Source organism: Nonomuraea sp. NPDC050786 (assembly GCF_040654115.1).
In the GTDB taxonomy this organism is placed as follows: Bacteria; Actinomycetota; Actinomycetes; order Streptosporangiales; family Streptosporangiaceae; genus Nonomuraea.
In genome coordinates this window covers 167468-279573 of the sequence record NZ_JBFAHJ010000005.1, presented here as the reverse complement: position 1 = coordinate 279573, position 112106 = coordinate 167468, and the positions used below count along the sequence as shown (strand labels likewise).

Sequence of the window (112106 nt, the reverse complement as noted above, 5' to 3'; positions counted from 1 at the left end):
GCCTGCCCGTTGCCTGCGCGCCCGTGCGTCTATGCCGCGGGCCGATGAAGCCGTTCTTCGGCCGGAAAAGCAGAACGCTCCGGGGCTGTACGCACCGGAGCGAGTGGAGTAGACGTAGTCCCGACCGGATTCGAACCGGCGCTACCGCCTTGAGAGGGCGGCGTCCTGGGCCACTAGACGACGGGACCTTCGCGAGCTTGTGACAAGTGGTAGTCCCGACCGGATTCGAACCGGCGCTACCGCCTTGAGAGGGCGGCGTCCTGGGCCACTAGACGACGGGACCCTGTCCACAAGCTGCTGGTGCCGGGTCTCCCCGGCAACGCAGGTAACTCTACCGCACCCCGGAGACCACACCAAACCGCTTATGAGCCCATCAGATCGGCCCTGCGGCGGCGCTTCGGAGCTCGAAAGAGGCGGTCAGTGGGTCAGGAGGCCGCGGCGGTAGGCCTCGGCGACGGCGGAGGCGCGGTCGCGGACATCGAGCTTGGCGTAGATGTGCAGCAGGTGCGTCTTGACGCTGGCCTCGCTGATGAACAGGCCGGCCGCCGCCTCCTTGTTCGTCGCTCCCCCGGCCACGAGGCGGAGCACCTCCAGCTCGCGCTTGCTGAGCGTGCCTCTGGACGGCTTGCGGAGGTGGTCGGCGAGACGGCCGGCCGCGGCGGGAGCGAGGACGGTCTCGCCCCTGTGGGTGGCTCTGACGGCACGCACCAGCTCCTCCGCAGGGGCGTCCTTCAGCAGGTAGCCAGTGGCGCCCGCCTCGAGGGCGGGCAGGACGTCGGTGTCGAACGTGGTGAGCACCAGCACCCGCGGGCCCGTGCCGCGCAGGCGGCGGATGGCGGTGACGCCGTCCATGCCGGGCATGCGCAGGTCCATGAGGACGATGTCGGGCTGGAGCTCGGCGGCCAGGCGGACGGCCTCCGCGCCGTCGGCCGCCTCTCCGATGATCTCGAGGTCGGGCTCCGTGCCGAGTGCCGCGCGCAGGCCGTCGCGCACGATGGGGTGATCGTCCGCGATCAGCAACCTCACCGGCATACGTCCCACTCCCCCGGTTGATCGTCTCCGGTCAGCCTCTCATCCATCGCCCTCTCCGGAGGGCGATCGGCCGCCTCGGAGGTCCGGCGGCCCCACCTCGGACTCGACCGGACCTCGCCCGGCTCCTCCGCGGACACCGCCGGCCTCCTCGGGAGGATCCTCGGCCGGGATGGCGGGAATGGCGCCGGCCTCCTCGCGAGGGTCCTCGGCCGGGATGGCGGGGACAGCGCCGGCTGTCTCGGGAGGGTCCTCGGCAGGGATCGCGGGAATGGCGGCGGCCACGGCTGTGCCCTGGCCCGGTTCGGATTCGATGGCCAGGGTGCCGCCGACGCCGCGGACGCGCTGCCGCATCCCGTCGAGGCCGAAGCCGTCAGCGGCCTTCTGCGGGTCGAATCCGCGCCCGTCGTCGCGAATGTCGAGGAGGACCGTTTCGTCCGTGTACGACAGCGTGAGGCCCGTCCGGGTGGCCCTGGCGTGCTTGGCGACATTGGCCAGCGCCTCCTGGGCGACGCGGAACAGCGTGGCCTCCACGTCGGCGGCCAGCGCGACCGGGGTGCCGGTGATCTCGAGCACGAGGTCCACGCCGGCCGACCGTGACCACGACTCGGCCATGGTGCCGATCGCCTCGGGGAGTCCCGCGTCCTCCAGCGGCTCGGGACGCAGGGCGCGTACGGATCTGCGGGTCTCGGACAGGCTCCGGCGGGCCAGTTCGGCGGCCTGGTCGAGGTGGCGGCGGCGCGCGGTGGCCAGGGAGGCGCGGTCGGCGGCGTCGAGCTGGCCGATCAGGGCGACGAGGTCCTGCGCCACCGTGTCGTGGATCTCGCCCGCCACGCGGTGCCGCTCGTCGAGCACGCCCGCCTTCCTGGCCTGGTCGAGCAGCCTGGCGTTCAGGTCGGCGTTCTCTGCCATGGCGGCACGTAGCCGCTCGACCAGGCGGCGGCGCTTGTCGTGCTCGCCCGCGACGTACCAGCCGGCGATGACCAGTGGCAGCGCCACGCCCGCGATCACGGTGAGCAGAGTGTCTCCCGCGCCCGGCCCCGCCTGGGCGGTCACGTTGACGAGGGCGGTCAGCGTCACCCCCGCCATGACCAGCCGGGCCGGGAGCATGGCGATGGCCACCGGGTAGCCGATGGCGGAGAACAGGAGGAAAGCGGGGCTCGCGGCGGCCAGCGCGCCCGCGAGGGCGATCAGGACGAGATAGTGCACCGCGACCAGCACGCGGTGCCGGTCGCGGCGAGGGTGCAGCCACGCGATCGGCGCCACCCACACCGCCGCGACCGACGCCGGCACCGGCCATCCCGTCACGGAGCCCGCGGCCAGGGCGCCGGTGGCGGGGCCGGCCGGCGACGAGAGCCAGGTCAACAGCGGCCCCGCCGGCCAGCGAAGCTGCGGCCAGGACGCGGCGGCGGGTGCGAGGGCGGCCGCGGTCGCGGAGATCGCGAGCAGTGCGTACGCGAGCCCCAGGAACGCCCAGCGCTCACGGCCGTCGAGCCAGCTCATGACGTCAAGCCTGGCACGTCATCGACCGATCGGTGGATGTCGGGCATCCACCGACCGACGAGCCGGGCAGGCGATGTGCGGCCGGGCCGGCCAGGGCGAACATCAAGTCATGAGCTTTCCGACCCGTAGAGACATGTTCCAGTACGCCGCCGCCGCGGGGGCCGGCGCCGCGGGCGCCGCGGCGGCCCGACCTCGCAAGGACGTGACCACGTACGTCTTCGTGACCGGCGCGAACGGCGTGGCCGGCACCGACCCCGAGCTGACGCTGCGCGGCCACCGGACCGTGGGCGTGAACCTGCCCGGCCACGGCCCCGAGGAGCAGTTTCACCTCGCCTACCAGGCGCCGCAGGACCTGGAGCGGCTGGCCACACTGCCGTCGCCGATGGCCGGCGTCACGCTGGACGACTATGTGGAGGCCACGGTGGACACCGTGCGCCGGGCCTCCGCTCACGGCCCGGTGATCCTGGTGGGCGGCAGCCTGGGCGGCGTGACGATCACGAAGGCGGCCGACGCGGTGCCCCACCTGATCCACCTGCTCGTCTACGACACCGCGTTCTGCTGTACGAGGCTGCGCTCGCCGAACGACTATCTCGCGACGCCGGAGGGCAAGGAGAGCCTCATGGCGGGCGTCGCGGCGACCGGCGTCATCGCCGACCCGAGGGTGATCGGGGCGCTGCGGGTGAACTGGCGAACGAACGACAGGAAGTTTCTGGACGCGGTGAAGGCGGCGTACATGGCGGAGGCGAGTGAGGGCGAGCTGCTGGCCATGCTCAGCACGTTGCTGCCTGATGAGAGTCTCCAGGTGGGGACAGCCGACGCCAGGGGCCGCAAGGAGGCGTGGGGACGAGTGCCGCGCGTCTACATCAGGCACACGCGGGACAGAGCGATCCCGCTCGCGCTGCAGGACCGAATGATCAAGGAAGCGGACGCCGCTACACCGGACAACACGTTCAAGGTCTACTCAGTGGAGGCGTCACATGCGCCGACGGCAAGAACGTATCGGGAGATTACCGAAATCCTGCACAGACTGGCGAAATAAGAAGTGCTGGGGTACCAGGACTCGAACCTAGACTAACTGAACCAGAATCAGTCGTGCTGCCAATTACACCATACCCCACCGCTGGCGACCCCTTGCGAGGTGCGCTCTTGGCGACGTCCGAAAGAATAGCCCAGCTCTGGGGCTAAGACCAAAACGATTACCCGGCGGCTCACAGGAGGGGCCCGATCGTGCCAAGCTGAAGGGGACAAAACACCACGTGGAGGAGCCCCACCGTTGGCCGGTAACCCGTTCTTCGCCCCTAGTACCCTGCCGTACGAACTGCCGCCCTTCGCCGAGATCCGCGAGGAGCACTACCTGCCCGCGTTCGAGCGCGGCATGGCGGAGCAACTGGCGGAGGTCGACGCGATCGCAGGCAGCTCCGAGCCGCCGACTTTCGACAACACGATCGCCGCGCTCGAGCGGTCGGGACGGATCCTCGACCGCACGGCCACGGTCTTCTTCAGCGTCGCCGCCTCCAACACCACCGACGGCATCATGGAGATCGAGAAGGAGATCTCTCCGCAGCTGACCCGCCATATGGACGCCATCCGGCTCAACCGGGCGCTGTGGGCGCGGATCAAGCAGGTGTCATCGGAGGACCCCGAGGAGTCCTGGCTGCTGGAGAAGTACCGGGACGACTTCATCAGGGCCGGGGCCGACCTGTCCGAGCCGGAGCAGGACCGGCTGCGGGAGCTCAACGAGGAGCTGTCGAGGCTCTCGACGGAGTTCGCGCAGAGCCTGCTGAAGGCTTCGACCGAGTCGGCGCTGGTCGTGGCGGACCCCAAGGAGCTCGACGGCTTCGACCAGGCCAAGATCGAGTCGCTGCTCAAGGACGGCAAGTACGTCCTGCCGCTGCTCAACTTCACCGACCAGCCGGGCCTGGCCCAGCTCACCGACCGCGACGTGCGCCGCAGGCTGTACGAGCTGAGCGTGAACCGGGCGCCGGGCAACTTCGGCCTGGCGGCCAGGATGGCGGCGCTGCGGGCCGAGCGGGCGGCGCTGCTCGGGTTCCCCAACCACGCCGCCTACGTGGTGGCCGACCAGACGGCCAAGACCGTCGAGGCGGTCGAGGAGATGCTGGGCCAGCTCGTCGGCCCCGCCGTGCGCAACGCGCGGAAGGAGGCCGAGGAGCTGACCGCGCAGGCCGGGTTCGAGATCGAGCCGTGGGACTGGTCGTACTACTCCGAGAAGGTGCGTCAGGCCCGCTACGACTTCGACGCGGGCGCCATGCGGCCGTACTTCGAGCTCAACCGGGTCTACCGTGACGGCATCTTCTTCGCGGCCGAGAAGCTGTACGGCGTCACCTTCACCGAACGGCCCGACCTCGGCGGATACCACCCCGACGTGACGGTGTTCGAGGTGTTCAACGAGGACGGGAGCCGGCTGGGGCTGTTCGTGCTCGACCCGTACGCGAGGCCGACCAAGCGCGGCGGGGCGTGGATGAACAACCTGGTCGACCAGTCGTTCCTGTTCGGGCTGCGGCCCGTGGTGATCAACAACCTCAACGTCACCAAGCCGGCCTCCGGGCCGACGCTGCTGACGTACGACGAGGTGAACACCGCCTTCCACGAGTTCGGCCACGCGCTGCACGGGCTCTTCTCGCAGGTACGGTTCCCGCGCGTGTCGGGCACCAGCGTGCCCCGCGACTTCGTCGAGTACCCGTCACAGGTCAACGAGATGTGGGCGACCTGGCCCGAGGTGCTGGCCAACTACGCCAAGCACCACGAGACCGGCGAACCGATGCCGGCCGAGCTGGTGGAGAAGCTGACGGCGGCGGAGAAGTTCAACCAGGGCTTCAAGACCGTCGAATACCTGGCCGCCACGCTGCTCGACTGGGCCTGGCACAAGCTGGCGCCCGGCGAGACCGTGGACGACCCCGAGGCGTTCGAGGCGGCGGCCCTGGAAGCCGCCCAGATCGCCGTGGCGCAGGTCAGGCCGCGCTACCGGACCAACTACTTCGCGCACATCTTCTCCGGCGGCTACAGCGCCGGCTACTACTCCTACATCTGGAGCGAGGTGCTCGACGCGGAGAGCGTGGAGTGGTTCAAGGAGAACGGCGGGCTCACCAGGGCCAACGGCGACCACTTCCGCCGCGAGCTGCTCTCCCGGGGCGGCAGCCTCGACCCGCTGACCGCCTTCCGCAACTTCCGCGGGCGCGAGCCCAGCATCCAGCCGCTGCTCGCCCGCCGCGGCCTCGACTGAGCCCGCCCGACGGGCCTGCCGCGCGGCACCGCGCCCTACCCGCGCCCCTCCATCCACCGCACTTCGGTAGAGATCCTTCGGAAGAAGGACCGGGGGCGCGGGACATGCGCCCAAGCAGCCGTAAGAAGCACGCTCCAGGCGGCCCACCGCCGGGCCGCCTGGGGTCCCCGGCGGCCCACCGCCGGGCCGCTGAGGGTCAGCCCTGCAGAGGGGCCGGGGCGTCGCTGTCAGCGCTGCAGGGCGGGCCGGGGCGTCGCTGTCAGCCCTGCAGGCGGGCCAGGGCGGAGCGCAGCCGCTCCTCGGCCCGCTCCCGGCCGAGCACCTCGATCGACTCGAACAGCGGCAGGCCCACCGTCCGGCCGGTGATCGCCACGCGTACGGGGGCCTGGGCCTTGCCGAGCTTGAGCCCGTGGGCGGTGCCGACCTCCTCCAGCGCCTCCTTGAGCGACTCCGGGTCCCAGCTCACCGTCACCAGCCGGGCCAGGTAGTCGGTGATGATCTCCACCGGGGAGTTCTTCATCGCCTTGTCCCAGGACGCCTGGTCGAAGACCGGCTCCTCGAGGAAGAGGAAGTCGACGTTCTGCCGGATCTCCGAGAGCACGGAGATGCGGGTCTGGGCCAGCGAGGCGACCTTGCTGAACAGCTCGCGGTCCCAGGAGGGGTCGAGGTAGGGCGCGCAGCGCTCCTCGAACGTCTCCAGCGGCAGCGCCCTGATGTACTCGCCGTTGAACGCCCGCAGCTTCTTCTCGTCGAAGAACGCGTTGGACGGGTTGACGTTCTCCAGCCGGAACAGGGGCACCATCTCCGACCACGGCATGATCTCGCGGTCCTCGCCGGGCCCCCAGCCGAGCAGCATCAGGTAGTTGACCATGGCTTCGGGCAGGTAGCCCTCCGCGCGGTAGTCCTCGAGCGCCACCTTGTCGCGGCGCTTGGAGAGCTTCTTGCGCTGCTCGTTGACGATCACCGGCAGATGCGCCCAGACCGGCGGCTTGGCGCCCAGCGCGGGCCACAGCAGCTCCTGCCTGGCCGCGTTGGGCAGGTGCTCCTCGCCGCGGGCCACGTGCGTGATGCCCTGCGTGATGTCGTCGACGGCGTTGGCCAGCACGTAGAGGGGCGAGCCGTCGCTCCGCGCGATGACGAAGTCCTCCTGCGCGTTGTTGGGGAACTCCACCCGGCCCCGGACCAGGTCCTCCACCACCGTGACGCCCTCGTCCGGCGTGCGGAAGCGGACCGCGCCCGCGCTGAGGCCGCGCTCGCGGCAGTGGCCGTCGTAGCCCTTGTCCTGGGAGCCGGTGCGCTCCTGGACCTGCTCGCGGGTGCAGTCGCAGTAGTAGGCCTTGCCGTCGGCCAGCAGCTTGGCCACGGCCTCGCGGTGCTGCGGCTCGTAGGCCGACTGGAAGTAGGGGCCCTCGAACGCCGGGTTGCCGCCGTTGACGCCGATCCAGTCGAGGGCCGAGATGATGCCCTCGGTCCACTCGGGCCGGTTGCGCGTGGCATCGGTGTCTTCGATGCGGAGGATGAACCGCCCTCCGGACTGCAGGGCCACGGCCCAGTTGAACAGCGCCGCGCGGGCGCTGCCCACGTGGAACATGCCGGTAGGAGACGGGGCGAACCGCACCCGTACGTCAGTCACGGGAGACCACCTTGTTCGTGAGTGTGCCGATGCCTTCGATGCCGACGCTGACCTCGTCGCCGACCTGGAGGGGGCCGACGCCCGCCGGGGTGCCGGTCAGGATGACGTCGCCGGGGATCAGGGTCATGACCGCGCTGACGTAGGCCACCAGCGCGGGGATGTCGTTGATGAGCTGGCTCGTGCGCCCGCTCTGCCGGATCTCGCCGTTGACCGTGGTCGTCAGGGCCAGGTCGCTCGCGTCGAGGTCGGTCTGGATCCACGGACCGAGCGGGCAGAACGTGTCGAACCCCTTGGCCCGGGTGAACTGCACGTCCTTCTTCTGCAGGTCGCGCGCGGTGACGTCGTTGGCGCAGGTGTAGCCGAAGATGACGTCCTTGACCCGCTCGACCGGCACCTCGCGGCAGAGCCTGCCGATCACCACGGCCAGCTCGCCCTCGTAGTCGACGCGGTCGGACAGCGTCGTGGGGTACGCGATGTTCTCGCCGTGGCCGATCACCGACGTGGACGGCTTCATGAAGATGAGCGGCTCCTCGGGCACCTCGTTGCCCAGCTCGGCCGCGTGCTCGGCGTAGTTTCTGCCGATGGCGACCACCTTGCTCGGCAGCATCGGGGCCAGCAGCTTCACCTGGGACAGCGGGAACCGCTCGCCGGTGAACTGCACCTGGTTGAACGGGTGACCGGCGACCGTGGAGACGAACTCCTCGCCGGGGCCGCCCTCGACCACGCCGAACGACACGCCTTCGCCTGTGGAGAACCTCGCTATACGCACCCGACAAGGCTATCGCCGCAGCCGCGGGCTCCGCCCAACGCGCACCGCCTCGCGCCACGCCTAACTTCCCGCAAGTCAGGAAATGTCGATAAATGCCCCCAGAGTCCTTTTCGTTGGGCATCAGCCGCGTCCATGGCGGTTATCAGTCCTTACTAGGGAGGAAGGGGGGTGACGGTCGTGTCGGACACAATGTCTAACCGGTCCACGGAAGCCAGTCAGGCCGCGACCGTACCGAAGGCCAGGACGTACGAGGGCGGCCCGGCGAGTGCGCTGGTGACCGACAAGGGCACCACCACCATCGACGACGGTGTCGTGGCCAAGATCGCCGGACTCGCGGCTCGCGAGGTTTCCGGCGTGTACGCCATGGGCGGAGGCGCGGCACGCGCCCTGGGCAGCATGCGCGGCATGGTCGGCGTCGAGGAGAGCGTCTCGCAGGGCGTGTCGGTCGAGGTGGGCGAGCGGCAGGCCGCCATCGACCTCGACCTCGTGGCCGAGTACGGGACCGCGATCCCCGAGCTGTCGGGCGCGGTGCGGAAGAACGTCATCAACGCCGTCGAGCGGATGTGCGGACTCGAGGTGACCGAGGTCAACATCAGGATCGACGACGTCCATCTGCCCGAACAGGACCGCGAGCGGGAGAGCGGCATGACCCGCGAACGGGAGACGGGCATGGCCCGTGAGCGGGAGAGAGACATGACCCGCGGCGGGCAGCAGAGGACGGACACCGGGCAGGAGCCGCGGGTCCAATGAGAGCGACCGGCCCGGCCCCGGCGGCCGGCGTCAGGACGGGCGCCGGGACGGGTGCCGCGGGCGGCGGCCCGGACCGTGGCCCGGACCGTGGCGCCGACAGTGGCGCCGACGAGGTGCGGCTGATCGCCGAGCGGGCGCGCTCGTGTCAGGGCGTGGCCGCGCTGTCCGGCGGCCCGTTCGGGACGGTGGCCACGTACCTGCCGGGCAGGCGGCTCACGGGCGTCTCCGTGAACGACCGCGCGGTGGAGATCGCCATCGTCGCCACGATGGACCGCCCGTTCCCGGAGACCGCCGACGAAGTACGGCGGGCCGTGTCGGAGCCGGCCGGGGACCGCCGGGTGAACGTGCGCATCGACGACGTCGTGGAGGGATCATGAACAACCAGTGGATGCCGGTGATCGGCATGGCCGTCGGCATCGTTCTCGGGCTCGTCGCAGCGTTCGGTGGGCTCTTCGCGTTCCTGCTCGTGCTCGTGCTCGGCGCGGTCGGCTTCCTGGTCGGCCGGATCGCGGAGACGGGCCAGCTGACCCTGTCGTCCGAGAGGCGGAGATGACCCCTGTCACCGGCACCGGCACGGCCACCGGCGCCGGCACCGTGACCGTGCCCGCGCAGCGCCCGACACCCCAGCCGCCGCCGGAGCTGCGCGGGCGCACCCAGATCGCCGGCCGGGTGGTCTCCAAGATCGCGTGCTGCGCCGCCGCGGAGATTCCCGAGGTGCGTGAGGTGCATCTCGGAAACCTGCCGTGGGCGCGTTCGTCGAGCGCGGAGGTCCGTGGCGAGCAGGCCGCGGTCCGGCTGACCGTGAGCGTCGCCTACCCGTCGCCGCTGCGTGCCGTGGCGGCGCGGCTCAGGGAGCACGTGATCGGCCGCGTCGCCGCCCAGACCGGCCTGGACGTCACCCGCCTGGACGTGACCATGACCGACCTCGGTGGAGAACCGCCATGAACGAGCATCCCGAGCCCGAGGCTGGATCTAGCCAGGCGCCACCGCTGAGACGCGACAGGGCCGCCGACCGTGCGGCCATGCGGGCGTTCCGCCCGACCCGGAGGATTCCGGCCGTCGTCGTGGCCGTCCTGCTGACGCTCCTCGGCCTCCTCGTCGCCGCCGAGACCATCTCGGCGCTGGTGGGCCGCCCGCTGCGCTGGGCGCCTTACGACCGGATGCTCGGCTGGGCCGCCTCCACGCTCTGGTCGAACCCGCTGTTCCTGCTGGCCTCGGCGGTCGTGGCGCTGCTCGGGCTGGCGCTGCTGGTCACCGCCCTGGTCCCGGGGCGGCCGAGCATGGCGCCCGTACGCAGCGGAGACCCCGACGTGATCATCGGCCTGCGTCCCAAGAGCGTCGGCAGGGCCCTGGCGCACGCGGCCGAGGAGGTGCCGGGCGTGCACTCGGCCCGCGCCACGGTCCGCGGCCACACGGTCGCGGTCACGCCGGTCACGTCCGGGTGGGACAAGGAGAGGTTCGCTCAGGAGGTACGCGCCGCCGTGCTCAGCAGGCTGGCGGCGATGGACCTCGTGCAGCCGTACCGGGTGGCCGTGAACGTCAAGGAGCGCAAGTGAGCAGCAAGACCAGCCGGGGCAACCGGTGGGGACTGGCGCTGATCGGGCTGGCGCTGACCGTCCTGGGCGGGCTCGCGCTGGCTCGCGGGCTGGGCGCCTGGGGAGCCGCGCGGACAACGATCGTGGACGGCGGCGTACGGGGGTTCTTCACGCGGAACAGCCCCGGTATCTGGTGGCTCGTGGCGCTGGTGGCGATTGTGGTGGCGCTGCTGTCGCTGCGCTGGCTGCTCGTACAGGGGCGCAGGGAGATCACGCACGGCGCGATACGGCTGGAGAGGTCGCCCACCGGCATCACCGAGGTGTCGGCGCACGGGATGGCGCACGCGGTCGCCGCGGACGTCGAGTCGAGCCCGGTCGTGCTGAGCGCCCACGCGGACCTGGCGGGCTCGCCCGGCCGGCCTGAGGTGCGGCTACGCGTGGTCACCGACGAGTCCGCGCCCATCGGCGAGTTCGGCCGGCACCTGTCCACGGTGGCGCTGCCGCACATGCGCGACGCGCTGGACCGGGATCATGTGCCGGCGGTGGCCCGCGTTAGCCTGGAGCCCTCACCGGTCCGACACCGGGCGGTGCGCTGACGAGAGGGGTGTCCCGTTGTCCGTCGTGAAGATCAACGTGCTGAACGTGCCCGCCGACATGCGCGAGGAGCTCGAACGCCGCTTCTCCAACCGCGCGGGGATGGTGGAGTCGGCCGACGGGTTCGAGTGGTTCGAGCTGCTCCGGCCGGTGGAGGGCACGGAGCGGTACCTCGTCTACACGCGCTGGCGCAGCGAGGAGGACTTCCAGAAGTGGCAGCAGGGTGAGGCGTTCCAGCGCGGGCACGCCCAGGCGGCGCAGGCCGCGCAGGCGCAGGGCCACGGGCACGGTCACGGCCACGGGCAGGGGCCCGCGGCGACCGGCTCCGAACTGTGGACGTTCGAGGTCGCCGAGACCACCGGCCCCAAGCCCGCCGAAGGTTAGGCGTCCAGCGGGTTGCGCGCGATGCGGTCCACGATGCCGGCGCGTACGAACTGAGCGGCGAAGCTCGACGGCTTGCGCGCGCCCTGCTCGGAGATGCACGCGCTGAACTCCTTGGCGATCTCCAGCCGCGGGTGGCGCTCGAGGACCTCCCGCCGCACCTCCTCGGGGATCTCGTCCGTACGGCGGCCCGAGATGTCCATGCCGGTCGAGAGCTCCAGCAGGTGGCCCTCCGGATCCTCCTCCACCGGGACCTCGTCCCACATGTGCCGGATGATCACCTCGCGGGCGCGCAGCCTCCGCTCGGGCGACCAGCCGGCCCCGGCGCAGAACACCCAGGCGACCTCCCCGCCGGCCTCCTCATAGGGCAGGGTGTGGCTGTCGAACTCGGCGACCACCCCGATGTCGTGCAGCATGGCCGACACGTACAGCAGCTCGGCGTCGAACGCGATGGCGTGGCCGCGCGCGTACGCGGCCGCCCACAGGTAGGCGCGGATCGAGTGGTTGAGCAGCGAGGGCGTGTGGTAGCGGGTGGCCACTTCGAGCGCGCCGCGGCAGGCGGGCGTGTCCGGGATCACGAGGTCGTCGAATGTCACGGGACAAGCATGTCCTGACGGGTACGTCTCCGCCATCGGGGACGCGCCCGCATGTCGTCACCTCGCTCGGGCATCGAGCGTCTAACGAATCCGACACGCAACTTGACCGGTTGATCGCAATTCGGACAGCATGATCCGCCTTTACTTTTATGTCCCGGAAGGAACTGGCGTGCGCCGGCTCGCGATACCTCTTGCTCTCATGCTGGCACTCGGCGGCTCAGTCAGCCCCGCGCATGCCGACAAGGTGACCCGCACCACGGAGTGCCAGGGCGACTGGCTGCCCGGCACGCCGACGGCCGACGACGTCATGAAGGGCGAGATCTCGCTGGTCGGGCTGCCCCCGTACAAGCTGGGCAAGAAGATCAACTGGGGCGCGAGCCCGTACCGGAACCGTTCGTGGGAGTTCGTGTTCCAGTCGCTGCGCTGGATGGGCACACTGGTCGTCGCGTACGAGAACAGCGGTGAGCAGCGCTACCTGGATCGTGCCACCGAGATCGCCAAGGACTGGGTCGCGAACAACCGGCGCGGCGCACGCGGCACGAAGCCGTACGCGTGGAAGGACCACCCGGTCTCGCTGCGCACCCAGCCGCTGCTCTGCCTGAGCATGCATGTCAAGGAGAGCTGGCTCAAGGACAGCCTGACCGACCACGCCAAGCTCCTGTCGGACTCGAGGCTCTACAAGAAGGGCCACAACCACGGCATGGACCAGGACATCGCGCTCATGGGCATCGGCTGCCGCTACGGCCGCAAGGACTGGGCGAACCTGGCCTCCCGCCGCCTGACCGGCACGGTGAAGCTCGACGTCGACTCGCAGGGCGCGCTCATGGAGCAGGCGCCCCGCTACGCGGTGTACGTGTACGACCGGCTGCAGGTCGCGATGACCAACATGAAGGCGTGCGGCAGGAAGGTGCCCGGCGAGATCGCCAAGCGGGCCGAGGCGCTGAAGGACTTCGTCGCCCACGCGACCATGCCGAACGGCTACATGGCGCCCCTCGGCGACGGCACCGCCGAGACCGAGCCCAAGATGGACACGGGGACGCCGAAGCAGGAGGTCAAGGCGTACCGCGCCGGCTACGTCTTCGGCCGCACGGCCTGGGGCAAGCCCGAGTCGGCGTACTACTCGATCAGGTTCGGGCCGGGGCTGAAGTTCCACGGCCACGAGGACCACCTGGGCGTCACGTACTACGCGCAGGGCCGCAACATCCTGGTGGACGGCGGCTTCCACTCGTACGAGAAGAGCGCCTACCGCTACTGGACGCTCTCGCCCGAGGCGCACAACGTGCCGACGGTGGTCGGCGCCCGCTTCCGGCCGCGCACCTCCTCCAAGCTGGCCGGCACGAAGTACGGCAAGGACCGGCAGTCGTTCAAGCTGACGGACAAGGCGTACGGGGTGAGCCGCACCAGGTCGGTGCTGGTGAACCACGGCGAGGACCTGATGGCGGTGCGGGACACGGCGTCAGGCGGCAAGAAGATCCAGAACCTGTGGCGCTTCGACCAGTCGCTCAAGCTGATCTCCAACGGCGGGGGCAAGGTGGTGCTCGGGGACGGCAAGTTCAAGGTCACGCTGCTGCAGTTCGGGGCGTCGTGCGAGCGGGTCGGGGGGCAGAAGGTGGAGCGCGGCGGGAAGCTGGGCTGGGTCTCGCCGACGTACCTGTCGAAGAACCCGACCAATGTGGTGGTGTCGCCGGCGGCGAAGTCGCTGCTGACGGTGATCGTGCCGGGGACGGACTCGCCCAAGGTGTCATGCTCGGGCCGGAAGGTCACGGTGGAGGGCATCACCTTCCCCACCACCGCGTTCTAGAGTCCTTGGGGCTCCCGGCGCGTACAGCATGGTCCTCCGCCATGGGACGCGCTTCGCGCGCCGGGAGCTTCGGGCACTGACAGCACCTAAGGGCGCTGTGCGTCAGGCTCGCTGAAGAGGTCCTGGAGCGCCTGGGCGGTCACGGCGCGGCTGGTCCATTCTTCGAGTTGGGCGACATCGGCGCAGGCGGCGATCCGGGCGCGCATGTCGTCGGGGACATCGAAATCACGGGCGGCCAGCACCAGCAGGAGCATCTTGGCCGCCTCCTCCGCTTTCCCCTCCGCTTTCCCCTCCGCTTTCCCCTCTGCCTTGCCCCTGGTTTGGCCTTCCTCGAGGCCACGGCCGTAGTGTTCGCGGGCCCAAGGGGTGTAGACCGGCCAGTCGGTGGACGTCATGATCTCCTCCATGAGGGACGGCATGGCGCTCATTGTCACACAGCAATCACTTGGAGTAACGATTACCCCGGCGCAGCTGACTGCCGCCTCGCAAATCATGCTCATGGGGAGGAACGCTTGTGCGACCGGGGCTACGGGACAGCCGGCTGGGCGGGCGCCGACGGTCCCGGAAAGGTGCGGCGATACTCCATCGGGGTCACGCCGACCGACCTGATGAAGTGATGGCGCAGGTTGCCGGCCGTCCCCATGCCGCACAGCTGGCTGATCCGTTCGACCGACAGATCCGTCGACTCCAGCAGGTGCCGGGCCCGGGCCAGGCGCTGGGCGTGCAGCCAGCGCAGCGGGGTGGTGCCGGTCGCGTCGTGGAAGCGGCGAACGAGCGTGCGGGGGCTCAGTCCCGCGTGCTCGGCCATCTGCGCCACGGTGAGCCGCAGGGCCATGTTCTCGATCGCCCAGTGCAGGACGGGGGCCAGCCCGTCGTCGCCGGCGCGCGGAACCGGGGCCTCTACGTACTGCGCCTGCCCGCCGGGACGATGGGCCGGCACGACCAGGCACCGCGCGACCTGGTTGGCGACCTCGGCGCCGAAATCGGTCCTGACGAGGTGCACGCATAAGTCGATCCCGGCGCTCCGGCCCGCGCTGGTCAGCACGTCGCCCTCGTCCACGTACAGGACATCGGGATCGACCCGGACCCGGGGGTACCGCATGCTGAGGAGATCGGCGTACTTCCAGTGGGTGGTGGCCCGCCGTCCATCCAGCAGCCCGGACGCCGCCAGGACGAAGGCGCCGGTGCACAGCGAGACGATCCGTGCTCCGCGAGCGTGGGCCTCCTTCAGCGCCTCCGTCAGCCGCGGATCGACCGCGTCGCCCGACAGCACGCTGTCGGCGGGCAGCGCCGGAACTATCACGGTGCCCGCGGTGACGAGTGTGTCGAGGTCGTACGGGGCGTGCAGCACGAATCCGTTCTGAGCCTGGGTCGGCTCCGAGTCGACGGCACAGATCCGCAGCTCGTACCAGGGATTCGCGAACTCGTTGCAGTTGGTGCCGAAGATCTCGCAGGCGATGGAGAGCTCGAACAACGGCATACCGGCGGTGATGGCGAGCGCCACCACCCCCGTGGCGTTTCCCATGCCCTCACTGTAACGGCAGGATCTTGATGAAGGTTGGCAGCTTCGCACCTCGTCAACGCCCACGCACTTCAACACCCTGGTGCGCGTGAACAACGTAACCACTGCCGCTTCGCACGTGTGGCGGCGGTCGGGGCTCGCGTTCGCCCTGACCGCCGCCGTCATCGGGCTCTCCCTCGGCGCGTCGGCCCTGCCCTCTCCGCTGTACAAGCTCTACGCGACCACCTGGCACCTGCAGACGTCCACGGTGACGCTCATCTACGCCACGTACTGCTTCGGCGTGCTCGCCGCACTGCTGATCTTCGGCCGGGTCTCCGACTCCTGGGGGCGCCGGCCGGTCATTCTGCTCGGACTGTTCGGGCTGCTCGCCTCGATGGTGGTCTTCATGGTCGCCGATGGTGCGCCCTGGCTGTTCGCCGCCCGCGCCGTGCAAGGGCTGGCCACCGGCGTCGCGATCAGCGCCGCCGGCGCGGCCCTGCTCGAGCTGTATCAGGGCGGCAACCCCGCCAAGGCCAGCCTCTACAACGTCGTCTCCAGCGCCCTCGGCATAGGGATAGGCGGTCTGGCCGGCGCGGTGCTCGTCCAGTACGCGCCCGGTCCGTTGGTCACCCCGTTCATCCTGCTCGCCGCGCTGATCGTGCTCCTGCTCCTCGGCATGCTGGCAGTGCCGGAGACGGTGCCGGGCGACTCGCGCACCGGATTCAGGATCGCGGCGCCGGGCGTGCCGCGGCAGATCATCGCCCCGTTCACGCTCGCGGGCCTCGGGATCACCTACACCTGGTCGTTGACCGGCATCTACCTGGGACTCGTCGGAACCCTGGCCCCCGCGCTCCTGCACACCAGGAGCAATCTCGGGTCCGGGCTGGCCATCCTGGCCCTGGGCGGCACATCGGCGGTCCCGCCGCTGCTCAGCCAGAGAATGGCCCCCGCCATCCAGATCGTGTGGGGCTCGATCGCGCTCACCGGAGGCATCGCGCTGATGGCGTGGTCATTGGCCGCCGAGACCGCGGCCGGGTTCATCGCGGCCAGCCTGATCATCGGGGTGGGCGTCGGCTTCGGGATGTTCGGCGCGCTCCGCACCGTCGGCGCCGCCGCGCCACCCGACCGGAGAGCCCAGGTCATGGCCGCGCTCTACATCGTCGCCTACGCCGCCATCTCGCTGCCCGCCATCGCCGCCGGGTTCACCGTCCGCCTCCTGGGTGCCGCTCACACCTTCGAGGTGTTCGGCGCGGCCATCGCCGTCGTCTCGCTCTTCACGCTGGCGCTGGCCGTGGCGCGACAGCGGGCCGCGACCAGAGCCACCCCTACTCCCGCCGACGCCGCATAAGAGTGCAACGGGCGCGGGCTTCCGACCACGCCCCGAGTGGTCGTGGGTGGGGAGTGGACGATTGATGTCACGCATTGGCGGATGACCGGCCTTGTCGAGCAATCTTCGTCACTTATAGTGCTCGCTGTGTGACAATAAGCGCCATGCCGTCCCCCCGACATGATGCCCTCACCAAACTTTTCAAGGACCGTCCCGAGCTAGCGGTGGAGATCCTGCGGGACCTCTTGGACGTGGACCTGCCCGACACCTCGCTCATCCGGACAGAGGACAGTACGTTCAACACCCGGCCCTCCGACGACATCGAGGCCGACCTGGTTCTCGTCTTGGGACCACCGCAAGAGCCGGCGCACGCCATCATTGTGGAGATCCAGCAGGACAAGTCCAAGGCTCCCCGGCAGCTCGCCCGCTACGCCGCCGCGCTGTGGCTGCTGCTGGACTGCGGCGTCACGGTCCTGGTCGTCTCCCCGGACCGCGCCGTCGCGGCCTACTATGCGCAGCCGATCGAGTCCGGACTGGCCGGCTACCGCCTGCAGGCCCGCGTCCTGGGCCCGGACGGCATCCCGGTCATCACCGATCCTCAGCACGCCGCCGCCCGCCCAGCGCTCGCGGCCATGTCGGTCATGGCCCACGGCCGCAACCGCAAGGTGATCGAAGCATTCGCCACGGCGCTGTCCGACCCTCGCAATCGTCACGCTACGAAGTACACTGAATACGCCTACAGCATGGCCGCGCCCGACATCCGGCGCCTCATGGAGGAGATCATGACGTCCACCGACTGGCCGGTCTACACCCCTTGGGCCCGCGAACACTACGGCCGTGGCCTCGAGGAAGGCCAAACCAAGGGCAAGGCAGAGGGGAAAGCGGAGGAGGCGGCCAAGATGCTCCTGTTGGTGCTGGACGCCCGTGATTTCGATGTCCCCGACGACATGCGCGCCCGGATCGCCGCCTGCGCCGATGTCGCCCAACTCGAAGAATGGACCAGCCGCGCCGTAACCGCCCAGGCGCTCCAGGACCTCTTCAGCGAGCCTGACGCACAGCGCCCTTAGGTGCTGCCCGGTGGATCAGGTGCCGGTGTCCTGGAGCCGGCGGCTGTTTCGTCATCGACGTCCATGTTCCGGAGCTGCGGCGTCCTCCGCCCGGCCAGACCATCCACCCGTTCACCGTGGCCCCGGAGCATCTCGGTTTCGAGGAGTACGACGTGGCGTCGCAGATCGCCGTCTCCCACCACTACCGGGTAGTGGACGGCCGGCTTGAAACCCCCTCATCGCCGCGCCGCCATTTATGGCCGTCCGGACTCGACCTGATGGCACGGCTCGCCGGCATGACCTTGCTCGAGCGAGGACCGGTTGGCAGCGCGAGCCCTTCACCAGCACCTATCCAGACTGACGGCGCCCGACAAGGATGACGAGGAGCCCTACGACGCCGCTGTTCGGCGCCTCGGCCAGCCACACGCTCATGTTGGCCACGTTATGGCGAGGTCTGATCACAGCCCCTGCGGAAGAGCTCAACCCGTCAGCAGCGAAGGGCCCGCCGCGGGCCGCCGCAGATAATCGGCCGTCTCGGCGTCAGCAGGAAAGAGGGCCTCGACGGCGATCTCATCCAGCGTGATGTCGAACGCCGCGCCGAACGTCGTGATCGTACTGAAGAAGCGCAGTTCGACCCCGTCGTGCCGGAGCCGGATGGGCATGGCGATGTCGGTCGGCCCGGCGGCAGGCGGTTCATCCTCGGTGCCGTACGACCGCAGTTCCTCGTACAACTCGCTCAGTTCGGGGTCCCCCGTGCGGGCCGCCTGGCGGGCGAGGCGAGGCAGCAGGTACGCCCGGACCTGCCCCAGATTCGCCAGCCGGGGCGCGAAGCCGCGCGGGTCCAGGCCCAGCCGCATCATGTTGACCGGCGGCTCCAGCAACGCCGGATCGACACCGTCCAGGAAGATCTTCATGGCCGAGTTGGCGAGCAGCACGTTCCAGTGGCGGTCCACGGCGACCGCGGGGAACGGCTCGTGCCCGCGCAGCACCCCTTGCACGGCCTCGAACGCCTGGGCCAGGTCCGGATCCTCCAGCGGGCGCCGCTCATAGGCCGGGGCGTACCCGGCCGCGACGAGGAGCCGGTTGCGTTCCCGCAGCGGGATGTCCAGGTGCCGGGCCAGGCGCAGGAGCATGGCCCGGCTCGGCATTGTACGACCCGTCTCGACGAAGCTGATGTGCCGGCTGGAGACGTCCGCCTGGATGGCCAGGTCGAGCTGGCTCAGGCGGCGACGATGCCGCCACTCCCGCAGCAGCTCGCCGACCGTGCGATCCCGATGCATCCTCCAGTTGTATCCGCCCGCCGCATCGGCCTCATGGCGGCCTGTCCATCGCAGTCGATCTCGCGCCCCACGCTCCTCAGGGGCCACCGACTTGTCGTTGTTAATACCACCTGGGGGTATTGTTTCCCGCTGGGGCGGCTGACCGAGAACCGCATAAGGAGCAGCTGATGAAACCAGAGCACAGGCTCACTGAGCACCTCGTCCGCCGGCTCGGCGCATGGCCGCCCGATCGCGAGTTCGACATCGTCGGCGAGCCAGGACGGGCGCGGCCCGGATGGGACGGCAGGCTCCATCCCGTTCTCGGGGTCGCCACGCCCGAGCGCGGCGTCCTGTCCGTCCCACCGCAGCACGCCGATCCGATCATGCGGAGATACCTCGCCCTGGGGAACGTCGCGGCGCTACTGCCGCAGCTTCCCGATCTTGTCGGTCATCCGGAGCGGGGCTGGTTCACCGCCGTGTACCGGTGGACGGCGAACCCCGCGCCCCTTCCGGAGCCCGGGGTATGGGTCTCGGCTGCCGATCCGGAGGTGCCGGCGTGGCTGCGCGTGTTCGGCGGGGACGTGCTGGTCGCGCGAGATCCGGAGACAGGTGCCCACCTGGCGGGCGTGGGGGTCAAGCGCCACGACTCGTACGGGCACGAGTTGGCCGTCGTGACCGTCCCCGAGGCGCGGGGCCGGGGCTTGGCGCGCGGGCTCGTCGCACAGGCTGCCCGGCGAGTTCTCGACGAAGGGGCGATGCCCACGTACATGCATGCCTTCGGCAACCAGGCCTCGGCTGCGGTGGCCGCCGCGGCGGGCTTCCCCAGTCACGGATGGACCGCCTACGGCCTGACCGAGGAAGCGATGGCGGTCACCGATCGAGAACCCTTGGCGGCCGACCGGGACAGCGACGGCCGGCGGTGACCGGAGCATGATCCAGGTGAGCCGCGCCGGCGGAGCGTGTGGGAGAGTCTGCGGGCCGTCCGGAATGTCCCTGGCCTGGAGAGGGTTGAAGCACGTGTGAAAAAGATCGGGTTCCTCAGCTTCGGGCACTGGATGTCTTCGCCGTACTCGGAAGTGCGCACCGCCTCCGACAGCCTGCTGCAGGCGATCGAGTTGGCCGTGGCCGCCGAGGAACTCGGTGCCGACGGCGCCTACTTCCGGGTCCACCACTTCGCCCACCAGCTCGGGAGTCCGTTCCCGCTGCTGGCGGCCGTCGGCGCGAGAACGAGCCGGATCGAGATCGGCACAGGCGTCATCGACATGCGGTACGAGAACCCGCTCTACATGGCCGAGGACGCCGGCGCGGCAGACCTCATCGCGGGCGGACGGCTGCAGCTCGGCATCAGCCGCGGATCACCGGAGCAGGTGATCGACGGCTGGCGCTACTTCGGCTACGAGCCGGCCGAGGGCGAGACCGACGCCGACATGGCGCGCAAGCACGCGGAAGTCTTCCTCAAGGTGCTCGACGGTGAGGGGTTCGCCCAGCCCAACCCGCGGCCGATGTTCCCCAATCCGCCCGGGCTGCTGCGTGTCGAGCCGCATTCGGAAGGACTGCGGGAGCGGATCTGGTGGGGTTCCAGCTCGAACGCGACCGCGAAGTGGGCTGCCGGGCTGGGCATGCACCTGATGAGCTCCACCCTGAAGGACGACGAGAACGGCAAGCCGTTCCATGTGCAGCAGGCCGAGCAGATCGCGGCCTACCGGCAGGCCTGGAAAGAGGCCGGTCACGAGGGCGAGCCGCGGGTCTCGGTGAGCCGCTCGATCATGCCGATCGTCACCGACACGGACCGCGCGTACTTCGGTGGCGAAAGGGAGAGTTCTGACCAGATCGGCTTCATCGACGCCACCACCAGGGCCATCTTCGGGCGCACGTACGCCGCCGAGCCCGACGTGCTCGTCAAGGAACTGGCCGCCGACGAGGCGATCGCGGCGGCTGACACGCTGCTGCTGACGGTCCCCAGCCAGCTCGGCGTGGACTACAACGCCCACCTTCTCGCATCGGTGCTGAACCACGTCGCTCCCGGACTCGGCTGGCGTTGATCGGCGAGGTCCGCCGGCTGCGCCGGTGGACCGGCCGCAAGCAGGAGACGCCGGCCGGCACGCCGGTGGCGTTCAAGCCCGCCCTGGCCGGCTCACCGATCGGCTCTCCCGGGCGCCATATTGCGAGGCTTACCGGCGATTCGCCATTACATCCCATGTAATCGACAGGACGAGCGCGTTGCGGCGATGGTGCTCGCATGACGGAGAAGAGCGTCACCGAACGCAACAAGGAACTCGTCCTGCGCGGCTTCGCGGAGTTCGCGGCGGGCAACATCGAGGCACTGCGCACCTTGATCCGCGAGGACTTCATCGAGCACAGCCCGGGAAACCCCTCGGGGAGGGACGCGTTCATCGAGTTCGTCGCGAACTCCCCGGTCGCCAGGTCCCGCCTCGACCTCAAGCGGGTGATCGCCGAGGACGACCACGTGGTGCTGCACTATCTCATGATGCCGCCAGGGAGCGAGCGCGGGATCGCGGTGGTGGACGTGTGGCGGCTGGTGGACGGGCAGGTCGTGGAGCACTGGGATGTGGTGCAGCCGGTGCCCGAGCCAGGCGAGATACCGAACGGGATGTTCTGAGCGAGACCGGGGAGCGCGAGGGGCCGGCAGGCCCCTCGCCGGGGCGAAGGGGGCGCGGGTCCCCTGGGAGGCGCTGCCCGAAGGTCCCGTCGCGCGAAGCGCGTCCCGTTGCGGAGGACCATGCTGTTGCGCCCCGGAAAGCTTCAGGCGGTTTTGTGGCCGGCGCGTAGGAGGCCGTAGGTCACCGCTTGCTCGAGTGCCTGCCACGACGCCTCGATGATGTTCTCCGCCACCCCGACCGTGGCCCACTCGGCCGTGTCGTCGCTGGAGGTGATGAGGACCCGGGTGATGGCGCCCGTGCCGTGGGTGCCCTCCAGGATGCGGACCTTGTAGTCCACCAGTTCGAGCTTCGCCAGCTCGGGGTAGAGCTTCTCGAGCGCCAGGCGTACCGCCTTGTCGAGGGCGTTGACGGGGCCGTTGCCCTCGCCCGTCGCGACGATGCGCTCGCCCTTGGCGTGGAGCTTGACGGTGGCCTCGCTGACCAGCTCGCCGCCCTTCGTGCGCTCCACGATGACGCGCCACGACTCGACCTCGAAGTGGCGCCTGCGCTCCCCCTGTACGGTGTCGCGCAGCAGCAGCTCGAACGAGGCGTCCGCGGCCTCGAAGGTGAAGCCCCGCGACTCCAGGTCCTTGACCCGCGCCACCAGGCTCTTGGTGTTCTCCGGGGTCAGTTCGTAGCCGAGCTCGCGGCCCTTGAGCTCCACCGAGGCGCGGCCGGCCATGTCGGAGACGAGCATGCGCATGTCGTTGCCGACGGCGGCCGGGTCGATGTGCTGGTAGAGGTTAGGGTCGACCTTGATGGCGCTGGCGTGCAGGCCGGCCTTGTGGGCGAAGGCGGACGTGCCGACGTACGGGGCGTGGGAGTTGGGGGTGACGTTCGTCACCTCGGTGATCGCGTGGGCGACGCGGGTCATGTCGGCCAGGGCGGCCGGGGGCACGAGGTCGAAGCCGCGCTTGAGCTGGAGGTTGGCCACGACCGTGAAGAGGTTGGCGTTGCCTGAGCGCTCGCCGTAGCCGTTGGCGCAGCCCTGGACGTGCGTCGCGCCCGCCTTGACGGCGGCCAGGGTGTTGGCGACCGCGCAGCCGGTGTCGTCGTGGCAGTGGATGCCGACCCTGGCGCTGGTCTGTACGGCCTCGTGGACGATCTCGGCGAGCTCGTCGGGGAGCATGCCGCCGTTCGTGTCGCACAGGGCGATGACGTCGGCACCGGCCTCGGCGGCGGTCCTGATGACCTCGAGCGCGTACGCCGGGTTGGACCGGTAGCCGTCGAAGAAGTGCTCGGCGTCGAGGAAGACTCGCTGGCCCTCCGCGCGCAGGTGGGAGACCGTGTCGCGGATCATCGCGAGGTTCTCCTGGAGAGTCGTGCGCAGGGCCAGCTCCACGTGCCGGTCGTGGCTCTTGGCGACAAGAGTCACGACCGGCGCGCCGGATTCGCGCAACGCGGCCACCAAGGGGTCGTCGGCTGCCTTCATACCGGCCCGGCGGGTCGCGCCGAACGCGGCAAGTTGCGCGTGCTTCAGGTCGAGCTCTGTTCGAGCGCGCCTGAAGAACTCTGTGTCCTTGGGGTTGGCGCCCGGCCAGCCCCCTTCGATGAATCCGACGCCCAGACCGTCCAGCTGGCGCGCGACGGCAAGCTTGTCGGCGACGGTGAGGTTGAGCCCCTCCTGCTGGGCGCCGTCACGCAGCGTCGTGTCGTAGACGTGGAACCGGTCGTCGGCCATCAGTCTCTCTTCTCTCGAAAGTTCTCTGGGAAGGTCCCTGGAAAGGTCCTGGAAAACAAAAAGACCCCTCACGGACGTGAGAGGTCTGCGCGCTGGCGGTGTCCCTTTTCAGCCAGCGCGCCTGCCGATAATGAGCAGACCGTAGAACATGGTGCCACCCAGTCTGCCACATGAATTCACCATCTGGCACACCGATCTCACCTCATGGGACGGTCCGCTACACGGTGACGCCGTCGCCACCGGTGATGACGCGCTCCAGCGTCGCCGCGTCGAATGCCTCGTTGCCCAGCATCTGGCCGTTGAGGAGCACCGTCGGCGTGCCCTGCAGCCGTACCTTCGCGGTCTCCTCCAGATGGGCCTGCGCGTACGACTGCGACCTGACGCATTCGTCCACCGTGGCCCCCGCCTGCCTGGCCGCCTTGACCAGGTCCTCGACGGCGAACCCGGACGCCTCGCCGTGCGGCGCCGGCTGCATGGCGTACAGCTCGTCCCTGAAGGCGAGCCAGCTGTCCTCGGGGACGCAGCGGGCGGCAGCGGCGGCGCGGATGGAGTTCGAGCGCATGGGCTCGTCCTTGAAGATCGTCACAGGGTGGAAGACGACCTTGACCTTGCCCTCCATCGCGAGCTTCCTGATGGTCGCGTCTACTCGGGTGTGAAGTTCCTTGCAGATGGGACAGTCGAAGTCCTCGTACAGGTCGAGCACGGGAGCGTGGCTCGACCGGTCGGCCAGGACCATCGAGCCGTCCACCTGGCGGGCCAGCCGCACCTCTTGGGACGACTCGCCCGGCTCCGAGAACGCCAGCACCCCGAGTACCGCGATGGCCACGCACGCGAGCGCCACCGCCAGCAACCGCTTCATCATCTGCCCACTCTCACGTCATTGATCGCGCAGACACTACCTGAAACCGGAAGAATGGCCGCATGAAGGCATATCTCCTTGACGCCGCCGTCGCCCAGTACGTCTTCGCCCACTCCACCCCGCCGGACCCCCTGCTCGAGGAACTGGCCAAGGAGACGGCCGAGTCCACGGGGGACGCCGCCGGCATGCAGATCTCCCCCGATCAGGGCACCTTCCTGACCATGATTACCCAGCTCGTGGCGCCCCAGGTCGTCGTGGAGGTGGGTACGTTCACCGGTTACTCGTCCGTGTGCATCGCCAGGGGGCTGTCCGGCGGGCGGCTGCACTGCTTCGACGTGAGCGAGGAGTGGACGTCCGTCGCCCGCCGCTACTGGGAGCGGGCGGGGGTGGCCGACCGGGTGACGCTCACGCTCGGGCCCGCGCTGGAGACGCTCGCCGCCTTCGACCAGACCATCGACCTGGCCTTCATCGACGCCGACAAGGGCAACTACCCCGGCTACTACGAGCTGGTCATGGAGCGCCTGCGGCCCGGCGGGCTGATCCTGGCGGACAACACGCTGCGCCGGGGGCACGTGGCGGACCCGGCGCACGAGGAGGCGACGACCGTGGAGATCAGGCAGTTCAACGACCTGGTGATCGAGGACCCGCGGGTGACCGTGCTCATGCTGCCCGTCGCGGACGGCATGACGATGATCAGGAAGAACTAGCCGGGAACGTGCTGGCCGGGCCCCGCAGGGACCCGGCCACCTCACGCTAGGCGATCTTGTGGATCCAGTTGTGGGGGTCGGGGCGGGCGCCGTACTGGATGCCCACGAGGTCCTCACGCACGCGCATCGTCACGGGACCGGGCGTGCCGTCCCCGACCGTCCAGGAGCGGTCCGCGCCCCTCACCGAGCCCACCGGCGTCACCACGGCCGCCGTCCCGCACGCGAACACCTCGGTGAGCTCCCCGGACGCGCACCCGGCCTGCCACTCCTCGACCGAGATCAGGCGCTCCTCGGTCTCCAGGCCCAGGTCGCCGGCGAGCTCCAGGATCGAGTCCCTGGTGATGCCGGGCAGCAGGGTGCCGGTCAGCGCGGGGGTGACGAGCTTGTCGCCGAAGACGAAGAAGAGGTTCATCCCGCCCATCTCCTCGACGTACTTGTGCTCGTGGGCGTCCAGCCACACCACCTGGTCGCAGCCGTTCTCCACCGCCTGCCGCTGCGCCACGAACGCCGCCGCGTAGTTCCCGCCGCACTTGGCGAAGCCCGTGCCGCCGGGGGCGGCACGCGTGTACTCGGTGGACAGCCACACCGAGACGGGCTTGATGCCGCCCGTGAAGTACGAGGCCGCCGGGGAGGCGATCACCATGTACTTGTACATCTTCGACGGGTAGTTGACGCCCAGCCCCGCCTGGGTGGCGATCATGAAGGGGCGCAGGTAGAGGCTGTGACCCTCGGTCGTCGGCACCCACTCCTTGTCGGTCTCGACGAGGAGCTCGAGCGACTCGACGAACGTCTCCTCGGGCAGCTCCGGCATGGCCATCCGGAGGGCCGACTGGTTGAAGCGGGCGGCGTTGGCGTACGGGCGGAACGTCACGATCGAGCCGTTGGTCTGGCGATACGCCTTGAGCCCCTCGAACAGCTCCTGCGCGTAGTGGAAGACCGAGGTGGCCGGGTCGAGCGAGAGCGGGCCGTACGGCATGAGCCTGGCGTCGTGCCAGCCCTGCCCCTCGGTGTAGTCGATCGAGATCATGTGATCGGTGAAGATCTGCCCGAAACCGGGGTTCGCCAGTACCTGCTCTCGCTCGGCAGCGGTGCGAGCGTGGTCGGATAGCTGCACATCGAAGCTGAGCTTCTGAGCGATGGTCATGACGGAGGTCCTTCTCTCTGCGAAATCTGCCCAAACCTACAGGAAGCTGCGGATAGGCGACGGTGGTCGGCGCTGCCCGCGGGCAGCCCCGTACTTCTTATTGTCTCGCTATATGGGATGGCAAGCGGCCAATGGGGTGGTTAGGCCGTTTGGACGCCAAAAAGCGCCCGGCGGTCCTCTGCGGACCACCAGGCGCTCGTGGGGCTAGGCGGTCCTAGCCGGATACTCGCGCGGTGATGTCGTCACCGATCTCGTGCGTGGTGCGGCCGGCCCAGCCGGTCAGCCGCTCGAGGATGTCCTCGGCCACCGCCTGCTCGACCTTGGCCGCCTCGGCGTGCAGGCCGAGGTGGTCGAGGAGCATGGCGACGGACAGGATGGTCGCGGTCGGGTCGGCCTTGCCCTGGCCGGCGATGTCGGGCGCGCTGCCGTGCACCGGCTCGAACATGCTGGGCGCGGTCCGCTCGGGGTTGATGTTGCCGCTGGCGGCCAGGCCGATGCCGCCGGCGATGGCCGCGCCGAGGTCGGTGATGATGTCACCGAACAGGTTGTCGGTGACGATCACGTCGAACCGCTCGGGCTGGCTCACGAAGAACATCGAGGCCGCGTCGATGTGGCAGTAGTCGGTCGTGACCTCGGGGAACTCCTCCGCCACGCGGTTGACCGTGCGCTGCCACAGGTCGCCGGCGTAGGTGAGCACGTTGGTCTTGTGGACGAGCGTCAGCTTCTTGCGGGGGCGCGACTTGGCCTTCTCGAACGCATACCGCACGACGCGCTCGACGCCGTAGGCGGTGTTGAGCGACTCCTGCGTGGCGATCTCATGCGGCGTGCCGCGCCGCATGGCGCCGCCGGTGCCCGCGTAGAGGCCCTCGGTGCCCTCACGGACGACGATCATGTCGATGTCCTCGGCGGGCGTGTCGGCCAGCGGGGTCTCCACGCCGGGGAAGAGCTTGACCGGGCGCAGGTTGACGTAGTGGTCGAACGCGAAGCGCAGCTTGAGCAGCAGGTCGCGCTCGAGGATGCCCGGCGGGACGCTGGGGTCGCCCACGGCGCCGAGCAGGATCGCGTCGTAGCCGCGCAGCTCCTCCAGCACCGCGTCGGGCAGGGTCTCGCCGGTGCGGTGGTAGCGGGCTGCTCCGAGGTCGTAGTGCGTGGGCTCGATCTTCGTGCCCACGGCCTCCAGGACCTTGAGGCCCTCGGCCACGACCTCGGTGCCGATGCCGTCACCGGGGATGACTGCCAGACGGATGTTACGCGACTCCATGGGCCGTACCTTACCGCGTCGTCTCGACTGACGAACACTCCATCTCATTTCTCGGACGTCCGTTTTGTGCGTATTGCGGTTCTTTGACCGTTTCGTTAGAGTCCGTCGGGCCTAATCCACGCAGCGGTTGCGTGGAGCCGGGGACCCACCTCCCCCCTGGGGCGAATCGGCATGCACCGCCGTAGGGCTACTTCCAGGCCCGAGCCCGTCAGCTAACCCGGCCGGCCGCATGGAAGGACAGACCCCTGTCTCGCATTGCCATTGCCCTGGCGGTGGGCGCCGCCGGACTCCTCCTGGCCACCCCTGCCCAGGCTTCCCCCAAGGAAGACCCCACCACCCTGACCGACCCCACCACACTGACCGGTGCCGAGATCAAACGCATCCGGGAACAGCAGGCGCCGAAACCCGCCTGGAAGATCGCCCTCGACTTCGCCATGAGCAAGCGCGGCACACCGTACGTGTGGGGCGGCGCCAGCCCGAGAGGGTACGACTGCTCCGGGCTCATGCTCAGGGCGTACGAGCATGGGGGGATCGAGCTCCCCCGCACCGCCGCCGAACAGTACGGCGCGTTCTCCAAGAAGATCGCCTGGAAGGACCTCAAACCCGGCGACCTCGTCTTCTTCCACGGCCTCGGGCACGTCGGGATGATCTCCCGGCCCGGCTACATGGTCCACTCGCCGCACACGGGTGACGTGGTCAAGGAAGAGCGCCTGACCGACTGGCGCAGGGACTCCTTCGTGGGCGCCGTCCGCCCCGACCCCAAGGGCGTACGCCTCTGGGCCAGGCTCAAGGAGCAGCGCCGCGCACCGGCGCCCGCCACGTTCAAGGCGACCCTGTAGAAAACGCACGGCAAGGTCCGCCCGCCTTCCCCGAGCCGTGCTCAGGGAAGGCGAGCGTCGAAGATGAGGTCCCAGGCGCGGGTCCTGGCGTGGGCGACCGCCCCCAGCAGGACGCCGCTGTCGCCCAGCGTGCTGGCCACCACCATCGGCCGCAGCGGGCCCAGCTCGGCGATCCGGGCCTCGATGGCCGCGCCCAGCAGGTCGAGGTTGCGGCCCACGCCGCCGCTGAGCACGATCACCTCGGGGTCCAGCACCGCCGCGACCGCCACCAGCAGCCCCCCGATGCGGCGGCCCTCGGCCTCCACCACCGAGCGGGCCACGGCGTCGCCGGAGGCCGCCGCGGCGAAGACCTCCTTGGCCGTGTCCAGGGTCAGGCCGGCGGCGCGGGCCGCGCGGACGACGCCGGGGGCCGCGGTCACCGCCTCCGTGGCGCCGTGGGCCAGGGCGTCGTCGGGCGGAGGCGCGGGCTCCTCGGCGGCGGGCACGTAGGAGACCTCGCCGGCCGCCCCGCGGGCGCCGACGTACAGCTCGCCGTTGATCACGATGCCCATGCCGACGCCGGTCCCGATGGACACGAGCGCGAAGTTGCCCTTCCCGCGCCCCTCCCCGTGCACGTGCTCGCCGACGGCGGCCAGGTTGATGTCGTTCTCGATGACGAGGTCCACCTCCAGCGCGGCGCGCAGGCGTTCGGCCAGGTCGGGGCCGGGCAGGTTGGGGGCGAACTCCAGGCGGCCGAGAGCGGGGTCGTACACGCCGGGCGACCCGACGACGGCGCACGCGATGGACGGCCAGTCGAGCTCGGCCTCCCGAGCGGCGGCCCGGCACAGCTCCCCGACCAGGAGGGCCAGCTCGGCGGAGGTACGGGCGGTGTTGCGTCCGTCGGTCCGGCCGGCGAACGTGCCGCGAAGGTCGGCGACGGCGACCCTGATCCAGTCGCGGCCGATGTCGATGCCGGCGACGTGGGTGGCAGCGGCGTTCACGTCGTACAGGGACGTGACGGGCCCGGGACGGCCGGAGAGCTCCCCGACGAGATGGACGAGCCCGTCCTCCTCCAGCCCGGCCAGGGCCGCGGAGACCGTGGGCTTCGACAGGCCGGTGATCTTCGCGAGGTCGGTACGGGAGGCGGGGCCGTGCTCCTGGAGGTGGTCGAGCAGGCGGCGCTCGTTCAGCACCCGAAGCAGGCGCGGATTGCCCAGGTCACCCCGCATCGTCCAACCTCCTCGAAAGAAATCTAGCCAACGAGGCTGATAGTAAATTACCTTTCTTACCAAGCACAGGGGCGGCACATTCGGAAGGACGAAGTGCGATGCACCGAGCATGGCGATCAATCCCTGTCGCGGCGGTCTTACTGGCCGCCGCCTGCGGGAACACCACAGGCACCACGACCACGACCACGCAGAGCCAGGGCGGCAGGACGATCGCGCTGTTCCTGCCCGAGTCCAAGACCACCCGGTACGAGGCGTTCGACCGCCCCCTCTTCGAGGCGAAGGTCAAGTCGCTCTGCCCCGACTGCAAGATCCTCTACAGCAACGCCGAGCAGGACGCGCCCAAGCAGCAGCAGCAGGTCGAGGCCGCGCTCACCCAGCAGGCCGACGTGCTGGTCCTCGACGCCGTGGACGCCAACGCGGTGGCCCCGCTGGTGAACCAGGCCAAGCAGAAGAAGGTCCCGGTCATCGCCTACGACCGGCTCATCTCGGGCATCGACTACGCGTACTACGTCTCGTTCAACAACGTACGGGTCGGCGAGATGCAGGGCCAGGCGCTGCTCGACGCCATGAACGCCAGGGGGACGACGGCGAAGGGCGAGATCGTGATGATCCACGGCTCGCCGACCGACCCCAGCTCGGCCGATTACAAGAAGGGCGCCAAGAGCGTGCTGGACGGGAAGGTGAAGGTCGGCAGGGAGTTCGACACGCCGGACTGGAGCCCCGACAAGGCGCAGCAGCAGATGGAGCAGGCGATCACCGCGCTCGGCAAGGAGAACATCACGGGCGTGCTCTCCGCGAACGACGGCATGGCGGGCGGCGCGATCGCGGCCATGAAGCGCGCGGGCTACAAGCAGCTCCCGCCGATCACCGGCCAGGACGCCGAGCTGGCCGCCGTGCAGCGCATCCTCACAGGCGAGCAGTACATGACCATATATCTCGACATCAGGGCCGAGGCGGAGAAGTCCGCCGAGCTGGCCGTCGCCCTCGCCAAGGGCGAGCAGCCTCCCGCCCCCGCCAAGGTCAACAACGGCGCCGCCGACATCCCCGCCTTCCTCCTCGACCCCATCCCCATCACCGCCGACAAGATCAAGGACACGATCGTGAAGGACGGTTTCTACACCCCCGCCCAGATCTGCACGGCCGAGGTCAAGGCCGCCTGCGCGAAGCAGGGCATCCAGTAGATGCTCTCGGCGACAGGCATCTCCAAGAGGTACGGGGCGGTCCAGGCGCTCGACGGGGCCCGCCTGGACCTGAGCCCCGGCGAGGTCGTGGCCCTCATGGGCGACAACGGCGCCGGCAAGTCCACCCTGGTCAAGACCATCTCGGGGGTCGTGACCCCGGACGAGGGCACGATCACCGTGGACGGCTCGCCGGTCAGGATCGCCAACCCGCACGACGCGCAGGCACTCGGTGTCTCGACCGTCTACCAGGACCTCGCGCTCTGCGAGAACCTCGACGTGGTGGCCAACCTGTTCCTGGGCACCGAGCGCCGCCGCTGGTCGCTGCTGCGTCACCTCGCCATGGAACGCGCGACCCGCGAGCTCCTCGCCCAGCTCGACGTGCGCATCAGGGACATCAGGGTGCCGGTCGCGATGCTGTCAGGCGGTCAGCGCCAGTCGGTGGCCATCGCCAGGGCGCTGATCGGCGAGCCCCGGCTGGTCATACTCGACGAGCCCACGGCCGCGCTGGGCGTGGAGCAGACGGCGCAGGTGCTGGCGCTGATCGGGCGGCTGCGCGAGCGCGGGCTCGCGGTGCTGGTCATCTCGCACAACCTGGCCGACGTGCGCGCGGTGAGCGACCGCGTGGTGGTGCTGCGGCTCGGCCGCAACGCCGGTGAGTTCCGTACGGCCACCGCCTCCCAGGAGGAGATCGTGGCCGCGATCACGGGGGCGGGAGAATGACCGACACGCTGGTACGCAGGCCGTACACGCCGAAGGTCGCGGTCGAGCGGCTCCGCCAGGGGGACGTCGGCGCGTGGCCGGTGGTCGCCGGGCTGGTGGCGATCGCGATCGTGTTCAGCACGCTCAACGACCGCTTCCTCTCCCCCGAGAACCTCACCAACCTCGTCCTCCAGATGGCCGCCACCGGCACGATCGCGCTCGGCATCATCATGGTGCTGCTGCTCGGCGAGATCGACCTGTCGGCGGGCTCGGTCAGCGGCCTGTGCGCCACGATCATGACGATCGTCCACGTCAAGCAGGGCTGGAACCCGCTGCTCGCCATCGTGCTCGCACTCGCCGTCGGGGCGGCGATCGGGCTCCTGCACGGGGTGATGCTGACCAAGCTGCGCATGCCCTCGTTCGTGGTGACGCTGGCCGGGCTGATGGGCTGGCTCGGTCTCCTGCTCTACCTGCTGCGGCAGGGCGGGACGATCAACCTGCCGTTCACCGGCTTCATCTCCAAGCTGAGCGACACGTGGCTGCCCGGCTGGCCGGCGTGGGCGGTCGCGGCGGGACTGGTGGCCGTGTCGGCGGGCGCCTCGCTCGTCGCCAGGAGGCTGCGGCTGGCGGCAGGTCTGCCGGTAACGCCGCTGTGGTGGCTGCTCGCGAAGGCGGGCGGGCTGGCGGTGCTGCTCGCCGCGGCGGTGCTGGTCATGTCGGCGGACCGCGGCGTGCCGCTCCTGCTGATCATCTTCGGCACGCTGGTGGTGCTGCTGGATCTCATGCTCAGGCACACCGCGTTCGGACGGCACGTGTACGCGGTCGGCGGCAACGCCGAGGCCGCCAGGCGCGCCGGCATCAACGTCACGAGGATCAGGATCCTGGCCTTCATGCTGGCCTCGACGCTGGCGGCGGCCGGCGGCATCCTCGCCGCCAGCCGCCTGTCCGCTGTCAACCAGGGCTCGGGAGGCAGCGACATCCTCCTCATGGCGATCGCCACCGCGGTCATCGGCGGCACCTCACTGTTCGGCGGGCGCGGCCGGGCGTATGACGCGCTGCTCGGCGTCCTGGTCATCCAGGCCATCACCAACGGCATGTACCTGCTCAGCGTGGACTCCTCAGTGCGCTTCATGGTGACGGCCGGGGTGCTGGCGCTGGCCGTGGCGATCGACTCGCTCGCGCGCAGGGGCGTCGCCCGGTGAGCCGGGTCCTGGGCATCGACGTGGGCGGGACGAAGGTCGCCATCGGGGTGTCCGGCTCCGACGGCCCGGAGCTCTCGGCCCGCGTCCGCCTGGACACCGGGCCCGGCACGCTCGCGCGGGCGCTCGCGGCGGCCCGTGCCCTTGAGGATTCGCCGGCCGCGGTGGGCTTCTCGACGTGCGGGGTGATCCGCGATGGCGTCGTACGGCTCGCCCCGAACGTCCCCGGCTGGGAGGGACTCGAACTGCCGAGGCTGCTTAGGGAGGAGTACGGCGACATCCCGGTGGCCATCGACAACGACGTGAACGCGGCGGCCGCGGCCGAGCTGCGCTGGGGCGCCCTTCGCGGGGTCTCCACAGGCGTCTATGTGAACCTCGGCACCGGCCTGGCGGCGGCCCTGGTGGTGGACGGGCGGGTGGTGCCGGGCGCCCACGGCGCGGCAGGCGAGATCGGCTACCTGCAGGTCTCGCCCGGGGAGCCCGCCTTCGCCGACGGCCGGGCGCCCCTGGAGGAGCGCGTCTCCGGCGGCGCGCTGGCCGCCCGCGGCTCCGCCCTGCTGGGCCGCCCAACCACGGCGGCGGAGCTCCTGGCCGAGGCGGGCGCGCGGGAGCTGGTGGAGGAGGCGCTGCGGACCCTCGCCATGAGCGTGGCCAACCTGTGCGTGGTGCTCGACCCCGAGTGCCTGGTCGTGGGCGGCGGCATGATGGGCGCCGCGGACCTGATCATGCCGAGGCTGGCGGCCGAGCTCGCCCGTGCGGTGCCGTTCCCGCCGGAGCCGCGCCCGGCCAGGTTCGCGGGCGACGCCCCCTTGCTGGGCGCGCTTGCACTGGCCCGCGCGGCGTTAGCGTAGAGGTATGGCGCCGGAGAAGGTGCAGCTGAGCGAGGAGAAGGCCACCCTCCTCGCCACTCTGTACGGCCGGGCGCTCGACGCGAGATCCAGACGCCCGATACTCGGCGACGACCTGGCCGTCGAGGCGGTCAAGCAGATCGACTTCGATTTCCGCAGGACCGGCATGACCCGGGCCCTGGGCGCGGCCGTCGCGCTCAGGGCGCGCTTCATCGACCGGTGGGCCGCCGAGTACCTCGCCACCCACCCGGATGCCACCGTGCTCCACCTGGGCTGCGGCCTCGACACCCGCTTCCACCGGCTGGCGCCGCCGCCCACCGTCCGCTGGTACGACGTCGACTATCCCGACGTCATCGAGCTGCGCGGCCGGCTCTTCCCCGAGCGGCCGGGCCACCGCGTGATCGCCTCGTCGGTCACCGACCTGACGTGGCTGGAGCAGGTCCCGGACGACGTCCCCGCGCTGGTCGTCGCCGAGGGCCTGCTCTACTATCTCCTCCCGGACGACGGCCGGGCACTGCTGCGGGCGATCGTGGACCGCTTCCCCGGCGGGCAGTTCGTCTTCGACGCCGTGAACTGGCTCGGGGTCCGCCTGCAGAAGCTCAACAGGCCCGTGCGGAAGGCCGGGGCCACGCTCCGCTGGGGCATCGACGGCCCGCGCGAGCTGGTGGCGATCCATCCGAGGCTGCGCTGCGTCAGCGCGGTGAGCGCGTTCGACATGGGCGGGTTCGACCGCCTGTCGGCGCCGCATCGGATCTCGGCCTGGATCGCCGGGGCGCTGCCGGGGGTGAAGCGGTCGGCGATGTTCTACCGGCTCGAGTTCTGAGGCGCCCCGCCGTTGTCCCGGCGGTCCAGGGCGATCTGCACGGCCTCCGCGGCCTCGTCCTCATGCTCTTCCGAACGGTTCCAGGCATACATGTCGTACATGTGACTCATCTCATTTCGCGAGCGTTCCAGAGGGGGACGTCGAACCCCCGTCTCACGTACCGGACGGATGGGACTTACTGGCCGACACAACGCCACTCACCGCGGCGAGTCGTCGACCTGCCCTAACAGGCCCCGCCGCGGCAGGTAATAAGTACGAGCACCTGGCGCATTACCTGAAACAGTACCTCAGCAATCTCGTTGGATGTCCTAGTATCTCGCATGCTGAGACGCAAAGGGGGCCGCCCCCGGAACGATCCGGTGGCGGCCCCCAAGAGAGGAAGGCGCGGTCAGTCCTCCAGGTCCACCGAGCGGCCGCTGTCAGCGCCGATCTCGCTGACGATCTGGTCGATCACGTCGGCCGGGATCGCGGAGTCGACGGTCAGCGCGATGAGCGCCTTGCCGCCCTTGGTGGAGCGGGCCACCTGCATCGAGGCGATGTTGACGCCGTGCTCGCCGAGCAGGCGGCCGACCACGCCGACGATGCCGGGACGGTCGGTGTAGGTGAAGAACGCCAGGTGGGCCGTCGGCTCGATCTCCATCTCGTAGCCGTTGACCTCGACGATCTTCGTGATCTGGCGCGGGCCGGAGAGCGTGCCGGAGACCGAGACCTGACGGCCGTCGGCCAGCAGGCCGCGCACGGTGACCACGTTGCGCCAGTCGGGGCTCTCCGAGCTGGTCACCAGCTCCACGGTGAGGCCGCGGTCCTTGGCCAGCAGCGGCGCGTTGACGTACGTGACCTGCTCCTCGATCACGTCGGTGAACACGCCCTTGAGCGCGGCCAGCTCGATCACCCGCACGTCCTCGGAGGCGATCTCGCCGCGCACCTCGACGTCGAGCTTGGTGGCGACCTCGCCGGCCAGCGCGGTGAACACGCGGCCGAGCTTCTCGGCCAGCGGCAGGCCCGGCTTGACGTCCTCGGCCACCACGCCGCCCTGGACGTTGACCGCGTCCGGCACGAACTCGCCCGCGAGCGCCAGCTTCACGCTCCGCGCGACCTGGGTGCCGGCCTTCTCCTGGGCCTCGTGCGTGGAGGCGCCGAGGTGCGGCGTGACGACGACCTGGTCGAGCTCGAACAGCGGGCTGTCGGTGCACGGCTCCTTGGCGAACACGTCGAGACCGGCGCCGGCGACGCGGCCCTCCTTGATCGCGGAGTAGAGCGCGCTCTCGTCCACGATGCCGCCGCGGGCGACGTTGATGATGCGCACGGACGGCTTGACCTGGTGCAGCTCCCTGTCACCGATGAGACCGAGGGTCTCCTTGGACTTGGGGAGGTGGACGGTGATGAAGTCGGCCTGCTTGAGCACCTCTTCCAGGCTGAGGAGCTTGACGCCCATCTGCGCGGCGCGGGCGGGCGGCAGGTAGGGGTCGTAAGCGATCAGCTCGACGCCGAACGGCTGGAGCCGCTGCGCCACCAGCTGGCCGATCTTGCCCAGGCCCAGGATGCCGATGACCTTCTCGTCGAGCTCGACACCGGTGTACTTGGAGCGCTTCCACTCCCCGTTCTTCAGCGCGGCGTGGGCCTGGGCCGTGTTGCGCGCGCTGGCCAGGATGAGGGCCACGGTCTGCTCGGCGGCGCTGGTGATGTTGGAGGTCGGCGCGTTGACGACCATGACACCGGCCTTGGTGGCGGCTTCGACGTCGACGTTGTCGAGACCGACCCCGGCGCGGGCGACCACGCGCAGCTTGGGCGCGGCGGCGATGGCCTCGGCGTCGACCTGCGTGGCGGAGCGGACGATCAGGGCGTCCACGTCGGCGAGGGCGGGCAGCAGCTGGGAACGGTCGGCGCCGTCGGTGTGGCGGACCTCGAAATCAGCACCGAGTACGGCGAGGCCTGCCTCGGACAGCTCTTCTGCGACCAGAACGACGGGCTTGTTCACTGGTGTGGATCCTTAACGGCACGGCGGGCTTCGGGGGACGCGTCCACGGATCCCCCGGCGGTCCTACAGAGTGTATCCACCGCTTGTGAACGTGTTCACGAGGCACCCACGATGTGAGACGGGCCCCGCCTACCCGTAAGGCCACAAACTCATCCACTCCGCGTACATCTTTGTCTTGATCGGGAGATTTATTCGCCATTAGCCTGATAAGCCGTGGCCGAGTACCTAGGGTTCGTCTTATGAGCATCGGGAATCCTGCGCTTGCCGACGTGCTCGCCCAGCATGGCACCCCGCATCGCCTGCTGAGCGCTCTCGCCGACGGTGGAGTCCTGGTGGCAGTGCGACCAGATCGCTCAGTCGTCCTCGGGACGACGCAAGCCGGTGACCGGGTGCTGCTCGGTTACACCGGTGCTGCCACCTACGCCAGGCACCGCGGCAGCCATTCCCTATCGGCGTGCGACGCCGACACCATCCTGGACATCCAGCGCGTCACCGGCGTGCGGGAGATCGTCATCGACGCGGCCGGACCAGCCGCCGCGGCCGTGCCCATCGACGACCTCCAGCGCTTCCTCACCTCGACGCGTACCGGGCCGACGCCCGTCCTGTCAGGGGCGGCGCCGGCGGCGTACGCGACCGGGGCGATGGCGACCGTGTCACGCGGCGCCGCGCTGGCCCAGGTGGCGCCACCGACGCCGCAGGCGCCCACGCTGCCGTGGGTGCCCGCGCCCCGGCCGCACCTGTCGGGGCCCATGCAGCAGGTGGACCCCGGATACCGGCGGTGCACCCATCCGATCCTGCCCGCGCTGCGGCAGGCGATCGGACAGCTGCTCATGGACTTCCCGCTCGTGCACCATGTGTGGATCTCCGAGGCGCGTACGGCGTCCGGAGCTCCAGGCATCATGTTGCACGTGAAGGTGCACATGTCGGCGGCCGAGGACGTCGTACGCGACCTGCACCGCCTGGTCCGCGCCCGCCTGCCGCAGTTCGCGGCCTCCGGGGCGCCGATCCTCATGGCCCGGGTGGCGGACGCGCGCAGCGAGCGCCGGATGATCGAGATCGGCGCCCACGTGGTGTGCGCGAGCGTCACCGACTGACGCGGAGAATGGCGGAACGGGGCCCGGAAGTCCGGGCCCCGTTCGCCGTGCCGTGGGCTCAGACCACCCTGCGCGCGAGCGTCATCCGTGTCCGCGCGCACAACCCGGCCACGACCGCAGCCAGCAGAGGCAGCCCCACCACGACCGCGGCCAGGAAGAGCCAGGGGATGGCGATCACCTGGGGGCCTGCGTACACCTCCATGCTGGACCGGGTCAGCGGCCAGGTCAGCGCGATGCCACTGACAGTGCCCCCGACAAGCCCGACCAGGGCGCCGAGTCCGGAGATGTAGGCGGCTTGGGCCGCCACCACGAGCCTTCGGACCCGCGGCGGACCGCCGACGGCGGTCAGGGTGTCGAGGTCCTGGCGCATGTCGGCGGCGGCCAGCCCGGTGGCCGCGAACGTGCCGCCGAGCACAAGGACCAGCGCGGCTCCGAGCAGCACCAGGAGGACCATGAAGCGGTCCTCGCCATACCCCTTGTTCACGTCGGCGAAGGCGCCCTCGCCGACCAGGATCGTGATCTCGGTGTTCAGACCCAGGTCGTCGTCTGGGACGTAGGACGTGTAGAGGACCCGCTCCACCGCCTTGAACCCTGCCGCGGTCATCGCCGACGCCGGGATGATCACGCCGGTCTGGGAGGCGTCGGCCGCTTTCGACACCACGGCAGGCACCCGCAACGACTTGATCGGCTTGTTGTCTTCGGCAACCAACGGCCTCACCTCCAACTCGACGAAGCCGTCACGCACCAGGCGCGGGTCGAACGCCACGGCCTTGCCCGCCGCCAGCGCCGCGGCGGCCTGCGGATCCCGGCGTCCCTGGAGGAAGCCGAGCACCCGCTCGTCCCCCACAGGCATGCGGACGAAGTAGAGGTCGGGAGAGCGGCAATCATCCTTCGTGCAGTACTTCGTCCAGGCGACGTTCACGGCCAGGGGCTCGCCCCGCGCGTCCGTCACGGCCGGCCCGGTGACCAGGCTTCCCGCCGGCACCTTCCCCTTGACGAACGCCCGCAGTTTGGCCCAGGCCTGATCATCCAGGCCCATGCCTTCGAACGTCGTGGTGCCCATGGGGGTCACCGTGCCGTGATTCGCCTCCCGGTCGGCGTAGGAGCTGTCGGCGCCGATGCCGAGGGCGACCGCCCCCATGGTGGCCGCCATCACCGCCGCGGCGGCGGAGGCCGTACGGACCCGGTGGCGAGAGGCGTCACGCACGGACAGGCGCAACGGGAGCGGCAGCCGCCCCGCGAGCCGTCCCGTGACCTGGACCAGCCACGGCATCAGCGCGACGAAGCCGAGCACGACCGGTACCGAGGCCACCGCGACGGACAACAGCGTGCCCCTCACGGCCCACACGTTCGCCGCCACCCCCAGCGCCACCAGCGCGATCCCGAGGAGCGGCCGGCCCGCGCGGCCGTGCGTGTCCACCGCGGCGCGCCCCGCCAGCACCTGAACGGGACTCTGCCGGCTCGCCTGGATCGCGGGCACGATCGCCGCGGTCAGCCCACTGACCACGCCCAGCACGGCCACGCCGAGCACCTGGACCCACGGCACATCCGCGGGACCGTGCCACCAGTCCAGCGAGCGGGCCAGGTACGACTCCGCCACCAGCCCGGCGCCGATGCCGAGCGCGGCGCCGGCCAGGGCCGCGAGGCCGCCGAGCACCAGGCCGTCGGCCAGCACGATCGCCTTGAGCTGCCGCCCCGATCCGCCCTGTGCGGCGATCACGGCGAGCTCCCTGCGCCTGCGCCGCAGCCCGACCGCGAAGGCGGGCCCGGCGAGCAGGACGGTCTCCGTCACGATGAGCACGACGGCGACACCCAGCTCGACCAGCCCGTGCAGATCCCGTGGCCCGGAATCGTCGAAGTCGGAGCTCTCGATCACGGCGCGCGAGCTGACGGCCAGGCCCGCCTGGTTGAGCCGCCGCACGTCCGTCCACTGGACGGGGGCGGCGGTGTCGATCAGCCAGCCGCTGCTGTTGCCGTCGTTCTGGTGCTTGAGCAGCCCGTCCGGCAGTGCGAGCATCTCGAGAATGCCGGGCCGGTTCGGGTTCTCGGCGACGCCGACCACCCGCACAATGCGGTCCGGCCGCCACACCTTGACGGTGTCGCCGATCCGGATGCCTCTGTCGGCCATCTCGGGCGAGACCGCCACCTCGCCCGGCGCGGCGGCGAACCTGCCCTCGACCAGGCGGCGCATCCCGCTGGTCAGGGGGTCGCGCAGATCGGCCTCCACCACGTCCATCCGGTGGTAACCGCCCGGCAGACGGGCCTCCACCGTGCTCTGCTGCCAGCGGAGCAGGCGACCAGGGAGCAGCGTGCCGATCTCGGCGGGCGTCCACTGCCGCTCGGAGCGCTTCGCATCGGGCTGCGAGCCGGACTCGCCGGAGACCATCTGCCTGACGGGGGTGCGGAACGGGAAGGTCAGGATGCGGGCGTCGGCCGCGCCCAGCAGGGTGCCGAGCTTCTCCGGTGGGCTGACGCTCGTGGTGGCGGAGCTGGTGAGCACCGCCGTGATGACCAGGACGGGCAGCCCGATCATCACCATGATCAGCGCGGTGCGGCCCTTGAAACGCAGGGCGTCCCTGCGGGAGATGCGCAGCGCGGCGCCGAACGCGCTCATCTGGCGCTCTCCAGCCGCACGGCGTTCGACTCCGCGATCAGGCCGTCACGCAGGTAGACCACCCGGTCGGCCCACGCCGCGTAGCGCGGCTCGTGGGTGACGAGCAGCACCGCGGCGCCCTCGTCGCAGCGGGTGCGCAGTAACTGCAGGATCTCGTCGCCGGTGGCCGTGTCGAGCGCGCCGGTCGGCTCGTCGGCCAGCAGCAGTCGCCGCTCGCCCGCCAGTGCCCTGGCGATGGCCACGCGCTGGCGCTGCCCGCCGGACAGCTCCTCGGGGAACCTGCCGGCGACCTCGCCGGCCCCCACTTCGGCGAGTACGGCCAGCGCCTCCTCCCGTGCCCGCCCGGAGCGGACGCCGTCGAGCTCTCTGGGCAGCATCACGTTCTCGGCGGCGGTCAGGGACGGGATCAGGTTCAGGTCCTGGAAGACGTACCCGACGCTGCCGCGCCTGAGCTTGGCGAGGTCCTTCACCGTGGCGAGGTCCTGGCCCTCGATCGTCACACTGCCCGAGGTGGGCCGGTCGAGGCCGCCCGCCACGTTGAGCAGGGTCGACTTGCCCGAGCCGGACGGGCCCATGACCGCGACCAGCTCCCCAGCCGACACCTCCAGGCTCACCCCCTTCAGGGCGTGCACCTGGCCGTGCTCGCGGGTCACGTCCCGCAAACTCACCACCACAGTCATGACGTCTTCTTCTCCTTGGAAACGGCCTCGCAGTGGTCCAGCCAGCGCTGCTCCGCCTCGGCCTTGAAAATCAACGAATCGAGGACCAGCCGCTGCGCCGTACCGCCGGTCGCGGCCCGCTTGGCCCTCGTGAGCTCCTGCAGCGCGCGCATGGTGGCCGCGCGCTGGGTCTGGATGACCTCGGCGACGTCCACGTCACCGGCTACGGCCATCGCGATCTTGATGGCCAGTTCGTCCCGAGGCCGGTCGGTCTGGGCGACGGGGGTGCTGAACCATCGCTCCAACTCCTCCCGACCGGCCTCGGTGATCGTGTAGACCGCGCGGCCCTGCTCGTCGGCGCCCCCTGGCGCCACCAGGCCGTCACGCTCAAGGCGGGAGAGCGTCGTATAGACCTGGCCGATGTTCAGCGGCCAGGTCGCCCCTGTGGACGCCTCGAACTCCACCCGCAGCTGATAGCCGTAGCGCGGTCCGCTGCTCAGCAACGCGAGCAGTCCGTGTCTGATCGACATGAATACTGAGTATGCATACCGAGTATGCTCCCGGCAACTGATCTCGCATATTCTGGACAGCGAGCGGCATCCAGTCCGATACTCGCTACATGAGTTCCACGCATCCGCCCTTTCGCGCGTCCGACGGGGAACGCGACCGCGCGATCGAGGAGCTCAAGCACCGGGCCGTGGAGGGCCGGCTCTCGCATGACACGTTCGTGGGCCGGGTGGACCAGGCGCTGCGGGCACGCAGCCGGCACGAGCTCGACGAGCTGGTCGCGGACCTGCCGCAGCGGCCCTCATTCCGGCAGCGGCTGACCGACGCCGTCGCCTCGGTCTCCGAGTTCACCACCCGGCTGCAGTCGGCGTGGCGGCGTCCCCGGCTGCCCCGGCTGGCGCTGCCCGACGACGACCGGCTCCGTTACGTGGTGGGGCGGGGGTCGGCGTGCGACCTCGTGCTGGCGGATCTGACGGTGTCCCGGGTCCATGCCGAGCTGCGGCGCGAGGACGACGGCGGGTGGATGCTGGTGGACCTGGGCTCGCTCAACGGCACCCGGCTCAACGGGTGGCGCCTGGTGGGCCCCGCGCGGGTGCGGTCGGGTGACGAGATCTCGTTCGGCGACTGCGGGTTCCTGCTGACCTCGGGCCAGCCGTCCCTCTGACGTCGCGGCCTCTCGCAGGCCGGCCCCTCATAGACCGGCCAGCCGACAAATACGGATATTTGCGGATTACATGGGCGCTGGGGTGATTCATGCTCTCATGCGATCCTCCCAGTCACTTGGAGACCCCATGCGGCGCACCTCAGCCTCCCTCGTCGCGGGCGCGCTCGTCGCGACCCTCGCGTGGGCGTCCAGCCCCTCCTCCACCGCCGTCGCCCTGGACCCCTCCGCGGGCGTGGCCGACCTGACCCAGGACATCAACAAGATCCTCAGCGACTCCCGGCTCACGATCGCCAGGGCAGGCGTCGTCGTCAAGAGCGCCAGCACCGGCGAGGAGCTGTACGCCACGGACGCCGGCAAGCTCCTCACCCCCGCGTCCAACACCAAGCTCTTCACCTCCGCCGCGGCCGCGGAGACGCTCGGGCTCGACTACCGCTTCCCCACCACCGTGCTGAGCACCGGCCGCAAGGTCGGCTCGGCGCTCACCGGCGACCTGGTGCTGCGCGGCACCGGCGACCCGACCATGCTGGCCGAGGACTACGACGCGCTGGCCGCCAAGGTGGCCGCGGCGGGCATCAAGGTCGTCGCGGGCCGGCTCGTGGCGGACGACACCTGGTTCGACCCCCAGCGGCTCGGCAACGACTGGTCGTGGGACGACGAGACCGCCTACTACGCGGCGCCCATCTCCGCGCTGACCGCCTCGCCCGACAGGGATTACGACGCCGGCTCGGTGATCGTGTCCGTGGCGGCCGACGGCGACAAGGTCAAGGTGTCCACCACCCCGGAGACCGGCTACCTGAAGATCGTCAACCGGGCCACCGTGGGCTCGGAGACCGACGTGCTCATCGAGCGGCAGCACAACAGCCGTACCGTCGTGATCACCGGCACGGTGAAGGACCCGTACCAGGAGTGGGTCGCCGTGGACGACGCCACGGCGTACGTCTCGTCGCTCTTCCGCGACGCGCTGTCCAGGCACGGCGTCAAGGTGCTCGGGCCGACCGTCACGGGCGCGGCTCCCCAGGGGGCGGCGGAGCTGGCCGAGCACGAGTCGATGACGCTGGGCGAGCTGCTGGTGCCGTTCCTGAAGCTGAGCAACAACATCCACGCCGAGATCCTCACCAAGGCCATGGGACGCAAGGTCGCGGGCCAGGGCACGTGGTCGGCCGGCCTCAAGGTCAGCACCGACTTCGCCAAGGCCAACGGCGTACAGGTGATCAACATGCGGGACGGCTCCGGGCTGTCGCGCCGCGACGGCTTCTCGCCGGGCTCGATCGTGCAGCTGCTCACGGCCGTGCGGGGCAAGCCGTGGTTCAAGACCTGGTACGAGGCGCTGCCCATCGCGGGCAACGCCGAGCGCTTCGTCGGCGGCACGCTGCGCAGCCGGATGCGGAACACACCGGCCGCGAACAACGTCCACGCCAAGACGGGCTCGCTGACCGGGGTCACCTCGCTGTCCGGGTACGTGACCAGCGCCGAGGGCGAGCCGCTGATCTTCTCGATCATGCTCAACCAGTACCTGTCGTCCTCGCCGAAGGACATCGAGGACAAGATCGCCGTCAGGCTCGCCCAGTTCTCCCGCGCGAATCCGACCGCCGACGCCGTGCAGCTCCGCGCCACGGACCTGGGCGCGGCGGGCGACCTCGAGTGCTCCTGGCTGAAGCCCGCGCAGTGCTAGCGCTCCGCTGAGAACAGCGGCCCTCTGACGTTCAGGGGGCCGCTGTGGTTTACCGTGCGCCTCACTTGGAGCTCCAAGTTAGGTATGAAATTTCCGTACATAGCCGCCTCGGGAGCGCCAGAATTCGGATTCGACGCTGAGAGCCACGGGAGCGTCGGGCCTCCACCGGCCACACCCGAGCCGGTTTCCCACCGCACGCCCACGCGCTCCCTTCCGAGTGGGCCCGGCCGCGCCTCCCCCCGCACACAGGACCGCGGCCGGGCCCGCACTTCCTACGCCGCTGGGCTGAGGGCCGCACCCCCACGCCGACGCGCTGAGGCGGTGCGGCGCCGCGTCAGGGGTGATCGCGGGGGTCGGAGAAGCGGGCCAGGACGAGGGACTCGACCACGCCCACGACCGCGTACGCCAGGATGGACACGGCCGTGACCACCACGATGTCCGCCCACACCTCGTCATAACGGAAGCCGCCGATGGCCCGCAGGATCTCGGCGCCGATCCCCCGCCCGCTGGCCAGCCACTCGGCGATGAGCGCCCCGATGATGGAGGCGGGCACGGAGATCCGGGCCGAGGCGAAGACCGCGGGCATCGCCGTCGGCACGGCCACCTTGCGCAGCACCGTCATGCGGCTCCCGCCGTACGCCATGATCAGGTCGGTGGCCTGCGGCGAGGCGGAGCGCAGCCCGAAGGCGATGTTCACCAGCGCCGGGAAGAACACGACGATGCCGCCGATGACGGCCACGCCCAGCAGGTCGCGGCCGAAGATCAGCGTGATCAGCGGCGTCATCACCACGAGCGGCACGGACCGCAGCAGCATCGCGACCGGCATGAACGTCTGCTCGACGGTCCTGAACAGCACGAACGCGACCGCCACGGCCATGGCGGCGATCATCCCGCAGGCGAACCCGATGGCGGCGTCCTTGACCGTGATGCCCAGCGCGCCGAACACGGCCTCGCGGTGGGCGGCCGAGGAGGTCAGGTACTCCCAGACCTGCGGGGGCCGCTTGCCCACGAGCGGGCTGATCGCGAACGCCTCCAGGGCCAGCCACCACGCGGCCACGACGATGACCACGGAGGGCAGCAGCGGGCCGACGATCCTCAGCACGGTACGGCCGATCACTGCGACTCGCCTCTCGACCAGGGGGTGACCACGCGCGCGACGAGGGCGACGATCGCGTACCCGAGCCCGGCGACCAGCCCGGCCACGAGCGCGAGGCCCCACGTGCGCGGCACCTGGAACTGCTGCTGGGAGATCATCAGGGAGACGCCCAGCCCCGCGTCGTTGCTGCCCAGGTACTCGCCGATGATGGCGCCGAGCAGCGCGGAGGGGGCGGAGATCTTCAGCCCGGCGAACGTGCTCGGCAGGGCGGAGATGATCTGGACGTAGCGGAGCCTGGCCAGGCGGCCGCCGCCGTACACGGTGACGACGTCGAGGCTGGCCCGGTCGGCGGAGCGCAGTCCGAGCAGGGCGCCGATGAGCGTGGTGAAGAAGACGGAGATGGCGGCGAGGAAGACCACGGTGGCGTCGCCGCCGAAGACCACCAGCACGATGGGGCCGATGGCGAGCAGGGGGATGCAGTAGCTGATCACGGCGAGCTGCGTGGCGACCGCCTCCAGCCGCGGCACGAGCAGCACCAGCAGCGCCACGCCGATGGCCAGCCCGTTGCCCCACAGGAAGCCCTGGACCGCCGCGGTGAGGGTTGCGGAGATGTTCGGGCCGTAGAAGGCCCAGCCGTCGGCGCCCATGGCGGACAGCACCGCGCCGGGGGTCGGCACCGCGCCGCCGCCGGCGAACACGGTCACGGCGAGCAGCCACCAGAGCCCGATGAGCGCGATGACGCCGAGCAGCCCCTGGACGCGTCTCATGCGCCGTGCCCGAACAGCAGGTCGCTGAGGTGGTCGTGGAGGGCGTGGAACTCGGGCGTACGCATCATGTCGGGAGTGCGGGGGCGCGGCAGGTCGATCTGCACCATCTCGACGACCCGCCCGGGCCGGGGGCTCATGACGGCCACCACGTCCGACAGGAAGACGGCCTCGCCGATGCCGTGGGTGACCATGAGCGTCGTGGCCGGCTTCTCGGTCCAGATGCGCAGCAGCTCCAGGTTGAGCCGCTGCCTGGTCATGTCGTCCAGCGCGCCGAACGGCTCGTCGAGCAGCAGCACGCTGGGCTTGACCACCAGCGCGCGGGCGATGGACACGCGCTGGCGCATGCCGCCCGACAGCTCGGCGGGCCTGGCCTTCTCGAACCCCTCCAGGCCGACCAGCTTGATCAGCTCCTCGATCCGGCCCGGCTCCGGCTTGATCCCGGCGACCTCGAGCGGCAGCCGGATGTTGGCCGCCACGCTCCGCCAGGCCAGCAGCGCCGAGTCCTGGAAGGCGATGCCGAGGTGGTGGCTCCTGCGCAGCTCCTCCGGGGTCTCGCCGTTCACCCGGATCTCGCCGGACGTGGGCTCCTCCAGCCCGGCCAGGATGCGCAGCACCGTGGACTTGCCGCAGCCGGACGGGCCGAGCAGCGACAGGAACGAGCCCTTCGGCGTCTGGATGTCGACTCCCTGGAGCGCGGTCACTCCTTTGCCGAAGGTCTTGCTCAGCCCCGCGATGCCGATGCCCGTCATGACAGCTTCAGGCTCGGGTCGGCCTTGTAGACCTCGTCCAGGATCGTCAGATCGAAGAGCTGCTCGGCCTTGATGGCCAGGCCGGCCTTGGCCAGGGACGCGATGTTCTGCTCGATCAGCTCCGGCGTGATCGTGAACAGGCCGTTGGCCTTGACGTCAGGGGTGACCACGAGCTCGTTCTGCATCTTGGCCTCCTCGGTCTGCTCCTTGACGTCGAGGTTCTGGTCCTTGCCGTAGACGGTGGCGGCCAGCTCGGCGGACTTGGCCGGGTCGGCGACGGCGTCCTTCCAGCCCTTGATCTCGGCGGCCAGGAACGCCTTGAGCTTGTCGCGCTCCTTGTCGATGGTCTCCTGCGTGACCGTGAACGTCTCGGCGACCAGCGGCAGCCCGGCGTCGGCGAACAGCAGGTAGGCCGGGTCGTGGCCCTGCATCCGCAGCCGTACGGGGCCGCTGGTGACGAAGCCGACGTAGCCGTCGAGCTGCCCGGAGGTGAGCATCGACGGGTCCGACTGGAACGGCACCCTGGTCACGCTCGACGGGTCGAGGTCGTTGGCCTTGAGCAGCGCGTTCCACACCAGCTCGTTGGAGTCCTGGACGCCGATCTTCTTTCCGGCCAGGTCCTTGGCCGACTCGATCGGGCTCTTCTTGAGGGAGATGATCGCGAACGGGTTCTTCTGGAACGTCGCACCGACGATCTTCAGCGGGGCGCCCTGGAGGACGGCCGGCGCGGTGATCGTGGGCGCGGAGAGGCCCGCCCAGCAGCGGCCGGTGGCCAGGCCCGACTCGACCGAGGTGCCGGAGCCGCCCCCCGACAGCAGCTCGACCTGGGAGAACCCGGCGGCCTTGAAGTAGCCCTTGGTGTCGGCGAAGTACTCGCCGGCGAACTCGACGTTCTTCTTCCAGGAGAGCTGGAGTTTCACCGAGCCGAGCCCGCCGCCGCCGGAGGACGAGGAGCCGGCAGACGTGCCGCCGTCACCGCACGCGGCCAGACCGAACGCCAGCCCGGCCAGACCTGTTGTCCGCAGGAACGCGCGGCGGTCGAGGGAAATAGCCATAATTCTTCCTTGCAGCGGCGGGAACGTGCAGGTCAGGACGGTATCTATCGATTATTACCATCATGTGACGGTGGTTTTGGACAGCGCGGCCCGGTCGGGGGCGGCGGAGGGAGAACGCGGGAAAACCGCTGGCGACCCCTGTAGGTCCCTACGAGAGTGCCGCGCGAGGACCGTAGATCCCTCCAGCCGACCGGAGGCTCCGGTAGCGTCGAGCGTGAAATGAGACTCGACGGAATCCCTCTTTGGGACGGTACCGAATACCGGGGCCCGGTCGATCTGAGCTGGGAGCCCGACCGCATCATCAGCGTGCAGCCGGATGCCGAGCCCCGCCACGACGACCTGTGCGTGCTGCCCGGCCTGGTGGACACGCACGTCCACCTGGTGGGGTACGCGGGCCCTGGCGACCCGCCGGACTTCGCGACCTGGCCGCTGGTCACCACCCGGGACGAGCAGGTGCTGCACGGCGTCGCCCACGCCCAGCGGGCGATGCGGCACGGCGTGACGACGCTGCGCGACCTGGCGGGCGACGAGGCCCAGGTCGCGCTGCGCCGCGTGTTCGACGCCGGGGTGCTGCCGGGGCCGCGCGTCCAGGTGCACGGCGTGGTGGGGATGACGGCCGGGCACAACGACCTGTTCGTGCCGCCCGCGGTGCCCGCGAGGAAGCCCACGGCCGACGGCCCCGACGAGTGCCGCAAGCTCGTACGCACCTGGGCCCGCGCCGGCATGGACGGCATCAAGCTCACCACCAGCGGCGGCGTGCTGTCGATCGGCGACAGGAACGCCTGGCGCAACTACACCCGCGACGAGATCAGGGCGGTCGTGGACGAGGCGCACGCGCTCGGCATGCTGGTGGCCTCCCATGCCCACTCCGAGGACGGCATCCGGGTGGCCGTCGAGGAGGGCGTCGACTCGATCGAGCACGGCACGCTCATGAGCAAGGACCTGGCCGAGACGCTGGCCGCCCGGGGCACGCCCGTCGCGCCGACGCTGCTGATCAACGAGGCCATCGCGCAGGGCCGCGTCCCGGTCACACCGGAGGCCAGGGCCAAGGCCGCCGAGCTGGTCGCCACCCGGGACGTGCTGCTGGCCCAGGCCGCCGCGCTGGGCGTGCGGTTCGTCCTCGGCACCGACGCGAACGGCCACCACGTGCAGTTCGGCGACCAGTTCGCCGAGGTCGTCCACATGACCCGGATCCTCGGCATGGACGCGGGATCGGCGCTGCGCGCGGCCACCTCCGACGCGGCCGACTCGATCGGCATGCCGGTGGGCAGGATCGCTCAGGGGCTGGGCGCCGACCTCGTCGTGCTGCGCGGCCGCCCCTGGGAGCGCATCGAGGACCTGGCCGTCGAGAACATCGTGGCCGTGGTCTCCCGGGGCCACGTCGTCGCGGGCCGCCTGCCCTGACCTTCGCCTACTGCCCTGATCTCAAGGCCAGATAGAGATCGGTACGGTCGCGCATCGACGACATCCGCCGCCCGGTCAGCTCCTCGATCCGCTGCATGCGGTAGCGCAACGTGTTGACGTGCACGTACAGCTCGTCGGCGGTGCGCTGCCACGATCCGCACGTCTCCAGGAAGATGTCGAGCGTGCGCAGCAGCTCGGAGCCGTGCCGCGCGTCGTACTCCTCGACCGGCCCCAGCAGGTGGTCGCGGAAGGAGCGGCGCACGCTCGCGGGCAGCGCGGCCAGCAGCAGGTCGAAGCTGTCGATGTCGGCCACCGACATGATCGACACGGGCCCCGGCCCGCCCCGCGCGGACTCCATGCCCCGCCTGGCCGTCTCCAGCGCCTCGCCGAGCTGCGACACGCTGGCCGCCATCTCGCTGATCCCGGCCGCGATGCTCATCCCCGGCCGCTCGGCGGCCAGGCCGCGCAGCTCGTCCGCGAGGCTCTTGCGCGAGGCCCTGCCGTTGACCAGCACGATCGCCTCGCGTGGCGTGCCACCGACGATCAGGTGCCGCCCCTTCCTGACCAGCCCCTCGTGCAGCACCTCGGGCAGGTCGTAGTCGGCCTGCCCGGTGAGGGTGACCGCCATGGCGGCGGTCGGCAGGCCGGGGTCGGCGCCGAGCAGCCGAAGATGCGCGGAGACCTCCCCTGGCGGGATCTGGCCCAGCACGTCGAGCAGCGTCTGCGCCCTGACCCGCTCGGCCCTGCGCTGCTCGGCCGCGAAGCCGTCGACGGTCACGGCCTCGGTGATCGCCCCGAACGACTGGTCGGGAGCGGCCAGGAGCAGCGGTAGCCGGCGCCGTTCACACGCCTTGACCAGCTCCTCGGGCAGCTCGCCGAGCACGATCAGCCCCACGACCAGCCCGGCGGCGTCGCTGGCCCACAGCGCGTCGGCGAAGCGCTCGCAGTCGGACGGCGCGCCGTACCAGACGCCGCTGGTCAGCACGAGGTCTCCGGCCTCCAGGTAGCGCCGGGGGTCGGGCAGATCCGTGGGGTACGCGCGCCGGATCTCGCGCTCGAGCGCCTCGTGACCCGTCACCAGCGTCAGCCGCAGGTCTTCACGCGCGAGCAGGTCCGCCAGCCTCATGAAATCTGATGTTATGCCAGCTCAAAGGCCAACACTTCAGAGGTTCACACGATACTCCCACCATGCCGGGTCGGGTTTACTCGTTGTCATGCGTCCCAAAGCAGAGCTCCATCTGCACATCGAAGGCACCCTCGAGCCCGAGCTCGTCGTCGAGCTGGCCAGGCGTAACCGGATCGACCTGCCGACCTTCGACGTGGACGCCATCCGCGCCCGCTACTCCTTCACCGATCTGCAGTCGTTCCTGGACCTCTACTACGAGCACATGGCGGTCCTGCGCACCGAGGAGGACTTCTACGACCTCGCCGCCGCCTACCTGCGGCGGGCCGGCGAGCAGGGGGTGCGGCACGCGGAGATCTTCTTCGACCCGCAGGCCCACCTGAGCAGGGGCGTTCCACTGGAAGTGGTGTTCGGCGGGCTGTCGGCGGCACTCAAGGACAGTGACGTGTCGGCGGCCCTGATCCTGTGCTTCCTGCGCGACCGGGGCGCGGACGAGGCCGAGCAGGTGCTGCGGGCCGCCCTGCCGTACCGGGACTCGTTCATCGGGGTGGGGCTGGACTCGGCGGAGGTCGGCTATCCGCCGTCGCTGTTCAGGCGGGTGTTCGACATCGCGGCCGGCGAGGGGCTGCGCAAGGTGGCGCACGCGGGCGAGGAGGGCGGCCCCGACTACGTGTGGGAGGCGCTGGACGTGCTGCGCGTGGAGCGGGTGGACCACGGGATCAGGGCGATGGAGGATCCGCAGCTCGTGGCCAGGCTGCGGGAGGAGCGGATCCCGCTGACCGTGTGCCCGCTGTCGAACGTGCGCCTGCGCGCCGTGCCGTCCCTGCGCGACCACATCCTGCCCGCGATGCTGGACGAGGGCCTCATCGTGACGGTCAATTCGGATGATCCCGCCTACTTCGGCGGCTACGTGGAGGACAACTACGTGGCGCTCCAGCGGGAGCTGGGGATGACGGACGAGCAGCTCGACCGGATCGCCCGCAACTCCTTCGACGCTTCTTTCGCCTACGACGGCTGAACCTCGCCTACGACGGCTGGGCCCCGCCTGCGACGGCTCAACCCCGCCTGCGATGGCTGAACCTGATCCGCACCATGGCGCGGGCCCGTCCTGGGCCTCACACTGGTGCGTGTCAGGGAGGCCGATCATGACCGCACATACCGGGCCGTCGCAGCAGGCGGCCCCGGGAAACCACGCAGCACGCCGACCGGAGCTCGACGCCATGCGCGCGCTCGTGGTGGTCGGGCTGGTGTTCTTCCACGCGTCACTGGTGTTCGACTCGAGAGACGACTACTACGTCAAGAACGCCGAGACGACGCAGATCACGTTCTTCATCGCGGCACTCTGCGTGATCTGGGCCATGCCGCTGCTCTTCCTCATCGCCGGGCTGGGGTCGTGGCACTCGATGCGCCGCCGCGGCCCCGGCGGGTTCGCCGTGGAGCGATTACTGCGGCTGGGGGTGCCGCTGATCTTCGCCACGGCGACGATCATGCCGCTGCCCCAGTGGCTGCGGCTGCGGGCCGATCCCGCCTACCACGAGTCCTACCTGGCGTTCCTGCCGAAGTTCTACACCGTGCGGCTCGATCTGAGCGACTTCCCCTTCATCCTGCGCGGGCCGTACTTCGAGACCGGCCACCTGTGGTTCGTGGTGCTGCTGCTGACGTTCTCGCTGCTGCTCGCGGCGGTCGCGCGCTGGACGCCGCCCACCCTTGAGTGGCCCGCCGCGCTCTCGCGGCCGCGCGGTGGGCTGCTGGTGCTCGGGGTGCCGATCGCGCTGGTCTGCGCCTTCGTGGGGCTGGAGGAGTCGTTCAGCGGCTGGAGCCGGTGGGCGTTCCTCCTGTTCTTCCTGTACGGGTACTTCTTCGTGACCGATCCCCGATTCCGCGCGGCGATGCGGCGTGACTGGGTGCCCGCCGCGGTCGCGGGCGTCGCGCTGGTGGCGGTCGGGGTGCCCGGCTTCGTCATCGCGGGCGACGCGCCCGGCGCGGACGCGTTCACGGACATGACCCCGCTCGCGATCGGGGCCCGCGCCCTGTACGGCCTGGCCGGGTGGTGCTGGCTGGTCGCGATCCTCGGAGCCCTCGACCGGCCGCGCGCGCCCGCCACCGGCGCCGGGAAGCCGCCGCGCCGGCTGTACGCCTACCTGTCCTCCGCCGTGCTCCCCCTGTACGTGCTGCACCAGCCGATCGTCGTGGCGGTGGCCTACCTCGTGGTGGGGTGGAAGGCGCCGATCCTGGTCGAATACCTGGTCATCGTGGTGGTCTCGCTCGTGCTGACCGTGGGCGTCTACGACCTGCTGGTGCGGCGTACCAGGGTGACCAGGTTCCTGTTCGGGATGAGGGAGCGTCTCTGATCAGCTTTACGATCCTCTGTCAAGCGTAGTGGCTGGGATTGTTACCCATCTGGGTGGGGTGGCGTGGGCGTGGAGATGGAATCCTGCGCCCAGTGCCGCGCCGTGCGGCCGATCCCTGGTGGGTGTGCTGATCGCCTGTCCGTCCTGGTGCCGGTGGACTGCGCGGGGCAGCCGGTGCCGGTCCGTTGGTGCGGGTCCCTCCGGACGCTGGCCAGCAGGGCGGGTGGGCCATGCTGGGGAGGGTGCCCTGCGTCGCCTGGGCGCGGGGCGTGTGGTGCGGCGCCGGGTGGGGCCGGTCTTGGACCGATCTGCCCGGCGAGACTGTGTGGTGGGTGGGGTGATGACCGCTGTGGCTTCCAGCTTGTCCACCACTGTAGGGATGGCCATCTGGCCGCTCGCGCGGTCTGTCACGGTTTTGGCTTGGTGGGCGAGGCCGCGTGCGGCGATGCGGCGCCAGGCGCCCTGGTCGCGATCTCCTTGCCAGGCGCATTCGGGGTTGGGGCAGATGGCCCACTTCCAGCCCGCGATGGTCGGCTGGTCGGGGGCTTTGCGGTGTCGCAGCGGGGTGAGGCAGTGTGGGCAGTGCCGGGAGGTGTTGCGGGCGGGCACGGTCACGACGGCGATGCCGACCTCGGCGGCCGTATACCGTATGTGGTCGGCGATCCGGCCGCGCACCTGCTGCGAGAGGCGGGTGTTGAGAGTGCGGCCCATCCCTGTGGCTTCCAGCGAGCGCAGATCTTCCAGGTAGATAACGCTGGCCTGGGCGGCGATGGCCTGGTCGACGGCCCAGCGGGCGGCGGCCCAGGCCAGGGCATCGTTGAGATTGGACCGACGCTTGGACACGTGCCGGATCTCGCCACGCAGCACGGTGTGCTTGCCGATCAGCCCGTGCTCGGCGTTTGCGGCGATGAGTCGCTGGTAGTGGTCGGCCTTGGTGTGCAGGTGCTCGGACAGGCGGCGCAGTCGGTGCTGTTTGGCCAGGACCCCGGCGGCGCGGAACTGGGCACCCGAGCCCAACGCGCTGATCCGCCCGTCGGGGTGCAGCCGGGTCACGCCCGCACTGAGCAGTGTGTTCAGGCCCCAGTCAACGCCGAGCGCGACCGTGTGACCGGTATGGCTGGTCGTGGGAACGGCGTGGGAGTAGGCCATATCGGCCTGCACTCGGCCGCCCGCAAGGCGGAGGGTGGGCAGATGCAGGAACGCCGTAGCGGGGACCGTGGGCGGCAGGGTGATGGGGCAGGCTACCCACGTCCAGTGCGCGTACGAGCGCGGGTTGGGCCGGGTGGGCAGCCGCAGCCGCAGCACAGCCCGCCGTGGGTCACTCTGGCTGCGCTCGATGGTGGCCTGCTGGCGGTCGCAGGCGGGCAGCAGCAGCATCCGCGCTGCCCGGGGCGCGTCCTCCAGTTCGAACACATCGGCCGGAAGCTGGCCGTTGGCTCGTAGATAGGTGGCGATCTGCCGGGTGCGGGCCTTGATGACGCCAGAGGATAGGTGCCGACCGTCGGGGACTGCGGCGCGCACGGCATCCCATTCCTCAACTGTGCGCTTGAACGCATCGGCGGGCCAGGTGGCCAGCACACCAGCGGTCACCCCCGCCCGCCAGAACGCTCCGCGCAGCAGCCGCCCGGCCTGCTCCTGGGCCATCCGCACGATCCGGTCGTTGACCCTGATGCCTCGCGGCGCGCTGCTGGTCCAGCCCAGCCTGCGCAGCGCCATCCAGGCGTTCGACGGCAGCCGCCGCCCGCCCGCATCCACCCCACCCGCCAGCAATGCGACATCGGCGCTGTTCCAATGTTCATCCAGCAGCGCCGCCGTCATGCCGGACACCAACTCGGCACACCAGCCCACCCGCATTGCCAGCACACCTGGCGACACCAACTCGCCGGTCTTCTCTTCCACCCCGCCGCGCAACAAGACGCGAGCGCACGCCGTCCGGGCACTCTCGCCCGCGGCCAACGGAATCCTCCGCCTCACCGGCCGCCCCCGCCCTGACGACCCTGACCGCATCCCTTCAGGGCATGGTGCCGAGCCTCCGCCGCTCGCTGTGGCACCTCCGACTTTTCCCACGCCAAGCCCCAGGTGAACGCCATCCGCCCGGCCCAGAAAGGCGCTGGCGACATGCCAGACCGAACCCGATCGCGGACAAACCGGCGCCTCTCCACCACCCGCTCCCTCCTGACCTTCACAGTGAGTGACCGATAGATTACCATTCCATGGAGCGCCAGGTAGAACATATGAGCGATACGCCAACCCGGACTCCTGCAGGCCCTCCATAGCACAGCCGAAGGAACTCAGCCAGCACCCACTAACGATCACCAAGAGGCTCTAAGTGATTCAATGCGCCTACGGCAACGTCAGGATGACCGGGCCGTCGGCGGTGATCGCGACGGTGTGCTCGACGTGCACGCTCCTGCTGCCGTCGCCCGAGCACACCGACCAGCCGTCGTCGGCCATGTAGTAGTCGTCGCCGCCCCCGGCCATCAGGCTCGGCTCGATCGCGATCACCAGCCCCGGCCGCAGCCGCAGCCCGCGTCCGGCGGTGGCCTCGTTGGGCACGAACGGGGACTCGTGCATGGCCCGCCCGATGCCGTGGCCGCCGAAGTCGTTCTGCATGCCGTACCCCGCGCCGCGGCCGACCGTGGACATGGCGTGGCCGATGTCGCCCATCCGGCCGCCGGGCACGGCCGCCTGGATGCCCGCCGCCAGCGTCTCCTCCGCCACCCTGATCAGCTTGAGGTCCTCCTCGCGCGCGTGCCCGACGGCGAAACTGACCGTGCCGTCGGCATGCCAGCCGTCGACGATCGCGCCGCAGTCGACGCTGATCAGGTCGCCGTCGCGCAGCCGGTACGGGGTCGGCAGGCCGTGCAGCATGGTCCCGTTCACCGAGGTGCAGATCACCCCCGGGTACGGCATCGCACCGAACGACGGGTGGTACCCCAGGAACGACGCCTTCGCGCCGGCGTCCTCGATCACCGTCCTGGCCACCTCGTCGAGCTCCTTCAACGACACCCCGATCGCGGCCCGCTCCCGCACCGCGGCATGGATCCCGGCGACGACCCTGCCCGCCTCACGCATCGCGGCTATCTCACCGGCTGACTTCAGCTCGATCACAGCGCCTCCTCGGCTCGTTGGATCGATAACTATACCGGTATTATTATCGCGCTGTCGACGACGCCCCAGGTCAGTCGAGGCCCTTCCGGCCCGGGGTCCAGAAGGGCTTCGTACGCACGTCCCTGCGCTGCCAGCCGCGCTCGCGGACCAGGTGGGCGCGTACGGCCTGGATCGTGCGCGCCTCGCCGGCGAGGTAGGCGACGCCCGGCTCGTCCGGCAGGTCCAGGGCCCGCACCGCGTCCACCAGGACCTTGGAGCCGGCCGCGGAGGCGCCGTCCCGGCACACCCGCACCAGCTCCCTGGGCAGGTCGAGGTGGTCGTCCGGACCGTCGGCCTCCACCGCGCCCAACACCCGCGCACCGGCCGGCAGCGCCCGCAGCATCGCGCCGAACGCCACCGAGGCCGTCTCCTCGCCCGCGAACACGTGGTACGGCGCCTGCTCCTTGACCACGAAACCCCCGTCCGGCCTGGTGAAGGCGATCTCCATGCCGGGTCCGGCGTTCCTGATCCAGGAGGCGCCCGGCGAGTCGCCGCCGTGGTCGTACCCGATGAGGTCGATCGCCTCCCAGCTGGGGTCGTGCTGCCAGATCGAGTAGGTGCGCAGGACCCCGCCCAGCAGGCCGCCGCCGCCGTTCTGGTCGCCGATCAGGAGCCGTACGTGCTGGCCGGGGGTCCAGTCCAGCCCGGCGAGCGCCTCTCCCCCGATCCTGACCCGCCGCATGCGGGAGGTCACCTGCTCGGCATCGAGCACCTCCCCCGCGACGAACATCCGGTCGAGCAGCCTGCGGGCCACGGTCTGCCTCACCGCCCCTCCTGCCAGCGCTTCCTGGGGTCCAGCCGCTCGATCCTGCGCCGGGCATCGACGAAGATCTCCTGGATCTCCTCGACCACCCTGGGATCGCCGTGGGCGTGCGCGAGCGTCTTCACGGCGGCCTTGACCAGGCGCAGCGCCGGACCGATGATCTCGGCGGCCTCCGGCTCGCCGAACATCCCCCACTCGGCCCGGCCGGCCGCCCGGCTCCAGAGCCGCTCGACCTCCTCGGCCTGCGCTTCGGCCGCGCGCCTGCCCGCGTCGGTGACGTGGTAGACCTTGCGGCCGTCGTCGGGCTCGACGCGTACGAGACCCTCGTCCTCGAGCAGTTGCAGGGTGGGGTAGATGGAGCCGGCGCTCGGCTCGTAGGTGCCGTTGAAGCGGTCGGCGAGGCGGCTCATGACCTGGTAGCCGTGGCCGGGCTGCTCGGCGACGAGAGCGAGGACGGCCAGGCGGAGCTCGCCCGGCCCGAAGAAGCGCCCCGTCGGGCCCGGCCCGGGGGCGCGGCGCGCGTTCATCATGAGTCGGATGCTATATCGAACGATATAGCGTTGGGTATGTTTTCCGATGCTTTGCTCGGCGGGCTCACTCAGCCGGCGGCTTCGCCGCGGATTTCCGCCGCCCACCTGGGACGTGCTCGTCCTCGTAGACGGTCTGCGAGGGCTCGGTGCCGTGGACGATCCTGCAGAAGACGCACGGGGAGGCCATGGATCGTGATCCTCTCAGCCCGCCCTGCACGCTCTCCCCCGCTTGTTCAGCGATCGAGCCGCCGGTGGAGGAGCGCCTTTCCGTTGATGGCCTTGTCCGCCGACGGTCGGCCTCCTGCGCCGGAAAGCGCTAGACCTGGGCGATGATCGCGTAGCGTTCGTCGTCCACGGGGCCGCCCCACAGGTCGGCGTCGTCGCTGAGCGGCTCGACGCGCAGGCCGGCGACGAGCGGGCGCACGGCGGCGGCCAGGTCGTCGGCTCTGACGCCGCCGTGCCACGGCAGCGAACCGGCTCCCGGCACATAGGGCAGCCCCGCCTCGCCCCAGCGCCCTTCGACCAGCACCAGCCGGCCGCCGTCCGGACGCAGCCGGGAGACCCACTCGCCCAGCGCCGCCCGCGGGTCGGGCAGGGTCCACACCAGATGCCGGCAGAGCACCACGTCGAACCGTTCGTCACCGGTGGGCGGCGCGGCGGCGTCGCCGACCAGGAACCGGCCCTCGAGCCCGGCGGCCGACAGCTTGGCGCGGGCGTGGTCGATCATCTGCGGGGCGAGGTCCACGCCGGTCACCCGGTGTCCGGCCGCGGCCAGCAGCAGGGACAGCGAGCCGGTGCCGCAGCCGACGTCGAGAACGTCGGCCGGAGCGGGCGGCGCCCAGGCCCGCAGGCGGCGGTCCCACGCGGCGCGCGTGCGCTCGGCCCGCAGGCCGTGGTCCGGTTCTTCGTCGAACGTCGGCGCGGCGGCGTCCCAGTAGTCGGTGATCGCGGAGGTGAGCTGGGTCATGGCGCCGATCCTCCCAGCCGCCACCGACAATTCGGCTCCTGGTGTCCTTCATGAGAACGGGTGACCTGCCGCAGCCTGCCGGCCCGCCCGATCCCGAGCCGACGCCTGGTCGGAAGATGCCGCCAGCACCATGTCGGCGTGCTGGTGGGCCCACGCGCCGAGCGCGCGGATCGGGACGAGCAGGTCCTGGCCCGCCGCCGTCAGCTCGTACTCCACCCTGGGCGGGGCCTCGGCGTAGCAGTGTCGCCGGACCAGGCCCCAGTGCTCCATCCGGCGCAGCGTCTGCGTCAGCACCTTCTGGCTGACGCCGCCGATCTCCTGCCGCAGCGCCCCTGGCCGCATCGGGCCGTCCTTCAACGCGAACACCACCACGGGGAGCCAGGCGTGGGCGAACAGATCCACGGCCAGCCGGGCCGGGCAGTCGGCGATGAAGTCGCCGTACGGCTCAAAGAGGGCGTCGCGCTCCATGCCCGCCAGTCTTCCCCAGCCGATAGGCACCCGGAAGTGCCTATCGATCCGCCTACTGTGCTGCGCGGGAGCCTTCGGAAAGGGGAAAAGGTATGCGTATCGGCATACTCGGGGCCGGGCAGATGGCTGGGGTGCTGGGGGCGGGCTGGGCCAGAGCCGGACACGAGGTGATGATCGGCGCGCGGTCGCCCGAGAAGGCCGTCAAGCTGGCCGGGGACATCGGGGTACGGCACGGCGACCTGCGGGCGGCGGCGGCGCACGGCGAGGCGGTGCTGTTGGCTGTGCCCACGACCGCGATCGCCGAGGTGCTGGGGCAGGCCGGCGCGCTGGACGGCCGGGTGGTCCTCGACTGCACCAACGCGTTCGAGCCCGACACGTCCACCACCGCACCCGCCTCGTTCCTGCTGGCGGAGGACGCGGTGGCCGAACGGGTGGCCCGACTCGCCCCACAGGCTCGGGTGGTCAAGGCGTTCAACGTGTGCGCCGCCGAGGTGTGGGCCTCTCACCATGGACTCGGCGTCCCGCTCTGCGGCGACGACGCGGCCGCCCTGGACCTGGTCGCCGGGCTGGTCACCGATCTCGGGTTCGAGCCGGTACGCGCCGGCGGCCTGAACCGGGCGCGTTACCTGGAGGCCATGTCGGCGTTCGTGGTCGGGCTCTGGTTCGCGGGGTACGACCCCAGGGACATGCTGCCGGCGCTGGACAAGGCGTTCGCCCAGCCCGACTAGCGCTACCCGAGCGTCTGGTAGTGCTCGGCGATCTCGTCGCTGGTGGTCAGCCAGGCGTCGGGTTGTGCCGCGAGATAGGCCAGCGCCTGGTCCAGGTACTTGGCGCGGAACGCCTGGCCGATCACGAACGGGTGCAGGGCCAGCGCCATCACCCGGCCGCTGTCCCGGGAGTCGGCCCGCAGCTGCTCGTACTGGTCCTTGACGATCTGGATCGTCTTCGTGCCGATCGACGACGCGCCGCCCATCGAGTACGGCCTGATCTGGCCGGTCAACGGCGGCACCGCCCGGGTCCGTGCCTTCGTGGAGACGATCTGCGAGCTCGGGGCGTGCTGACCGCCTTCGCCGGCCGTTGCAGCGCGACCTCGCCAACAAGGGCCGGCACCCATGCACAGGCGGGGCAGGCGAGCGCCGGCTCGCCTGCCCCGCCGTCCGCACGTGCTAGGCCTTGAGCCAGCTCATCATCGGGCGCAGCTTCGCGCCCGTCTTCTCGATCGCGTCCTCGGAGAGCTCCTCGCGGTAGCGCTTGAACTCCTTCTGGCCGCTCTCGAACTCCTCGACGAGCTGCCGCGCGAAGGTGCCGTCCTGGACCTCGCCCAGGATGCGGCGCATCTCCTGCCGCGTCTCCTCGGTGATGACGCGCGGGCCGCGGGTGTAGCCGCCGTACTCCGCGGTGTCGGAGACCGACCAGTACATCTTCGAGATGCCGCCCTCGTACATCAGGTCGACGATCAGCTTCATCTCGTGCAGGCACTCGAAGTACGCGACCTCGGGCTGGTAGCCGGCCTCGATCAGCGTGTCGAAGCCCGCCTTGATGAGCTCGGAGACGCCGCCGCACAGCACGGCCTGCTCGCCGAACAGGTCCGTCTCCGTCTCCTCCTTGAAGGTCGTGCGGAGCGCCCCGGCGCGCGTGCCGCCGATGCCCTTCGCGTACGACAGCGCCAGGTCCAGCGCCTTGCCCGAGGCGTCCTTCTCGACGGCCACGAGAACGGGCACGCCGCGCCCGGCCTCGAACTGGCGGCGGACGAGGTGGCCCGGACCCTTGGGGGCGACCATGCAGACGTCCACACCCTCCGGGGCCTCGATGAGGCCGTAGCGGATGTTGAGGCCGTGCCCGAAGAAGAGCGCGTCGCCCTCGACCAGGTTGGGGGCGACGTGCTGGGTGTACAGGTCGCGCTGGATGTGGTCCGGCGCGAGGATCATGGTGAGGTTGGCCTCTTCGACGGCCTCCGCCGGGGTGACGACCCGCAGCCCGTCGTTCTCCGCCTTCTCGCGGCTCTTGGAGCCCTCCGGCAGACCGACGCGGACGTCCACGCCGGAGTCACGTAGGGAGAGCGCGTGGGCGTGGCCCTGGCTGCCGTACCCCAGCACGGCCACGTGGCGTCCCTGGATGATCGACAGGTCGGCCTGGTCGTCGTAGTAAATCTCGGTCACTTGCTCAAAACCTTTCAGGCGGTACGGTCCAGTGCCCTGAGGGACCGGTCGGTGATGGAACGGGCGCCGCGGCCGATGGCCACCATGCCCGACTGGACGAGTTCTTTGATCCCGAACGGCTCGAGGACCTTGACGAACGCCTCGAGCTTGTCGGGAGTGCCGGTGACCTCGATGGTCACGGCGTCGGCGGCCACGTCGACGCAGCGGGCGCGGAAGAGGTTGACGAGCTCCAGCACGTGTGAACGGTTGTCGGAGTCGGCCTTGACCTTGATCAGCATCAGCTCGCGCTGGACCGACTGCGAGGTGTCGAGCTCGACGATCTTCAGGACGTTCACCAGTTTGTTGAGCTGCTTGGTGACCTGCTCGAGCGGCAGCTCCTCGACGCTGACCACGATGGTCATGCGAGAGATGTCGTCGTGCTCGGTCGGCCCCACTGCCAGCGAGTCTATGTTGAAGCCTCGCCTGCTGAACAGCGCGGACACGCGCGCCAGCACGCCCGGCTTGTTCTCGACGAGCACCGACAGCGTGTGTCTACTCATCCTCGTTCTCCCACTTCGGCGCCATGTCCCGGGCGATCTTGATGTCGTCGTTGCTGGTGCCTGCCGCGACCATGGGCCAGACCATGGCGTCCTGGTGGACGACGAAGTCGACCACGACGGGCACGTCGTTGATCTCCATGGCCTTCTTGATCACGGCGTCCACGTCCTCGGGACGCTCGCACCGCAGGCCCACACAACCATAGGCCTCGGCCAGCTTGACGAAGTCCGGGATGCGGCGCGTCGTCTGCAGGTTGGTGTTGGAGTAACGCTGGTCGTAGAAGAGCGTCTGCCACTGGCGGACCATGCCGAGATTACCGTTGTTGATGACGGCGATCTTGACCGGCACCCCCTCGATGGCGCAGGTGGCCAGCTCCTGGTTGGTCATCTGGAAGCAGCCGTCACCGTCGATGGCCCACACCGTGGCGTCGGGGCGGCCCATCTTGGCGCCCATCGCGGCCGGGACGGCGAAGCCCATCGTGCCGAGGCCCCCGGAGTTGATGAACGTGCCGGGCTTCTCGTAGCCGATGAACTGCGAGGCCCACATCTGGTGCTGCCCGACCCCGGCCACGTAGTACGCGTCGGGCCCGGCGATGGCGCTCAGCCGCTCCATCACGTACTGCGGCGCCAGCGAGCCGTCCTCGAACGTCTCGTAGCCCAGCGGGTACGTCTTCTTGTAGCCGTTGAGGATCGTCCACCAGGCGCTGTAGTCGCCCTTCTGCCCCGACGCCTGGATGGCGGCGACGAGGTCGCCGATGACCTCCTTGCAGTCGCCCACGATCGGCACGTCGGCGTGGCGGTTCTTGGAGATCTCCGCCGGGTCGATGTCGGCGTGCACGACCTTGGCGCGCGGCGCGAACGACGACAGGTCGCCGGTCACGCGGTCGTCGAAGCGCACTCCCAGGCCGATGATCAGATCGGACTGCTGGAGCGCGGCCACGGCCGAGACGCTGCCGTGCATCCCCGGCATGCCCATGTGCTGCGGGTGGCTGTCGGGGAACGTGCCCCTGGCCATCAGGGTCGTGACGACCGGGATGTCGGTCAGCTCGGCCAGCTGGAGCAGCTCCGGCGACGCACCGGCCTTGTGGACGCCGCCGCCGACGTACAGGACCGGCCGCCTGGACTCGGCGATCAGCTTGGCGGCCTCGCGGATCTGCTTGGAGTGCGGCCTGGTGACCGGGCGGTAGCCCGGGAGCTGCATGGTCGGCGGCCAGCTGAAGGTGGTCTCGGACTGCAGCGCGTCCTTCGAGATGTCCACGAGCACCGGGCCGGGACGGCCGGTGGAGGCGATGTGGAAGGCCTCCATGATCGTACGGGCGATGTCCCCGGGGTCTGTGACCAGGAAGTTGTGCTTCGTGATCGGCATGGTGATGCCGGAGATGTCGGCTTCCTGGAACGCGTCCGTGCCGATGGCCGCGCTGGCCACCTGGCCGGTGATCGCCACGATCGGCACCGAGTCCATGTACGCGTCGGCGATCGGCGTCACCAGGTTCGTGGCGCCGGGGCCGCTGGTCGCCATGCACACCCCGACCTTGCCGGTGGCCTGCGCGTAGCCCTCGGCCGCGTGACCCGCACCCTGCTCGTGGCGTACGAGCACGTGCCGGACCTTGGTCGAGTCGTAGAGAGGATCGTAGGCCGGCAGAATGGCACCGCCCGGGATCCCGAACACTGTGTCGACTCCAACGTGCTCCAGCGCCCTGACCAGGGCCTGTGCACCTGTCATCCGTTCGGTCATCGGCTCGTTCCTTGCGTGGCTACTCGCTTAAGGACATAAAAAATGCCCCTGCCCACCGGGGGGTGGGCCTGGGGCGGCGCGCAGGTCGTCGTGCTTCGCTATCGGCCTGCGCGCCGGCGAAGTACTACGAGAATCTCACTGCGAAGCATGGCAAACACCATAGCCGCTCCGAACGCGTTGGTGCCAACTTCGTGGACACTTGTCTCAAACAGTGAGACTCGTACGCATCAGGGAGTCCACCCCTCGCGCCGCCATCGGCCGTGCCACCAGGAACCCCTGCCCCTTGGTGCACCCCATCCGCTTCAGCAGCTCGAGCTGCTCGGGACGTTCGATGCCCTCGGCCACCACGACCAGCCCGAGGTCGTGGCCGAGCCGGACGATCGTCCGGGTGAGCAGGGTCAGCGTGTCGTCCGTGCCGAGCCCCGACACGAACGACGGATCTATCTTGATCATGTCGACGGGGAGCTGCCGCAGGAAGGCCAGCGACGCGTAGCCCGTACCGAAGTCGTCGATGGCCAGCCGCACCCCGAGGGCGCGCAGCTCGGAGAGCCGCTTGATCGTCTCCTCGGCATCCTCGACCAGCATCTCCTCGATCACCTCGAGGGTGAGCGCGGAGGCGGGCAGCCCGCTCTCCGTCAGCGCCTCCTCGACCGTCTCCACGAAGCGGGGCGCGGTGATCTGGCGGGCGGACAGGTTGAGCGACAGCCCGATGTCCCAGGACGAGGCCCGCCAGGCGGCCACCTCGCGGCAGGCCTCGCGCAGGATCCACTCGCCCAGCGGCACGATCAGCCCGGTGTCCTCGGCCGGGCCGAGGAACTGCTCCGGCGGCACGAACACCGACCCGCGCCACCAGCGCACCAGCGCCTCGACCGCGGTGACCCGCGACGTGGCCAGGTCGACCACCGGCTGGTACTCGATCGCGAACTGCTGCTCGATCAGCGCCCGCTGCAGGTCGGCCGCCAGCTCCAGCCGGCGCACCACGTCGGCGTGCATCTGCGCGGCGAACACCTCGACCCGCCGCCCGCCCAGCTCCTTGGCGCGTGCCATGGCGACGTCCGCGTTGCGGATCAGGTCGCCGGCGGGCATGCCGTCCTCGGTGAAGGCCACGCCCACGCTGGCGGTCAGCGCAACGTCGCGGTCGGCGACGCGGAAGGGCTCCTGCGAGACCGCGCGTACGAGCCGCTCGGCCAGGTCAACCGCGATCTGCGCCTCGCCGCCCGTCTCCACGAGCACGGCGAACTCGTCGCCGCCCCAGCGGGCCAGCGTGTCGTCGCTGCGTACGGCGCCGCGCAGCCTGCGCGCCGCCTGGCCGAGGAGGTAGTCGCCGCTGGCGTGGCCCACCGAGTCGTTGACCGAGGTGAACCCGTCGAGATCAAGGAAGATCACCGCGACGTGCCCCGAGGCGCGCCCCGAGAGCACCTCGCGGGTGCGCTCCTCGAAGTAGGCGCGGTTGGGCAGCCCGGTCACGCCGTCATGGAAGGTCAGGTGGGCGACCTGGTTGCGCAGCGCCTCCTCGTCGCTGATGTCTCTGGTGGTCACCAGCATCAGGTCGTCGCCGCCGACGTGGCGGGTGGCGACGGACTCGGTGGGCCGCCAGGTGCCGTCGGCCGCGCGCACCCGGCAGGCGATCAGGCAGGCGCCCGGCGCGCTGTTGTCCTCGTCGAGGTGCATGGCGCGGAGCGCGACCTGGATGCCGGGGACGTCCTCCGGGTGGATGTAGTCGAAGATCGACCCGCCGACCACGTCGTCGGGGCGGTAGCCGTACGTGGCCTCGACCCCTGGGCCGATCTGGCGCACCACGCCCTCGTAGTCGCAGGTGAACACCACGTCGCCGGTGCTCTCGGCCAGGTCCCTGAGCTGCCGCTCGCCCAGCTTGACCCGGCCGCGCAGGCGCACGTTGGCCACCGAGACCACGAACAGGCGCACCAGCAGGAGCAGCACCACGGAGACCGCGACCACGACGACGCCGGTCACGGGCCGTTCGGGGCGCTCGCCGGCCAGGTGTGCCAGCCACGTGACGGCGGCCACGGCGACCAGCGCCAGCGGCACGAGCGCGACCACGTTGCCGACGGCGGACCTGTCCAGCTCGCGCGCGGGCGGCCCCCAGGGCACGGCGGCGAGCAGCAGGAACGCGACGGGCGCCAGCATGACGCTCCAGACCTGCGGGTTGCCTCCGTCGAGCCTGGCCACCGCCGCCGCCAGGCCCGCCACGGTCATGGTGGCGAGCACGCCGACGCCGGCCAGCGCCAGCAGCCAGGAGGAGGCCCGGCTGGTCAGCACCGACGGGATCACCGCGCACGTCACCAGCAGCGCGATCATCGGCGGCAGCATGACCAGCGTGAACGCCGCCGGATCGGCCGCGTCGTCGTAGACGTGGCGCAGTGCCACGACCCAGCCGATCAGGAAGATCGAGGCGGCGCACAGGTAGGAGTCGGTCACATGCCGTAAAACAATCCTGGCCGGGAACCTGCGGTCGGCGGCGATCAGCGCCCCGCCGGCCGTGACCACGGTGCCGAGCAGCACGAACAGGTCCGCGAAGCTGACCACGAAGCTCTCGGCGAACGGGCGCAGCGCCACCCCGGCGGCCCAGATGACGGCTCCGCCGCCCATCCAGCGCGCGCCGAGCGACATGGAGCGGTCCGCCGCCGACCTCACCGAGGCCAGCAGCAGGGAGCCGGCGGCGATCAGCGCGGCCAGCCCGCCGGCGACCGCGCCGGTGACCAAGGCCTGACCGCCTACGCCGAGCGCAGCGGCGAACGCCACCGCGCCTGCCGCCGCAGCGGCGGTAAGCGGCACCCGTGGATCACGCCAGCGGATCACAGTCGTTGCCCATCCCGTCTCGAACTCTGCACCGGTGACCGCCGAGGCCCGGCCGATCACTTCGCCAGTGTGTGCGGTCGTGGGTGCGCGGGTGGTGACAACGCCGATGTCGTCACCGATCTGATAACCACACAGACCAATTACCGCCAAGAGCTCCTTGACAGCGAGTCAGGAACTCCCTGCAAGTGCCACGGTACGCACCGAAGGTCACGGACCAGCCACGGTCCGGGATCCTCTCAGTACGCGTCCGTTATGACGTTGACCAGCGGCTCGCCTGCGAGGTGACGCAGGAGCTGGGCACGGATGAGCCGTAGCGTGCGCCGCCCCGACGCCGGAGTGCTGCCGGCGATGTGCGGGGTGATCAGTACGCCCGGAGCGCTCCAAAGGGGGTGGCCCTCCGGCAGCGGCTCGGGCGCGGTCACATCCAGCGCGGCGCGTAGCCTACCGGTTTTGAGCTCCGCGATCAGCGCGTCCGTGTCGACGATCCCGCCCCTGGCGGCGTTGACGAGCACGGCGCCGTCCTTCATCCGGGCCAGGAACGCCGCGTCGACCATGCCCGCGGTGTCGGCGGTGGCGGGCACGAGCAGCACCACGACGTCCGCCTCCGGCAGCAGCGCGGGCAGCTCCTCCATGGCGTGCACGCCCTCGCGGGCGCTTCTGGCCACGCGTACGACCTCCACCTCGAACCCCTCGAGCCGCCTCTCGAGCGCGGCGCCGATGGAGCCGTGGCCGACGATGAGCACGGTGGAGTCGGCCAGCACCCCGGTGTGGTGGTAGGTCCACTCGCCCCTGCGCTGCGCGTCCACGAACCCGGGGAACTCCCGCAGCACCGCGATCATCGCGCCGACCGCCCACTCGGCGGTGCCGGCGTCGTGCACGCCGCGCGCGTTGCACAGCACCACGCCCGCCGGCATGTGCGGCAGGTACGCCTCCACACCGGCGCTGACGGTCTGCACCAGCCGCAACGAGCTCATCCTCGCCAGCGTCCCTGGCACGTCGGGCACGGTGACGAGCGGCGGCACCCAGACCTCGACCTCCTCGATCCCTTCCGGCATCGGGGACGTTCCATCGTAAACAGCACATTCAACCCCAGGCAGGTCAGAAAGAACATCAGCCACAGAAGCGGACGGAACCCAGGTCTTCATGCCGAGAACCTTACGGCTCGCCGGGAAGTATGAACCACATGAGGAAGCTCTGGACGATCATGCTCATGGCCGTGCTGACAGCCTGTTCCAGCGGCCTGGCCAGTGACGGGGACGTGCCCCCCACCGCCTCGGGCGGCAGCGGGGAGCCGAAGGACGTGGTGACGGGGCTGGCCGTGCCGTGGGCGATCGCGTTCCTCCCCGGAGGGGACGCGCTGGTCACCGAGCGGGACTCGGCACGCCTGCTGCGGGTCCGCCCGGACGGGAAGGTGACGTCGCTGGGGAAGATCCCCGGCGTGCGCCCCGAGGGGGAGGGCGGGCTGATGGGGGTGGCCGTCAAGGGCGATCAGGTCTTCCTCTACTACAGCGCGGACCAGGACAACCGGATCGTGCGCTACCGGCTCTCGGGCGACCGCCTCAGCGATGAGCGGGTCCTGGTGCGCGGCATCCCGAGGGGCGGGATCCACAACGGCGGACGGCTGGCGTTCGGGCCCGACGGCTACCTGTACGCCTCCACCGGGGAGACGGGGAACGACCGGCTCGCCCAGCAGCGCGACTCGCTCGGAGGCAAGATCCTGCGCATGACCGCGGACGGCGCCCCGGCCCCCGGGAACCCGTTCGGCACGCTCGTCTACAGCTACGGGCACCGCAACGTCCAGGGGCTGGCCTGGGACCCGTCCGGTCGGCTGTACGCCACCGAGTTCGGCCAGAGCACCTACGACGAGGTCAACCTCATCAAGGCGGGCGGCAACTACGGGTGGCCGGAGGTCGAGGGGCAGGGCGACGATCCCCGCTTCGTCAACCCCATCGTCACGTGGTCCACCGGCGAGGCGTCCCCCTCGGGCATGGCGTACGCGAAGGGCTCGCTGTGGGTGGCGGCGCTGCGGGGCCAGCGCCTGTGGCAGGTGCCGCTGAAGCCGGACGGGTCGGCGGGCAGGCCCGTCGCCCACTTCACCGACCGCTACGGCCGCCTGCGCGCCGTCACGTCCGCCCCTGACGGCACGCTGTGGGTCGGGACCAGCAACAAGGACGGCCGCGGCTCCCCGCGCCCCGGCGACGACCGCATCCTGTCGATCACGCCCTCATGACCGGGCGCGCGTCCTCCCAAGGGATCAGTTGGTCGCCGTGCAGGTCGTCTGAGGCTGGGCACGGTACTTGGTGGTCACCTTCTTGTCCTTCTTGACCACCTTGCCGTCCTGGTGGAACACGCGCGTGACGTCGATCGTGAACCCCTGCTGCCCCGTGGTGGCCACGCAGCCGGGCTCCGAGCTGGTCTCGCTCCGGAACGGCACGAAGTCCCGCTTGTCGGACTCCACCGCCTCCACCTCGTCGTACCGCTTGGTGCTCCACAACGTGACCGTCACCGACGTCTCCGTGAAGGCCGTCTTGATCAGCACCCCGTACTCGGAGTCGTTGCGCCACTTCAGGTCCGTGTCCGGATACAGCAGCGTGACGTCCCGGCCGGCCGGGTAGCGGGACGAGAAGTAGTCCATCGGCTTGTGCTCGACGAGATCGAACCCGCCGAAGAACGCCGCGTTGTACATGGCCGTGGCGAACTGCGACACGCCGCCGCCCACGATGTTCACCATCCGGCCGCCGACGATCTGCCCCGCCTCGACGTACCCGTCCTCGACGGTGCGCTCCCCCACGGCCTCGTTGATCGAGAACGTCTCCCCCGGCTTGACGAGGCGCCCGTCGAGCTCCTGCGCCATCCGCTGGATGTTCTTCACCCGCGGCTGGCAGCAGTCGAACGTCGTGTTGAACGAGCCCACGACCTCCTTGATGCCGAGGCCGCGTACCTGGGAGGTCGTGACAGCGGGGGCGACGGCGCCCAGCCGGACGGCGACGGTACGGCTACCGCCCTGGTCGAACACCCGCTCGGCATCCCTGGCCAGCAGCTTGTCGTTGACGCCCCGGCCCGTGCGCGCGGGCACCAGCACCGGCTTGCCGTCGACGATCTGGTACGTGGCGTCGCGCGGCTGCTGGGCGGCGTCCACGAGGCTGCTCTCCACGGTGGCCAGCACCGCTTTGGCGTCGAACGAGGGCGCGAGCCCGCCGGAGCCGTCGGAGGCGTAGGTCAGGTTGGCGGCGATCATGACCGGGGAGATCTGCGCCTGCTTGCCGTCCAGGGTCAGCGTGAGGGGCGCGGAGACGGCCTGCTTCGCCTTGGCCAGGGCGGCCTCGACGGCCTGCGGAGTGGTGACGGGCTTGGCGGGGCGCAGCGTCAGCGCGACGTTGCCGCCCCCGCGCAGGAAGGCGTCACCGATCCTGCGTACGGCGTCCTCCCGGTCGAGCAGCACGCCGTCCTCAGGTTGGCGGGCCTTCGGCTGCAGCCCGGCGAAGAACACCCGGCCCTCGCGTGGCTTCTTGTCGACGCCCTCCGCCAGGCCCTCGACGGTCCTGGCGAGCTGGGAGGAGTCGAGGTTCACCTTCGGCTGGAGCTCGGTCCTGCCGGTCAGCCCCCGCCACACCTCCTGCGGGCTGGGGAAGCCGCTGGGCGCCTGCCCGATCGTGCTCACCACGTCGAGCTCGAGCCCGGCCTCGTCGGGCTGGATGGTCTCCTTCTTGCCGCCGATGTCGACCACGACCGGCTCGCTCAGCCTGGTGGCCAGCTGGGTGCGGAGCTTGTCGGCCGCCTGGGTGACGGTCAGCCCGCCGATGTCGACGCCCGCGACGTGGGTGCCGCGCAGCACGGAGCCCGACATGAGCACGGCGGGCACGACGTACGCCAGTCCCGCCAGGACCACGACGAACGCCAGCAGGCCCGGCAGCAGGCGGCGCTTCCTGGGCGGCTCGGGCTCGTACGCGGGCGGGCGCTCCGCGGGCCCGGCCGTGCCGAACACGGGGGAGGACGAGCCCGGCGGCTGCTTGTCGGTCATCGGCCAGGGCTGCGCCGGCGGCGCCACAGGGGGCAGCGTGCCGCCCGAGGGACCGCCCGGGGCGCTCGGGCCCTGCCCGGGGCCTGGGGCCGGCCGGGGCTCCTGTCTGTCCGGCGGGCCGAAGATGTCCCGGGAGACGCCCGGGGGAAGGCCTTCGATCCGCGGCTTCTTGGAGACACCCGACGTCGGTAACGGCACCGAGGCGAACGGGTCGGTCGGTGATTCGATCGGTCCGGCGTTACGCACGCCTCAATCTCCTCCCGGGTCCGCGGCCAAGTCTCAGGCAACAGTAAGGCACGAGGATCCGCATATGTCACGGGAAATGGCTACGGAAGTGTGTCAACCTAGCCACCGGTAGCGATGTTCCGGTCGGCCGGCCGTGCCGTACCGCGGCCGGAGCTCGGCCTGACCGGCCGCGCACAGATATTCGAGATAGCGGCGGACGCTCACCCGCGACAGGCCCGTGAGCTGGGCCGTCTCGGTCGCCGACAGGTCGCGGCCCGCTTCCCGCAGGGTATCGGCGACCAGCGCGCACGTAGCCGCGGACAACCCTTTCGGCATGGGTGCGGTGGTTTTGGGGCTGCCGAAGAGCCGGTCCACGTCGTCCTGGCGGGCCTCGGGCCCGATGGCGGTCAGGCGCCTGCGGGTGTCGGCGTACTGCTGGAGGCGCTCGGTCAGGGCGGCGGCGGTGAACGGCTTGATGAGGTAGTTGACGGCGCCACCGCGCATGGCCTCCCTGACGGTGGACACGTCGCGGGCGGCACTGATCATGAGGACGTCCACGTCGTGGAGCTGCTTGAGCACCTCCAGCCCCGACATGTCGGGCAGGTAGATGTCGAGCAGCACGAGATCGGGCCGCTGCTCGGCCACCGCGGCCAGCGCGTCGGCCCCGTTGTGCGCGACGGCGACGACCTGGAAGCCCGGCATGCGGGAGACGTATCCGCTGTGGATGCGGGCCACCATGAAGTCGTCGTCCACGACCAGCACCCGGATCATGACGGGGCCTTCGCCGGGAGCAGGGCGGTGAAGACCGCGCCGCCGGAGTTGCGTACGCGTACCCAGCCTCCCCTGCGCAGGCACGCCTGCCGGGTCAGCGCCAGCCCGAGCCCGCGCTGGCCCGCGCGGGCGGCCTTGGTGGTGAACCCCTCCCTGAACACCTCTTCCACCAGGTCGGGCGCGATGCCGGGCCCGGAGTCGCCCACCCGCACGCGCAGCCCGTCGGCGTCGGCCTGCACCGACACCTCGATCGTGCCCTCCGCGCCGTCGAGGGCGTCGATGGCGTTCGCGACCAGGTTGCCGACCACGAGGACCGCGTCCTGCGGGTCGCCCAGCGTGCCCTCGGGCACGCAGGAGTCGTCCGACAGCACGAGCCGGGCGCCGCGCTCGGCCGCCTCGGCGGACTTGGCCAGCAGCAGGGCGGCCAGGGTGGGCTCCTGGACGCGCTCGCGCAGGTCGGTGATGTACGTGCCGCGGGTGGTCCGGGTGATGAAGCCGATGGCCGCCTCGTGCTCGCCCAGCTCCAGCAGCCCGACGACGGTGTGCATGCGGTTGGCGAACTCGTGCGCCTGGGCCCGCAGCGCCTCCGTCGCGCTGCTGGTGTCGTGGAGCTCGCGGGCCAGGCGGGTCAGCTCGGTGCGGTCGCGCAAGGTGACCACCCAGCCGCGCTGCCGGCCGCGTACCCAGACCGGGGTGCGGTTGAGCACCAGCACGCGCTCGCCGTGCAGCACGACGCGGTCCTCGCCCGGGTCGGCGCCGCCGAGCACGTCGCGCATGCGCTCGGAGACGGGCATCTGGGTCAGGTCCTCGCCGACGTCGCCGAGCAGCTCGCGGGCGGCGTCGTTGACCAGCGTGACGCGCCCGTTGAGGTCGAGCGCGAGCACGCCCTCCTTGACGCCGTGCAGCACGCCCTCGCGCTGCTCCAGCAGTGCGGCGATCTCGCGCGGCTCCAGCCCGAACGTCTGCCTGCGCACCCGCGCGGTGATCACCGCGGCCAGCGTCACCCCGGCGAGCAGCACGGCCAGCGCCGTCCAGATGAGCGGCGGGAGGGCAGCGCCGAGCTGGCCGACGACCGTGGTCTCCAGCACGCCGACCGAGACGAGGCCGATCACGTCGCCGTATTCGTCGCGGATCGGAGCCTTGCCCCTGACCGTGGTGCCGATCGTGCCGGTCTCGGTGCCGACCCAGCTCCTGCCCGTCGTGAGGACGTTGGTGCCGTCGGTGGAGAGCTGTTTGCCGATCAGTGAGGCGTTGGGGTGCGCGTAGCGCTTCTGCTGGTCGTTGGCGATCACGACGTAGTCGGCGCCGGTCTCGTGCTGCACGCTCATGGCCAGCGGCTGCAGCACCGTCTCCGGGTTCCTGAGTCTGAACGCCTCCCGCACCGCGGGGAGCCCCGCCACGGACTGCGCGATGGCCAGCGCGCGCTGCTGGTGCAGCGAGTCGAGCTGGTCGCGCGTGTGCTCGGCCCACACTCCCGCCGTGCCCCCGACGGCGAGGATCACGATCACCATCTGGAGCACGAACAGCTGGGTCCCGAGGGAGGCGTCGCGTACCCGTCTCACCTTGCACATGGAAACAAACGCAGGTCACGGGCAGGTCGCGACCAATACGACCACTATGACGGCAAGCGTGCAAAGCCTCGACGCGAGCGGGCCAGGGCTTCACGATCCCAGTTTTACAACCGTGAAATCCCCCCCAGGAGTGATCATGCGCTTGCGCGTACTCGCCGCCTTCGCGGCACTCTCCCTCGCCGCGCTGACCGGCTGCGGCGCATCCGGCACCGGCGCCTCCGCCGGCGGCCCGCTGCGGATCATGGCTCCTGCCGCGCCCGGCGGCGGCTGGGACCAGACCTCCCGCATCGCGGAGCAGGCGATCAAGGCCGCCGACTCCAAGCGCAAGGTCGAGGTGTACAACGTGCCCGGCGCGGGCGGCACCATCGGCCTGGCGCAGCTCGCCGGCGAGAAGGGCAACGGCAACCTGCTGATGACCATGGGCCTGGTGATGGTGGGAGCCATCGAGCAGAACAAGTCCAAGGTCACGCTCTCCGAGACCACGCCCATCGCCAAGCTGACCGAGGAGTACGAGATCGTCGTGGTCCCGGCCGAGTCCCCGTACAAGACGCTGGCGGACCTGGTGGCGGCCTGGAAGGCCGACCCCAAGAAGGTGTCGATCTCGGGCGGCTCCGCGGGCGGCACCGACCACATCGTGGCCGGCCTGATGGCCAAGGCCGCGGGCGTGGACCCCAAGCAGGTCAACTACATCGCCCACTCGGGCGGCGGCGAGGCGCTCAACGAGCTGCTCGGCAACAAGGTCAGCGCGGGCATCTCGGGCGTGGGCGAGTTCGCCGAGCACGTCAAGTCCGGCAAGCTGCGCGCCCTCGGCGTGACCGCCGGCCAGCGGGTCTCCGGCCTGGACGCCCCCACGCTGAAGGAGGGCGGCCTGGACGTCGAGCTCTCCAACTGGCGCGGCTTCGTCGCCCCCGGCGGGCTCTCCGACGCCGACAAGAAGGCGCTGACCGACCTGGTCACCAAGATGCACGACTCGCAGCCCTGGAAGGACGCGGTGGCCAAGAACGGCTGGATCGACTCGTTCCAGACCGGTCAGCAGTTCGCCGACTTCCTGAACGCCGAGCAGACGCGGGTCAAGGGCATCATCGCCGAGATGGGGCTCGTCTCCTGATGGCGCGCTGGTGGCGGCCCGAGCTCGGGCTGGCGGTCGTGGTGCTGGCGCTGGGCGTGTTCGTCGTGATCGGCACGCTCGACGTCTCCGCGGCGGCCTCGCAGCTCGGCATCGGGCCGCGCTTCTTCCCCATGCTGGTCGGCGGCGCGATGGTCCTCATCGGCCTGTTCTACGTGGTGGACGTCGTCCGCGGCGGCCACGGCGATCCCGAGGAGAGCGAGGACGTGGACGTGGACGCGCCCGTGGACTGGCGGAGCGTCGGGCTGGTCAGCGGCATCTTCCTGGCGTTCGCGGCGCTCCTGAACGTGGTCGGCTGGATCATCGGCGCGAGCCTGCTCTTCTTCGGCCTGTCGCTGGCGCTGGGCGCCGAGCACAAGCTGCGGGCGGCCGTGGTCTCGGTGGTCATGGGGCTCGCCACGTACCTGCTGTTCGTCAAGGGCCTCGGCGTGTCGCTGCCGGGCGGGCCGCTGGCGGGGGTGATCTAGGTGGAGTCGCTGCAGCTCCTGCTCGACGGCTTCGGCGCCGCCCTCACCCCCGTCAACCTCGTGTACGCGCTCGTCGGCGTCACGCTCGGCACCCTGGTCGGCGTGCTGCCCGGCATCGGGCCCGCGATGACCGTGGCGCTGCTGCTGCCGATCACGTTCACGGTGCCGCCGGCCAGCGCGTTCATCATGTTCGCGGGCATCTACTACGGCGGCATGTACGGCGGTTCGACCACCTCCATCCTGCTCAACACGCCCGGCGAGTCCTCCTCGATGATCACGGCGCTGGAGGGCAACAAGATGGCCCGGCGCGGCCGGGCGGCGCAGGCGCTGGCCACGGCGGCCATCGGGTCGTTCGTGGCCGGCACGATCGCCACGGCGCTGCTGGTCGTGGCCGCGCCGGCGGTGGTGAGCTTCGCGATCTCGTTCGGCCCCGAGGACTACTTCGCGCTGGCGATCCTGGCCTTCACCGCCGTGTCGTCCGTGCTGTCCCGCTCGGTCGTGCGCGGCCTGGCCTCCCTGGGGCTCGGGCTGGTGATCGGGCTCGTCGGGATCGACCAGCAGACCGGGCAGGCCCGGCTCACGCTGGGCATCCCGCAGCTGCTGGACGGCATCGACGTGGTGATCGTCGCGGTCGGCCTCTTCGCGCTCGGCGAGGCCCTGTACGTGGCCTCGCGGCTGCGTCACGGGTCGCCCGAGGTCGTGCCGGTCGGCCGCGCCTGGATGGGCCGGTCCGACTGGCGGCGCTCGTGGCTGCCCTGGCTGCGCGGCACCGCGCTGGGCTTCCCGTTCGGCGCGCTGCCCGGGGGCGGGGCGGAGATCCCCACGTTCCTGTCGTACGCGGCCGAGCGGCGGCTGGCGCGCGGGGTCGCCAAGGAGGAGTTCGGCAAGGGGGCCATCGAGGGCGTGGCCGGGCCCGAGGCGGCCAACAACGCCTCGGCGGCGGGCACCCTCGTCCCGCTGCTCACGCTGGGGCTCCCCACGTCGGCGACGGCCGCGATCCTGCTGGCCGCCTTCCAGCAGTACGGGCTCCAGCCAGGCCCGCAGCTGTTCGACCACAACCCGGCGCTGGTGTGGGGCATGATCGCGTCGCTGTTCATCGGCAACGCGATGCTGCTGGTGCTGAACCTGCCCCTGGCGCCCCTGTGGGCCCGTGTCCTGCGCATCGAGCGTCCGTACCTGTACGCCGGGATCGTGCTCTTCGCCGCCCTCGGCGTCTACGCCCTGAACGGCACCGTGGTCGACCTCGTCGTGCTGTACATCCTGGGCCTCCTGGGCTACGCCATGCGCCGCTTCGGCCTTCCCGTGGCCCCGGCGGTGATCGGCATGATCCTGGGGCCGATGGCGGAGATCCAGCTCCGCCGGGCACTGGCCATCGGGGCGGGCGACGTGACGGTGCTGGTGAAGAGCCCCGTGGCCGTGGGGCTGCTGGTCCTGGCGCTCCTGGCCCTGCTCGCGCCGGTGTTCAGGAAGCTGTCGGCCCGCGGCCGCGCGACCGCGCCGGTCGAGTGAGCTCGGTCCGGCGCCGCGCGGTCACGCCGGTCGGGTGAGCGACGCTGGAGAGGGTTCCGCCGGCACGGCGGAACCGCTCTTCGCGGAGCGCGGGGCGATCGCCAGCCCGGCGAGCGCCATGACGAGCGTGGCGGCGAACACCGCCCAGTAGCCGGACCCGGCGGCCGCGAACAGCGCGCCGGTGACGGCCACCGCCACCACCGAGAACACCGACTCCCCCACCTGCAGCGCCGAGCTGTTCTTCCCCTGCTCGCCGGGGGCCGACAGCTCCAGCGTGAGGACCGACAGCGTCGGGTACACGAGCCCGATCCCGAACCCGGTGATGATCCACGCCGGGTACGCCACTGCCACCGGCACCGCGGTGAACGTCACCGCGCCCATGAGCAGGATGCCGAGCGCGATCGCGGCCGAGCCGAGCCGCAGGTTCGTCATCTGGCTGAAGGTCTCGCGCCCCTGCAGCCACGACGCGAACGACCAGGTCAGGGAGCCGCCCATGAGGGCGAACCCGGCGGTCAGGGCGGACAGGCCGCGCTCCTCGATGAGCATGAGCGGCACCATCACCTCGGCCGCGAAGAACGCCCCGGCGGCCAGGCCGCGCAGCCCCACCACGGCAGGCAACCCGCGAACGGCACGCAGCGTGCCGGCGGGCAGCAGCCTGGGCAGGGCCACGGCCAGCACGACCAGGCCCGCGATCAGGAGAGGCAGCCGCCCGTCGCTGCCGTACTGCATGAGCCCCGCCCCGACGGCGGTCACGGCCGCCCAGGCGATCTTGCCGGGCAGGCCGGGCACTGGCTCGGCCTGCCCGCCGCTCAGCGGCTGCCCGGCCAGCCCGCGCAGCAGCACCAGGCCGCCGGCCACGGTCAGGATCGGCACCATCAGGAACACCCAGCGCCAGCCGAGCGTGTCGGTGACCACGCCCACGATGGCCGGCCCCACCATCGAGGGCACCACCCACGCGGTCGCGAACAACGAAAAGATCTTGGGATGCAGGCTCTCGGGATAGACCCGGGCCACCACCACGTACATCGCCACACTGATCAGCGCGCCGCCGAACCCCTGCAGGAACCGTCCGGCGATCAGCACCTCCATGCTCGGCGCCAGCCCCGCCACCGTCAGCCCGCCGACGAACCCGGCGACGCCCGTCCACAGGGGCGCCAGCGGGCCGCGCACGTCGGCCCACCGGCCGCCGAGCACGGTCCCGACCACACTGGCGGCCATCGCGCCGCTGAACGCCAGCCCGTACAGCTCCAGCCCGCCGAGATCCTTCGCCACGACCGGCATGGCGATGGCGACCGCCATGTACTCGAAGGCCACAAGCGACACCAATGCCACCAGGCCCGCCGTCAACGCGCTCCTCGTCATGCGGCGAACCTACGGCCACCGGCCCCCGCCCACATCCAGCGGGGGTCGTACTTCGCCACCGGCAATTGGACCTAGGACCGCCACCGCCGGGGCCCGTCCGCCGCCTTCGAAGCGCGTCCGCCGCCTTCCGGGGGCTCATCCGCCGTCCGGCACAGCACGAAGGCCCCGCCACCCATGGCGGCGGGGCCTTCCTGCGACAGCGGCGACTACTCGGAGACGCCCAGCTTCTCCAGGATCAGCTGGCGGGCGCGGGCCGCGTCGGCCTTGCCCCTGCTCGCCTTCATGACGCCGCCGACCAGGGCGCCCGCCGCGGCGATCTTGCCGGACCTGACCTTCTCGGCCGCGTCGGCGTTGTCGGCCAGGACCTGGTCGATGATCGCCAGCAGCTCGCCCTCGTCGCTGACGATCTGCAGCCCGCGCTTCTCGACCACCTCGTCGGGGGTGCCCTCACCGGCCAGCACGCCTTCGAGCACCTCGCGCGCCAGCTTGTCGTTGAGCGCGCCCGAGGCCACCAGCTCGGTCACCCTGGCGATCTGGGCCGGGGTGATGGGCAGGTCGGCCAGCGGGGTGCCGGTCTCGTTGGCGCGCCTGGCCAGCTCGCCCATCCACCACTTGCGCGCGTCCGCCGGCGGGGCGCCCGCCGCGACCGTGGCCTCGACCAGCTCGATGGCGTCGGCGTTGTGCATGGCCTGCATGTCGAGGTCGGACAGGCCCCACTCGGCCTGCAGCCGCTTGCGCTTGACCGACGGCAGCTCGGGCAGCGCCGCCTTCAGCTCGGCCACCCAGGCGGGGTCGGGCTCGATCGGCACCAGGTCGGGCTCGGGGAAGTAGCGGTAGTCCTGCGCCTCCTCCTTGGACCGGCCGGACGTGGTGGTGCCGGTGTCCTCGTGGAAGTGCCGGGTCTCCTGGATGATCTTCCCGCCGTCGGCCAGGACGGCCGCCTGCCGCTCGATCTCGCTCCGCACGGCCCGCTCGACGCTGCGCAGCGAGTTGACGTTCTTGGTCTCCGTACGGGTGCCCCACTCGGACGAGCCGCGCGGCATGAGCGACACGTTGACGTCGCAGCGCAGCGAGCCCTCCTCCATGCGCACGTCGGAGACGCCGAGCGAGCGCATGATCTCGCGCAGCTCGGTGACGTACGCCTTGGCCACCTCGGGCGCGAGCCGGTCGGTGCCCGGGATGGGCTTGGTCACGATCTCGACCAGCGGGATGCCGGCGCGGTTGTAGTCGACGATCGAGTAGTCGGCCCCGTGGATGCGCCCGGTCGCGCCGCCCACGTGGGTGGACTTGCCGGTGTCCTCCTCCAGGTGGACCCGCTCGATGCCGATCCGCACGGTCTTGCCCTCGACCTCGACGTCGAGGTAGCCGTCGAAGCAGAGCGGCTCGTCGTACTGCGAGATCTGGTAGTTCTTCGGCATGTCCGGATAGAAGTAGTTCTTCCGGGCGAAGCGGCACCACTCGGCGATCGAGCAGTTCAGCGCCAGGCCGATGCGGATGGTGGACTCGATGGCCATGGCGTTGGCCACCGGCAGCGACCCGGGCAGCGCCAGGCAGGTCGGGCAGACCTGCGTGTTGGGCGGCGCGCCGAAGGCGGTCCTGCACCCGCAGAACATCTTCGACGCGGTGCCCAGCTCGACGTGCGTCTCCAGGCCGAGCACCGGCTCGAACCGGTCGAGCGCTTCGTCATAGACCATGGTCATAGCGACGGGGCCTCCTTCAGCAGCGGGCCGCCCCAGCGGCTCTCCAGGGCCTTCTCGACGGCGGCGCCGACGCGGTAGCAGCGGTCGTCGGCCAGGACCGGCGCCATGATCTGCAGGCCGACCGGCAGGTTGTCCTCGTCGGCCAGGCCGACCGGCACCGACATGGCCGCGTTGCCCGCCAGGTTGGACGGGATGGTGCACAGGTCGGCGAGGTACATCGCGATCGGGTCGTCGGTGCGCTCGCCGATCGAGAACGCCGTGGTCGGCGTGGTCGGCGACACGAGGACGTCCACCTGCTGGTAGGCGGCCTCGAACTCCCGGGAGATGACCGTGCGGACCTTCTGCGCCTGGCCGTAGTAGGCGTCGTAGTAGCCGCTCGACAGCGCGTACGTGCCGAGCATGATGCGCCGCTTGACCTCGGCACCCAACCCGGCGGCCCGGGTCAGCGCCATGACCTCCTCGGCGCTGCGGGTGCCGTCGTCGCCGACGCGCAGGCCGTAGCGCATGGCGTCGAAGCGCGCCAGGTTGGACGAGCACTCCGACGGCGCGATCAGGTAGTAGGCGGGCAGCGCGGTCGTGAACGACGGGCAGGAGACCTCGACGACCTTGGCCCCGAGCGACTCGAGGAGCTGGACGGCCTCGTGGTAGCGGGCCAGCACGCCGGCCTGGTAGCCCTCGCCGGCGAACTCCTTGACGACGCCGATCCGCATGCCGGCGATGTCGGCGTTCTTGGCGGCCTCGACCACGCTCGGCACGGGCGCGTCGACCGAGGTGGAGTCCATCGGGTCGTGCCCGGAGAACGCCTCGTGCAGCAGCGCCGCGTCGAGCACGTTACGCGCGAACGGACCCGGCGTGTCGAGCGAGCTGGCGAACGCGATGAGCCCGTAACGGGACGAGCCACCGTACGTCGGCTTCATGCCCACGATCCCGGTCACCGCGGCGGGCTGCCGGATCGAGCCGCCCGTGTCGGTGCCCGTGGACAGCGGCGCCTCGTACGCGGCCACGGCGGCGCTCGAGCCGCCCGACGAGCCGCCCGGCACCTTGGACAGGTCCCACGGGTTGCGGGTGACGTGGTAGGCGGAGTTTTCCGTGGAGGAGCCCATGGCGAACTCGTCCAGGTTGGTCTTGCCGAGGAAGACCAGCCCGGCCTCGCGCAGCCGCGCGGTGACGGTCGCGTCGTACGGCGGGCGCCACCCCTCGAGGATCTTGGACGCGGCCGTCGTGGGCATGTCGCGCGTGGCGAAGATGTCCTTGTGCGCGATCGGCACGCCGGCCAGCGGCCCGAGCTTCTCGCCCGCCCGCAGCCTGGCGTCGACGGCCCGCGCCTGCTCCAGCGTCGTCTCGCGATCGACGTGGAGGAACGCCTGGATCTTGGGCTCCACCTCGGCCATGCGGTCGAGGTGCGCCTCGGCCACCTCGACGGCCGACACCTCGCCACCGGCGATCATCGATCCCAGCTCGGCGGCGGTCTTACGGATCAGGCTCATGCCTCCTCCCCGAGGATGCGCGGCACCCGGAAGCGATCGTCCTCGACGGCGGGCGCGCCGGAGAGCGCCTGGTCGGGAGTCAGGGACTGTCGCACCTCGTCGGCACGGAAGACATTGGTCAGCGGAAGCGCGTGCGACGAAGGCGGCACATCCTCGGCGGCGACCTCGGCCACCTTCGCGACCGCCTCGATGATGGCATCGAGTTGGGTGGCGTAGTGGTCGAGCTCGTCGTCGGTGAGCGCCAGCCTGGACAACCGGGCCAGGTGTGCGACCTCGTCGCGGGTTATGGCGGACATGAGTCGGTTAACCCGTTTCGTGGATGGAGTCTTTGGACACTGCCATCCTAGGGGGCTTGACGTAGCGCGCCCGAACCATTAACCGCCCTGCAACGAACGATGCCCTTCGCCCATTCGTTGCCAGACCGGGGATTCCTTCGATGGACGGAGGCCGGCCGTGGAGCGGAACGGCTGCGGTGCGGGATGCCTGGTGGTGCTCATCGCGGTGACCATGCCGCTGATGCTCCTCGCCGGCGTGCTGCTGGCGGCCTACACCGTGTCCGCAGCGCGCCTGGAGTACCGCGCCGCACGCGAGGAGGGCACGCTGGGCGCCTTCACGGCGACGCGCCTGGACTGCTCCGGCCGCGGCCCCTGCCACTGGCAGGGCGTCTTCGAGTCCGTCGAGCGCACCCGGCAGGACGCGTGGATCTACGGATACACACCTGCCGAGCTGGCGGAGGGCGACCGCGTACCGGCCCTGGACGCGGGCCATGAGGTCAAGGTGTTCCGTCCGGGCCACTATGACTGGCCTGGGGTGCTGATGCTCGCCGGCCTCTCGCTCGCCGCCCTGCTCCTGCCCTTCCATCTGCTCCGGCGCACTCTGCGGAAGCGCGGGAAGCGCGTCAGGCCGAGCGGCTGACCTCGGGCCGGTAGCTGTACTCGATGCCGGGCCCCGCGCCCGCGTGCTCCCTGAGCCAGACCGTGGCGTCGGCGGCGGGCATGGGCCGGCCGAACAGCCACCCCTGCCCCATGTCGCACCCCATTTCCGCCAGCCTCATCGCCACCTCGTCCGACTCCACGCCCTCCGCGACCGAGCGCAGGCCGAGCGAGCGGACCAGGTCGACGATCGAGCGGACGATCCGGTCGTCGTCCTCGGACTCGGCGATCCGGCGTACGAACGAGGCGTCGATCTTGACCTCGGACACCGCCAGGCGCTGGAGCCTGATGAGCGAGGAGTAGCCGGTGCCGAAGTCATCGAGCGCGAGCGGCACGCCCAGCGTGGCCAGGGCCTTGATCGTCTCCTGGGTGTACGCCTGGTCGCCCGTCAGGATGCGCTCCGTCACCTCCAGCTGGATGGCCCCGGGCGGCAGCCCGTAGGTGGCCAGGCCCTCTTCCAACCGCTCCGGCAGGGCCGAGTCGAGCAGGTCGCGGGCCGAGATGTTGACGGAGATCGGCACCCGCATCCCCGTGTGCCACCAGCGGGCGCCCTGCTCGAGCGCCGCCTCGATGACATACGCCGTGAGCGGCCGCATCAGGTACGACTGCTCGGCCAGCGGGACGAACTCCGACGGCGGGATCGGCCCGTGCACCGGGTGGTGCCAGCGCAGCAGGGCCTCGACCCCCTGGACGGCGCCCGTCTCGAGGCTGACCTTGGGCTGGAAGTGCAGGCGGAGCTCGCGGCTGTCGATCGCGCGGCGCAGGTCGCCGAGCAGATTGAGGCGCTCCGGCGAGTTGCGGTCCTTGTCGGGCTGGTAGAGCTCGACGCCGCTGCGCCCCTCCTTCGCCAGGTACATGGCCACGTCGGCCCGCTGCAGGAGCAGCTCGAAATCGGGGGCGTGATCCGGATAGAGGGCGATCCCCACGGAGCCGTCCACGTCGAAGGTCATGCCCTCCAGCCGGACCGGCTCGGTCAGCGCCGCACGCAGCCGCGCCGCGACCTCCCTGGCCGCGTGGGCGTCCCTGATCGAGGGCAGCAGCACCGCGAACTCGTCGCCGCCCAGCCGCGCCACGACGTCGCCCGGCCGTACGGAATGGGTGAGCCGGTGCGCGACCATCTGCAGCAACCGGTCGCCCACCGGATGCCCCATCGTGTCGTTGACCTCCTTGAACCGGTCGAGATCGAGCAGGAACAGGCCGACCCGGTCCTCCTGCCTGGCCTCGGCCAGCGCCTCCTCCGTGCTGACGATGAGCATCTTGCGGTTGGGCAGGCCGGTCAGCTCGTCGTGCAGGGCCTGGTGGTCGCGGCGCATGGAGAGCGTGGCGGTGAAGTAGACGGCGGTGAGCGGGGCGACGAACAGGGGCACCAGTCCGGGCGAGTGCTCCATGACCACCACGACCAGGGGCGCCAGGCCGAGCAGCCCGGCGTACACGAGGGCCTGCGGGCCCACCGTGGCCTTGAGCACCCGCGCGATCGAACGCCGCTCGTGCAGCGCGACCGCGCCGCACACGAGGGTGGCCCTGGTGGCGAAGTACGCGACCCCGGCCAGCGCGATGGCCGGCAGGTCGCCGCCGCCCGGCACCCAGGGCAGGGCCGGGCTCGGCACGATGCCGAACAGCCCCAGCACCACGGCCGCCGCGGTGAGGGCGAGCGTCGATTGCGCGATGTTGAACATGACCCGATGCCACGACTTGCGCGTCACCACCCCGTTCATGGCGACGGCGACGGCCTGCATCAGCACCGCGACGGGCAGCCCGTAATGCAGCAGCACGGCGAAGGTGAACATCGTGGACGGGTACGTGCCGCCCACGGCGGTGGCCGAGGAGACCATCACGGGCCTCAGCTCGCCCAGGATCGTCAGCACCGACAGCATCCAGAACAGCGACGTGCGGGCAAGCCCCAGCAGCCCGGCTGCGTCCAGCCTGAGCGTGGCCACCACGAGCGCGGTGAAGCCGATCACGGTTATGCCCGCGAGGAACGCCCACAGCGGCGTGCCGACGCGTGGTCCGGTGTCGCGGGTGTCGGTTGGGCCAGTCATCGGTAACAGAACCCCCATTAGGTCACTATGGGAGGGTACGACCTTCACCCCACTTCGCGAAACCAAGCGCGTACGTTCCGTCACTTCTCCTTTCCGACATATACCCAAAAACCACCCTAAGTAGCAAGCCGTACACGCTGCTGGCATGGCGCGGCCCGTGCACCGCACCCCCGGCCGCACTTCGCCCCGGCGCCGCCACGCCGTCCGCTGTGCAAGGAATTCTCGGCCGCCGGCGCCGGCGGCCGAGGGTCAGGCCTCCGGGGTGATCGCGGCCGCGGCCGCCGCCTCCGGGCCGTCCTTCAGGAGGAGCTCGAACCCGGCCCCGTCCAGGATCGGCACCCCGAGGCTCACCGCCTTGTCGTACTTCGAGCCGGCGTTCTCCCCCGCCACCAGGAACGACGTCTTCTTGGACACCGATCCCGACACCTTCCCGCCCCGGCTGGTGAGCGCGTCGGAGGCCGAGTCGCGGGTGTAGCCCTCGAGCGTCCCCGTCACCACGAACGTCAGCCCCGCGAGGGTCTGCGGCCCCTTCTCCGGCGCGGGCTCGTCCTCCATCCGCACTCCGGCGGCCCGCCACCGTTCGATGATCTCGCGGTGCCAGTCGACCGAGAACCACTCCCGGACCGTGGCCGCGACCCGGGGCCCGATGCCCTCGACGGCGGCCAGCTCCTCCTCCGAGGCGTTCATGATGCGGTCGATCGAGCGCATCTCGTCTGCAAGCGCCCGCGCGGTGGGCGGGCCGATGTGGCGGATGGAGAGGGCGACCAGCAACTGCGCGAGCGGCACCTGCTTGGCCCGCTCGAGCTCCTCCATGAGCTGCAGAGCGTTCTGGCTGGGCTTGCCGTCGATGTTGGAGAAGAAGGTGACGACCTTCTCCGCCCCCGTCTTGGGGTCGATCTTGGGCAGGCCGGTGTCCTGGTCGCGCACCACCGACTTGATCGGCAGCAACTGCTCCAGCGTCAGGTCGAACAGGTCGGCCTCGGTGCGCACCACGGGCTCCTGGGGCGGCAGCGGCTGGGTGAGCGCGGTGGCCGCGACGTAGCCGAGCCCGTCGATGTCGAGCGCGCGCCGCCCGGCCGCGAAGAAGATGCGCTCGCGGATCTGGGCGGGACAGCCGCGCGCGTTGGGGCAGCGCAGGTCGGCGTCGCCCTCCTTCTCGTACGCCAGCAAGGTGCCGCACTCCGGGCAGTGGGTGGGCATGACGAACTCCCGCTCCGACCCGTCGCGCAGCGCCGTCACCGGCCCGACGATCTCGGGGATGACGTCGCCCGCTTTGCGCAGCACCACGGTGTCGCCGATGAGCACGCCCTTCTTGACGACGATGGCGGCGTTGTGGAGCGTGGCCCGCTCGACCGTCGAACCCGCCACCACCACGGGCTCCATCACCGCGTACGGCGTCACGCGCCCCGTGCGGCCGACGCCCACCTGGATGTCGAGCAGCTTGGTGTTGACCTCTTCGGGCGGGTACTTGTACGCGATCGCCCACCGCGGCGCCCGCGACGTGGAGCCCAGCTCCCGCTGCGTGCGGAAGTCGTCGACCTTCACCACCACGCCGTCGATCTCGTACGCGGGATCGTGCCGGTGCACCCGGTAGTGCTCGATGAAGTCGTTGATCCCGGTCAGCCCCGGCAGCACCTTGTAGAGGTCGCTGACCGGCAGCCCGAACTCCCGCAGCCGGTCGTAGACCTCGGACTGCGCCTTGGGCACGGGCGAGCCCTCCCAGATGCCGATGCCGTGCACCAGCATCCGCAGCGGGCGCTGGGCCGTGATGCGCGGGTCCTTCTGCCGCAGCGTGCCGGCCGCGGAGTTGCGCGGGTTGGCGAACGGCGGCTTGCCCTGCTCGACGAGCTGCTCGTTGAGCTTCTTGAAGTCCTCGACCGGGATGTAGACCTCGCCGCGCACCTCGACCAGGCTGGGGATGTCGTCACCCTTGAGCCGGTGCGGGACGCCCTTGATCGTGCGGACGTTGGCCGTCACGTCGTCGCCCGTGCGCCCGTCGCCACGGGTCGCGCCCCGCTCCAGCTTGCCGTCGCGGTAGACCAGCGCGATCGCCAGCCCGTCGATCTTCAGCTCGCAGAGGTAGGGCCCCGGGTCGCCCTCGGCCAGCCGCTCGGCCCGCTGCATCCAGGCGGCCATGTCGGCCTCGTTGAAGGCGTTGTCGAGGCTCTCCATCCGGTTGAGGTGCTGCACCTTGGCGAAATCGCCCGACACCGGCGCGCCCACCTTCTGGGTGGGCGAGTCGGGCGTCTGGAGCGTGGGATGCGCCTCCTCCAGCGCCAGCAGCTCCTTGAACCACGTGTCGAACTGGGCGTCGCTGACCGTGGGCTGGTCGAGCACGTAGTAGCGCCAGCGGGCGTCCTCGACCAGCTCGCTCAGCTCGGCATGCCGCTTGAGCGCGGCCACCGGCACTCCCGCCACCTCGGCGCCAGGCTCACTCACCGGGGTCTCCTCTCATCCGACGCCCCTGAGCAAACGCTACCGCCGGGCACCGACAAGCTCAGCCCCCCTGGGCCCAGACTCCTTCCCAGGTCGAGCACTTGCCGGTGGCCTTCGTGGACGTGCCACGGCACACCTTGCCCTCGATGGAGAGCATGTTGCCGGTCGGGAAGGAGAACGCCAGCGGCTTCGTTCCCGAGCAGTTGTGGTACGTCTTGTACCCCTTGCCGCCCTCCTCCTTGACCCACCGGAACGTCAGCCAGGAGCACCCCTTACGGCCCGGGAAGTCGTACAGCTTCCCGTTGACCACGAACCCCGGGCGGTCGTGCACCACCTTCCCCTTGGCCTTGCCCGCCCGGTCGGCGGAGTAGATGGACCCCCAGTTCCACACCTCCGGGTTCGCCAGGGCAGGCGACGCGGAAGCCATCAGTACGGCGGCGGCCGCCGCCACAGTGCGAAGAATCATGAATCGGACGATACTCAGCCGCCTTGCAGCCCACTTTCAGGATCGTCCTTGAGCACCTGGGCCGCCCTGCGACAGGCCGCCAGCGCCGCGCGGGCGTACCGTGGCGACGCACCGGCCAGCCCGCACGAGGGGGTCAGCACGACCTGCTCGGCCAGCCGATCGGCGGCGAACCCGAGCCGCCGCCACAGCTCCAGCGCCGGCTTGGCGACCACCCCGACGTCCGGCAGCCGGGTGTCCGTGCCGGGCACGACCCCCAGCAGGAACGTCAGGCCCGCCTCGACGCACTCCCCGAGGGCCTCCTCGTCCCTGCGCCGCAGCAGCGAGGCGTCCACCGAGACCCCGCGCACCCCGGCCCTGCGCAGCAGGTCGAAGGGGACGGCGGGCGCGCAGCAGTGCACGATCGGGCTGTCGAAGGAGCGCAGCGACTCCTCCACCCGCCACTCCTCGACGGCGGCGAGCCGCCCGAACCCCGACGCGGTCGGCACCGTCCCCGCCAGCACCCCCGGCAGCCCGGGCTCGTCGAGCTGCAGCACGATCTCCGTCACCCCGGGCAGCCGCCGCCGCACCTCGGCGCAGTGGTCGGCCACCCCCTGCGCCAGCGAGGCCGTCACATCGCGTACGGCCCCCGCGTCCGAGAGCACCTTGTCCCCGTGCTTCAGCTCGATCGAGGCGGCCAGCGTCCACGGCCCGCAGACCTGCAGCTTGAGCGGCCCCGCGTAGTCGTGCCCGACCTCCTCGAGCCCGTCGAGATCCCGCCGCAGATGATCGACGGCCCGCTGGTGATCGCGCCCCGGCCGGTCGGTCAGCCGCCACCCGGAGGGCTGCACCTCGACGGGGAGCTCGACGAGCATCCCGGCCGTCCTGCCGATCATGTCGGCGCCGACGCCCCTGGCCGGCAGCTCCGGCAGGTACGGCAGCCCCGGCACCTCGCCGAACACGACCCTCATCGCCTCGAGATGATCCTCGCCCGGATGCGACCCGACCCCGGTTGCTTCCCACGTAGACATGGGCACAAGCGTAGGCTCTGTCCAATGGAGCTGACGAAGTACGACCACGCCTGCGTACGCGTGGAGAAGAACGGCAAGGTCCTGGTCATCGACCCGGGGACGTTCACGAAGGATCCCGTGCTCGACGGCGCCGACGCCGTCCTGATCACCCACGAGCACTTCGACCACGTGGACGTCGACAAGCTGAAGGCGGCCTCGCCCGACCTGGAGATCTACACCTGTGAGGGCGTCGCCGCCGATCTGACGGACATCGCGGCGAAGGTCCAGGTGGTACGGCACGGCGACAGCTGGGAGGCGGCCGGTTTCCGCGTGCGGGCCTTCGGCGAGTGGCACGCCAAGAACCATCCCGACGTGCCCGTCGTCCAGAACATCGGCTTCCTCGTCGACGACGAGATCTTCTACCCGGGCGACGCGTTGACCGTCCCGGAGGCGGAGGTGCCGACCCTGCTGGTCCCGACCGGCGGGCCGTGGCTGAAGCTCGGGGACATGGTGACGTATCTCCGCACGGTCCGCCCCGCCAGGGCGTTCTCCACCCATGACGGCCTCTACAACGAGATCGGCCTCGGCCTGGTGGACAACTGGCTGGCAGGCGAGGCCGAAGAGCTGAAGGCCGACGTCCGCCGCCTGGCGGTCGGCGAGTCGGTGACGATCAGCTAGCGGAGACGATCGTGGCCGACCCGATCACCGTGTCGCCGGAGTAGAGCACCGCCGCCTGGCCCGCCGCCACCCCGGTGGCCGGGCGGTCGAGCTCGACGCGGAGGCCGCCATCGATCTCCTCGAAGCGGCACCCGTACACCTCTCCGTGGGCGCGCAGCTGCACGGTCAGGTCGTCGAACGTGGACGGGCCGTTCCAGACGGGGCTGCCGCACGTGATCGAGGTGACCTCGAGCGCGGCACGCGGGCCGACCGTGACCGTGTTGGAGACCGGCTCGATCGAGAGCACGTAGCGGGGCCTGCCGTCGGGCGCGGGGCGGTCGATGTGCAGGCCCTTGCGCTGCCCGATCGTGAAGCCGTGGGCGCCTTGGTGGCTGCCGACGACCTCGCCGCTCTGGTCGACGATGGGCCCCTCGGCCGAGCCCAGCCGCTTGGCCAGGAAGCCTCGGGTGTCGCCGTCGGCGATGAAGCAGATGTCGTGGCTGTCGGGCTTGTCGGCGACGGTCAGGCCGCGCCTGGCGGCCTCCTCGCGCACCTCGGCCTTGGTGGAGCCGCCCAGCGGGAAGATCGCGTGGCTGAGCTGCTCGCGGGTGAGCACGCCCAGCACGTACGACTGGTCCTTGCCCTGGTCGACGCTCCTGGACAGCACCCCGTCGACCAGCTTGGCGTGGTGGCCGGTGGCGACCGCGTCGAAGCCCAGGGCCAGCGCCCGGTCGAGCACCGCCGAGAACTTGATCTTCTCGTTGCACCGCAGGCACGGGTTGGGCGTGCGGCCCGCGGCGTATTCGGACACGAAGTCCTCGACGACGTCACGCTGGAAGCGCTCGGCCATGTCCCAGATGTAGAACGGGATGCCGATCACGTCGGCGGCGCGGCGCGCGTCGCGCGAATCCTCGATCGTGCAGCAGCCCCTCGCCCCCGTGCGATGGGATTGGGGGTTGGCCGACAGCGCAAGGTGGACACCAGTGACGTCGTGACCGGCCTCGGCGATCCGAGCGGCGGCCACGGCGGAGTCGACGCCGCCCGACATGGCGGCAAGCACACGCAGTCCCATGACCTTTCCAGCGTACTGTCCTGCCGGGGGTGCGCGACCATGGTCTGGATCTGCGAGGATTCAGCCCATGCGACTGTTCGGGCGCAAGGACGCGGACGAAGAAGAGGCCGGCGACGGGATCGCCGAGTTCTGGGCGTGGTGGGAGGAGGCCAGGCCGGGGCTCGACTCCCTGGTCGCGGAGGGCGCGGCCGAGGGGCTGGAGGAGCGGCTCGCCCCGGCGGTCGCCGCGATCCATCCGGGCCTGGTCTGGGAGATAGCCCCGGGCAAGGGGGCCGCGCACGCCCTGGTGGTCACCGCCGCGGGCGATCCCGAGCTGCGCTCGCTCGCGCACCGCTGGGCCAAGGCGGCGCCGCCGTCGGACCTGCTGTGGGAGTTCCATCCGTCGCGGCAGGCCAATCCGCAGGCGATGGAGCTGACCCTCGATGTGGGCGGCCACGAGTTCGCGCTCGACAAGGTGATGCTGGGCCTGCGGGTGCCGAGGGACCAGCCGCGCGTGGACGTGACCGCGTACCACCCGATCTTCGGCGAGCTCGACGAGGACACCAGGATGGAGGCCACGCTGCTGGCCCTCGACTGGCTGCTCGGCGAGGACGACGTGGCCAGGTGGGTCGGGGAGATCACGCCCGCCACATTCCAGCCGATCGACTCGGTGGCCGCCGCCCACCTGCCCGCCGTGGTCGCCGACCTGGCCTCGGGCTACACCGAGGAGGAGTGGGTGCTGCTGGAGGGGCAGACGGCGAGCGGCGCGCCGCTGGTCGCCACGGCCCGCCATCCGCTGCGGCCGGTGGACTATCCGCTGTTCGACCAGCACATCGCGATCACGCTGCCGTACGCGCACCGCGACGAGAACGGCCTGCCGGTCGGCGACTCGCTGGCGGCGCTGCGCGACTTCGAGGAGCGCCTGGCCGCGCGGCTGCTCAAGCTGCGTGACGACGCGGTGCTCGCGGCGCACATGAGCGCCGAGGGGCACCGGATCATCCACGTGTACGCCGACCCGACCGGCGATGCGGCGATCCACGCCAAGGAGCTGATCGTGAGCTGGGAGGAGGGCGAGCCCCGGGTGGACGTGGCCGCCGACCCCGCCTGGACCGCCGTGGTGGCCTTCCTCACCTGAGCCCTGAGCGCTCTTCGACTCAGCTGAGGCCGGCTCGCCTGGCGCGCTCGACGGCGGCGGGCAGCACCTCGATCAGGCGGTCGATGTCGTCGCGGGTCGAGGTGTGCCCCAGCGTGAACCTGAGCGAGCCCCGCGCCGCCGCCGCGTCTGCCCCCATGGCCAGCAGCACGTGGGAGGGCTGGGCCACGCCCGCCGAGCAGGCGGAGCCCGTCGAGCACTCCACGCCCTTGGCGTCGAGCAGCATGAGCAGCGCGTCTCCCTCGCACCCGGGGAAGGAGAAGTGGGCGTTGCCGGGCAGCCGGTCGTCCGGGTCGCCGTTGAGCACCACGTCGGGGACGGCCTCGCGGACCCGCTGGACGAGCTCGTCGCGCAGCGACGTCAGGCGGCGGCTCAGGGCCTCCTGCTCCTTGACGGCCGTGGTGACGGCGGCGGCCAGCCCGGCGATGGCGGGCGCGTCGAGCGTCCCCGAGCGCACGTCGCGTTCCTGACCCCCGCCGTGCTGGACGGAGACCGGCGTGAGCCCTCTGGCCAGCAGCAGCGCCCCGACCCCCATCGGGCCGCCGATCTTGTGCCCGGTCATCGTGAGCGCGTCGACCCCCGAGGCGGAGAACGACACAGGCAGCTGCCCCACCGCCTGGACCGCGTCGGTGTGGAACGGGATCCCGTGGTCGTGGGCGATCGCGGCCAGCACGCGAACGGGCTGCACCGTGCCGACCTCGTTGTTGGCCCACATGACGCTGACCAGGGCCACGCTGCCGGGATCGCGCTCGATGGCCTCGCGTAGACTGTCGGGCTGGACCCGGCCGTACGCGTCCACGTCGAGCAGCTCCACCTCCGCGCCCTGGCTGTCGGCCAGCCACCGGGCGGGGTCGAGCGCGGCGTGGTGCTCCACGGAGCTGATCAGGATGCGCCGCCGCGGACGGCGCGACCAGTAGAGGCCCTTGATCGCGAGGTTGTCGGCCTCGGTGCCGCCCGAGGTGAACACGACCTCGCTGGGGCGCGCGCCGAGCGCGTCGGCGATCGTCTCGCGTGACTCCTCGACCACTCTGCGCGTACGGCGGCCCGCGGCGTGCAGCGACGAGGCGTTGCCGACGCGTTGGAGCTGCTCCGTCATGGCCTCGATCGCCTCGGGCAGCATGGGCGTCGTCGCCGCATGATCAAGATAGGCCGACGGTCTGGTCACCCGATCAGCGTATCTCGTTTGCAACTGTACCGTCCGGACGGTACAGTAATGGGCATGCGAAGGGACGAGCTTTTGGACGCGGCGGAGGACCTCCTCTGCGACCAGGGCTCCGCCGCGCTCACCCTGGCCGCCGTGGCGGACCGGGCGGGCGTCAGCAAGGGCGGTCTCCTCTATCACTACGGCTCCAAAGAGGCCCTGATCAAGGGCATGGTGGAGCGCCTGATCGAGGACTTCGACCAGCTCATGGCCGCACAGCCCGGCGAGACCTACACCGAGCGCTACCTGGGCGCCACCCTGGCCGCCGTCCGCTCCGGGCGGCTGCGACGATGGGCCGTGGTCACCGGGGCCTCCGGCAACCTCTTCCTGCTGGCGCCGCTGCGTGACGCGATGGCCCGCTGGCATCGTGAGGGGCTGGCCGAGGAGCCGGATCCGCGGGCGTCGCAGATCGTACGGCTGGCGTGTGAGGGGCTCTGGGACGTGGCCAGCCACGACCCGGAGCTGAACACGGAGGACGACCTCCAGGCTCTCGAGGCCCGGCTGAGAACGCTGCTCAAACCCCCCTCCTGACCGGCCCGCCACCGGCCCCTGCGGCCGGCGGCCTCCCCACCGCTCCCGACCAGCCTGCCTGGGCCCGGAGCGCCCCCGACCGGCCTGGCCGGTCTGAAGCCCGGCCGGCCTGACCGGGCCCTGGGCCGCTCCCCGACCAGCCTGGCCGGCGGACCGCCCCCGGCTCTTGCCCCCTGATCCGACCCATCAGCCGTGCCGTGGCACGGCCGCGTCCAGCGCTTCCTCTCGGCTCCAGCCTCCCGCCCACGGGTTCTCTCCTGCCGTGAAGTAGGGCTCCTTCCGGAACGAGGCGGCGCGGCGGCCGGCGCGGTCAGGCGCCGGGGCTGACGTAATGCGAAATACCGCTAAAAATTGTGACTTTGTGTGAGGTGTAGTTATGTCCCCCGCCCTGAGGAGCGCTCGTTACGGGGCGATCCTGACCTTCGTGCTCGGCGGCCTGATGGTGGGCACCATGACGGTGCGCATCCCCGCGATGACCGACAAACTCCATCTTTCCGAGTCGACGGTCGGCACGATCCTGCTCGTCTGGGGCCTGGGCGCGCTGGTGACCATGCAGTCCATGCGGAAGGTGATGGCCCGCGCGGGCAGCAGGACCATGCTGCGGATCGGTGGGCCGCTCACCGCGCTGGGCCTCGTGGCCGTGGCGTTCGCGCCGAACCTCCCGCTGCTCCTGGCGGCCGTCGCGTTCTTCGGCATGGCGTTCGGCACCGTGGACGTGGCCATGAACGCTCAGGGCTCGACGGTCGAGCAGGCGTACGGGCGGCCGCTGATGAACGGCATGCACGCCGGCTGGTGCGTCGGCGCCATCTCGGCGGGCGCGCTGGGCAGCCTGGCGATCGCCGTGGGGCTGCCGTTCACCGCCAACGTGGCGCTGATCGGGCTGGTCTCGCTGCCCGTCATGGTCGTGCTCGGCCGTACGTACCTGCCCGAGCCCCCGGCGACCGGGACCGTGACGGCGGCCCGCCGTCGCATGCCGCCGATCGTCTACCTGCTCGGCGCGATCATGTTCTTCGCGTTCATGGTGGAGGGCACCGTCGCCGACTGGAACGGCCTCTACATGCGGAACGAGCTGGGCGCCCCCGAGGCGCTGGCGGCCCTCGGCTACCCCGTGTTCGAGGTGGGCATGCTGGTGGCCAGGCTCACCGGTGACCGGTTGCGGACGAGGTTCGGCGTCCGGGGCATGCTGACCGTTTCCGGGGTGGCGACGGCGGGGTTCTTCGCGGCGGTGCTGCTCGCGCCGGCGGCGTTGGTGGCGGTGTTCACGATGTTCTTCGTCGGGCTCGGCGTGGCGACGATCTCGCCGCTGACGCTCTCGCTGGCCGGGACCGCGACCGACACGCCGGGTCCGGCGATCGCCCAGGCGGGCGCCATGGGGTACGCCGGTCTGCTGCTCGGCCCCGTGGTGATCGGCTTCCTGTCGGACGCCACCTCGCTGCGTACCGCGCTCGGCATCGGGGTCGTCCTCGGCGCGTTGATCGCTTTCGCCTCCCGGCTTCTCCCGCGCAGGGAGGCCACCGCGTTCGTCCCGGCTCCGGCCGTCGAACCCGAGCCCGCGAAGCTCGCGGCCTGACATTTGTCACTGTTCAGCCTCGTACGTCCGGCACTGCCCCCAGTAGAGCGGTTGTGCGAGGCTGAGCGCATGTTCAAGCCCTATGTCACCGCGGCGACCTTCGCGATCACGGCGGTCCCCAGCCTCCTCCAGTTCGTGATCCCCGGCTTGGAGCCGGCCCTGATGCGGGATCCGGCCGCGATCCGCGGCGGCGAGTGGTGGCGGCTGGTGACGGCCCTGGTCGTGCAGGACGGCGGCCTCTGGGGAACCCTGTTCAACCTGGCGTCACTCGCCGTGCTCGGCTACTGCGCGGAGCGGTCGTTCGGTCCGGGGCGCTGGCTCGCCCTCTACGCGGCCGGCGCGCTGGCCGGGGAGGTCTCCGGATATCTCATGAACGACCCCGGCGCGGGAAACTCGATCGCCGTCTGCGGCCTGGCCGCCGGCCTCGCACTGGCCGCCACGGAGCGGCTGGACCGTTCGCTGGGCGCGTTCTACGCGGTCGTGCTGGCCGCCTCGCTCCTGTCCGGCCTGGGCACGTGGGGCGTCGTCGCCATGATCGCCCTGGCGGCGGCCGGCACCCAGCTCGTCGGCCGGCGCGAGCGCGTCCCGCTCTGGCTCTTCGTCGCCGTCCCCGTCGCCGCGGCCGCCGTCCTGGTCGCCCGGTTGGACCTCCACGGGTTCGCGCTGCTGGGCGGCATCGTCGTGGGGTGGGTCCTGCAAGGCACGTACTCTTCGACGTCCAGGCGTACGGAGCCGCTCGCCTGAAAGTTCTCCCGGCGTCCGGGTGGAACGGCGCCGCCACTCACAGAGACCCCCAAGCTCCTCCCCCTCAAGGACCCTGCCGGGGCCGGAGCCCGGCGAGCAGGGCGTCGAGGGCGAAGTCGAAGCGATCCCGGTGATCTTCAGGTGTCCCGAGCCCACCGGCCAGTGCCTGGGCCAGCACGGGGTGGCGTTCGGCGTCGAAGTCCGGGACGGGCTCCGGTTCGTCGTGGCCGGGAGTCCGTCCCGCTTCGGCCAGCACCTGGCCGATCACGAACGTCGCGACGGTCGTGATCACATGCAGCGCTTCCGAGGCGTCGAACCCCTCCTTGACGAGCGCCTGCGCGGCGCGTTCGAGGGTGTCCAGCCCGCCGGGAGTGCTGACGGGCCGGGTGGCGAGCAGCGGCAGCAGGGCGGGATGGGCGAGCAGGGCGGCGCGGAACGAACCGGCGAACCTGCGCGCCCACTCCCGCCACGGCCCCTCCGGCCGCACCTCCACGTCGGCCAGCGTCCGCTCGACGAGGCCGTCGAGGACGGCGTCCTTGTTCGGCACGTAGTAGTAGAGCGTCATCGCCTCGACGCCCAGCTCCCGGCCCAGTTTGCGCATGGAGAGCGCGGCCACTCCCTCCCTGTCCACCAGGTCGAGCGCGGCCTGAAGGACCTTCTCTCTTGACAGTCCCACTCGTTTCATACACCGTAAGATAATCGTCTTACGCCGTAAGAGAGGGGTTTCCGTGAAGACCGTGGTCCGCGACTTCATCACCGCCGTCAACGAGCGCCGCCTGCACGACCTGCCCATGCACGTGGCAGCCGACGTCATCGACCACAACAAGATCATCTTTGGCGAGCGCGACGAGCCCGGCGCCGCCTTCGAGGGCTTCCAGATGCAGCTGGACGCGTTCGAGCCGTTCCACCTGTCGGTCGAGGAGCTGCTCGAAGAGGGCGACCGGGTGGTGGCCCGCCTGATCGTCACCGGCGAGCACACCGGCTACCACCCGCGCATGCCGGAGCCGACCATGAAAGGCTTCACCATGGAGTCGATCTTCATCTTCACCATGGCGGACGGCAGGATCAGCGAGATCCGGGCCGTCAGCGACCGGCTGGGCATGTTCCTTCAGCTGGGCTGGGACTGGCCCGAGGCCGACTGAGGCGGTGCGTCACGCCAGGCTCCGGCGGCGGCCGCGTCCTTCACGAATAGGGCGAATTCGCGTGGCGGGCGGCCGAGCGCGCGCTGCACTCCGTCGGACAGGTGCTCGTCCATGCCACGCCGGATCGGGGTGATCGCGTCGGCATAGGCCACGGCATCGGTCTTCGGCCAGCCCTCGCCTTCCAGACGGGCGATGAACTCCTCGACGGTCAGCGGCACGTAGCGCACCGTGCGGCCGGTGGCCTCAGAGATCAACTCGACGGCCTCGGCGATGGTCAGTGCGCGGGGGCCGGACAGCTCGTACGTCTGCCCCTCATGCCCCTCCTCCGTCAGCGCCGCGACCGCCACCGCGGCGATGTCTTCTGCGTCGACGAAGCTCGCCGCACCGTCACCGGCCGGCAGGCGCACCTCGCCGGCGAGCACCGCGTCGCGGAAGAAGCCTTCGCTGAAATTCTGCGCGAACCAACCGGGCCGCAGAATCGTCCATGCCAGGCCGCAGGAGCGCACCGCGTCCTCGCCGTCGACATGGGTCCTGCCTGCCGCGCTGTCGTCACCCGCATAGCCGGGCACGTCCACTCCGCGCCCCGAAAGCAGCACGACGCGCTCGACGCCGAGGTCCCTGGCCTGCTGCACGAACGGCTGGCGACGGCCGCCAGCGCAAGTAGAGCCGCCAAGGTGGTCTCCAGCGACGGCACCCACATTCCCAAGCTGTGCTCGGCGGCCACCGAGCTACGGGATGGTCCGCCTGTGGACTGGCTACGGGTGTAGGTGTCGGCCCTCGCTCTGTCTACCAGACAACCGGATCTAAAAGACTCCGCTCAGCGAGCCACACTCCTTATGCCGGTCAATTGCGGAGCGACTCGGCGAAGCGGCTTTTAGGCGGGGATTGGGGGGCCGCGCCCCCCAATGTCACAGCCTGAGTTCTATGCGCGAAGCGCTGACCGCGAGGACCGTGCCTTGCCCCTGGAGGCCCCGCGCTTACTTGCGCTTGTTGACCTCTTCGGTGAGCTGCGGCACCACCTGGTTCAGGTCGCCCACCACGCCATAGTCGGCCAGCTCGAAGATCGGCGCCTCCGGGTCCTTGTTGATCGCCACGATCGTCTTGGCGGTCTGCATCCCGGCCCGGTGCTGGATGGCTCCCGAGATGCCGGCCGCGATGTACAGCTGCGGCGACACGGTCTTGCCCGTCTGGCCCACCTGGAACTGGTGCGGATACCACCCGGCGTCCGTGGCGGCGCGCGAGGCGCCGACGGCGGCGCCGAGCGAGTCGGCCAGCTGCTCGATGATCGAGAAGTTCTCGGCCGAGCCCACGCCACGGCCGCCGGAGACCACGATCGCGGCCTCCGTCAGCTCGGGGCGGGCGCCCTTCTCCTGCTTGACGCGCTCGACGATGCGGGCCGCCTTGGCGGCGTCGGACAGCGTGACCGACACCTCCTCCTCGGTCCCGGCCCCGGCCGAGGGCTCGGGGGCGGTCGAGTTGGGGCGCACGGCCACGATCGGCGTGCCCTTGCTCACCTTGGACTGCACGTTGATGCCGCCGCCGAAGATGGACTGGTCGGCCACGAAGCCCTCGCCCAGGCCCACGGCATCGGTGATGACCCCGGAGTCGGTCTTGATGGCCAGGCGACCGGCGATCTCCTTGCCCTCGGGCGTGGCGGCCACGAGCACGGCGGCCGGCGACTTGTCGGCCACGAGCTGGGCGAGCAGTTCGGCCTTGGGCGCGACCACGTACTCCACGATGTCGCTCGACGGAGCGACGTAGATCTTGTCAGCGCCGTACTCGGCCAGCCTGGCCTTGGCCTCCGGCGTGATGCCGGGGCCGGCCCAGACGGCGGCGGGGGTGCCGAGCGAGCGGGCCAGGGTCAGCAGCTCGAGCGTGACCTTCTTGACCTCGCCTTCGACCTGCTCGACGAGAACGAGAATCTCCGACATTTCAGTAACTCTCCCGCTCTCAGATGAACTTCTTGGACGCGAGGAATTCGGCGGCCTTCGCGCCACCGTCGCCCTCATCCTTGACGATCGTGCCGGCCGCACGCGGCGGGGCGGCGGCGAAGTCGACGACGGAGGACCAGGCGGCGCCCAGGCCCACCTGGTCGGCGTCGATGGACGCGTCGCCGATGGCCAGCGTCTCGACCGGCTTCTTCTTGGCCGCCATGATGCCCTTGAACGACGGGTAACGCGGCTCGTTGATCTTCTCGACCACGGAGACGACGGCCGGGAGCGTGGCCTCGACCTTGTCGAAGCCGTAGTCGGTGATGCGCTGGACGGTGATCGAGGTGCCGTCGACGTCGACCTTGTTGGCCAGCGTGAGCTGCGGCGTGCCGAGGCGCTCGGCCAGCATCGCGGCCAGCACGCCGGTGCGCGCGTCGGTGGACTCGGAGCCCAGGATGACCAGGTCGAACCCGATCTTCTTGAGCACCTGCGCCATCGCGTACGAGGTGGACAGCGCGTCGGAGCCGTGCAGCGCGTCATCGCTGAGGTGGACGGCCTTGTCGGCCCCCATGGCCAGCGCCTTGCGGATGGTCTCGGTGGCCTTGCCGGGACCCATGGTGAGCACGGTCACCTCACCCTCGTGGGCCTCCTTGAGCCGCAGCGCTTCCTCGACCGCGTACTCGTCAAGCTCGTTGACCACGCCGTCGGCGGCGTCTCGGTCGAGCGTCTTGTCATCGGACCGCAGCTTGCGCTCGGTCGCAGTGTCGGGGACCTGCTTCACGCAGACGACGATGTTCATGGCCGGCGGCCGACCTCCCGTGATCGCGTGCGCCACCGCCTCGCTGCGGTGGACGCCGAATGCAATGCTGTCCAGACTGCCAGGTGCCCGGCGGGCCCCCGACAGAGGGTGTGTTCAGTTTTCCGCGAGTCATGTTACCCATGAGTAGCTTAACCGCAAACCTACAGCTACCCACTATACAGAACTTTGTTCGGTCTAGGCGGAGAGCAGGAAGACGATCCCCACCACCAGCGCCGTGCCCGCGAACAGGGCCAGCGTGAACGTGCTGAACAGCGCGGCCAGCCCGAAACAGAGCCCCACGGCCCCCGCCACGCCCGCCAGGTCCACGATCATCCGGCTGCGCCGGTAGGGGCTGCGCGAGAACAGCGCCACCCCGGCATCGGTCACCGCGCCCAGCGCGTACGCCGCCAGCAGGAACAGCGCCACCTCGGGCAGCGGCTCGCGCGCGGCGGCGGCCAGCAGCGACACGAACAGTCCCGAGCCGATCAGCCAGCGCCTGCGTACCTTCTCCCGGTGCCTGGCCCGCGACTCCTCGACCGACCTGCGAGGCCGCTCCTTGCCCGCCCGCCACTCCCTGGTGGCCAGATGGTCGGCGGCACGCACCCGGGCATGCGTGACAGGGGCGGCACCGAGCCTGGCACAGAGCTGCGCGGCCGTCGGCCGCGCGGCCGGGTCGGCGGCCAGGCACTCGCGTAACAGCGACGCCAGCCACTCCGGAACATCCTCCAGGTCAGGCTGGTGATGCACCACCCGGTACGCGACCGCGGAGGCGGGCCCCTGCCCGTACGGCTGCCGCCCCGTCGCCGCGTAGGCCAGCGTCGCCCCGAAGGAGAACACGTCGGCCTCGGGCCCCGCGCTCTTGCCCTCCAGCACCTCAGGCGCCAGGTAGCCGGGCGTGCCCACCACCGCGCCCGAGGCCGTGACCGACAGCGAGTCGAACGCGCTGGCGATGCCGAAGTCGATGACGACGGGCTCGCCCTCCGCGATCATCACGTTGGCCGGTTTGAGATCGCGGTGCACCACCCCGGCCTCGTGCATGGCGAGCAGGGCGTCGGCCAGGCCGGCGGCGAGACCGCGCAGGTCCGCGACGGGCACGGGCACGGCGCTGAGCGGGCGGCCCTGCACGTAGCGGGTCACGAGGTACGGTCTGGTGCCCTCCAGCGAGGCGTCGAGCACCTCCGCCACGTGCCGCCCGCCGACCCTGCGCATGGTCTCCACCTCGCGTGCCAGCCGGGCCAGCGCCCCGCCGTCGGCGGCGACGTGGGGGTGGAGCACCTTGACCGCGACCGTACGGCCCTCGGGGTCGAGCGCGAGGTGCACCTCGCCGAACCCGCCCGCCCCGAGCCGGGAAAGGAGCTCGTATGGGCCGAGGCGCTCACTCATACCCTCATCTCTCCCCCCGAGAGCCCGTGGGGACACTCAGGACCAGGGAGTCAGGAACCCCAGCCCGAGGTCGCTGAGCAGGCTGTCGATCATCCCGGTGATCAGCCCGATGGTGCTCTGCTTGGCGTCGCTCGCCAGGTCGTTGATCACCGACTCCGGCGCCCGCCACGGGTACCACACCGCGTCCTGCCCCAGCGCGAACATCACCGCGAACAGCGCCGCCGTGCCCACCAGCACGACCGCGACCAGCGCGGCACCCGGGCTGCGCAGCACCCCGGTGAGCGTGCGGGTGACGGCCTTGCGCGGCGCGCCGCCGCCCGGCAGCACGAACAGGCCCGCCGCGAAGGCGCCCGCCGCGAACGAGGCCGCCTCGTTGACGCTCATCTTGCCCGCCCAGTAGAGCGCGCCCCAGACGCACATGCCGAACAGCAGCGACAGCGGCACGTGCACGGCCGTCACGAGCGCGGACTTCACCAGCGCCCACGGGGTGCCGACCACCGCCAGCAGCGGATCGGCCGAGCTGCTCCCGCGCATCTGGCGCCGCTTGACCAGGTCGCCGAAGAGGTATTCGCCCAGGCGCAGCACCAGGGCGAGCGCGACGGCGACCACGCCCACCATGACCGGCATCATGACGGTCAGCGCCACCAGCGTGACCAGCAGGAGCAGGCCGACGACCTGGCTGCCGAACAGGTACTTCTTCCGCTCGGCCGGCGGCTGGTACTGGGGCGGCGGAGTGTACGGGTCAGGCTTCGCCGACCCGTGCGGTGGTCCGCTGGAACGCGGCCCACCGTACGGCCGGGCCTGCGACGGCGCCGTGGGCTGCGGCGCCGGGTAGCCGGCGACCCGCTGGTCGGCGCGCGGCACCGGCGGCCTGGCCGCGACCGGCGCGGGCACGTAGGGCGGCGGCCGCTCCTCCCGGTACGGCCGCTCCTCCCGGTACGGCCGCTCCTCCCGGTACGGCCGCTCCTCCCGGTTGGGGGGCGGCCGCTCCTCCTTGTACGGGGCCGGCGCGGCCCTGCCGTACTCCACCGGCGGCAGCAGGTCGGAGAAGGTGTCCATGGTCCGCGTCCGGTCGGCCATGCGCTTGGTGCCCGTCGGCCCGGAGGCCCCGTCGAGGGGGGCCTCGTGGAACGTGGTCACCGAGGGATCGAGCGCCCTGGCCATCCGCAGCAGCTCCTGCGCGCTGGGCCGGCTCGCCGGGTCCACCTGGAGCGCCCTGCTCAGCCAGCCGCGCAGCCACGCGGGCGACTTGTCGAGCTGCGCCCGCCCTTCCATGATGTTGAAGCAGACCGCCTCGAACGTCCCCGTGCCGAACGGCGGCGCGCCCGTCGCGGCGAAGAACACCGTCGAGGCCAGCGCGTGCACGTCGGCCGCCTGGGTGATGTCGGAGTCACGGATGATCTCGGGCGCCAGATAGCCGGGCGTGCCCACGAACATGCCGGTCTGCGTCAGCCTGGTGGCGTTCACCAGGTGGGCGATGCCGAAGTCGATGACCAGCGGCTCGCCGTTGACCAGCATGACGTTGGACGGCTTGAAGTCGCGGTGGATCACGTCGGCGGCGTGGATGGCCACCAGCGCCTGGCAGAGCCCCTGAGCGAGCCTGATGAGCTCGCGCGCCTCCAGGGGACCCTCCGACAGGACGGTGTCCTCCAGCGTGCGCCCCGGCGCGAAGCGGGTCACGACGTACGGCTGGCCGCCCACGAGCTCGGCGTCGATGACCTCGGCGACGTGCGGGCTGCGCACCCGGCGCATGGTCTCGACCTCGCGGGTCAGCCGGTCGCGCGCCTTGAGGTCGGCGGCCACGTGCGGGTGGAGGACCTTGATGGCGACCTCGCGGCCCTCGCCGTCGAGACCGAGGTGGACGACCCCCATGCCACCTTCGCCGATCTTCCTGACCAGCCGGTACGGGCCGAGGCGCTCTGATGCCTGGGTGTTCATCGCCACCTTCCCCGTGTCATCCCCCCGAGTTCCCCCTCAGACCTTCCAGCTGCTTCACCAACGGTTTGACGTTCACCGGAGTCCATACGGCCCCCCTTGATGGCTCTTCCCCGAACGTGCCGACGGCGAGGACCAGCGAGAGCGCGGCACCCGCCGCGAGGACTCCTGCTGTCACCATCGCCGCTGTTCTCGAGGGTACGAGCGATGAGAGCGTCCTGCGCATCTGTTTGCCAGGACCCTCCACTCCCGGACCCGCGCACACGGTCCACAGCGCGACCGCGGCGCCCCAGGCCAGGGCATTGGACGGGTCCATTCTGGCCACCACGGTGAGCAGCAGGGTCACCGGCAGGCCGAGGATGAGCGCGTAGAGCACCAGCGCCAGCGTGATGCCCACCGACTTGGCCAGCGCCTGAGGGTGGGCGAACACCTTGATCACGTCGGCGGCCGCCGGCCCCGCGCCCCTGCGGGCGGCGAGCCGGGGCTGGGCCAGATCGGCCGCGCGCAGCACAATCGCGACCGGGATGGCGAGGACCGCGACGAGCACGGGCACGAAGACCGCGGCCACGATCATCAGGACGAGCAGCATCGCGCTCGCCACGCCGTACGACTTGGAACGCTGCACCCCGTTGCCCGGGTGGACCGCGGGGACGTACGGCTCGTGCTGCGGGTACTGCGGCGGGATGTACGGGGGCGGCTGGAGCGGGCTCGGCGAGGGCCTCAGCTCGGGGCCCTGGACGTTCGGGACCGGCCCGTTCGGCACCGGCGTGTGGATCCGGCCGTAGTCGGGCGACTCCGGACGCACCCGCCTGGTGGGCACGTCGCCCTCGCCGGGCGGGGCCGCGACGCCGTGGTTGTTGACCGGCTGCTGCCAGGGCGGGGCCATCCCGTTCTCGCGCTGGATCCGCCGCAGTTCCTCGGGCGTCACCCTGCGGGTCGGCCACGGGTCGGGCTGGTTGGGCAGCAGCGAGACGAACTCCTGCTCCTGCGACGCGGCCGGCCGCTCCTGCGCCTCCAGCAGGCTCTTCGGCGTCACCGGCGGCGTGGAGATGTCGTACGAGGGCTTCTCCTGCACCGGCGCGAGGTCGGGCACGACCTCCTTGGGGCGGGGGACGGTCAGGATGTCGTCGGGCGAGAACGCCTTCGGCTCGGGCCGGAGCCTGGCGATCTTCTCGGTCAGCTCGGCGGCGCTGGGGCGCTTGTTCGGATTGCGCTGGAACGCCGCCTTGAGCAGCGGCTGCAACGGCGCCGGGGCGGCGCTGATGTCGGCCTTGCCCGCGGTGATGTTGTAGAAGATCATCTCCAGCGTGCCCTTGCCGAAGGGCGGCGCGCCGGTGGCCGCGAAGAGCAGCGTGCCCGCCCACGCGTGGACGTCGACCTCGGGCCCCGCCTCCTGCCCCTCGATGATCTCGGGGGCGAGGTAACCGGGCGTGCCGATGAACATGCCGGTCTGCGTCAGCCGCGTCGCGTCCACCGCCTGGGCGATGCCGAAGTCGATCAGGACGGGCCGGCCGTCGAGGATCAGCACGTTCCCCGGCTTGAGGTCGCGGTGGATCACGCCCACCGAGTGCACGGCGGCCAGCGCGGACGCCACCCCGTGCGCGACCTTGATCAGCGCGGGCAGGTCGAGGGGCCCGTCGTCCTTGACGATCTCGTCGAGGGGACGGCCGGGGACGTAGCGGGTGACGATGTACGGGCGATGACCGGTGACGTCGGCGTCGAGCACCTCGGCGATGTATTCGCTGCGCACGCGCCGCATCGTCTCGACCTCGCGCGAAAGCCGCCGCCTGGCGACCTCGTCGCCGGCGACCTCTCCACGCAGGACCTTGACCGCCACCTGCCGCCCCTGGGGGTCGACAGCGAGGTGGACAACGCCCATCCCGCCTTCACCTAGCCGCCTGAGCAGCCGGTAAGGGCCTAGTCGGTCATCGTTCATGGCATGAAGCACCATACCGGCTTAATCCCCGCCCACGAGATGAACCATGAGGCCACATTCCCACTCGTACAACGTCCAGAAAGGCCCCATCGGTTTCCCATCCCACGGTCTCGAATCGGCTTCAGTTTGCTCTCAGCCGGCCAGCGGCAGCACCTCGGCGGTCTTCAGCCCGGCCAGCGCGGCGCCGGGGACGGCCAGCTTCGACCTGCGCAGGCCGCTCCCGATCACCACCCTCGGGTGCTCGGCGACATGCGTGTCGACGAGGATCGGCCAGTCGCCCGGCAGGCCGAGCGGGGTGATGCCGCCGTACTCCATCCCGGTCAGCTCGACCGCGTCGGCCATCGGCGCGAAGCTCGCCTTGCGGGCCTCGAGGTGCCTGCGCACCACGCCGTTGACGTCCACCCGCATCGTCGCGAGCACCATGCAGGCCGCGTATCGCGTCTCGCCGCCCCGCTTGGCGGCCACGACCACGCAGTTGGCCGACTCGTCGAGTGTCACGCCGTACCGCTCGCAGAACGCGGCCGTGTCGGCCAGCTCAGGGTCGATCTCGGCCACCTCGGCACCCCCTAGGTCCGCCACGGCCTGGGCCACCGGATCGGCCAGCAGGTCGGTCCGTTCGGTCGCGGGCACCCAGTGCAGCTCCATCTCCTGATCCCATCTCCACAGATCGCTTTCTCCCAGGACCCTAACCCGGGTCACGGGAGCAGCGTGCGGCGTCACGCGGACTGCAGCACTCGCTGGTGCAGCTGGGTGACGACGCCGCGGGCCGACTCCATGGCCCCCGCCTGCCAGGCGATCAGATGGGTGAGCCAGTCGCCCGCGAAGTAAACCCTTCCGGCGGGGCGTTGCAGAAAAGTGAAGGACGAATCAAAGTCCGGCCAGCGCACCCAGCCTCCCTCGATGTGCTGCTGGCGGTGCCAGGCGACGGAGACGCTCGCGAGGAGGTTCTGGCGGTATTTGTCGCCGTGGATCTTCTTGCCCTGGGTGAGCGCTCTGCGCCTTCTGTCCTCCGGGGTGAGGGCTCCGTACAGCTCGGCGTTCTGCTCGGTGTTGTAGTAGCCGACGAGGAGGCCGCGTTCGGAGTGGTAGCCGTAGGACGGGTACCAGATGTGGGTGATGTCCAGGTCGGTCTCGGTCACGCCGCCGTAGATGCGCTCCTCCAGCTCCCACCAGCGCCTGCCGTACTCCAGGCCGATCTTGCCGGCGGCCACCGGGATCGGGGTCCTGAGCGCGGTGGTGACCTGTGCGCCGAGGTTGTGCGGGATCTTGGCGAGGAGGTGGGGCGGGAGGGCGGCGATGCAGTAGTCGGCCTTGACGCTGCCGCCCTCATAGCGGACCTCCACGCCGTCCTGGAGATTGGTGATCTTGATGACCTTGGCGCCGGTCCTGATCCGGTCCCGGCCCACCGCCTCCGTCAGCCTGGTGACGATGGCGTCCATGCCGCCGACCGGCTGGAACATGGGGGTGGCCTGCTCGTAGCCGAAGTCGTTCGTGATGGCCCGGCCGGTGCCGGCCGCGAGGACCTGGTGGAGCGAGCCGGGGGCGGCCAGCGGGGCGCCAGCCTCTATTGCCGGAAATTTCGTGAAACCGCGTCGCGTGGAGCCTTCGTACTCGAGCTTGGGGCCCAGGTCGCCGAACCTTCTGAGAAACTCCAGCAGCCTTTCCCGGTCGTCCTTGGTGAGGACCTTGTCGAGCTTGCCGACATTTGTCGCTTTTGCCAGTAATTCTGCGATATAGCCGTACATATCGGCTCGGGCGGTTCGGGCCCGCATCGTCCGGCCGTTGGTGTGCACGTACGCGGCGGCGTTGTTGTTGACGAAGGTCTCGATGGGGATGCCCAGCTCGCGGCAGTAGTCCAGCGTCACCATCCAGGGGGCGATCCGGGCGGGGCCCGCGTTGAAGTAGACGCCCTCCCCGAACGTCACGTCCTGGGCGGGGCCGTCGATCTCGGCCAGCCGGTCGCCGCCGCGTAAGGTCAGGTTCCGCCCGCCCGCCCTCTCCCTGGCCTCGAGCAGCGTGCAGTCGTAGCCGGCCTTGCCCAGCTCGTACGCGGCCGTCAGCGCCGCCACCCCGGCCCCGAGGATCACGACCTTGGCCGCCCCTTTGCCGCGCAGGCGGAAATCGCCGGGTTGGGGGGCGACGAACTGCTTGTCCTGCTCGGACGGCGCCAGGCCGAGCGCGCCCATGGCGGCGTACATGGCTCCCGCGCCACCCACCGCCCCGATCCCGACGAGCAGTCCCCGCCGGGTCAGCGCCGCCCCTTCCACGTCAGCCGCTCCCTACCCGTAAGGGCCGCTGCCGCAGGCGACCTGGCCGCCGATGGTGGCGAAGATGCCGAACAGCGCCATGATCTGGGTGAAGTCGTCGGTCGTGAACTCCGTGTGCCGCGACCCCACCGTCTTCACGCCCGGGACGAGCGCCACGGCGGCGGCGATGGCGGTGGAGTTCCACTCCACCCCAAGCGTGTACGGCGCCGGCACCACGTACGGCGTGAAGTCGGTCAACCTGCCGAGCGCCCGCGCCGTGGCCTCACGGATCCTGGCCTGGGCGACGCTGGGCGGCAGCAACTCGGCCGAGAACTTGTCGATCCCCTTCTTGACCGCCACCGTCTCGACGTCGCCCAGCAGCTCGCGCGCCTCCTCGCCGACGGCCTGGTCCCCGGTCACCAGCACGACCGGCACCCCGTGGAACCCGGCGCACGCCGCGACGAGCCGCGTCTCGCCGCACAGGTCGCCGTTGAGGTAGACGTTCTGGATCTCCTTGCCCATCCAGGTGTGGTTCAGGACGCCGTCCGGGACGCCCGCGCGGGCGTGGTAGCCCACGAAGCACGCGGCCTGGAACGACCCGTCGAGCCCCTGAGCCATCCGCTGCGCCTTCCCCGGGCCGCGGATGAGGCTCGCCCGGGGGTCGAGCAGGTCGATCCTCAGGTTCTTCGTGGACCCGTGGGCATCGTTGACCAGCACACCGGCCGCCCCGGCGTCGAACGCCCCCTCGATGGCGGCGTTGGCGTCGGCGGTCATCAGCTCGCAGCCGCGCTCGTAACCGCGCTTGCCGGCGTGCATCTCCTCGGGGTCGGTCAACCCCGTCACGCCCTCCATGTCCACCGACAGATAAACCTTCACGCGTCCTTACTCCTCTTTCCGGGGCTGGGGATGGCTCAGCGGCCCCATGTCTCCACCTGGCGGACCTGGTCCCGCGTCATCAGCCCCACGTGCTCGTCCATGAACGCCGCCGCCTCCCCGCGCCACTGCGCGGGGATCTCCTCGAGTGCCCGTGGGTAGCAGCGGTCCAGCCAGCTCGTGGACTCCTCCGTGACGTCGAAGTAGTCGAGCGCCCCCGCGAAGAGCGTGTTCTCGATGCCGGGCACGCGCGCCAGCCCGTACTGGATCATCTCCATCCCCCCGTACGGCGGCTTCCTGAGCCACTTCCTGGCGACCGGGCGGTCGGCGGTGATGGGCGTGTCGAGCGGGCGGCGCTCGACGGCGGCCTGGATGAGCTCCTTGTAGAGGCACTTCCCGCAGGTACGGCAGGGGCCGTCGGCGCCGCGCAGGCACCAGCGCACGTAGTCCTTGAGGTCGGAGCCCAGGGCCAGGCGCATCGTGGTCGCCTCGCTCACCCCGCCGACGGGCAGCACGATGTGCACGCCCGCGGCGGCGAACAGCCTGCCCCACCTGCCGTGCGGCGACCACATGGGATTGTCGGGCGTGTAGCGCCACAGGTAGCGGCCGCCGCCGAGCCAGCGGGAGCCGAGCTCGTAGCCGAAGCCCAGGCCGCCGAGGTCCAGCTGATCGGCCAGCAGCAGCGCGCCCGCCGCGACCGCGTGGTGCTCGGGGTAGCCGGGGCGGGGTTCGGCCAGGGTGAACTCGAGATCGGAGGTGACCGTGCTCAGCTCGCGCCCCGTCTTCGCGGCGAGCTTGGCCAGGACGTCCGACCGGTAGTGGGACCAGCGGTTGGGGACGCGCGGATGGGGCACCCGCCGGAAATGGACGAAGGGCGCCTCGGGGTGGATCGTGGCCGCCGCCACGGAGTCCGCGCCGCCGCTGTACGAGATCGCCAGCCTGCCGCCGGCCTGCCGCGGCTCCGCCCCCACCGGGACCGCCTCGACGCCCCAGCCGGCGTGCAGCGCCTCGGCCACCCGGGCGGAGACGGCGCGGTCGAAGGAGATCCGCTTCCTGGTCCACGGCGCCACGACCGTCCAGGCGGCGACGGCGAAGAGGTCGGGGTGGGCGTCGTCGGGGACGCCGCCGACGGAGCAGGAGTTGGTGGCGAGCTTGACGGGATGCTCGTCCGAGGCCTTGCCCGTGATCTCGTCCTCCGCGTCGAGGCGGAAGGTGAGACCCGTGCCGGCCCAGGTCACGCGCACGGCTGCTCGCCGGATTTCTCAGCGGTACGGCCGGCGCGGAGGTCGTCGATGGCCTGCCAGACCAGGACCTCGTTCTGGAGGACGCCGTCCAGCGCCTTCGCCGTCTCCTGGGCGAGCCGGTGAGCGTCGTCGATCTTCGCCTTGTCGCTCTTGCCGATCAACGGCGGGCGGGCGTTCCTGAGGCGCTCGACCTCGCTCTGGAGCGTGGCCATCTCCCGCCGGAGCGTCTGGACCTCCCACAGCGCGTCCCTGATGTCCTGACGGTGATCGGAAATGGAGATGTAGCGTGAGTCGAACCACGTACGCACGGCCTTCCGGAGCCGCACGGGGACCAGGACGCGCATCATGAAACGTCACCATACTGGCAAACCCGCGCCCGAAAGGACGAGCTAACTGAATGGGTCGAATTCTCGCTAACGACCTGTGAATTTGGGCTTGGCCTTCTCCGCGAACGCCCGCATGCCGATCTTGGCGTCGTCCGTGGCGAAGAGGCCGGCGAACTGCAGGCGCTCGACCTCGAGACCGGTGTCGAGATCGACCTCCAGGCCCCGGTCGACGGCCTGCTTGGCGGCGCGGAGCGCGACCGTGGGGCCGCCGACGAACGTGGCGGCCCACTCCAGGGCGGCCGTGTAGACCTGCTCGTCGGGCACCACCCGGTCCACCAGGCCCATCGCGAGCGCCTCCGGGGCGGGCACGTGGCGGCCCGTGAAGATCAGGTCCTTGGCCCGCGCCGGGCCGATCAGGCGCGGCAGGCGCTGGGTCCCGCCGGCGCCGGGGATGATGCCGAGCAGGATCTCCGGCTGGCCCAGCTTGGCCGACTCCCCCGCGACCCGGAAGTCGGCGCAGAGGGCGAGCTCGCAACCGCCGCCCAGGGCGTATCCGGTGATGGCGGCGATGACCGGCTTGCCGATCTGGGCGACCGCCGTGAAACAGGCCTGGAGCGTGCGGGAGTGGGTGGCCATGTCGGCGTAGGACATGTCGGCCATCTCTTTGATGTCGGCGCCCGCGGCGAAGACCTTCTCCCCGCCGTACACGATGACCGCCTGCGCCTGCGGGTCGGCGTCCACCTCGCGGGCCGCCTCGGCGATCTCCCGCTGGACCTGGCTGTTGAGGGCGTTCATCTTCGGACGGTCAAGACGGATCGTGGCGATCTGGTCGGCCACCTCGACGCTCACAAACTCACCCATGGACCCGAACCTAACATCAGGCCCACGACGTCAGTGGGCGGCGGCCATCACCTCGTCCACCGACTTCTTGCTCCGCGACACCCGTACGAGCGCCGCCGACAGCCGCGCCAACTCGTCGTTCGAGTGGGCGAGCCGGGCCAGCGGCCGCTCCTGGCGCGGCAGCCCGAGCTTCTCCGCCCCCTCCAGCACCCGCTTGTCCAGGTGCGGCGCCACCTGGGGCCACACGGCCTGGACCTCGCGCAGGAAGATGTCGGCGCCCGTCGGGCCGATGCCGGGGAACTCCATCAGCAGCTCCGTGATCCTGCGGGCATCGCCGCCGGCCTCGTCGCGCAGGCGGCGCAGGTCGCCCTTCCAGCGCTCCAGGAGCAGCTCGGCGGCCTTGCCCAGCATGGTCGAGGTGCGCTCGTCGTAGCGGCGGTAGTGGCCGCGGCCCAGCGCGTCCACGCGCTGCTGCCAGCTCGCCTCCCGCATGGCCCTGGGGGTGCTGTACCCCGCCTTGAACAGCTCTTTGGCGGCCGCGACCGCGATCTCGGCCGAGATGCGGGCACTGAGCAGGACGGCCAGGACGAGCAGCTGGTACAGCGGCTTGGGCTGGTCGGCGAGCTTGATGCCGGCCTCTTTGGCGAACGTCCGGCCGTAGCGGTCGAGCAGGACGTCGAGGACGGCCTTGTCGGTCTTACCCATGCTTGCTCCGCTACCCGTGACCTGCGGTGACATGCCGGGTTTGGGACGAGGGTCGTGGGGGAGGCGAAGGGTTCGTCGATGGCGAAGGAGTTCGCTGTGCTGACATTGACCGAGAACGCCGTCGTGGCGATCCGTGATCTGATGGTCGGAGAGGACGTGCCCGCCGACGCGGGCCTGCGCATCTCCCCGAAGCCCGATGAGGCGGGGACGCTCGAGCTGTCTCTGGCGAGCACGCCGCACCAGGGCGACCAGGTGGTCGAGAAGGAGGACGTACGCGTCTTCGTCGCGGAGGACGTGGTGCAGATCCTCGACGACAAGTCGCTCGACGCTCAGCCGGGCGTGCCGGGGCAGCCCAACTTCCGCCTGAACAGGAGGTAGTCACCCCAGAGCCGGACTCGGTTCCGGGCGGGCGCACGTCGCCCGCCCGGCCTCCGGTCCTTCCGCAATGAGTTGCGCTCCCGAGGGCGATTCGTGTCACGATGACGAGGCGTCCGATTCAGGGAGTGCCCGATGTGCGACGATCCACTGCTTCCCGCACCTGTGGCCCGCGCGCTGGCCGAATACCGTGCGCTGCGTGACGCGCACGGCCCCTGCTGGGGCGAGCCGCCCATCACGTACGTCGTCCAGGCCTGGGCCACCGTCTTCCTCGACGGCCGCTACGACTACTGGAAGGCGGCGCTGCGGCAGCTCGGCGAGCGCCATCCTCCGGAGCAGGTCGAGCAGCACCTCGACGAGGTGGACGTGGAGCGGGCGGTGCGCGACGCGCTCGCGGGCGACGTGCTCGACAACCTGGCGGCGCTGCGCCTGACGCCCGAGGGGTTCGCGCTGGCCGCCGAGACGCGGGTGGTGCTGGACGACCGGCCCTTCCGTACGTCGCTGCTGCTGGACTCCAGCACGGACGAGCCCGTCACGGTGGTCGTGGACGGCACGCCGTACGAGGTGGCGCCCCATGGGGCCAGGGTGGTGGCGCTGGAGCGGGACGTCAGCGTCGGCGGTGAGCCTGTCGATCTGTCGCCGCTGCGCAGGCGGGCCGAGGCGGCCGCGATCAGGGTGCGGGCGGGGTTCCCGTGCCGGTGGAGCGTGACGGGCGCGAACGGGCAGGGCTGGTACCCGGACGGCGCGCCGCCCAAGGTGGACTCCCACCGCCGGCCGTACTTCCACGGCGACGACCTCGTGGTCGCGGTGCCCGCCGAGCCGATCACGGTGACGGTGGCCAGGGGCATGGAGTACACCACGTCCGAGCTGGTCGTCACGCCGGAGGCGGGCGCGGAGACGCTGGTGGAGCTGGCGCCCGAGCGGCTGTACGACGCCGCCGCCCGCGGCTGGTACGGCGGCGACATGCACGTGCACCTCAACTGGATGGGCGAGGAGCCCGCCGCGCCCGCGCTGGCCGCGGCGGCGCAGCACGGCGAGGACCTGCACGTGCTCAACCTGGTGGCGGGCAACGTCTCGAGCGAGCGCGTCTACGACGTCGAGGCGCTGGCGCACTGGGCGGGCGAGGACCTGCCGTGGTCCGACGACCGGCACGTGGCCAGGATGGGCGTGGAGTACCGCAACGACCTGATCGGGCACGTGACCGCGTTCGGGGTGCGGAGGCCGCCGCGGCGCTACCACACGGGCTTCGAGGGCACGATCGACTGGCCGCCCAACGCGGTGGCGCTGGAGGAGCTGCGGGCGCTCGGCGCGGTGACGGGGTACGGGCACCCGTTCCACACGGCGTTCACCGACGATGACCCGCCCGACGTGGTGCTCGAGAGCGGACGCTGCGCGGCCAGGGAGATCGTGGCCGACGCCGCGCTCGGCCTGATCGACACCCTCGACGTGCTCAACCACTCCTCGCTCGCCGGCACCGCCGGCGTCTACCGCCGCCTGATCGGCGCGGGCAACCGGCTCGCGGTCACCGCGGGCACCGACGCCGTGCTCTCCTTCTGCCGCCGCGGCACCGCCTCCAGCCCGCCGGGGTGGGCGCGGGTGTACGCGAACGTCGCGGGCCCGCTCACCGCCGAGTCCTACACCGAGGCGATCCTGCTCGGCCGCACCTTCGCCACCACCGGGCCGTGGCTGGAGCTCACCGTGAACGGCCACGGCCCAGGCGACACGCTGGAGCTGGCGCCGGGGCAGCGCGTGGAGATCGTGCTCTCCTCCGTCGGACCGGAGGTCGAGTCGCTGGAGATCCGCACCGCCGAGGGCGTGCTCGCGCAGGGCCCACCCGGACGGCTGGTCGCGACGACGACGGTGGACGAGCCGACGTACGTGGTCGCGGTGGCCTCGGGCGGCCCGCATCCACGTGCCACGCACGGGTCGGGCGCGTACGCGCACACCAGCCCGGTGTACGTGGACGTCGCGGGCGGCCACGTGGCCAGGGAGGCGGACGTGCGCTGGTGCCTGGCCTGGCTGGACCGGCTGGAGGTGCTGCTGCGGGAGCAAGGCACGTTCGCCGGCGCCGCACAGCTCGACGACCACCTGGACCTCTACGAGCGCGCCCGGGCCGTCTACCGCAAGCGGCTCCCCCAGGGCTCCGTCCTTTGATGCCCTCCCCGGCTACGCGCCGATGGTGTCGAGCTCCGCGACCGCGTCCGCGGGCAGGACGAGGCCGGCGGCCGCGACGTTCTCGCGCAGGTGGGCCACGGAGGAGGTCCCCGGGATGAGCACGATGGTGGCCGAGCGCCGCAGCAGCCAGGCCAGGGCGACCTGCTGCGGCGAGGCGCCCAGGCGGTCGGCCACGGCGGAGAGCGTCTCCGACTGGAGCGGGGTGAACCCGCCGAGCGGGAAGAACGGGGCGAAGGCGATGTTCTCGGCCGCGCACCGGTCGACGAGCGCGTCGTCCTCCCGGTTGGCCAGGTTGTAGAGGTTCTGCACGGTGACGACCGGGGCGATGGCCTGCGCCTCGGCGAGCTGGGCCGCCGAGGCGCCGCTGAGGCCGAGGTGGCGGATCAGGCCCTCCTTCCGCAGCTCGGCCAGGGTGCCGAACTGCTCCGCGATGGAGTCATCGGTGGTCCCCAGGTGGGAGCCCAGGCGCAGGTTCACGACGTCGAGGACGTCCGCGCCCAGGTGCTGGAGGTTCTCGCGTACCTGGGCCTTGAGGTCGTCGGGGGCCAGCGAGTGGATCCAGCTGCCGTCCGGCCCGCGGCGCGCGCCGACCTTGGTGACGATGTGCAGGCCCTCCGGGTACGGGTGCAGGGCCTCCCTGATGATCTCGTTGACCACGGTGGGCCCGTAGAAGTCGGCGGTGTCGATGTGGTTGACGCCCAGCTCGACGGCTTCGCGCAGCACGGCGACGGCCTGGTCGCGGTCCGCGGGCGGTCCGAAGACGCCGGGGCCGGCCAGTTGCATGGCGCCGTACCCCATGCGGTTGAGGGTGAGCCCTTCGGCGAGCGGGAGAGCCCCGCCGGGGACGTTGTTCGATGTCATGCGGACAGTGTCCGGCGTGCCGCCCCGGGGTGGCAGTACCCCGCTGTTCCTGGGGGTGTCAGGGCCAGTCACCTGCGGGAGGACGGCGGCTACCGTGGATGGGGTGAACGGCACGAACGCGCTCGGTGAGTTCCTGCGCGCCCGGCGGGAGCTGGTGCGGCCAGAGGACGTCGGGATCAGGGGCGTGGGCCTGCGGCGGGTGCCCGGCCTTCGCCGGGAGGAGGTCGCGACGCTCGCCGGCATCAGCTCGGACTACTACCTCCGCCTGGAGCAGGGCCGTGACCGCAACCCCTCGGTCCAGGTCCTCGAAGCCCTGGCCGCCGTACTGCGCCTGGACGCCGACGCGACCGCCCACATGATCGCGCTGGCGCGGGAGCGCTCCTCCCCGGCTCGGG

At 70.8% G+C, this 112106-nt stretch carries 105 protein-coding genes, 3 tRNA genes, 1 pseudogene and 1 riboswitch (1 of these 110 cut by a window edge); of the genes and pseudogenes, 43 read left to right on the top strand and 66 right to left on the bottom strand.

The features are described 5' to 3' along the window. Positions 1-115: 115 nt before the first annotated feature. From AB0H84_RS13345 to AB0H84_RS13330, 4 genes are all read right to left on the bottom strand, one after another. Positions 116-188, bottom strand: a tRNA-Glu gene (locus AB0H84_RS13345). A gap of 19 nt (positions 189-207) precedes the next feature. Further along, positions 208-283, bottom strand: a tRNA-Glu gene (locus tag AB0H84_RS13340). 134 nt (positions 284-417) lie between these two features. After that, complete coding sequence (locus tag AB0H84_RS13335; RefSeq protein WP_357602753.1) at positions 418-1032, bottom strand: response regulator transcription factor; 615 nt, start codon at positions 1030-1032, stop codon at positions 418-420. A 39-nt stretch (positions 1033-1071) separates the two neighbouring features. After that, complete coding sequence (locus AB0H84_RS13330) at positions 1072-2532, bottom strand: sensor histidine kinase (protein ID WP_357602749.1); 1461 nt, start codon at positions 2530-2532, stop codon at positions 1072-1074. A gap of 109 nt (positions 2533-2641) precedes the next feature. Here AB0H84_RS13330 and AB0H84_RS13325 point away from each other — a divergent pair, with 109 nt between their 5' ends. After that, positions 2642-3571 carry an alpha/beta fold hydrolase gene (locus AB0H84_RS13325; protein WP_357602746.1) on the top strand — a complete coding sequence of 310 codons (930 nt, stop codon included), beginning with the start codon at positions 2642-2644 and terminating at the stop codon, positions 3569-3571. Positions 3572-3577: 6 nt separating this feature from the next. Here the strand turns inward: AB0H84_RS13325 and AB0H84_RS13320 are convergent. After that, a tRNA-Gln gene (locus AB0H84_RS13320) sits at positions 3578-3649 on the bottom strand. A 156-nt stretch (positions 3650-3805) separates the two neighbouring features. On the opposite strand from AB0H84_RS13320, the gene AB0H84_RS13315 reads away from it, so the two are divergent. Beyond that, complete coding sequence (locus AB0H84_RS13315; RefSeq protein ID WP_357602743.1) at positions 3806-5773, top strand: M3 family metallopeptidase; 1968 nt, start codon at positions 3806-3808, stop codon at positions 5771-5773. Positions 5774-6032: 259 nt separating this feature from the next. Here AB0H84_RS13315 and gltX read toward each other — a convergent pair whose 3' ends face one another. Continuing rightward, a complete protein-coding gene (gene gltX / locus AB0H84_RS13310) occupies positions 6033-7406 on the bottom strand; it encodes a glutamate--tRNA ligase (protein ID WP_357602740.1) in 1374 nt (457 codons plus the stop codon). Then, positions 7399-8175 (bottom strand): fumarylacetoacetate hydrolase family protein, encoded by a 777-nt coding sequence (locus AB0H84_RS13305; RefSeq protein WP_357602738.1) that lies wholly within the window; start codon positions 8173-8175, stop codon positions 7399-7401. Before AB0H84_RS13305 ends, gltX begins: the two co-directional genes overlap by 8 nt. A 189-nt stretch (positions 8176-8364) precedes the next feature. Here AB0H84_RS13305 and AB0H84_RS13300 point away from each other — a divergent pair, with 189 nt between their 5' ends. From AB0H84_RS13300 to AB0H84_RS13270, 7 genes are read left to right on the top strand one after another with little or no spacing between them, the layout of a single operon-like run. After that, on the top strand, positions 8365-8925 hold the full coding sequence (locus AB0H84_RS13300) for an Asp23/Gls24 family envelope stress response protein (protein ID WP_357603047.1): 561 nt from the start codon (positions 8365-8367) through the stop codon (positions 8923-8925). Further along, a complete protein-coding gene (locus tag AB0H84_RS13295; RefSeq protein ID WP_357602735.1) occupies positions 8922-9302 on the top strand; it encodes a hypothetical protein in 381 nt (126 codons plus the stop codon). The genes AB0H84_RS13300 and AB0H84_RS13295 overlap by 4 nt, the downstream gene beginning before the upstream one ends. Beyond that, positions 9299-9478 carry a DUF2273 domain-containing protein gene (locus tag AB0H84_RS13290; RefSeq protein ID WP_357602734.1) on the top strand — a complete coding sequence of 60 codons (180 nt, stop codon included), beginning with the start codon at positions 9299-9301 and terminating at the stop codon, positions 9476-9478. Before AB0H84_RS13295 ends, AB0H84_RS13290 begins: the two co-directional genes overlap by 4 nt. After that, positions 9475-9870, top strand: coding sequence for an Asp23/Gls24 family envelope stress response protein (locus tag AB0H84_RS13285; protein WP_357602731.1), 396 nt, complete (start codon positions 9475-9477; stop codon positions 9868-9870). The genes AB0H84_RS13290 and AB0H84_RS13285 overlap by 4 nt, the downstream gene beginning before the upstream one ends. Continuing rightward, on the top strand, positions 9867-10481 hold the full coding sequence (locus tag AB0H84_RS13280; RefSeq protein ID WP_357602728.1) for a DUF6286 domain-containing protein: 615 nt from the start codon (positions 9867-9869) through the stop codon (positions 10479-10481). Before AB0H84_RS13285 ends, AB0H84_RS13280 begins: the two co-directional genes overlap by 4 nt. Further along, entirely contained in the window at positions 10478-11056 is a 579-nt protein-coding gene (locus AB0H84_RS13275) for an alkaline shock response membrane anchor protein AmaP (protein ID WP_357602725.1), read from the top strand. The genes AB0H84_RS13280 and AB0H84_RS13275 overlap by 4 nt, the downstream gene beginning before the upstream one ends. Positions 11057-11072: 16 nt before the next feature. Further along, positions 11073-11438 carry an antibiotic biosynthesis monooxygenase gene (locus AB0H84_RS13270; protein WP_357602722.1) on the top strand — a complete coding sequence of 122 codons (366 nt, stop codon included), beginning with the start codon at positions 11073-11075 and terminating at the stop codon, positions 11436-11438. On the opposite strand, the gene AB0H84_RS13265 is transcribed toward AB0H84_RS13270, so the two are convergent. Further along, positions 11435-12031 (bottom strand): HD domain-containing protein, encoded by a 597-nt coding sequence (locus AB0H84_RS13265; RefSeq protein ID WP_357602719.1) that lies wholly within the window; start codon positions 12029-12031, stop codon positions 11435-11437. The two genes, AB0H84_RS13270 and AB0H84_RS13265, sit on opposite strands and share 4 nt — an antisense overlap. Positions 12032-12200: 169 nt before the next feature. Between AB0H84_RS13265 and AB0H84_RS13260 the strand changes: the two genes are divergently transcribed. Further along, a complete protein-coding gene (locus tag AB0H84_RS13260) occupies positions 12201-13832 on the top strand; it encodes a heparinase II/III family protein (protein WP_357602716.1) in 1632 nt (543 codons plus the stop codon). A gap of 86 nt (positions 13833-13918) precedes the next feature. Here the strand turns inward: AB0H84_RS13260 and AB0H84_RS13255 are convergent, their stop codons facing one another. Both AB0H84_RS13255 and AB0H84_RS13250 read right to left on the bottom strand, forming a co-directional pair. After that, complete coding sequence (locus AB0H84_RS13255) at positions 13919-14227, bottom strand: hypothetical protein (protein WP_357602714.1); 309 nt, start codon at positions 14225-14227, stop codon at positions 13919-13921. 131 nt (positions 14228-14358) lie between these two features. After that, a complete protein-coding gene (locus tag AB0H84_RS13250) occupies positions 14359-15357 on the bottom strand; it encodes a helix-turn-helix domain-containing protein (RefSeq protein WP_357602711.1) in 999 nt (332 codons plus the stop codon). Between the two features lie 85 nt (positions 15358-15442). On the opposite strand from AB0H84_RS13250, the gene AB0H84_RS13245 reads away from it, so the two are divergent. Together AB0H84_RS13245 and AB0H84_RS13240 are read left to right on the top strand one after the other, a co-directional pair. After that, on the top strand, positions 15443-16681 hold the full coding sequence (locus tag AB0H84_RS13245) for an MFS transporter (protein ID WP_357602708.1): 1239 nt from the start codon (positions 15443-15445) through the stop codon (positions 16679-16681). A gap of 230 nt (positions 16682-16911) precedes the next feature. After that, a complete protein-coding gene (locus AB0H84_RS13240; RefSeq protein WP_357603044.1) occupies positions 16912-17727 on the top strand; it encodes a hypothetical protein in 816 nt (271 codons plus the stop codon). Between the two features lie 458 nt (positions 17728-18185). On the opposite strand, the gene AB0H84_RS13235 is transcribed toward AB0H84_RS13240, so the two are convergent. Next, positions 18186-18986, bottom strand: a complete 801-nt coding sequence (locus AB0H84_RS13235; RefSeq protein ID WP_357602705.1) for a helix-turn-helix transcriptional regulator — start codon at positions 18984-18986, stop codon at positions 18186-18188. A gap of 167 nt (positions 18987-19153) precedes the next feature. On the opposite strand from AB0H84_RS13235, the gene AB0H84_RS13230 reads away from it, so the two are divergent. From AB0H84_RS13230 to AB0H84_RS13220, 3 genes are all read left to right on the top strand, one after another. Further along, on the top strand, positions 19154-19888 hold the full coding sequence (locus AB0H84_RS13230) for a GNAT family N-acetyltransferase (RefSeq protein WP_357602702.1): 735 nt from the start codon (positions 19154-19156) through the stop codon (positions 19886-19888). A 96-nt stretch (positions 19889-19984) separates the two neighbouring features. Further along, on the top strand, positions 19985-21007 hold the full coding sequence (locus tag AB0H84_RS13225; protein WP_357602699.1) for an LLM class flavin-dependent oxidoreductase: 1023 nt from the start codon (positions 19985-19987) through the stop codon (positions 21005-21007). Positions 21008-21204: 197 nt separating this feature from the next. Further along, positions 21205-21585: a nuclear transport factor 2 family protein gene (locus tag AB0H84_RS13220; RefSeq protein ID WP_357602696.1), complete on the top strand. Its 381-nt coding sequence runs from the start codon at positions 21205-21207 to the stop codon at positions 21583-21585. Between the two features lie 143 nt (positions 21586-21728). Here AB0H84_RS13220 and cimA read toward each other — a convergent pair whose 3' ends face one another. Beyond that, complete coding sequence (gene cimA / locus AB0H84_RS13215; RefSeq protein WP_357602693.1) at positions 21729-23306, bottom strand: citramalate synthase; 1578 nt, start codon at positions 23304-23306, stop codon at positions 21729-21731. Positions 23307-23523: 217 nt separating this feature from the next. Continuing rightward, complete coding sequence (locus AB0H84_RS13210; protein WP_357602691.1) at positions 23524-24168, bottom strand: thioredoxin domain-containing protein; 645 nt, start codon at positions 24166-24168, stop codon at positions 23524-23526. 59 nt (positions 24169-24227) lie between these two features. On the opposite strand from AB0H84_RS13210, the gene AB0H84_RS13205 reads away from it, so the two are divergent. Further along, entirely contained in the window at positions 24228-24872 is a 645-nt protein-coding gene (locus AB0H84_RS13205) for an O-methyltransferase (RefSeq protein ID WP_357602688.1), read from the top strand. 46 nt (positions 24873-24918) lie between these two features. Here AB0H84_RS13205 and AB0H84_RS13200 read toward each other — a convergent pair whose 3' ends face one another. Both AB0H84_RS13200 and AB0H84_RS13195 read right to left on the bottom strand, forming a co-directional pair. Further along, positions 24919-26016, bottom strand: a complete 1098-nt coding sequence (locus AB0H84_RS13200; RefSeq protein WP_357602685.1) for a branched-chain amino acid aminotransferase — start codon at positions 26014-26016, stop codon at positions 24919-24921. Positions 26017-26230: 214 nt separating this feature from the next. Beyond that, on the bottom strand, positions 26231-27277 hold the full coding sequence (locus tag AB0H84_RS13195) for a 3-isopropylmalate dehydrogenase (protein ID WP_357602682.1): 1047 nt from the start codon (positions 27275-27277) through the stop codon (positions 26231-26233). A gap of 98 nt (positions 27278-27375) precedes the next feature. Beyond that, a riboswitch (cyclic di-AMP (ydaO/yuaA leader) is annotated at positions 27376-27519 on the top strand. A gap of 30 nt (positions 27520-27549) precedes the next feature. Here AB0H84_RS13195 and AB0H84_RS13190 point away from each other — a divergent pair. Continuing rightward, positions 27550-28116, top strand: coding sequence for a C40 family peptidase (locus AB0H84_RS13190; protein ID WP_357602679.1), 567 nt, complete (start codon positions 27550-27552; stop codon positions 28114-28116). A 41-nt stretch (positions 28117-28157) separates the two neighbouring features. Here the strand turns inward: AB0H84_RS13190 and AB0H84_RS13185 are convergent, their stop codons facing one another. Beyond that, positions 28158-29324, bottom strand: coding sequence for an ROK family transcriptional regulator (locus AB0H84_RS13185; RefSeq protein ID WP_357602676.1), 1167 nt, complete (start codon positions 29322-29324; stop codon positions 28158-28160). A gap of 98 nt (positions 29325-29422) precedes the next feature. On the opposite strand from AB0H84_RS13185, the gene AB0H84_RS13180 reads away from it, so the two are divergent. From AB0H84_RS13180 to AB0H84_RS13160, 5 genes are read left to right on the top strand one after another with little or no spacing between them, the layout of a single operon-like run. Beyond that, complete coding sequence (locus AB0H84_RS13180; protein ID WP_357602673.1) at positions 29423-30505, top strand: sugar ABC transporter substrate-binding protein; 1083 nt, start codon at positions 29423-29425, stop codon at positions 30503-30505. Beyond that, entirely contained in the window at positions 30506-31225 is a 720-nt protein-coding gene (locus tag AB0H84_RS13175) for an ATP-binding cassette domain-containing protein (RefSeq protein WP_357602670.1), read from the top strand. Then, entirely contained in the window at positions 31222-32406 is a 1185-nt protein-coding gene (locus tag AB0H84_RS13170; RefSeq protein WP_357602666.1) for a sugar ABC transporter permease, read from the top strand. The genes AB0H84_RS13175 and AB0H84_RS13170 overlap by 4 nt, the downstream gene beginning before the upstream one ends. Further along, the gene (locus tag AB0H84_RS13165) at positions 32403-33254 is read left to right on the top strand and encodes an ROK family protein (protein WP_357602663.1); all 852 of its coding nucleotides are present in this window, start codon (positions 32403-32405) and stop codon (positions 33252-33254) included. The genes AB0H84_RS13170 and AB0H84_RS13165 overlap by 4 nt, the downstream gene beginning before the upstream one ends. A 4-nt stretch (positions 33255-33258) precedes the next feature. Further along, positions 33259-34074, top strand: coding sequence for a class I SAM-dependent methyltransferase (locus AB0H84_RS13160; RefSeq protein WP_357602660.1), 816 nt, complete (start codon positions 33259-33261; stop codon positions 34072-34074). A 388-nt stretch (positions 34075-34462) separates the two neighbouring features. Here the strand turns inward: AB0H84_RS13160 and serA are convergent, their stop codons facing one another. Further along, positions 34463-36052 (bottom strand): phosphoglycerate dehydrogenase, encoded by a 1590-nt coding sequence (serA, locus tag AB0H84_RS13155; protein WP_357602657.1) that lies wholly within the window; start codon positions 36050-36052, stop codon positions 34463-34465. Between the two features lie 239 nt (positions 36053-36291). Between serA and AB0H84_RS13150 the strand changes: the two genes are divergently transcribed. After that, positions 36292-37146, top strand: coding sequence for a hypothetical protein (locus tag AB0H84_RS13150; RefSeq protein WP_357602654.1), 855 nt, complete (start codon positions 36292-36294; stop codon positions 37144-37146). 58 nt (positions 37147-37204) lie between these two features. Here AB0H84_RS13150 and AB0H84_RS13145 read toward each other — a convergent pair whose 3' ends face one another. From AB0H84_RS13145 to AB0H84_RS13135, 3 genes are read right to left on the bottom strand one after another with little or no spacing between them, the layout of a single operon-like run. Continuing rightward, positions 37205-39760, bottom strand: coding sequence for an FtsX-like permease family protein (locus AB0H84_RS13145; RefSeq protein WP_357602651.1), 2556 nt, complete (start codon positions 39758-39760; stop codon positions 37205-37207). Continuing rightward, the gene (locus AB0H84_RS13140; protein ID WP_357602648.1) at positions 39757-40440 is read right to left on the bottom strand and encodes an ABC transporter ATP-binding protein; all 684 of its coding nucleotides are present in this window, start codon (positions 40438-40440) and stop codon (positions 39757-39759) included. Before AB0H84_RS13140 ends, AB0H84_RS13145 begins: the two co-directional genes overlap by 4 nt. After that, positions 40437-40949, bottom strand: a complete 513-nt coding sequence (locus AB0H84_RS13135) for a PadR family transcriptional regulator (protein WP_357602645.1) — start codon at positions 40947-40949, stop codon at positions 40437-40439. Before AB0H84_RS13135 ends, AB0H84_RS13140 begins: the two co-directional genes overlap by 4 nt. 89 nt (positions 40950-41038) lie before the next feature. Here AB0H84_RS13135 and AB0H84_RS13130 point away from each other — a divergent pair, with 89 nt between their 5' ends. Together AB0H84_RS13130 and dacB are read left to right on the top strand one after the other, a co-directional pair. Next, entirely contained in the window at positions 41039-41590 is a 552-nt protein-coding gene (locus AB0H84_RS13130) for a DUF1707 and FHA domain-containing protein (protein ID WP_357602642.1), read from the top strand. 127 nt (positions 41591-41717) lie between these two features. Continuing rightward, positions 41718-43262 (top strand): D-alanyl-D-alanine carboxypeptidase/D-alanyl-D-alanine-endopeptidase, encoded by a 1545-nt coding sequence (gene dacB / locus AB0H84_RS13125; protein ID WP_357602639.1) that lies wholly within the window; start codon positions 41718-41720, stop codon positions 43260-43262. Between the two features lie 334 nt (positions 43263-43596). Here the strand turns inward: dacB and AB0H84_RS13120 are convergent, their stop codons facing one another. From AB0H84_RS13120 to AB0H84_RS13105, 4 genes are read right to left on the bottom strand one after another with little or no spacing between them, the layout of a single operon-like run. After that, complete coding sequence (locus AB0H84_RS13120; RefSeq protein ID WP_357602636.1) at positions 43597-44379, bottom strand: ABC transporter permease subunit; 783 nt, start codon at positions 44377-44379, stop codon at positions 43597-43599. Next, entirely contained in the window at positions 44376-45125 is a 750-nt protein-coding gene (locus tag AB0H84_RS13115; RefSeq protein ID WP_357602633.1) for an ABC transporter permease subunit, read from the bottom strand. The genes AB0H84_RS13120 and AB0H84_RS13115 overlap by 4 nt, the downstream gene beginning before the upstream one ends. Beyond that, positions 45122-45874: an ABC transporter ATP-binding protein gene (locus AB0H84_RS13110; protein ID WP_357602630.1), complete on the bottom strand. Its 753-nt coding sequence runs from the start codon at positions 45872-45874 to the stop codon at positions 45122-45124. The genes AB0H84_RS13115 and AB0H84_RS13110 overlap by 4 nt, the downstream gene beginning before the upstream one ends. Continuing rightward, positions 45871-46929 (bottom strand): ABC transporter substrate-binding protein, encoded by a 1059-nt coding sequence (locus tag AB0H84_RS13105; protein WP_357602628.1) that lies wholly within the window; start codon positions 46927-46929, stop codon positions 45871-45873. The genes AB0H84_RS13110 and AB0H84_RS13105 overlap by 4 nt, the downstream gene beginning before the upstream one ends. A gap of 219 nt (positions 46930-47148) precedes the next feature. On the opposite strand from AB0H84_RS13105, the gene AB0H84_RS13100 reads away from it, so the two are divergent. Further along, complete coding sequence (locus tag AB0H84_RS13100; RefSeq protein ID WP_357602625.1) at positions 47149-48333, top strand: amidohydrolase family protein; 1185 nt, start codon at positions 47149-47151, stop codon at positions 48331-48333. Between the two features lie 7 nt (positions 48334-48340). Here AB0H84_RS13100 and AB0H84_RS13095 read toward each other — a convergent pair whose 3' ends face one another. Beyond that, positions 48341-49459 (bottom strand): helix-turn-helix domain-containing protein, encoded by a 1119-nt coding sequence (locus AB0H84_RS13095; RefSeq protein ID WP_357602622.1) that lies wholly within the window; start codon positions 49457-49459, stop codon positions 48341-48343. Between the two features lie 88 nt (positions 49460-49547). Between AB0H84_RS13095 and AB0H84_RS13090 the strand changes: the two genes are divergently transcribed. Both AB0H84_RS13090 and AB0H84_RS13085 read left to right on the top strand, forming a co-directional pair. Beyond that, positions 49548-50474, top strand: coding sequence for an adenosine deaminase (locus AB0H84_RS13090; protein ID WP_357602619.1), 927 nt, complete (start codon positions 49548-49550; stop codon positions 50472-50474). A gap of 127 nt (positions 50475-50601) precedes the next feature. Next, the gene (locus AB0H84_RS13085; RefSeq protein ID WP_357602616.1) at positions 50602-51807 is read left to right on the top strand and encodes an acyltransferase; all 1206 of its coding nucleotides are present in this window, start codon (positions 50602-50604) and stop codon (positions 51805-51807) included. A gap of 6 nt (positions 51808-51813) precedes the next feature. Here the strand turns inward: AB0H84_RS13085 and AB0H84_RS13080 are convergent, their stop codons facing one another. The 7 genes from AB0H84_RS13080 to AB0H84_RS13050 all read right to left on the bottom strand — a co-directional run bounded on the left by AB0H84_RS13080 (position 51814) and on the right by AB0H84_RS13050 (position 57685). Next, positions 51814-53706: a zinc ribbon domain-containing protein gene (locus tag AB0H84_RS13080; protein WP_357602613.1), complete on the bottom strand. Its 1893-nt coding sequence runs from the start codon at positions 53704-53706 to the stop codon at positions 51814-51816. Between the two features lie 444 nt (positions 53707-54150). Further along, positions 54151-54918: a type I methionyl aminopeptidase gene (map, locus tag AB0H84_RS13075; protein WP_357602610.1), complete on the bottom strand. Its 768-nt coding sequence runs from the start codon at positions 54916-54918 to the stop codon at positions 54151-54153. A 70-nt stretch (positions 54919-54988) separates the two neighbouring features. After that, entirely contained in the window at positions 54989-55723 is a 735-nt protein-coding gene (locus tag AB0H84_RS13070; RefSeq protein WP_357602607.1) for a siderophore-interacting protein, read from the bottom strand. After that, positions 55720-56250, bottom strand: coding sequence for a PadR family transcriptional regulator (locus AB0H84_RS13065; protein ID WP_357602605.1), 531 nt, complete (start codon positions 56248-56250; stop codon positions 55720-55722). Before AB0H84_RS13065 ends, AB0H84_RS13070 begins: the two co-directional genes overlap by 4 nt. Before the next feature lie 64 nt (positions 56251-56314). Next, positions 56315-56437 (bottom strand): hypothetical protein, encoded by a 123-nt coding sequence (locus AB0H84_RS13060; RefSeq protein WP_357602602.1) that lies wholly within the window; start codon positions 56435-56437, stop codon positions 56315-56317. 129 nt (positions 56438-56566) lie between these two features. Beyond that, positions 56567-57217 (bottom strand): class I SAM-dependent methyltransferase, encoded by a 651-nt coding sequence (locus tag AB0H84_RS13055; RefSeq protein ID WP_357602599.1) that lies wholly within the window; start codon positions 57215-57217, stop codon positions 56567-56569. 48 nt (positions 57218-57265) lie between these two features. Continuing rightward, positions 57266-57685 (bottom strand): helix-turn-helix domain-containing protein, encoded by a 420-nt coding sequence (locus tag AB0H84_RS13050; RefSeq protein WP_357602596.1) that lies wholly within the window; start codon positions 57683-57685, stop codon positions 57266-57268. Between the two features lie 80 nt (positions 57686-57765). Here AB0H84_RS13050 and AB0H84_RS13045 point away from each other — a divergent pair. After that, positions 57766-58413, top strand: a pseudogene (locus tag AB0H84_RS13045) (NAD(P)-binding domain-containing protein); the annotation flags it as partial. 2 nt (positions 58414-58415) lie between these two features. Here the strand turns inward: AB0H84_RS13045 and AB0H84_RS13040 are convergent. The 6 genes from AB0H84_RS13040 to AB0H84_RS13015 all read right to left on the bottom strand — a co-directional run bounded on the left by AB0H84_RS13040 (position 58416) and on the right by AB0H84_RS13015 (position 65990). Continuing rightward, positions 58416-58694 (bottom strand): hypothetical protein, encoded by a 279-nt coding sequence (locus tag AB0H84_RS13040; RefSeq protein ID WP_357602593.1) that lies wholly within the window; start codon positions 58692-58694, stop codon positions 58416-58418. Positions 58695-58851: 157 nt separating this feature from the next. After that, on the bottom strand, positions 58852-59835 hold the full coding sequence (gene ilvC, locus AB0H84_RS13035) for a ketol-acid reductoisomerase (RefSeq protein ID WP_344993008.1): 984 nt from the start codon (positions 59833-59835) through the stop codon (positions 58852-58854). A 23-nt stretch (positions 59836-59858) separates the two neighbouring features. Next, entirely contained in the window at positions 59859-60383 is a 525-nt protein-coding gene (gene ilvN, locus AB0H84_RS13030) for an acetolactate synthase small subunit (protein ID WP_357602590.1), read from the bottom strand. Then, entirely contained in the window at positions 60376-62115 is a 1740-nt protein-coding gene (locus AB0H84_RS13025; protein WP_357602587.1) for an acetolactate synthase large subunit, read from the bottom strand. Before AB0H84_RS13025 ends, ilvN begins: the two co-directional genes overlap by 8 nt. A 204-nt stretch (positions 62116-62319) precedes the next feature. Further along, positions 62320-64911, bottom strand: coding sequence for an EAL domain-containing protein (locus tag AB0H84_RS13020; RefSeq protein ID WP_357602584.1), 2592 nt, complete (start codon positions 64909-64911; stop codon positions 62320-62322). A 260-nt stretch (positions 64912-65171) separates the two neighbouring features. Continuing rightward, positions 65172-65990 (bottom strand): 2-hydroxyacid dehydrogenase, encoded by an 819-nt coding sequence (locus AB0H84_RS13015; protein ID WP_357602581.1) that lies wholly within the window; start codon positions 65988-65990, stop codon positions 65172-65174. A gap of 128 nt (positions 65991-66118) precedes the next feature. Here AB0H84_RS13015 and AB0H84_RS13010 point away from each other — a divergent pair, with 128 nt between their 5' ends. Further along, complete coding sequence (locus AB0H84_RS13010) at positions 66119-67165, top strand: PQQ-dependent sugar dehydrogenase (protein WP_357602578.1); 1047 nt, start codon at positions 66119-66121, stop codon at positions 67163-67165. A 24-nt stretch (positions 67166-67189) separates the two neighbouring features. Here AB0H84_RS13010 and AB0H84_RS13005 read toward each other — a convergent pair whose 3' ends face one another. From AB0H84_RS13005 to AB0H84_RS12995, 3 genes are all read right to left on the bottom strand, one after another. Then, entirely contained in the window at positions 67190-69202 is a 2013-nt protein-coding gene (locus tag AB0H84_RS13005) for a VanW family protein (RefSeq protein WP_357602575.1), read from the bottom strand. A 93-nt stretch (positions 69203-69295) separates the two neighbouring features. Then, positions 69296-69952 carry a response regulator gene (locus AB0H84_RS13000; protein WP_357602572.1) on the bottom strand — a complete coding sequence of 219 codons (657 nt, stop codon included), beginning with the start codon at positions 69950-69952 and terminating at the stop codon, positions 69296-69298. Beyond that, complete coding sequence (locus tag AB0H84_RS12995) at positions 69949-71523, bottom strand: sensor histidine kinase (protein WP_357602569.1); 1575 nt, start codon at positions 71521-71523, stop codon at positions 69949-69951. Before AB0H84_RS12995 ends, AB0H84_RS13000 begins: the two co-directional genes overlap by 4 nt. 136 nt (positions 71524-71659) lie before the next feature. On the opposite strand from AB0H84_RS12995, the gene AB0H84_RS12990 reads away from it, so the two are divergent. From AB0H84_RS12990 to AB0H84_RS12980, 3 genes are read left to right on the top strand one after another with little or no spacing between them, the layout of a single operon-like run. Continuing rightward, positions 71660-72631 carry a tripartite tricarboxylate transporter substrate binding protein gene (locus tag AB0H84_RS12990; protein ID WP_357602566.1) on the top strand — a complete coding sequence of 324 codons (972 nt, stop codon included), beginning with the start codon at positions 71660-71662 and terminating at the stop codon, positions 72629-72631. After that, a complete protein-coding gene (locus AB0H84_RS12985) occupies positions 72631-73116 on the top strand; it encodes a tripartite tricarboxylate transporter TctB family protein (protein WP_357602563.1) in 486 nt (161 codons plus the stop codon). Before AB0H84_RS12990 ends, AB0H84_RS12985 begins: the two co-directional genes overlap by 1 nt. Further along, positions 73117-74625, top strand: coding sequence for a tripartite tricarboxylate transporter permease (locus tag AB0H84_RS12980; protein ID WP_357602560.1), 1509 nt, complete (start codon positions 73117-73119; stop codon positions 74623-74625). Positions 74626-74646: 21 nt separating this feature from the next. Here the strand turns inward: AB0H84_RS12980 and AB0H84_RS12975 are convergent, their stop codons facing one another. The 4 genes from AB0H84_RS12975 to gatC form a co-directional block, all read right to left on the bottom strand. Continuing rightward, the gene (locus AB0H84_RS12975) at positions 74647-75987 is read right to left on the bottom strand and encodes an MFS transporter (RefSeq protein ID WP_357602558.1); all 1341 of its coding nucleotides are present in this window, start codon (positions 75985-75987) and stop codon (positions 74647-74649) included. 206 nt (positions 75988-76193) lie between these two features. Next, on the bottom strand, positions 76194-77681 hold the full coding sequence (gatB, locus tag AB0H84_RS12970) for an Asp-tRNA(Asn)/Glu-tRNA(Gln) amidotransferase subunit GatB (protein ID WP_357603041.1): 1488 nt from the start codon (positions 77679-77681) through the stop codon (positions 76194-76196). A 2-nt stretch (positions 77682-77683) separates the two neighbouring features. Beyond that, entirely contained in the window at positions 77684-79174 is a 1491-nt protein-coding gene (gene gatA / locus AB0H84_RS12965) for an Asp-tRNA(Asn)/Glu-tRNA(Gln) amidotransferase subunit GatA (RefSeq protein ID WP_357602555.1), read from the bottom strand. After that, on the bottom strand, positions 79171-79470 hold the full coding sequence (gene gatC, locus AB0H84_RS12960) for an Asp-tRNA(Asn)/Glu-tRNA(Gln) amidotransferase subunit GatC (protein WP_344991736.1): 300 nt from the start codon (positions 79468-79470) through the stop codon (positions 79171-79173). Before gatC ends, gatA begins: the two co-directional genes overlap by 4 nt. A 157-nt stretch (positions 79471-79627) precedes the next feature. Between gatC and AB0H84_RS12955 the strand changes: the two genes are divergently transcribed. Further along, positions 79628-80089, top strand: a complete 462-nt coding sequence (locus AB0H84_RS12955) for a hypothetical protein (RefSeq protein WP_357602552.1) — start codon at positions 79628-79630, stop codon at positions 80087-80089. Here AB0H84_RS12955 and AB0H84_RS12950 read toward each other — a convergent pair. From AB0H84_RS12950 to AB0H84_RS12935, 4 genes are all read right to left on the bottom strand, one after another. Continuing rightward, positions 80073-82145, bottom strand: a complete 2073-nt coding sequence (locus AB0H84_RS12950) for an EAL domain-containing protein (protein ID WP_357602549.1) — start codon at positions 82143-82145, stop codon at positions 80073-80075. The two genes, AB0H84_RS12955 and AB0H84_RS12950, sit on opposite strands and share 17 nt — an antisense overlap. A gap of 249 nt (positions 82146-82394) precedes the next feature. Then, positions 82395-84584, bottom strand: coding sequence for an NAD-dependent DNA ligase LigA (gene ligA / locus AB0H84_RS12945; RefSeq protein WP_357602546.1), 2190 nt, complete (start codon positions 84582-84584; stop codon positions 82395-82397). A 58-nt stretch (positions 84585-84642) separates the two neighbouring features. Beyond that, entirely contained in the window at positions 84643-85047 is a 405-nt protein-coding gene (locus AB0H84_RS12940) for a hypothetical protein (protein ID WP_357602544.1), read from the bottom strand. Between the two features lie 14 nt (positions 85048-85061). Continuing rightward, positions 85062-86054 carry a methionine synthase gene (locus AB0H84_RS12935; RefSeq protein WP_357602541.1) on the bottom strand — a complete coding sequence of 331 codons (993 nt, stop codon included), beginning with the start codon at positions 86052-86054 and terminating at the stop codon, positions 85062-85064. Positions 86055-86078: 24 nt separating this feature from the next. On the opposite strand from AB0H84_RS12935, the gene AB0H84_RS12930 reads away from it, so the two are divergent. Further along, positions 86079-86711, top strand: coding sequence for an MBL fold metallo-hydrolase (locus tag AB0H84_RS12930; protein ID WP_357602538.1), 633 nt, complete (start codon positions 86079-86081; stop codon positions 86709-86711). Here the strand turns inward: AB0H84_RS12930 and mnmA are convergent. After that, on the bottom strand, positions 86704-87762 hold the full coding sequence (mnmA, locus tag AB0H84_RS12925) for a tRNA 2-thiouridine(34) synthase MnmA (protein WP_357602535.1): 1059 nt from the start codon (positions 87760-87762) through the stop codon (positions 86704-86706). The two genes, AB0H84_RS12930 and mnmA, sit on opposite strands and share 8 nt — an antisense overlap. Before the next feature lie 67 nt (positions 87763-87829). Here mnmA and AB0H84_RS12920 point away from each other — a divergent pair, with 67 nt between their 5' ends. Next, a complete protein-coding gene (locus AB0H84_RS12920; protein WP_357602533.1) occupies positions 87830-88876 on the top strand; it encodes a DUF695 domain-containing protein in 1047 nt (348 codons plus the stop codon). 19 nt (positions 88877-88895) lie between these two features. Here the strand turns inward: AB0H84_RS12920 and AB0H84_RS12915 are convergent, their stop codons facing one another. After that, on the bottom strand, positions 88896-90059 hold the full coding sequence (locus AB0H84_RS12915) for a cysteine desulfurase family protein (protein ID WP_357602530.1): 1164 nt from the start codon (positions 90057-90059) through the stop codon (positions 88896-88898). Positions 90060-90113: 54 nt separating this feature from the next. On the opposite strand from AB0H84_RS12915, the gene AB0H84_RS12910 reads away from it, so the two are divergent. The 3 genes from AB0H84_RS12910 to AB0H84_RS12900 all read left to right on the top strand — a co-directional run bounded on the left by AB0H84_RS12910 (position 90114) and on the right by AB0H84_RS12900 (position 92940). Next, positions 90114-90626, top strand: coding sequence for a TetR/AcrR family transcriptional regulator (locus AB0H84_RS12910; protein ID WP_357602527.1), 513 nt, complete (start codon positions 90114-90116; stop codon positions 90624-90626). A gap of 376 nt (positions 90627-91002) precedes the next feature. Further along, positions 91003-92196: an MFS transporter gene (locus tag AB0H84_RS12905; RefSeq protein ID WP_357602524.1), complete on the top strand. Its 1194-nt coding sequence runs from the start codon at positions 91003-91005 to the stop codon at positions 92194-92196. A gap of 69 nt (positions 92197-92265) precedes the next feature. Continuing rightward, complete coding sequence (locus AB0H84_RS12900) at positions 92266-92940, top strand: rhomboid family intramembrane serine protease (protein ID WP_357602520.1); 675 nt, start codon at positions 92266-92268, stop codon at positions 92938-92940. Between the two features lie 64 nt (positions 92941-93004). Here AB0H84_RS12900 and AB0H84_RS12895 read toward each other — a convergent pair whose 3' ends face one another. Beyond that, positions 93005-93625 carry a TetR/AcrR family transcriptional regulator C-terminal domain-containing protein gene (locus AB0H84_RS12895; protein ID WP_357602518.1) on the bottom strand — a complete coding sequence of 207 codons (621 nt, stop codon included), beginning with the start codon at positions 93623-93625 and terminating at the stop codon, positions 93005-93007. A 43-nt stretch (positions 93626-93668) separates the two neighbouring features. Between AB0H84_RS12895 and AB0H84_RS12890 the strand changes: the two genes are divergently transcribed. Further along, on the top strand, positions 93669-94082 hold the full coding sequence (locus tag AB0H84_RS12890) for an ester cyclase (protein ID WP_357602516.1): 414 nt from the start codon (positions 93669-93671) through the stop codon (positions 94080-94082). Here the strand turns inward: AB0H84_RS12890 and AB0H84_RS12885 are convergent. The 13 genes from AB0H84_RS12885 to AB0H84_RS12825 all read right to left on the bottom strand — a co-directional run bounded on the left by AB0H84_RS12885 (position 94049) and on the right by AB0H84_RS12825 (position 108300). Continuing rightward, positions 94049-94780: an NAD(P)H-binding protein gene (locus AB0H84_RS12885; RefSeq protein ID WP_357602513.1), complete on the bottom strand. Its 732-nt coding sequence runs from the start codon at positions 94778-94780 to the stop codon at positions 94049-94051. The genes AB0H84_RS12890 and AB0H84_RS12885 overlap by 34 nt on opposite strands. Positions 94781-95059: 279 nt before the next feature. Continuing rightward, the gene (locus AB0H84_RS12880) at positions 95060-96013 is read right to left on the bottom strand and encodes an electron transfer flavoprotein subunit alpha/FixB family protein (protein ID WP_357602510.1); all 954 of its coding nucleotides are present in this window, start codon (positions 96011-96013) and stop codon (positions 95060-95062) included. A 19-nt stretch (positions 96014-96032) separates the two neighbouring features. Continuing rightward, positions 96033-96812: an electron transfer flavoprotein subunit beta/FixA family protein gene (locus AB0H84_RS12875; protein WP_357602508.1), complete on the bottom strand. Its 780-nt coding sequence runs from the start codon at positions 96810-96812 to the stop codon at positions 96033-96035. Between the two features lie 195 nt (positions 96813-97007). Beyond that, positions 97008-98195, bottom strand: coding sequence for a serine/threonine-protein kinase (locus AB0H84_RS12870; protein ID WP_357602506.1), 1188 nt, complete (start codon positions 98193-98195; stop codon positions 97008-97010). Between the two features lie 36 nt (positions 98196-98231). Continuing rightward, positions 98232-100133 carry a serine/threonine-protein kinase gene (locus tag AB0H84_RS12865; RefSeq protein WP_357602503.1) on the bottom strand — a complete coding sequence of 634 codons (1902 nt, stop codon included), beginning with the start codon at positions 100131-100133 and terminating at the stop codon, positions 98232-98234. 16 nt (positions 100134-100149) lie between these two features. Then, positions 100150-102066, bottom strand: a complete 1917-nt coding sequence (locus AB0H84_RS12860; RefSeq protein ID WP_357602500.1) for a protein kinase — start codon at positions 102064-102066, stop codon at positions 100150-100152. Between the two features lie 132 nt (positions 102067-102198). Next, positions 102199-102711, bottom strand: coding sequence for a YbaK/EbsC family protein (locus AB0H84_RS12855; protein WP_357602497.1), 513 nt, complete (start codon positions 102709-102711; stop codon positions 102199-102201). A gap of 71 nt (positions 102712-102782) precedes the next feature. Beyond that, entirely contained in the window at positions 102783-104333 is a 1551-nt protein-coding gene (locus tag AB0H84_RS12850) for an FAD-dependent oxidoreductase (RefSeq protein WP_357602494.1), read from the bottom strand. A gap of 12 nt (positions 104334-104345) precedes the next feature. Then, entirely contained in the window at positions 104346-105188 is an 843-nt protein-coding gene (locus AB0H84_RS12845; protein ID WP_357602491.1) for a M55 family metallopeptidase, read from the bottom strand. A gap of 35 nt (positions 105189-105223) precedes the next feature. After that, complete coding sequence (locus AB0H84_RS12840) at positions 105224-106429, bottom strand: DUF6395 domain-containing protein (RefSeq protein ID WP_357602488.1); 1206 nt, start codon at positions 106427-106429, stop codon at positions 105224-105226. Further along, on the bottom strand, positions 106420-106776 hold the full coding sequence (locus AB0H84_RS12835) for a hypothetical protein (protein WP_357602485.1): 357 nt from the start codon (positions 106774-106776) through the stop codon (positions 106420-106422). The genes AB0H84_RS12840 and AB0H84_RS12835 overlap by 10 nt, the downstream gene beginning before the upstream one ends. 66 nt (positions 106777-106842) lie before the next feature. Further along, entirely contained in the window at positions 106843-107616 is a 774-nt protein-coding gene (locus tag AB0H84_RS12830; protein WP_357602483.1) for an enoyl-CoA hydratase-related protein, read from the bottom strand. Positions 107617-107646: 30 nt separating this feature from the next. After that, positions 107647-108300 (bottom strand): endonuclease, encoded by a 654-nt coding sequence (locus tag AB0H84_RS12825; protein ID WP_357602480.1) that lies wholly within the window; start codon positions 108298-108300, stop codon positions 107647-107649. Between the two features lie 96 nt (positions 108301-108396). On the opposite strand from AB0H84_RS12825, the gene AB0H84_RS12820 reads away from it, so the two are divergent. Together AB0H84_RS12820 and AB0H84_RS12815 are read left to right on the top strand one after the other, a co-directional pair. Further along, on the top strand, positions 108397-108678 hold the full coding sequence (locus AB0H84_RS12820) for a Fe-S cluster assembly protein HesB (RefSeq protein ID WP_357602478.1): 282 nt from the start codon (positions 108397-108399) through the stop codon (positions 108676-108678). A 132-nt stretch (positions 108679-108810) separates the two neighbouring features. After that, positions 108811-110829, top strand: a complete 2019-nt coding sequence (locus tag AB0H84_RS12815) for a CehA/McbA family metallohydrolase (RefSeq protein WP_357602475.1) — start codon at positions 108811-108813, stop codon at positions 110827-110829. A 12-nt stretch (positions 110830-110841) separates the two neighbouring features. On the opposite strand, the gene AB0H84_RS12810 is transcribed toward AB0H84_RS12815, so the two are convergent. Next, positions 110842-111711 (bottom strand): oxidoreductase, encoded by an 870-nt coding sequence (locus tag AB0H84_RS12810; protein WP_357602472.1) that lies wholly within the window; start codon positions 111709-111711, stop codon positions 110842-110844. A gap of 103 nt (positions 111712-111814) precedes the next feature. Here AB0H84_RS12810 and AB0H84_RS12805 point away from each other — a divergent pair, with 103 nt between their 5' ends. Beyond that, positions 111815-112106 carry the 5' end (the start) of a helix-turn-helix transcriptional regulator gene (locus AB0H84_RS12805; RefSeq protein ID WP_357602469.1) on the top strand. Its footprint extends 557 nt past the window's final position, so the window shows 292 of its 849 coding nt (coding positions 1-292); it begins with the start codon at positions 111815-111817; its stop codon lies beyond the right edge, outside the window.

Excerpts from the sequence above, each read along its gene's own strand:
- AB0H84_RS13255 (WP_357602714.1), bottom strand. The coding sequence starts at position 14,227 with ATGACGTCCACCGACTGGCCGGTCTACACCCCTTGGGCCCGCGAACAC.
- dacB (WP_357602639.1), top strand. The coding sequence starts at position 41,718 with ATGCGGCGCACCTCAGCCTCCCTCGTCGCGGGCGCGCTCGTCGCGACC.
- AB0H84_RS12865 (WP_357602503.1), bottom strand. The coding sequence starts at position 100,133 with ATGAACACCCAGGCATCAGAGCGCCTCGGCCCGTACCGGCTGGTCAGG.
- AB0H84_RS13195 (WP_357602682.1), bottom strand. The coding sequence starts at position 27,277 with ATGGAGTCGCGTAACATCCGTCTGGCAGTCATCCCCGGTGACGGCATC.
- AB0H84_RS12900 (WP_357602520.1), top strand. The coding sequence starts at position 92,266 with ATGTTCAAGCCCTATGTCACCGCGGCGACCTTCGCGATCACGGCGGTC.
- AB0H84_RS12830 (WP_357602483.1), bottom strand. The coding sequence starts at position 107,616 with ATGGGTGAGTTTGTGAGCGTCGAGGTGGCCGACCAGATCGCCACGATC.
- AB0H84_RS13220 (WP_357602696.1), top strand. The coding sequence starts at position 21,205 with ATGACGGAGAAGAGCGTCACCGAACGCAACAAGGAACTCGTCCTGCGC.
- AB0H84_RS12950 (WP_357602549.1), bottom strand. The coding sequence starts at position 82,145 with ATGACTGGCCCAACCGACACCCGCGACACCGGACCACGCGTCGGCACG.
- AB0H84_RS13145 (WP_357602651.1), bottom strand. The coding sequence starts at position 39,760 with ATGAGCGCGTTCGGCGCCGCGCTGCGCATCTCCCGCAGGGACGCCCTG.
- AB0H84_RS13335 (WP_357602753.1), bottom strand. The coding sequence starts at position 1,032 with ATGCCGGTGAGGTTGCTGATCGCGGACGATCACCCCATCGTGCGCGAC.
- AB0H84_RS13180 (WP_357602673.1), top strand. The coding sequence starts at position 29,423 with ATGCACCGAGCATGGCGATCAATCCCTGTCGCGGCGGTCTTACTGGCC.
- cimA (WP_357602693.1), bottom strand. The coding sequence starts at position 23,306 with ATGGCCGACGACCGGTTCCACGTCTACGACACGACGCTGCGTGACGGC.
- AB0H84_RS12835 (WP_357602485.1), bottom strand. The coding sequence starts at position 106,776 with ATGATGCGCGTCCTGGTCCCCGTGCGGCTCCGGAAGGCCGTGCGTACG.
- AB0H84_RS12935 (WP_357602541.1), bottom strand. The coding sequence starts at position 86,054 with ATGTCTACGTGGGAAGCAACCGGGGTCGGGTCGCATCCGGGCGAGGAT.
- gatA (WP_357602555.1), bottom strand. The coding sequence starts at position 79,174 with ATGAGCCTGATCCGTAAGACCGCCGCCGAGCTGGGATCGATGATCGCC.
- AB0H84_RS12940 (WP_357602544.1), bottom strand. The coding sequence starts at position 85,047 with ATGATTCTTCGCACTGTGGCGGCGGCCGCCGCCGTACTGATGGCTTCC.
- AB0H84_RS13090 (WP_357602619.1), top strand. The coding sequence starts at position 49,548 with ATGCGTCCCAAAGCAGAGCTCCATCTGCACATCGAAGGCACCCTCGAG.
- AB0H84_RS13325 (WP_357602746.1), top strand. The coding sequence starts at position 2,642 with ATGAGCTTTCCGACCCGTAGAGACATGTTCCAGTACGCCGCCGCCGCG.
- AB0H84_RS13230 (WP_357602702.1), top strand. The coding sequence starts at position 19,154 with ATGAAACCAGAGCACAGGCTCACTGAGCACCTCGTCCGCCGGCTCGGC.
- AB0H84_RS13285 (WP_357602731.1), top strand. The coding sequence starts at position 9,475 with ATGACCCCTGTCACCGGCACCGGCACGGCCACCGGCGCCGGCACCGTG.
- AB0H84_RS13055 (WP_357602599.1), bottom strand. The coding sequence starts at position 57,217 with ATGACCCAGCTCACCTCCGCGATCACCGACTACTGGGACGCCGCCGCG.
- AB0H84_RS13200 (WP_357602685.1), bottom strand. The coding sequence starts at position 26,016 with ATGACCATCGCTCAGAAGCTCAGCTTCGATGTGCAGCTATCCGACCAC.
- AB0H84_RS13205 (WP_357602688.1), top strand. The coding sequence starts at position 24,228 with ATGAAGGCATATCTCCTTGACGCCGCCGTCGCCCAGTACGTCTTCGCC.
- AB0H84_RS13250 (WP_357602711.1), bottom strand. The coding sequence starts at position 15,357 with ATGGGAAACGCCACGGGGGTGGTGGCGCTCGCCATCACCGCCGGTATG.
- AB0H84_RS13175 (WP_357602670.1), top strand. The coding sequence starts at position 30,506 with ATGCTCTCGGCGACAGGCATCTCCAAGAGGTACGGGGCGGTCCAGGCG.
- AB0H84_RS13065 (WP_357602605.1), bottom strand. The coding sequence starts at position 56,250 with ATGATGAACGCGCGCCGCGCCCCCGGGCCGGGCCCGACGGGGCGCTTC.
- AB0H84_RS12910 (WP_357602527.1), top strand. The coding sequence starts at position 90,114 with ATGCGAAGGGACGAGCTTTTGGACGCGGCGGAGGACCTCCTCTGCGAC.
- AB0H84_RS12895 (WP_357602518.1), bottom strand. The coding sequence starts at position 93,625 with ATGAAACGAGTGGGACTGTCAAGAGAGAAGGTCCTTCAGGCCGCGCTC.
- AB0H84_RS12995 (WP_357602569.1), bottom strand. The coding sequence starts at position 71,523 with ATGTGCAAGGTGAGACGGGTACGCGACGCCTCCCTCGGGACCCAGCTG.
- AB0H84_RS13210 (WP_357602691.1), bottom strand. The coding sequence starts at position 24,168 with ATGATGAAGCGGTTGCTGGCGGTGGCGCTCGCGTGCGTGGCCATCGCG.
- AB0H84_RS12880 (WP_357602510.1), bottom strand. The coding sequence starts at position 96,013 with ATGTCGGAGATTCTCGTTCTCGTCGAGCAGGTCGAAGGCGAGGTCAAG.
- AB0H84_RS13140 (WP_357602648.1), bottom strand. The coding sequence starts at position 40,440 with ATGACTGTGGTGGTGAGTTTGCGGGACGTGACCCGCGAGCACGGCCAG.
- AB0H84_RS12815 (WP_357602475.1), top strand. The coding sequence starts at position 108,811 with ATGTGCGACGATCCACTGCTTCCCGCACCTGTGGCCCGCGCGCTGGCC.
- AB0H84_RS13025 (WP_357602587.1), bottom strand. The coding sequence starts at position 62,115 with ATGACCGAACGGATGACAGGTGCACAGGCCCTGGTCAGGGCGCTGGAG.
- AB0H84_RS13115 (WP_357602633.1), bottom strand. The coding sequence starts at position 45,125 with ATGAGACGCGTCCAGGGGCTGCTCGGCGTCATCGCGCTCATCGGGCTC.
- AB0H84_RS13085 (WP_357602616.1), top strand. The coding sequence starts at position 50,602 with ATGACCGCACATACCGGGCCGTCGCAGCAGGCGGCCCCGGGAAACCAC.
- AB0H84_RS12975 (WP_357602558.1), bottom strand. The coding sequence starts at position 75,987 with ATGACGAGGAGCGCGTTGACGGCGGGCCTGGTGGCATTGGTGTCGCTT.
- AB0H84_RS12870 (WP_357602506.1), bottom strand. The coding sequence starts at position 98,195 with ATGAGTGAGCGCCTCGGCCCATACGAGCTCCTTTCCCGGCTCGGGGCG.
- AB0H84_RS12920 (WP_357602533.1), top strand. The coding sequence starts at position 87,830 with ATGCGACTGTTCGGGCGCAAGGACGCGGACGAAGAAGAGGCCGGCGAC.
- AB0H84_RS13170 (WP_357602666.1), top strand. The coding sequence starts at position 31,222 with ATGACCGACACGCTGGTACGCAGGCCGTACACGCCGAAGGTCGCGGTC.
- AB0H84_RS13160 (WP_357602660.1), top strand. The coding sequence starts at position 33,259 with ATGGCGCCGGAGAAGGTGCAGCTGAGCGAGGAGAAGGCCACCCTCCTC.
- mnmA (WP_357602535.1), bottom strand. The coding sequence starts at position 87,762 with ATGGGACTGCGTGTGCTTGCCGCCATGTCGGGCGGCGTCGACTCCGCC.
- gatB (WP_357603041.1), bottom strand. The coding sequence starts at position 77,681 with ATGGTCTATGACGAAGCGCTCGACCGGTTCGAGCCGGTGCTCGGCCTG.
- AB0H84_RS12810 (WP_357602472.1), bottom strand. The coding sequence starts at position 111,711 with ATGACATCGAACAACGTCCCCGGCGGGGCTCTCCCGCTCGCCGAAGGG.
- AB0H84_RS13010 (WP_357602578.1), top strand. The coding sequence starts at position 66,119 with ATGAGGAAGCTCTGGACGATCATGCTCATGGCCGTGCTGACAGCCTGT.
- AB0H84_RS12930 (WP_357602538.1), top strand. The coding sequence starts at position 86,079 with ATGGAGCTGACGAAGTACGACCACGCCTGCGTACGCGTGGAGAAGAAC.
- gatC (WP_344991736.1), bottom strand. The coding sequence starts at position 79,470 with ATGTCCGCCATAACCCGCGACGAGGTCGCACACCTGGCCCGGTTGTCC.
- AB0H84_RS13185 (WP_357602676.1), bottom strand. The coding sequence starts at position 29,324 with ATGCGGGGTGACCTGGGCAATCCGCGCCTGCTTCGGGTGCTGAACGAG.
- AB0H84_RS13290 (WP_357602734.1), top strand. The coding sequence starts at position 9,299 with ATGAACAACCAGTGGATGCCGGTGATCGGCATGGCCGTCGGCATCGTT.
- AB0H84_RS13330 (WP_357602749.1), bottom strand. The coding sequence starts at position 2,532 with ATGAGCTGGCTCGACGGCCGTGAGCGCTGGGCGTTCCTGGGGCTCGCG.
- AB0H84_RS13095 (WP_357602622.1), bottom strand. The coding sequence starts at position 49,459 with ATGAGGCTGGCGGACCTGCTCGCGCGTGAAGACCTGCGGCTGACGCTG.
- AB0H84_RS13050 (WP_357602596.1), bottom strand. The coding sequence starts at position 57,685 with ATGGAGCGCGACGCCCTCTTTGAGCCGTACGGCGACTTCATCGCCGAC.
- AB0H84_RS13235 (WP_357602705.1), bottom strand. The coding sequence starts at position 18,986 with ATGCATCGGGATCGCACGGTCGGCGAGCTGCTGCGGGAGTGGCGGCAT.
- AB0H84_RS12860 (WP_357602500.1), bottom strand. The coding sequence starts at position 102,066 with ATGAACGATGACCGACTAGGCCCTTACCGGCTGCTCAGGCGGCTAGGT.
- AB0H84_RS13135 (WP_357602645.1), bottom strand. The coding sequence starts at position 40,949 with ATGTCGATCAGACACGGACTGCTCGCGTTGCTGAGCAGCGGACCGCGC.
- AB0H84_RS12855 (WP_357602497.1), bottom strand. The coding sequence starts at position 102,711 with ATGGAGCTGCACTGGGTGCCCGCGACCGAACGGACCGACCTGCTGGCC.
- AB0H84_RS13295 (WP_357602735.1), top strand. The coding sequence starts at position 8,922 with ATGAGAGCGACCGGCCCGGCCCCGGCGGCCGGCGTCAGGACGGGCGCC.
- AB0H84_RS13000 (WP_357602572.1), bottom strand. The coding sequence starts at position 69,952 with ATGATCCGGGTGCTGGTCGTGGACGACGACTTCATGGTGGCCCGCATC.
- AB0H84_RS12825 (WP_357602480.1), bottom strand. The coding sequence starts at position 108,300 with ATGGGTAAGACCGACAAGGCCGTCCTCGACGTCCTGCTCGACCGCTAC.
- AB0H84_RS12875 (WP_357602508.1), bottom strand. The coding sequence starts at position 96,812 with ATGAACATCGTCGTCTGCGTGAAGCAGGTCCCCGACACTGCGACCGAG.
- AB0H84_RS12985 (WP_357602563.1), top strand. The coding sequence starts at position 72,631 with ATGGCGCGCTGGTGGCGGCCCGAGCTCGGGCTGGCGGTCGTGGTGCTG.
- AB0H84_RS12990 (WP_357602566.1), top strand. The coding sequence starts at position 71,660 with ATGCGCTTGCGCGTACTCGCCGCCTTCGCGGCACTCTCCCTCGCCGCG.
- AB0H84_RS13015 (WP_357602581.1), bottom strand. The coding sequence starts at position 65,990 with ATGCCGGAAGGGATCGAGGAGGTCGAGGTCTGGGTGCCGCCGCTCGTC.
- AB0H84_RS13105 (WP_357602628.1), bottom strand. The coding sequence starts at position 46,929 with ATGGCTATTTCCCTCGACCGCCGCGCGTTCCTGCGGACAACAGGTCTG.
- ilvN (WP_357602590.1), bottom strand. The coding sequence starts at position 60,383 with ATGAGTAGACACACGCTGTCGGTGCTCGTCGAGAACAAGCCGGGCGTG.
- AB0H84_RS13150 (WP_357602654.1), top strand. The coding sequence starts at position 36,292 with ATGAGCATCGGGAATCCTGCGCTTGCCGACGTGCTCGCCCAGCATGGC.
- AB0H84_RS13060 (WP_357602602.1), bottom strand. The coding sequence starts at position 56,437 with ATGGCCTCCCCGTGCGTCTTCTGCAGGATCGTCCACGGCACCGAGCCC.
- AB0H84_RS13110 (WP_357602630.1), bottom strand. The coding sequence starts at position 45,874 with ATGACGGGCATCGGCATCGCGGGGCTGAGCAAGACCTTCGGCAAAGGA.
- AB0H84_RS13130 (WP_357602642.1), top strand. The coding sequence starts at position 41,039 with ATGAGTTCCACGCATCCGCCCTTTCGCGCGTCCGACGGGGAACGCGAC.
- AB0H84_RS13100 (WP_357602625.1), top strand. The coding sequence starts at position 47,149 with ATGAGACTCGACGGAATCCCTCTTTGGGACGGTACCGAATACCGGGGC.
- AB0H84_RS13300 (WP_357603047.1), top strand. The coding sequence starts at position 8,365 with ATGTCTAACCGGTCCACGGAAGCCAGTCAGGCCGCGACCGTACCGAAG.
- AB0H84_RS13280 (WP_357602728.1), top strand. The coding sequence starts at position 9,867 with ATGAACGAGCATCCCGAGCCCGAGGCTGGATCTAGCCAGGCGCCACCG.
- AB0H84_RS12905 (WP_357602524.1), top strand. The coding sequence starts at position 91,003 with ATGTCCCCCGCCCTGAGGAGCGCTCGTTACGGGGCGATCCTGACCTTC.